Raw genomic sequence first — 115,343 nt, forward strand, 5'->3', positions numbered from 1 at the left:
AGATCCATAACACATCGATGCCCAGCTCCTTAAGGTAATCAAGCTTTGAAATAACTCCTTTGAGGTCGCCTATTCCATCTCCGTTTGAATCCTTGAAGCTGGCTGGGTAAATCTCGTAGACTGCGGCTTCTTTCCACCAGGTTGAGTTCATCTAAGGTTCCTCCTCGCGTAAAAATATTCAAGACAAATCTCATCATCGCGAAGGCAGATAAGGGGGGATCGGAACATTTAGGACTGACATGGGAACCTCCAGAGTATGACCCGTCTGAATCTCATAGGGAGTTGCAAGTTGATTTGCCTGCAGCAGGCTGCTCAGGCTCAGACCATAGCGCGCTGCGATGTCCGCAGCTGTCTCTTCTCCGCCTACAACATGCTCGCGGCGTAATTTATCGATTCGGCAGGCGCAATGCTTGAAAGTGGGCTGCTTCGATAATGGATCTACAAAATCGACAGTGAGCTCATTCGCTGCCTGGTTGCCTTCCCAGCTTCCATAGTGAAAAGGAACAAAAATCAATCCTTTCTGAACGACATCGCTGATTCTGGCCGGAACTTCAATCCAGCCTCGCGGTGAAGAAATTCGCACCAATTCACCATCGATAATTCCGTATTGATCAGCATCCTCGGGATGTAATTCAGCATACCCCTGCGGCGCAGCCATTTGCAGATAAGGAGAGCGCCCGGTCTTCGTACGGGTATGCCAATGCCAGACCAAACGCCCCGTTGTTAACCACAGCGGATAGTTCTCATCCGGTCTTTCGGAAGCCGGATTATAGCGAGTTGGATGAAGGATGGCACGCCCATTTGCATTTTTGGATGCGAACTCTGCTTGAGTTAGGGAACGGCCAGTAAATTGATCCTTAGTATAGCTCTGGGTATAATGCGGTGTTGTATGAAATTGTAGATCGGTATAGAGGCGAGGCGTTCCTTCTGGGTGTGCCTCATTAACAGGCCAGCGCAGCCCGTTCGCTTGTTCCAGCTTGTCATAAGTGATACCGGTCATATCACAGGGACGGCCTCGGGATACCCGCTTCCATTCCTCGAAGGCTTCCTCGGGGGTAGAATACGAGATTAACGGCTTTCCGTCTTGATCCCGGAAGTCCATACGTTTAGCGAAATCCAGCAGAATTTGAAGATCAGTGAGCACCTGGCCAGGTGGATCAATGGCTTTGCGCAGCAGGTTAATGGTTCGATCTGCGTTCTCCATCGTACCTTCCTTTTCTCCCCACATGGCCGCAGGCAGGACAACATCCGCTACCCGGGTTGTCTCAGTCAGGAAATGATCCTGTACGATTACAAATACCTTATCCAGCGCAGTTTTGGCCCGTCGGCGGTTCGGCAGTGAGACAAGCGGATTCGTTCCAATATTCCAGAATACTCCGATCTGTCCGCGTTCCATCATCTCCAGCTGCTCCTCGATTCCTTTCTCAGGGCCAACGGGAAGCAGCATCGGATCCACATTCCACAGCCGTCCCATCTCTTCAATGTGAGCAGGATTCATGGGATTTCGGTGCGCTGGATAGGTCCCTACGCCGCCAGCTGTCCGGTTCGCAGACGAGCTTGGCTGTCCTGCCATGTGGAGTGGGCCGCAGCCTGGCTTGCCAATGAGACCGCGAATCAGATGAAGGTTGTTGATGGCGACACAGGAAGTTGTAGCATCTGCACTCTGAAAGGCGCCCTGAAGAGTTGTAGTAACCAGGGAAGATGTGTCCGATAATATTCTGGCCGCTTCCATTAACAGATCCTGTGGGATTCCGGTCTCCTGGGCTGTGCGCGCAGGTGTCCATTCCAGAACACTAGCCGCCATCTCTTCATAGCCGATGGTATACTGCTCAATGAAGTTCTTGTTCGCTGCACCGTTTTGCAAGATCAGGTTAATTAACCCGTTGAGCAAAGGGACATTTGTTCCAGGGATGAGCTGAAGATGGAGATCAGAGCTTCGAGCGGTTTGAGTTCTACGGGGATCCACGGTAATGATGAAGGGCTTGCCGGTGCGTTTTTTGCGCTGCATGATCCGTTCATACAGGACGGTGCCCGTCTCAGCAACATTATGTCCGAACAGCATCAAGGTGTCTGCCTGATCCACATCATCAAAGGAGGCAGGCGTACCATCTGCACCGAAGGATTGAAGGAGACAAAACTCGGTGGTAGCGGTGCAGAGCCGAGTGTTGGCATCAAGCAGGTGCGTGTTCAGCCCGGCACGGCCTATTTTGGCAATCGTGTAATAATCCTCAAGAAAGCCTTGGCCAGTAGAATAAATAGAGATACTGTTCTTTCCTTTCTCCTTCTGAGAGATCTTCACCTTAGATACGATAAGCTCCATAGCTTCATCCCATGTTGCCGGAGCGAGCTCACCCTGCGGGTTGCGGATGAGAGGGGTAAGCAGCCGGTCCGGGCTGCCGTTCGCATACCATTGGTTCTCACCTTTGGGGCCAAGCCGGCCGCGGTTAATGGGATGCTCGGCATTTCCCTTTATGCCGACAATTTGCTCATCCTTAACAGCGATATGACAGCCGCATCCTACCGAACAAAGATTGCAGGTGCTGTAGACCCAGCGGTCCACCTCACCCTGACTATAGACATTCATATCAATACGCTCATTGTCCCAACTCATGACGAACCTCCATTCTGTAGTTACGATTATTGATATAAGGCGGGTACGATAAACCTAATGGCAGCAGCCCCATAGATTTCTTTGAGCTCGGCTCCTGTCTCCTTAAGACGGGACTTGATGCCAGGAAATCGATTCTCCAGCTTCTTCGCTTCTTCAGAATCCTTGTGGTCCATCCATTTCACAGCGCGAAGCCATGCCCGAAAGGTGGGTTCAACGATCTCATCATTCAGATATACAATGGAAAGGTCATTCTTGATTTCTTCTATCGGAGGTTCTGTACTCTTTAGCTTGGACAGCAGCCGCTCCAACGCAGATTGTTCTTCCTGCAGGGAAGTACGATACAACTTGACAAGGGGATGCTCCATTTCTTCAGTTTCGTCAATTGTTAGATTGATTTGCTCCGCCACATCCGTAAGTAATTCAAGCAGCTTCCGCATTTACTCCACCTCCCGTAATTTGTATAACAAGACATATGTCTAAAATTACCCGTGCAGGATTGAACATAACCAAGTGCATGACTAGAGTGAACAGGATAAATCGAACAAAGTGACAGGTATCACAATGCTGTCCAACTGGCTGTGTTAGTTTCAAATAGCAAAGACTTGGATAGGAGGAATCAGCATGAATGTAAACAATAAGGACAGAGATTATTCTGAGTCGCCATTCATTGTCATTTGGGAAGTTACGCGCGCGTGTGCGCTTAAATGCCTTCATTGCAGGGCGGAGGCTCAATATACCGCAGATCCGAGGCAGCTATCCTTTGAGGAGGGGAAGAGGCTGATCGACCAGATCGCAGAACTGGACAATCCTTTGTTTGTTTTTACAGGGGGAGATCCCTTGATGCGTCCCGATCTGTATGAGCTGATCGAGTATGCCGTGAACGAGAAGCACCTGTCTGTCTCGATGACACCGAGCGCTACTCCAAGAGTTACCAAGCAGGCGATTGAGAAAGCAAAAGAGGCGGGACTGTCCAGATGGGCGTTCAGTCTGGATGGATCCTGCGCGGAAATTCACGACCATTTTCGGGGAACCAAGGGTTCATTTGACCAGACCATGAAAGGGATAGAATGGCTTAAGGAGCTGGAGCTACCCATCCAGATTAATACAACAGTCTCCAATTATAATCTCCATGACCTTGAAGCGATCTCCCAGAAAGTGCAGGAGATGGGCACCGTACTGTGGAGTGTATTCTTCCTGGTCCCAACCGGTCGGGGGATGGTCAAGGATATCATATCTGCCGAGCAGCATGAAGAGGTCATGAAATGGCTGGCCGATCTATCCGGCAAAGTTCCTTATGGCATCAAGGCTACTGAAGCCCCTCATTACCGGAGGGTGTATGTCCAGGAAATGAACCGCCGGCGCCAGGAGAGTCTCTCGTCCTCGGCTTCAGATACAGACCGTTTGAACGCCCAGAATCCACTGGCCTCTAGAGACTTATCTTCTGTGCCAGGTTTAGTTATGAAGCGGAAGGATGTGCTGGGACGGGCTCCGAAAGGTGTAAATGACGGAGACGGGTTCGTGTTCATCAGCCATATTGGCGATGTCTATCCGAGCGGGTTCCTCCCTGTGGTCAGCGGGAACGTGCGAGAGCAGCCGCTTGGAGAGATCTATCGTCATGCTGCCGTAATGAAGGAGCTGCGCGACAAAAGTCTCTTGAAGGGCAAATGTGGAGTCTGTGAGTTCAAAGAGCTTTGCGGGGGATCAAGAGCAAGGGCGTACGCCATGACGGGCGATTATTTGGAAAGTGACCCTTTTTGCGCGTACATTCCACGCGCCTTGGCAGACGCTGATCAACGGGTGTAATGAGCCCAGTCATGGGTCCCGCAAATATAAAGCGAAACAAACCGCTCCGGGGTTGATAAATAACTTATCAGCCCCGGAGCGGTTTGTTTGTTATCAATGACTATTCGAAGACTTCCTCATCAGCCACATTCGGCTTGCGCAGGTGGAACATGGAGCGAACCACCGCATAAACAAGCGGCAGAATACCAAGCACGATGAAGATCGTATCCGGAATGATTCGCAGCCACAGCAGAAGATTAACTGTGCCTTCCTGGTAGAAGGAGAAATCACGTGCTGACCAGTAACCGAAGTCGAATGAATGCTTAAGCTGCATGAAGCCGACGGGAAGAAGGGTGATGACGATCATGCCGGTTAGGCCAATATTCAGACCCCAGCAGGACAGACGCAGCAGCTTGTCATTCCACTTATCCGGTTCTACAATATTTCGCATCGTATATAGCAAGACCGCAATGGCGAACATGCCATATACCCCCATCATGGAGCCATGTGCATGGGCGGTGGTTAATGTTGTTCCGTGCTCAAAGTAACTGACAGCTGGAAGATTGACCAGGAAGCCGAGCACGCCAGCACCAAGCAGGTTCCAGATCGCTGTGGAGATGAGGAAGCGGAAGGAGGAAGTATAAGGGAAAGATGTACCCCCGTCACGCATCACTTTATATTGATCGTATGCTTCGAGAATGAGAAGGGTAAGTGGAATGACTTCCAGAGCTGAGAAGACAGCGCCCAGTGAAATCCAAATCTCGGAGGAGCCATTGTAATAGTAGTGATGTCCAATTCCGATAACACCGCTCCCCAGCAATAGAATGAGCTGGAACAGCAGAGAGCGAACAGTAGATGCCCGGGTTACCAGCTTCATACGGACCATCAGGAATCCGATGACAACCACAGCGAATACCTCAAAGATTCCTTCAACCCACAAGTGAATAATCCACCATCTCCAATAATCCGCATAAGTGAACGAAGTGCTTGGATTGAAGAAGAAAGCAAAGATATAGAAGAAAGGAACAGCGATAGCTGAATAGAATAGCAAGTGCGTTAATCCGCCTTTATCCGTTTCTTTGCGAAGGGCTGAGCGAATGGCCCGGAATACGATATAGAGCCAGATGGCCATCCCGATGACAAGAAGCACCTGCCAGAATCTGCCTAGCTCAAGATATTCCCAGCCCTGGTGTCCAAGCCAGAACCACAGATTTCCGAGATAGCCTTTCACCCCAAGCCATTCGCCAATTGTACTGCCCGCTGTCAATGCGACCAATGCCCAGAACAGGATATCTACAAGCAGCCCTTGACGCTTCGGTTCCTTGCCGCCGACAAGCGGTGCCACATAAATTCCCATCCCCAGCCAAGCCGTCGCCACCCAAAGGATGACCAATTGAAGGTGATAGGATTTGGCGATATTAAATGGAATCAGCTTGGCTATCCAGTCCATCCCATAGAACGTGTTTGGCTCGGTATAATAGTGGGCGAGGAGTCCCCCGAGTGCCGATTGGATAAGGAAGAGCAGCACAACAACCAGGAAATACTTCCCTGTCTTGACCTGGCTGCGCGTCACAGGCATCTTATGCAGATCCAGCACCGGGAAATTACCGGGTTCATAGGCTTCATGCATGTGCAGTTTATAACGATTGTAGATATATAGAATAATTCCGATGAACATGATCAGCAGCGTTACACTAACCCCACTCCAGACTATGGCCGAGTATGACATGGTGTTGCCGGCATCCTCAAAGTAAGGCCAGTTGTTGGTATAGGTGATCGTATCCCCAGGTCTTTGCGTACCGGATAGCCATGCCGTCCAGAAGAAGAAATCAGCTATCTGCTTCCGCATATCACCGGGGGCTATATAAGCCCGGTTATCCTTGGGCATTTGATTATCCTGTATCAGATTCGGCTGAATTCCAAGTCCGTCTCCCTTCGTGAATACTTCTTCATAGTAGGCTCTCACTTTGGACAGACCCAGCGCCTGCCCGTCAGTCAAGGTTAAGACTTCCGTAGTCTTGTCATAACGATTCAGCTTCATTTCCTTCTTAACTTTATCAAAGATCAATGTTCGCTGATCCTCACTAAGCGCGCTGTAAGTCTTGCCATATTCGGCTTGGGCATGCTGATCATGCATCGCGTCCACCATGATTTTGAGAGACTGAGCGGTATAGTCAGGACCCAGATAGGAGCCGTGGCCCAGAACCGTAGCATAATCCATCAATCCGTATTTCTGAAAAACAGCCTGCCCGCCGGTTATCTGCTCCTGCGTGGTGAGTACATTGCCTTTACTGTCCACCATTCTAAGCGGCGTAGGCGCCTTAGTCTTAAAGATCCAGTATCCTCCAGCTATCAATACGGTGAAGCTGAGCAGGAGTGTACATATAAGAACTCCTTTTAAAAATGAGTTTTGAGCCTTGTTTCTAGCCATGATTGACATCTCCTTTCTTTCGTTGAACCAAGCATAAGATCATTAAAGGAAGGTCTTTGTGATTTGAATTACATATGTGAAAAATCTAACTTAAATGGAGTGAAAAATATCACAAAAACTTCAACTTTGTTCATCTATATTAAAAAAAGACTGACACGGATGTCAGCCTTATGGCATGGAAAGGGCGTATGAAAGTTTATTGGCCGCTGGCAGTAACTCGAATTAGACCGGCAGCCCCTTTGGAAGCTTGATTGAACTGATGGCTGACCATCGTATAATCGCCAGCTTCGGTCAGCTGGAATTCTACAACAGCACCGCCGCTTGCGGGCAGCAGTACAGTCTGCATGCCATGCAGAACATTAGCAGGGTTACCGTCAAGGTACACCGTATCCATCAAGGTTCCAACCACATGGAAGGAGGACACTTCATTCGGTCCGGCATTTAGTACATACAGCCTGATCCGGTCTCCGACTGCAGCTGTTAGAGGATGATCGGTCAGAGTAAAGTTATTTCCATTAAAGACGACGTAGCGCGGTTCCTCATTCTGAAAAGCCTGGTAGTCATTCTCCTTGTACCATTCACTTTGCACAATCGTGTATTCCCGGTCGATCTGCGGATCGGTAGGATATCCATCCTTCGGTTCTACGATTATCATGCCGTACATGCCGTTGCCTAGATGCATAAGAACCGGTTTGGTCCCGCAATGATACATGAACACCCCCGGCGAGTCCGCCGTATAGGTGAATGTGCCTTCCTGACCTGGCATCACATCAATGAATTTATGATTGGGAGCCGCATGGACAGCGTGAAGATCCATTGAATGAGGCATCTGGGGATCTATATTGTGGAGAGCAAAATGAAGCGTGTCTCCTTGTTGTACCCGAATCACCGGTCCGGGTACCGTGCCGTCAAAAGTCCAGGCTTCATAAGGTACGCCTTTTGAAATTTCGACTTGAGTGACCTGTGCGGTCATTTTAATAGTAACCTCATGGCCCCTGCGTGTGATCACAGGTGGAACAGGAGGTTGATTGAGCCGCTGAACTTCAGACTTGCCGGAGGGCGATTTGGTTTCCGATGACTTTCCTATGCTCCAATCGCAGCCGCTGATCATCATTAGAATGACAAGAACTAGAAGGACAGCTTGTACATACTTATACTTTCCTGAGATTTCGGTCAACCTCCATTCTCTATGGAACTGGGAATTCATTTGCATGTTTACTCGGATAGGGGAACTACAAAATGACTAGCTTCCTCGTAAAGTGCAGCCATGCCTCCATACAAGGTATGGAAGAATGCATCCGGAGCATTCATGCTGAAGGAGGTATAATTCTTGGGGTCGATACCCAGCATGTTCTCAAAAAGCATAGCGCTGTTATATGCGTAGAAACAGAAGTAGGTATAGTCGAATTCCGGCATTTTCTCAAATATAGTCACAATATCCTGCGCGTATTTAGGAACATTCGATTTGGCTTCTTGAATCATATGAAGCGCGTCCTGAATATCGGCTGTAATCTTGATGGTTCGTTCGTCAACAATGTGTACATCAGCCATAATTGAGCCCTCGTTTCACTGTTTGGTGATCTTCACGCGGAACCACTCTGGGCCTTGCTCAACGTATTCCCAGTTGAATTGTTCACCCCGGGTTGCCGAGAATTGATAATACAGCGGCTTGGGATCATGGTCGTTAATGAGCAGCATGGATTGTTCTGGTTCCAGATCATCAAAGGTTTCAAAAATCACCTTGTGCTTCAATTGCGGCGGATACTCGGTTGCATTTACGGTAGCTGTATATTCGTTCATTTTGTCTTCCTCCTTGGGATGGTTGAATACCGAGGACTGTGTACTGATGTTCCTCATAGTTAGATTATAAATAATCGGAGTGAACGCCTTGTGATTTCTGTCACAAGTGCTCAAATTTAGTTATGTTACGTTAACACAAAATTGCAGAGTAAGGGGTTATACCATGAATGAACGTGCTGAAAGAATTGCTGTCATTGGCGGGGGGATCAGCGGACTCAGTGCCGCTTATTATTTGAAGAGCAAATTTCAAAAGGCCGGTAAGCAGCTGGAGCTTACCATTATAGAGAAGAGCAATGAATTAGGCGGCAAAATCAGTACCTTACGCCAGGATGGCTATATCATCGAAAGAGGCCCAGATTCATTCATTGGGCGCAAGGTCGCCGCTCTGCATTTGGCACAGTCACTTGGCCTGGAAAGTGAATTAACTGGCACCAATCCGGCTGCGAGAACCAATTATATTCTACACAAAGGAAAGCTGCGTGAGATGCCAGCCGGCCTGGCGCTTGGAATACCGACGAAAGTAGGACCTTTTATCAAGACCGATCTTATCTCTTTCAAAGGCAAGGCGAGAGCTGCAATGGATCTGATCATTCCAAAAAGGAAGTCGAAGGAGGATGAGGCTCTAGGTGATTTCATCGAGCGCAGAATCGGCAAGGAGGTGCTTGATCACCTCGTTGAACCGCTCCTTGCAGGCATTTACGCGGGTGACACCCGAATGCTAAGCCTGCAGTCCACCTTTCCCCAGTTCCATGAAATCGAACGCAAGTACCGCAGTCTGATCCTGGGGATGATGGCCGGAAGAACAGCACCGTCCGCACCGAAAGCTGCTCCTGGTCGTTCGACCCAGGCAAGGGATTTGCCGGAGATTGCGAAGCGGAGTATGTTCCTTACTTTTAAGAATGGTCTGTCTACACTCATAGAGAAGCTGGAAAGTGAACTGTCCTCGGCCAATATATTAAAAGAAAACGGATTAGAATCGTTATCCCGTCTGGGTAATATTTATCAGCTTAAGCTGGACACCGGTGAGCAATTTGTGGTTGACGGGGTCATCCTGGCTATACCGGCGTTTGCCTGTGCCAAGCTTCTGAAGGATTTCAATGAATCGGGTACCTTTGAGTCCGTGCCTTATGTATCTGTTGCCAATGTAGCCCTTGGCTACAAGGCAAGTGAAATCCCTGCGAAGCTCACAGGATCAGGGTTCGTTATTCCGAGATCAGAGGGAAGATTAATGACTGCGTGCACCTGGACATCCTCCAAATGGCTGCATACTGCACCTGAAGACAAGATTCTTCTTCGCGCTTATATTGGCCGGGCTGGCGCTGAAGCTGATACGAATATGGACGATCATGAATTAGTTGGAAAGGTAAGAGGAGAATTACAAGAAATCATGGGGATAAGAGCTCAACCTGAGTTAAGTATGGTCTCTCATATGTCCACGTCCATGCCACAGTACAGGGTTGGACACCAGGAAAGAATAACTAATCTACGTGCTGCTATGGATAAGCACTATCCAGGTGTGCTGATCTGCGGCTCGGGATACGATGGTGTAGGTATTCCGGATTGCATCACACAAGGTGAGCGAGCCGCAGAAGCACTGGCGGACAGACTGCTTGCTCCGTAATTAATCGTTACATGAAGAAATGACTCATACCGGAGATAAAGTGTGTTGGTCCGTATTCCCGGTGTTCAGCTTATTGATGGTGTCTTGGTGATGCTCGCCTGTGGAAAGTGAGGCACACTCACGGAATGCAAAATGCTTGCATCCCAAACACTTATTATTGTCCAGCTGCTGCAAAGCATAGTTAATGGCCTCACCTGTATGTTCAAAGAAATGCTGGGCACCTACTTTGTCGTATAGTCCAGTTCTCTTCAGAAATTCCATGGGCTGCTGCTGTATACCCGAGATTAGTACAATCCCGCCTTCTTTGTTGAAATGCTGGACCAGACTGGACAGATTGGCTTCCCCGGTAGTGTCAAGGAAAGGGACACCTGCAAGTCTTAGAAGCAGAATACGGGAACGGAGATGGATCGTATCCATAATGGACTTCTCGAACAGGTTGGCTGCGCCGAAGAACAACGGCCCCTCAATTGTAAAAATGTTAAGCTGCGGACAGTCATGTCCTTCCGTAACCATATGTGGTCTGACCTTCTCAGAAGCCGGATCGGGCAGCACTTTGGCTACAGATAAGATCTGACTCATTCTTTTGACAAACAGCAGAACCGCGAGCAGCAGACCCACCTCAACGGCAGTGGTCAGGTTCGTGAACACGGTTAGCAGAAAAGTAATGGCCATTACAATAGAATCACTGGTTCTGGTCTTAAGCACATGAGCGAATTCTTTCCGCTCACTCATATTCCAGGCCACAATCATCAGGATTGGAGCCATGCTGGCCAGCGGAATAACCGAGGCAAATGGGGCGAACAGGATGAGAACCAGAAGCACTACAACACCGTGAATGACTCCGGAAAAGGGAGAGACAGCACCGTTCTTAATATTGGTCGCAGTTCTAGCTATTGCACCCGTTGCCGGAATACCTCCGAACAGCGGAGTGATGATATTGGCAATCCCCTGACCGATTAATTCACGGTTGCTGTTATGTCGGGAACCCGTCATCCCGTCAGCAACTACGGCTGACAAGAGCGATTCAATGCCTCCGAGCATAGCGATCACGAACGCAGGCTGAATTAAATGACTAATCCGGTCCCAGGTCACTTCAGGAATATACAAATGCGGGAGAGTACTGGGAATAGCACCGAAGGAAGAGCCGATGGTTGCCACCTGATCTTTGAAGAATAAGGCCGCGACCAAGGTCGATATGACCAGCCCGATCAAAGAGCCCGGAACTTTCGGCAGGAACCTTGGGGTCAATAGAATGACAACCAGGCTGATAGAAGCTGTAAGGATGCTGTAGAAATTCATGGTTCCCAAATGAACCAGGATCTCTTTCATATTTGGCAGAAAATCTTGATGCTTCTCAAGATGGGTAAGGCCCAAGAAGTTCGCGATTTGTCCACTAAAAATCGTGACTGCAATCCCTGTTGTGAATCCAATGGTTACCGGTCTCGGTATGAATTTGATTAAGACACCAAGTTTGAGCATCCCCATGAGAACCAGCAGGATTCCCGCCATAACACCGGCAATAAGCAAGTTATCGTAACCATATTGCATAACAATTGCGAACAGAATCGGAATAAAGGCTCCAGTCGGGCCGCCAATTTGGTACTTTGAACCGCCTAACAAGGATATGAGAATGCCAGCGGCTATGGTGGTATATATACCGTATTCCGGCTTAACTCCGGATGCAATGGCGAAGGCCATTCCGAGTGGGATGGCAATGATGCCAACGATGACACCCGATATAAGATCTTTCTGTAGTGCTGCAAGAGTATAACCTTCAAATCTTCCTGTCCACTTCATTCAAATTCCTTCTTCTTTATATATTTGATTTATTGAATATATGAAGATAGTACGCTCAGGGTTGGGGGATGTCAACGGCATTTGCACGTATAGGTCAACAAAAAAACAAGGTTGTCCGTCTCTTGTCGGATCGCCTTGTTTTTGCTTAGTTCTCTTTCCGGATGTCCTCAAGCAAAGATATGGCATCCACGAGGTGATTATCAAATATTTGCTTTGCCACATCAAGGAGTTCCTTGATTGAGGGATCGCGAAGGGAGTAGACTACCGATGTCCCTTCCTTGGTGCCATATACGACATTCTTATTACGCAGGACTGCCAGCTGCTGAGAGACGGCGGAGCCTTCGGACCCAAGAATGGCCTGCAGCTCATTTACAGTTCTACTGCCCTTGCTTAGTACCTCCAAAATATGAATACGCATCGGATGAGCAAGTGCCTTGAAGAAATCCGCTTTGAATATTTGAAGACTTTGATACTGATTCATCACCAAGGACTCCCTTTGATTTCAAACTTTTGAATATATGAATATATTATCACAAGTTATGATCTAGGCAAGAAGACAGCCTGGTAAATAGAATTAACACAAAGAATAATTCCTAGTTCAATGGGTAAATGTATTATATTACAGTATATGGGTAAGTTAACCATAATCAATAATGAGGAGATGACAATATGAGTACATTGTATGAGAAGCTAGGCGGAGAAGGTACGATCGCAAAGGTTGTCGATTATTTCTATGATCTGGTGCTCGCCGATGAGGAAGTGAATCATTTCTTTGAGAATACGGACATGGCCAAGCAGCGTGCACACCAAACCAAATTTATCAGTTATGCCTTAGGTGGACCAAATCAATATTCAGGCGGAGCGATGACTAAAGTTCATACTGGCATGAATCTTCAGCCTGAGCATTTCGATGCGATAGTTAAGCATTTGCGTGAAGCACTTGCGCATTTCGGTGTGGGAGAAGAGGATATTGCAGCTGCGCTGGATAAAGTAGAGTCTCTTCGCGGAGATATCATCTATAAATAGTCATTAGGAGGATGAAACGGACATGAAGGCTGCAGTAACCAAAGGTTTTAAAGACAAGCTTCAGATCATTGAAGTTGAACAGCCAAAGCCGGGCCCTAACCAGGTTCTCGTGCAAATCAAGGCCTGCGGAGTATGTCATACGGATCTGCACGCTGCTAATGGGGATTGGCCAGTTAAACCCAAGCTGCCCCTAATACCCGGACATGAAGGAGTTGGCGAGATTACTGAGGTGGGACAAGGCGTTCAGCACCTTAAGGTCGGCGACCGTGTCGGGATTCCGTGGTTGTATTCAGCATGTGGACACTGTGAATTCTGTCTTAGCGGCCGGGAGACCTTGTGTCTGGAGCAGCACAATTCAGGTTACTCCGTAGATGGAAGCTTTGCAGAATACTGTGTAGCCATGGCTGATTATGTAGTTAAAATTCCCGATAATCTTAGCTTTAAGGAGGCTGCACCTTTATTTTGCGCAGGGGTAACGACTTATAAAGCTTTGAAGGTATCGGAGGCTCGTCCGGGTCAGTGGGTATCTATTGTCGGAATTGGCGGACTTGGACACTTAGCTGTACAATATGCGAAAGCCATGGGGCTGAATGTGATTGCAGTAGATACATTTGAGGAAAAGCTGGAGCTTGCCAAGTCGCTGGGAGCCGATCTCGCATTCAATCCCAAAGAAGTGAATGTGGAAGAAACTGTGAAAGAGCGTGTAGGAGGTGTGCAAGCCAGCGTTGTCACCGCCGTTACCTCCAAAGCTTTCGAGAGTGCGTACAACTCGCTTAAGCGTGGTGGTACACTTGTGCTCGTAGGTCTACCTCCGGAAAAGATGGAGATTCCTATTTTTAATACGGTACTGGACGGAACTCGGATTGTTGGATCTATTGTGGGCACACGCAAAGACCTTCAGGAGGCGCTGCAGTTTGCATCAGAAGGCAAGGTAAAGGCGAATATCGAGACACGCAGACTGGAAGATATTAATGAGGTATTTACAGAAATGCAGCAGGGTGAGATTCAGGGACGAATCGTCCTGGAGATTAGCTAGCTGTATTATTTCCCTTACGTAATCGGGTGATTATAGCCATCTTATCAGATGTCTTAATCGTCCTTGCGTAAGGTTTTTTGTTATGTCCTCATAAACCTAACGTCTATCAGATGAACTGTCCAGACTAACCTATTATATTAGGTTAGGGGTGAGGAGATGCAAAATTTATGCCATAGCTTATATGAGTCCAAGCTGCTGGAAGAAGCCTATATTCCGCAGATAGCCGCTTATTACTATAAGCAGTGGGATGGCTTTGAGATGAAGTTTCATAGACATAACCGTGTGGAAGTCATGTATGTCATCTCCGGTACTTGCAGGGTAGATACGGAAGCCCAGTCTTTCAGGTTGAAAAAGGGTGACTTCATCCTTCTTGATGCGGATGTTCTCCATAAGCTGCATGTGGATCAAGGCTGTCCGTGCCGTATGCTGAATGTGGAGTTTCATTTTGCCAAGGCTGGTTCAGATGTTCCGAGTATGAAAGTGATGGCAGAAGGTAACCGGGCTGTTGCCCAGCTTCTTGCTCTGAAAGTTCCTTATGTTTTGTTAAGAGAGAATGGCGACGTATATGCCACACTCAAGAACTTGATCCATGAGATGGATGCCAAGGCCGCAGATAATCAGCTGATGATTAACCTGCTGCTCTCCCAGTTAATTATTCGCATAGCCACTCTGGCTGTGGAAGCGGCACCTGGTGATGCACACGAATCTAACAAATATGTCAGTAAAATGATCACCTATATTCACCAGAATTACGACCGGGACATTCGGGTCCTGGACATCGCCAGTGCTGTGAATCTGCACCCTGGTTATGTACACCGTATATTCAAAGCATGTACTGGCCGAACGGTTACCGAATTTTTGACGATTTACCGTATAGAGAAAGCCCAAATGCTGCTCTCCCATACGGATATCCCTGTTGTTGAAATCTCCGACTATATCGGAATCAACAGTTCTCAATATTTCAGTACGCTATTCAAGAAAATTACCGGCAAGACGCCAATGGAATATCGGAAGCCAAAGTGAGGATTTTGAACATTTCATGGATAACCGGCTAGGATTTTGATAACGCTTTCCAAATCAACCTGATACAATCCGATTTATAAGGAATGGTCATGAACATTTCTATTCATTATTCTTCGTATGAGGTTAAGAGGGAGGCGTTGTTGTGTCATTCAAAATTGCTTTTATAGGTGCAGGAAGTATCGGATTTACAAGAGGGCTTCTGCGGGATTTGTTATCCGTCCCTGAATTTAGCCATATCGAAGTGGCTTTCACGGATATTAATCGCCACAATCTGGATATGGTCACTGAACTCTGCCAAAGGGATATTGATGAGAACGGGCTTCAGATTAAGATTCAAGCCTCGCTTGACCGCCGGGAAGCGCTTAAGGATGCTAAGTATATCTTTACGGTTGTCCGGATCGGGGGCCTCGACGCATTTCAAATGGATGTGGATATCCCACTGAAATACGGGATCGACCAATGTGTAGGGGATACCTTGTGTGCCGGGGGAATTATGTACGGACAGCGCGGGATCGCAGAAATGATGAATATATGCAAGGATATTCGTGAGGTGGCCCATCCCGACTGTCTGCTTCTTAATTATGCGAATCCGATGGCGATGCTTACCTGGGCGTGTAATCAATACGGCGGTGTTCGAACCATCGGATTATGTCATGGTGTGCAGGGAGGACATGGGCAGATCGCAGAAGCGCTGGGTCTCCAGCAGGAGGAAGTCGACATTGTGTGTGCAGGGATCAACCATCAAACGTGGTATATTCAGGTCCAACACAAAGGTATAGATATGACGGGTAAGCTGCTCGAGGCTTTCGAGAATCATCCTGAATTCAAGTTAACCGAGAAAGTCCGCATCGATATGCTTAGACGCTTTGGTTACTACAGTACTGAATCTAACGGCCATCTGAGCGAGTACGTACCCTGGTATCGCAAGCGCCCGGACGAGATCAAAGAGTGGATCGATCTGGGTACCTGGATCAATGGGGAGACAGGTGGTTATTTGAGGGTATGTACGGAGGGACGAAGCTGGTTCGAGACAGATTTTCCGAACTGGATGAAGGAGCCGGCCATGAAGTACTCAGCTGAGAACCGAGGTCAGGAGCATGGTTCCTATATCATTGAGGGACTGGAGACCGGTAGAGTCTACCGGGGACACTTTAACGTTGTCAACAATGGAATCATAACGAATCTACCGAATGATGCGATCATTGAGGCGCCAGGCTATGTGGATCGTAACGGCATATCCATGCCGCACGTTGGTGATCTGCCACTTGGCTGTGCAGCGGTCTGCAATGTAAGTATCTCTGTGCAGCGGCTCGCTGTTGAAGCCGCGATGGCTGGAGATGATCTCCTGCTTCGCCAAGCGATGATGATGGACCCGCTGGTCGGCGCCGTATGTAATCCCAAGGAGATCTGGCAGCTGGTCGATGAGATGCTGGTGGCTCAGGAGCAGTGGCTGCCTCAGTATTCGGAAGCTATTGTCATGGCCAAGGAACGACAGGCAAGCGGCAGTCTGATTCCTACCAGGAACTATGAGGGGGCAGCCAGATTAAAGGTGAAGAGTGTCGATGAGATGAAGGAGAACCGCGAAGAAGCCAGCCGGAATGCAGGTGAATCCGATAAAGCAAAGGAACGGCCAGCCGCGATAAAGTAGTATACAGTTCCTGCCAATGCAACGAAATAGAACCCGCCTTGTTGGGGGTTCTTCTTTGTATAAATTGAGATGAGCCACCTGAGTTGGCTCTTTTTTTTGTCAAAAAACAATTGTAATAAGTGTAAGATATCTAATTGTAAACCAACTGGAACTAATGTAATATAGTGGAAAATAGAAAGGAGGGATAATATGGGGGAGAATTGGATTACGTACGCGATTGTGTTGGTTTTTATCATTCTGTTTGATGCGATGATCAGAATGAATAGAAGAATACGACGCTCGGAATCCAAGCTGGAATGGTTGAAAGATCACTCTCAGGTTCCTGAGTATCCCTTGGATGAAGAGCTTCGACAACTCATTAGAGACAAAGAGAAGATCCAAGCGATCAAGAAGGCCAAACAGCAGTTGGGCTTGTCACTTAAGGAAGCTAAAGATTACGTAGACGCACTATAGAGATATCTTAAAAGATATCTCTTAGTCTACCTTTTATTGGAATGACCTTTGTAATTGGTATGGTCAACTGAAGTAAAATTGGTCGTTCCAATATCCGATTTTTGTAGTTATAATTTTCCATAAGAACAAGAAAGAGGTCAAAACAGCGAGATTTATAGGAATTTAACATAGTTTTACGCAGATTTAACATATTAACGCCTCACTACTTTAGTGTATTGTAACATTAATGTATTTATGTCATAAAGTAACTTGCATACGAATTGTATCAGATAGACCCCAGTACTTCTCAGAACCCCAAAAAGCTAGGGAGGCCATCATGGTGCAAGAGCTCTTAATAAATATTAATAAAACGATGAATATTCCATTAAATCGGCAAATTTACGATCAAATTCGTAAAGCGATTCTATCAGGCACGTTGCATAAAGGAGATATATTACCACCATCCAGGCAGCTGGCTGAACAGCTTGAGGTATCACGTTCGGTCATTATCCAAGCCTATGAACAGCTTCAGGCTGAAGGTTACCTGATTATGAGAAAAGGATCGGGCACCTTTGTAGCCGACAACGCCGTACTCCACATCACTCAATCGAAGCACGAACTGAATCGAATGAAAGTAGATTCCAGTCTTAACTTGATCGATTGCTCCTCTAAAGAAACCACAAGAAATGACCAGTTATCCGTACTATATGATTTCAGACACGGTGTACCCGCATGGGACGTCGTGCCCATGGATCAGTGGCAGAAATCCCTGATTCGAACGTGCCGCAAGGCAACTCCCGAGCTGCTCGGCTATGGGCCGGTAGAAGGCTCGCTTGCCCTTCGGAAGGAGATTGCAAGGCTGCTCCGTGCCTGCCGCTCAATTCCGGTACAACCGGAACAAATAGTGATTACGACTGGAGCAACGCAGGCGCTTGATATCCTGGCGAGATTGTTCATTAAGCCTGGCGATCAAGTCATTGTTGAAGATCCGGCACACAGCTTTCTGCGTGATATCTTCCACTTCTCGGGAGCCAAGATGGTTCCGGTACCCGTGGATAAGCAGGGTCTGCAAGTGGACCAGATCAACAACTTGGTTATGCCCCAGCAACAGGGGACAGGTCCAGCCAAGCTGGTCTATGTCACGCCTTCTCACCAATTTCCTACGGGAGTTACTCTTTCGCTGGAACGAAGATTGGAATTGCTTGAATGGGCAGAGCGAGAAGGGGCCTACATTGTTGAAGACGATTATGACAGTGAATATCGCTATGTTGGAAAGAAGGTATCGGCGCTTGCCGGGCTCGACGTGTCCGGGAGAATCGTATACGTAGGCAGCTTTAGCAAGATCTTGTTCCCTGCGCTGCGAATCGGCTATGCCGTCCTTCCTCATGCTCTTCTTAAGCCCTTTCTATCCATTAAGCAGATAACTGATAGAATGACTCCGTCTATTGAGCAGGAGGCGCTCGCTGATTTCATAAGGAACGGACAATATGCCAAGCATGTGAATCATATGGGCAAAATGTATGCTGCCAAGAGATCCGCTCTTATTCTTGCCCTGGAACGTGAGTTTGGCGAAAAAGTCCGTTATTTCGGAGATCAGGCAGGACTTCATCTCTTGATTGAGATAGATTCAAGCGCCAGCGAAGAGACAATAGCTGCCCGCGCTCTGCATTATGGGGTCAGAGTCTACCCTGCCGGAGGTTACTTCGCAGGGAACAAGCGGGACAACCCTACTTTTGTTCTGGGATATTCCAACTTAAGTGAGGAGCAAATCGATATGGGTATCCGGTGCTTTGCTCAGGCCGAAATCGAGTGCGCCAGCCGGGAGGTGATCACGGTCTGATTACGGCTTGAATTTATCTATCAACTTGGTTGTTGCATTGGCTCACAATTCCATAGGAGGTGTATGTAGTTGTTGAAAGGAGCCTTGAAGAAGCTGCTCAGCAAACAGTCCCTCTCAGGGACGGAGGCAGAATACTGCATGAATCATATTCTGTCCGGGGCAGCGGAACCTCTACAGGTTGCGGCCTTCCTCAGTGCTGCTGAGGCGAAAGGAACAGAGAAGGAGGAGCTGCTGGGGTATCTGAGAGCCATGTGGTCTCAAATGATACCTGTTAAGCGAACCGGAGACGTCGTGGATATTTGCGGAACCGGGGGAGATATGCTTGGATCCTTCAATATCTCGACGGCAGCCGCCCTAATCGCAAGCGCAGCCGGAGCCCAGGTAGCGAAGTGCGGCAACCGTTCATCCAGCAGCTCTTGCGGAAGCGCGGATCTTCTGGAAGCAGCCGGCATCCGAATTGAGTTATCCAGCACGGAGGCTGACGGCTGGCTGCGTGAGCATGGGTTTGCCTTCCTGTTCACCCCTAAGTTTCATCCTTCAATCAGTTCGTTGTCTGCTTTAAGACGCAGTCTTGGATTCCGGACGATCTTTAACCTTATTGGGCCACTGGGAAATCCTATCCGGCCAACCAGACGGTTGATGGGTGTATCCAGTGCAGCACTCGCTCCACTTTATGCCGACATCCTTTGCTCCATTGGGACTGAACATTCACTTGTGGCGCTGGGAATGGATGGGATGGATGAGATCAGTCTTTCTGCACCTACGGTACTTTATGAAATTAAGGGACAAGCCGTCACCCGGTCTTTGTGGGAACCGCAATCCATTGGACTCCAGTATGTTGATATTGAGGAATTGAAGGGAGGTACGGTACAGGACAACGTAAATATTTTACACATGCTGTTTGAAGGAAGCCGTCAAGTGTCTGCTATACGTCAGGTGACCTGCGTGAATGCGGGAGCCGCACTTATGATTTCAGGACTTACGGATACGCTCCAGGAAGGTTACTGGTTGGCTGATGAGACAATCTCTTCCGGCAAAGCCGGTACAAAGTTGCAGGAACTTATGAACAGCAGCATTCAAATACGTGAGGAGGCTCAAAATTATGTTCATGCTGAATGAAATCATTGCAAACAAACGACTCGAAGTCGAGGACAAGAAACGCTTAAGACCTCTGGAGGATCTTCAGGGAAAGCTTCGTGAAGCCAGACCGGTAAGAGACTTCTATCATGCACTAAATTTGCCGGGAATTTCATTGATTGCCGAGATTAAGAAGAAATCACCATCCAAGGGTGAATTTCCTGTTCAAATTGCTGCGGCCGAGTTAGCTCATCTTTATTGCCAGAATGGTGCCCGAGCTATCTCAGTACTGGCTGACGAGAAATTTTTCGGTGGAGGAGCACATGTGGTGGAGCGGGTTGCTAATGACCCTGGCGTTCATCTGCCGGTCATGTATAAGGAATTTATTATTGATCCCTATCAAATTTATGAAGCACGTTCAATAGGGGCGGATGCTGTACTGTTAATCGTTCGCAGTATTGGAGACAAAGGAACTCTCGCAGAGATGATAGGTACTGTTCATAATCTTGGCATGCAGGCTTTAGTGGAGTGCTTCACCGCTGACGATGCGGCAATCGCTGTGGAAGCCGGGGCACGCATTATCGGGGTGAACAATCGGGATTTGCAGACATTTGAAGTGGATTTGAAGCGTTCTGAAGAGATCAGATCCGTAATTCCTGAGGGAGCTCTAACGGTTAGTGAGAGTGGGCTTAAGACTCCTGCCGATGCCCTGGAGGCTCAGCAGCGGGGGTTCGATGCCATTTTAGTTGGAGAAGCGTTGCTTAAATCAGAAGACTTAACCAAGAGCATCAGGGGCTTTGCCGGACTGGAAATCGCTGAACAACAATCTAATCGATAAGAGAGGCAGCTGATCTATAATGGAAGGATTTTTCGGGCAGTATGGCGGGGCGTATGTGGCTGAGACACTGATTCGTAATCTGGAGGAGCTGTACGGGGAGTACGAGAGAATTAAGGATGAGGAAGACTTCCGCGAAGAAATTTCCCAGCTTCTTAAAAACTTCGTCGGTCGGCCTACGCCGATCTCAGCGCTTCACCGCATTACCGCTGAGCTTGGTGGAGCAAAGATCTATCTCAAGCGTGAAGATTTAACCCATACCGGGGCGCACAAGATTAACAATGCGCTGGCCCAGGCTGTTCTTGCCAAACGAATGGGCAAAACACGTATCGTTGCCGAGACAGGTGCAGGGCAGCATGGAGTTGCTGTGGCAACCGCCTGCAGTCTGCTAGGAATGACCTGTGTCGTCTATATGGGAGCCGTGGATGCTGAGCGCCAGGCGCCCAATGTACAGCGCATGAAGCTTCTTGGTGCAGAACTTCATTTGGTCCACAGTGGACAAAAGACGCTGAAAGACGCCATTAGTGAAGCGATACGTGACTGGATCACCAATGTAGAAGATACGCATTATTTACTAGGCTCCGCGGTTGGCCCTCATCCTTTCCCGAATATGGTCCGGGATTTCCAGTCTGTGATCGGAGAAGAAGCCAGGGAGCAAATTCTCGAGGCAGAAGGAAGATTGCCGGATTATGTGATTGCCTGTGTTGGAGGAGGAAGCAACTCGATCGGGATGTTCAATGCTTTCCTTGATGATGCGGATGTGAAATTGGTCGGAGTCCAGGCTGCGGGTGAAGGTCTTGAATCAGGGAAGCACGCCTCCCCACTGCTAAAAGGAACTCACGGGATTATCCAGGGCAGTCTCACCTATATGCTCCAGGATGAAGACGGACAAATTCTCGAGACACATAGTATTGCACCGGGTCTGGATTATCCAGGAGCCGGGCCTCAGCACAGTTATCTCAAGGACACCGGAAGAGTGGAGTATACCTCCGTAAATGACCGGGAAGCTTTGATGGCCTTCGAGGAATTATGCCGGAAAGAAGGCATACTCCCTGCATTAGAATCATCCCATGCTGTGGCGTATGCACTTAAGCTGGTAAGCCAGCTTCCTAAAGATGCCCTTGTACTGGTTAACCTTTCGGGACGTGGTGACAAGGATCTGAGCCAGGCAATTGCAGCTTTGGAGCAACTTAAGAATGCGGAGGTGCTGGTATGAGCCGTATTGATCAAATGTTTGCCCGCTTACGTGAACAAGGTGAGTGCGCATTAATCCCTTATATTCCTGTTGGATACCCGACTGTGGAAGGATCAGAATCTCTGATCCGCACGATTGCCGAATCCGGCGCAGACCTCATTGAGCTTGGAGTGCCATACGCTGATCCTCTAGCCGATGGCCCAACCATCCAGGAGGCAAGCTTAAAGGCCGTATCCAATGGAGTCAATCTTAAGTCATGTATAGCTATGGTGCGCACACTTCGGGATAAGGGTCTCGAGACTCCCATCGTCTTGATGGGGTACTGCAACTCTTTTCTGGCTTACGGGCTGGACAATCTGGCGGACGATGCCAAGGAAGCCGGCATAGACGGGTTCATCATTCCGGATCTGCCCTCAACTATGGCGAAGCCTTATGTGGAAATTTTTGAAGCCAGAGGGCTCAAGAACATCTTCTTCCTGGCTCCGACAACGAGCGAAGCGAGAGAGGCTGCGGTGGTGGAACAGGGTCAAGGCTTCCTGTACTGCATCTCGGTAACGGGAGTAACCGGGGAGAGAAAGTCATTGCCTGCTGAGCTGCGGGATTTCATTCATCAAGCCAGACAAGTAACTACACTCCCGCTTGCCGTAGGTTTCGGAATTTCCAATGAGGAGCATGTACGTGAGGTCAGTGAATATGCGGATGGAGCGATTGTAGGAAGTGCTCTTATTAATGTGATCAAGCAGTCAGAGCCTCATGAGATTGAGGCCAAAGCTGGAGAATTTATCCGTACACTGAAACAGGCTACAAGAAAAGCTGCAACCCCGATCTAATGAAGAAGGAGAATCCCATGGTTCGAGTCAAAATATGCGGTTTGACCAACAAGGAATCTGCCTGGGCTGCGGTTGAGGCAGGTGCTGATGCGATAGGATTTGTATTTGCTGAGGGAAGACGCAGGATCACTCCAGTGCTCGCGCGGGAGATTATCCGTTCACTTCCACCCTATATCACGACAACAGGCGTTTTTGTAAATGAAGAGCTGAATCAGGTCAATCAGATTGCGGATTTTTGCCGGTTGGACCTTCTCCAGCTGCATGGTGACGAAACCCCTGAATACTGCAACCGTGCCGTCCGGCCGGTCGTCAAGACGATTCATATGGGTGCCGGGGTTCCCGATGACGAGTATATCCAGAACCGGTACGGTGAGAGAGTGCGGGCGTTCCTGCTGGATACCTTTGTAGCTGGAGCAACCGGAGGAACAGGACAGACATTTCCGTGGTCTAGTGTACAGAAGATGCGTATAAGGACACCTATCATTCTCGCTGGTGGGCTCCACCCCGTTAATGTAGCTGAGGCTATCCGTCTGACACAGCCATTTTCTGTTGATGTAAGCAGTGGGGTGGAGACGAATGGGCAGAAGGACCCGGCCAAAATGCGGGAATTCGTTCACGCTGTCCGGAGCTGCAGTCCCGTATTCTTTGGAGACCCGCACTAATACGTACAAAAGGAGGTTCGTGCATGCTTCAATCTTTGATTATCGGATTTGGAAGAGCGGGAAAAGGTCTCCATTACCACTGTCTTCGCAAAGCAAACCAAACGGGAAGTCATACGAGCCTATTCCATCCTCAAGTTGGAGTGGTGGATCCGAATGTCGGTGCTCTTGGCCTAAGTCAAGCAAGGCTGACGGGCTTCTCAAGCCTGGCTGAGGTAAAGGGATTCGAACCGGAGAATACGGTGGTGCATATTTGTACGCCGCCCGAACTTCATACGGCTTCGCTGCTTGAGGTGGTCAAAATGGGATACCGCAAAATTATTATGGAGAAGCCACTTACGACCACCGAGAAGGAACTGGAGGTTATTCGCGGGATCCAGGATAAGTACCGATGTGAGGTACTGGTGGTTGCGAATTGGTTATCGAGTTCTTTAACCAAGAGTATCCATGCTCTGATTAAATCCAATATTTTTGGCCCTCTGCGTTATCTAACTGCGGAACAGAATAAATCCCGCTTATCACGTACCTTGGCTAATCCCAGCCATCAGAATGCCTTTGATGTCGAAATCCCGCATCTGGTCGCCCTATCCTTACTGTTAGGCGGAACGAATGCGATCATCAAGGAATCTGAGGTAAAAGATATGCTTTTTGGGGATCATGTGATCCCAAATATGGGTATGGCCAAGCTGACCCTGCATCAGGATCAAGGTCTTATCTCCCGTCTCAGTTCCAACTTGGCAACGCCAGTACGGAAGCGAAGAATTCAGCTTAATTTTGACAGCCACGTGGTCTTCGGATATTACCCTTCGGCCCAGGATGACAGCCATGCCTGGCTTGAAATATGCGATGGGAACGGACGTCTGCTGGACGAACAAATTTTGCACGATGACCCGTTATCCGCAGTATTTATCGAGTATTATCAGTACTTTGCAGGTATCGGTGAGAAGCCGGTAAGTGACCTGGATTTCAATGCCAAAGTGGTCACGCTAATATGCCAGGCTAAGAAGTTATGCGGACTTATGACAGATGAATCTGAACCATCGGATGTAAGTCTAACTTACAATATGGTCAATATGGGGTGAGCGAATGAGCGTAGCTTTTTTCTCAGGGGCTGAATCTTTCAAGCAGCAATGGCCCCTGATCTCAGATAAATTGGATCAAATTCTGGATGAGGGAAAGTTCACCAATGGTCCGGCAGTTCAAGAGCTGGAGCGGACACTTGAGGTTTTCACCGGGGCTAAGCATTGTGTTGCTGTCGGAAATGCGACCGATGCTCTAATCATCATGCTGCGAGCTGCGGGAATTGGAGCTGGTGATGAGGTGATTGTTCCTTGTTATTCTTTCTTCGCTTCCGCTTCCAGTATCGCCCATGTAGGCGCTACCCCGGTATTCTGCGATATTAATCCATCAACTTACATGATCGATGTGGAGCAGATCGAGGAGAGAATTACTTCACGCACCAAAGCCATCATGCCAGTTCACTTGTTCACGCATATGGCGGATATGAATGCAATCAACCGGATTGCTCACAAGCATAATCTGCTGGTGCTCGAAGACAGCGCTGAGGCCATCAGCATGTTCCATGAAGGACAGCATGCTGGGCTGATTGGCAATGCCGGTGTTATCTCTTTCTTCCCTACCAAAACTTTGGGAGCCATCGGGGATGCCGGATTGATCCTGACCAACGATGATTCGATTGCCCTTGAGGCAAGACGGCTCAGAATTCATGGGCAGGACGAAGGGACTCCGTATATTCATCATTCCGTGGGCTATAACAGCCGAATGGATGATATCCAGGCAGCTGTCCTGTTAACCCGACTACAATTCCTGCAGCGTGAAATAGCCCGCCGTGCTTATCTGGCTGCTAGCTATAATTCGATGTTGGCCGACATTCCACAGGTTAGCACGCCAATTGTGGAGAGTCGCGGTGATGAAGCCGCGAACGCTGTGTATTATGTGTATCTGATTGAAACCGAGAAGCGGGATGAGCTGGTAGGCTACCTGAACTCGCAGGGAATAGGAACTGAGGTGTACTATCCTCATCCGCTTCATCTCCAGCCTTGCTTCTCTCATTTGAATTATCAAGAAGGGGATATGCCTGCGGCCGAACGGGCTGCGCAAAGAGCAGTTGGACTGCCGCTATATCCGGATCTGACTGAAGAGCAAGTCAGTAAGGTATGCGGACAAATTCGTCATTTTTTTGAAAAGGAGGTGTAATGATGAAGATTCCTTTCTTCAATTACGCTGACAGGTATGCGGAAGATCGGGAGAAGATTAAGGAAATCGTGTATAACGTAGGCACCTCGGATAATTTCATTCTGAAGGAACGGGTGAATGAATTCGAGCAAGAGATTGGCAGATATACTGGTGCGAAGTATGTCATTGCCGTGGCCAATGGAACAACCGCGCTTACGATTCTGCTCAAAGCGATGGGCGTGGGGCCAGGGGTAGAGGTTCTGACTCCTGCTTTCTCATTCATCTCAACCGCAAGTTCGATTGCGCTGCTCGGCGGTACACCCGTATTCGTGGACGTAGATCCACATACGGGAATGATGGATCCGGATGATCTGAGAAGACGAATGACTTCAGCAAGCAGGGTAGTTATTCCAACGCACCTCTTCTCCGTGATGGCGGATATGAAAGCCATTAATGAAATTGCCAGAGAGCATAACCTGATTGTACTTGAAGATAGCGCCGTAGCTCTCGGAGGGCGTCAGAACGGCGCTATGGCAGGCCTACTCGGAGATGCCGGTCTGTACTCTTTCTTCCCGGCAAAGCCGCTGGGCGGAATTGGTGATGGAGCTGTAATCGTGACGGATAACGACGATTTTGGCCGAATCAGCCGCATGCTGCGTAACCATGGGCAGGACGGGATTACCCGCTTTTATCATCATATGCTCGGTTATAACAACCGGATGGACGAGACGGTCGCGGCTTATCTGTCGCACAAGCTCATGCGTTATGATAACTTGTTGAATCGGCGGCGCGAGATCGCGTTGAAGTATAACGAAGCCTTTGGCAGCTTGGCGCCAATGGTTCAGGTGGTTACGGAGGCTCACGACGAGAGAGTCTACTATACTTATGTGCTGCAGGCCGAGAAAAGAGATGAGCTGCGTTCGCATCTGCAGTCCCGTGGAATCGAGACGCAAATTTATTATCCAGCGGCGCTGCCTCTTCAGCCAGCATTTGCTTATTTGGGACATAAGCCGGGCGATTTCCCGAATGCGGAAGCCATTACAGGCAGATCACTGGCCCTCCCGTTATATGCTGAAATGCCGGATGAACACGTGCATGAAGTGATCCAGGCTGTATCCGAGTTCTATGCCGAGGTTAAGATACATGCCTAATCTGCAGGGGATCAAGCTATCGGGACTGAGTGATGAAGCCGGGCCGGAAATTGCGGAACAGATTGAAGCCCATAAGGAACTCGGCTGGAGTGAAATCGAAATTCGGACCGTAAAGGGACAAGCCTTGGGAGACTGGGATGACGCTTTGTTCAGTCAAGTGCGAAGCGAGATCCAGGCCGCGTCTTTGCAAGTTACTTCCGTAGCTTCTCGAATTGCAAATTGGGAGAGACCCATTACAGGTGATTTCGGGCAGGATCTGGAAGAACTGAGGAAGATCGCTGATCGCATGCATGATCTGGGAGCCAAATATGTACGGATCATGTCTTATCCCAATGACGGGCTGGATGAAGCTGAGTGGCGGACGCGTGTAATCGACCGCATTCACAGGTTAACGGAATTGGCCCGTGAGGCGGACATTGTTCTGCTGCATGAGAACTGCTCGGGCTGGGCCGGGACTGATCCGGAACGTGCGCTGCAGCTTGTAGAGGAAGTGAACAGTCCGCATTTACGGCTGCTGTTCGATACAGGAAATGGCATTGCCTATCGGTATGAGACCTTCGACTATTTGACCAGAGTCTGGCCTTATGTGGAGCATGTCCATATAAAGGACGGGATATTGCAGGAAGGTAAGGAGGTCTATACCTTTCCTGGTGAAGGTCATTCCAAAGTGAAAGAGTGTCTCATCTGGCTTCTAGAGCACGATTACAAAGGAATATTGTCCATTGAGCCTCATTTGCATCTGATTCCCCACCTCCGGCAAAATCAGCGTTCTGTGGGATTCAAAGATTCCTATATTGCTTACGGTCAGAAGCTGGAGAAGCTTCTGGAAGAAATTGAAGTCAGTGGAGAGAGGGTGAAGACAGAGGCATGAGTTCTCTATTTACGGATAAATATTCCGAATTATTGCTGAGGCTCCTTGAGACCAATACCATCTCACCCATGGAAACAGGGCTGACTTCCAGCTTGAGACAGGCACAATCGGACTATGCCGGATTCGCCTATGAACAGCTTGGATGTGAGATGCTGTATCACTGCTCACCGAATCCCAAAGTACTGGAAAGTGATGAGGTACCCCTCAGCGTGCGGGAACGTGCAGCTGAGATGGGTTCAGCCTTCTGGGATTCTCAGCCTAATCTAGTACTTAGATGGGGATCCAAGAGGCCGGCAGAGGATACGCTCATGTTCAATTTTCATATGGATACCGTAGATGGAAATGTCCCGGTCTCTTATGAAGGAGGCCGCTTCATCGGCCGGGGCGCGGTAGATATGAAGGGACCCGGCGTCGCTTTACTGGCAGGTATTGAGGCTGCTCTAAGGGATAATCCCTCCTGGACCGATGAGTGCACGCTGCTGCTTCAGTGTGTGTCCGGGGAAGAAGGTGGGGCCATGGGAGTATATGGAACAAAGCTTCTTGTTGATGAAGGTTACGTGGGCAGCTTGAACGTATTCGCAGAGCCCTCAGAAGGTGTCTTCTTCGATCGCTCCACAACGTCAATGACCGCTCGAATAGAGGTGCTAGGTGAGGATTCAACCGACGATGCACCGGAAGCTGGTCATAATGCAACTTTGCTGCTTGGGTATCTCGCTTCGCATATGCTAGCCAGACTGTCTGCTCCCATTGAGGCGGTAGGAGGGAAGATGTGCCTTGCCGGTATTCATACCGGCTCCATGCACAACAAGGTGTATGGAGCCGGTCGTCTGCTTATGAATTTTGCTTATCATTCAATTGAAGGCGGACAGCAAATACGTCATTTCGTTGAAGAAGTAATGGAGGATCTGCTAAGTGAGTTCTCACGACTTTATCGTGATATGCCACTGGCACGGCTCACAGCCAAGTCCGCAGATGAGATCTGCAAGCTGACCTGGGTGAAGCAGGGGCTTCCTGTTCTGAACAACCGGCATTCGCAGTGGGAGGAAAGTCTGAATGAAATGGGCTGGGTTCGTAACCCGGAGGACCAGCTTCATCAGGCATTCACCTGCGATGCCATGTGGGCTCAGCGCTCAGGGACTTACACCATTGTGTACGGACCCGGAGGTCTGGGAAGCCATAATGCTCACGCCGAAGGAGAATATATAACGCTTGAAGAGCTGGAACGCTATGCGGCTGATATTCGTGATTTGATGGCAGCTTTCTATGCCGAGCGAAGAAATATGAATCGATTGGAAGTGGTCAGTAGACATGGTTAACCAAGTTAATGTGAAGAAAGACCGTTTGCACGAGTTTGTTACTAATGTGTTCAAAGCCTGCGGAGTTGATCATGACAGCAGCCAAATGGCAGCGAGCGTGCTCTGTTATGCTGATGAGAATGGATTTGATACTCACGGGGTGACTAACCTGGAAAGGATTTATGTATCCCGGCTGCTGGATGGACGCGTGAATCCGTCTGCAGAGCAAAAAGTGATTGCAGAATCACCAGCTACAGCCGTTATTGATGCCAATCACGGACTGGGCTTGTCTGCTGGGGTTAGAGCCATGGAACTTGCCATTGAGAAGGCGAAGCAGACTGGGATCGGCTGTGTTGTGGTACGCAATTCCTCCCACTTCGGGAGTGCTGGATATTATACCGGACAAGCGCTGCAGGCAGGGATGATTGGTATGGCAATGACGAACCTGGGAACCCAGACCATTGCCAGACCGCTGAACGGAAAGGTGAACATGCTGGGCACCAATCCAATTGCAGTTAGTGCGCCTGCAGAGAAACTGCCTCCTTTTGTCCTGGACATGAGTACGACCGTTGTGGCAACAGGTAAGATCCGGACTGCCGAGCGTAGAGGCGAATCGATTCCGGAAGGTTGGCTTGTAGATGACAACGGTGAGCCTGTAACGGACCCAGCTGCTTATGATCAAGGTACAGGGCACCTGCAAATGCTCGGAGGTTCGCTGGCTACCGGGGGGGCGAAGGGCTACGGACTTGCCTTGATGGTAGACATTCTTTGTGGTGTCCTGTCAGGAGCAGATGTGGGTCCGGACCCTAGACTTCTTGAGCCAGAGCAAAGTGGAGCAGGACAGGAAGACCAGAACATCGGGCACTTCTTCCTCGCTATTCAGGTCGATGCTTTCCGTCCCAAGGAAGAATTCACTTCCCATATGGATCAAATGCTTCAGACTCTGCTGGATTGCCCACCGGTATCTTCAGACCGAAAGGTTGTATACCCAGGGTACCTTGAGGCTTCAGGCCGGCAGGCCACGGATGAGGTAGCGATTGATCAAAGTGTATTTGAACAGCTTGAACGCTTGGGAACTAAGCTGAATGTTGCTTCGTTGTCTTCTGGAGAAGAGGTTCACACAAGGTGAAATGTATCGAATCGGGAGGGATTTATTCATGAATCTTCGAGTAGGAATAATCGGAATGGGCGTCATTTCCAAGTTTTATGTTCACGCTTTGCAGCACAAACTGAGCAACCCAACGCTTATAGCTGTATGTGATTTAAGTGAAGAACGACTGAAGCCGTTCATGAATGACGGAATTCCATGTTACCAAGATTACAAAGAGATGCTGAAACGCGACGATATTGATGCAGTCATCATTAATGTGCCTAATGATAAGCATTACGAGATCTGCCGCGATGCCCTGCTCATGGGCAAGCATGTCTGCTGTGAGAAGCCGATGACCATGAATATGGAAGAAGCGGATGATCTGGTTCGCGTATCCATCGATTCTGGGCGGACCATGTTCACTGCTTTCCACCGCAGATATAATATCCACTTTGTTGAGGCGCTGAAGCAGCTTGAGCCAGATGATGAGATTGTTAAAGTTACCGCAAGTTACCTGGAGAAGATTGAAGAACATGCAGGGGATGACAAGTGGTATCTCCAGCCAGACCGCTGCGGCGGTGGATGTATCGCAGATAACGGCCCGAACGTTTATGATACGTTAGCATTTTTCCTAGGACATCTCGAAGTAGTCTCTGCGGATATTTCCCGCAATGAGCATGGGGTGGATATCGAAGCTCGGGTCGAGCTCGTAACTACTTCAGGCGTACCGGTATCTGTTCATTTGGACTGGGCTTATCCTAACGGTGAACAGAAGGACGTTATCATGTATCTGAAAAGCGGCCGCGTCATTGAGGCAGATATGCTGGCAGGGTTTACAGAATTCAAATCCTCGCTGTACCACGAGTATGAAGAGATTCTGCTTGATTTTGCAGCCAAGGCAGCCTCAGGTACATGTCATGGAGAAGATGGCAGAGACGCAGTTAGACTCGTACATGACACTTATCAAGTGGAGACCCTGAAAATATGAGTCAGCAGACTAAACGGGTCGTTCATGGTGCATTCGCAGCCCTGTTGTTCCATAGACAGGAAGAGCGCGGCATGCGTCTGATCGAGTTCGAAACGCGTTGTGTACAGCAAGGAGAAATCCATGAGATCGTAACAACCACGCATTCGGATAGCATTGCCGGGGATCTGATCAACCGGGTAGGTTTCCTTGGTTTCGCTGAAATGAAATGTGGGGGAGTCATTGGCCGTGGGGATCCTGTGGTCATTCATAACCAGGTGATTGGTCACGTTCTCGGCTTCGACGATTGTCATTTTCCGAACCATTATAATATTCTGATCTCCACGAAGGAGACTTGGACAGCGGAAGATCTGAATCTGGAAGTCGAAAGCTCTATCACTTTCGGGTCATTGAAGATCGAGGAATGAACACAAATAGTTACTTACACAGGAGGACGGCAATGTACACTCAAATTAAAATGAGCGCTGACGTAGAGCAGAACCTGGATGGGGTTAAAGTATATGGACTTCATCTTCAGCTTACTCCCAAGGAGGACGGATCTAACGCTGATTATAAGCCGGAGTGGGAGCAGATTCATGCGGCATGGCGCGGTAAAAGTAAAGCAGAAGTAGCCGCGGTCCCTATCATGGCGGCCTATCAAAGCTTTTATCAACAGATTGGCCTGAATCCCAAGAAATACCCGCCTTCTGTACAGAATCTAATCCAGCGCTTCTTCATCAAAGAGGAGCTGGATCGGCTTCCGCTTATTCATCCCATTGTGGATGCCGTAAATGTGGCGGCACTTCAGCATTTGATTCCACTTGGTGTCTTTGATGCCGAATGTGTAAGCGGGGATATTCATCTTACCTTTACCCGGGGCGGGGAGGCATTTCAGGGACTTGGGGAGGCCGAGCCGGAAGCTCTGCCCGAAGGACTGCTTGTGCTTGCAGATGAAGAGAAGGTTCTGTCTAGGTTCTGCTATCGAGACAGCGAGGTACAGAAGGTGACAGATGCGACTCGGCAAGTCTGGCTGCTCGGCTGCCAGGTTCCCGGTGTGGATGAATCGGCAGTCAAAGAATCCTTGTCAGCGGGTCTGGAATTGATTGGCCGGGCTTACCAATGTGACCTGGGGCCGATCCATGCAGGCTGAAAGGGGGGCCTTGAATGAATGTTAGCAGCAAGCAGCCTCACCTTTTCAAGCGCTACGACTTGGCCATCTGGATCCGGATATTCGGCAATGCGTTAAATGCGATGACAACCTTCATTATTCGGCCCTTTCTGGCAATTTATCTGTATGACAAACTGGGCGGTTCTCTTGTCAGCGCTATGCTTGTCATTGGACTTCAGCCCTTTGCAGGGATGTTAACCGGGATATTCGGAGGCGGTCTGAGTGACCGGTTCGGACGTAAGCCAGTGATGATTATAGCGCTGCTTATTCAGATCCTGGGTCTCGGCGCTTATACGCTAGCAGATAATGTGTGGGCATTCGCCGCGATCACAGCCATTATGGGAGTGGGATCCGCTCTTTTTAATCCGGCTGCGAACGCCATGATCTCTGACGTAGTTGATGCCAGGCAGCAGACTGAGGTGTTTGCCTTACTGCACACGGCTTCCAATGTCGGCGCGGCTTTCGGGCCTGTGATTGGGCTTCTGTTGTTCCAATGGGACAGCACATTAGTGTTCATTACAAATGCACTGATTCTGCTGGCTTATCTGCTGCTCGTGCTATGGAAAGTGCCTGAATCCGTTAACCGGATTCCAGATCAGGCGCAGACTGAGCCAGTGATACCTACATCAGGCCGCTGGTTGGATCATAAGGTTCTGTATGGAATTACTATACTGGCCATGCCTATAGGCATGATCTATGCCCTGGTAATATCTATTCTTCCTTTTCATTTATCTGATCACTTTACCCATTCTGCGGACATTCTGGCATCGCTAATGACCTTTAACGGAATAATGGTCATTGCCCTGCAGTTATGGGTAACCAAGAAGACCCAGCTTATGCTGGCTTATCGGGTCATCGGCGTGTCCTACGCCTTGTATGCGTTAGTAGCTTTTGGATATGGATGGTCACGCTATGTCGCGCTTCTGTTTGTGATTGAATTTATCTTTTCAATAGGTGAGATGCTGATTGGTCCGCAGCTGCAGAATGAGGTATCGACCATGGCCCCGGAAGGGAAAAGGGGTTTCTACTTCGCGATCTTCGGGCTGCATCTGCAGCTGCCGCTGGCCTTTGGTCCTGTACTTGGAGGACTCGTCTACACGGCATGGAACGGAACGATTATGTTCATGCTCCTGGGAATCTTGTTTATTCTTGCGGGAGCTGCCCAGGTTGTCCTGCTCAGGTGGCTAAGAAAGCAGAAACAGGCGGTCTTGAAGCTAGACACATCAAATTTAACCGTTAGAAATGAGGAAAGTTTCTCGACTTAACCCCATATACAAAAAGAGATCAAAAGTCAGATGGCGTTACGCTAATGAGGGGTGGGGAACCAGGATGAGAGACAGAGTTAAAGCTTACATTGCGATGGCTTTCGCTATGTTCACTGTCGGAAGTTCCATAGTAGTGGGCAAATGGGTAACGTTGATATTTCCTGTGTTTCTCGCTTCTCTATTAAGATTTGGACTTGCATCGATGCTGCTGATCTTAATTCTTCTGATTGTTGAGGGCTTACCCAAGATAACGGGCAGAGAGCTTCTTCTCTTACTATTGCAATCACTAACCGGGATTGTCTTGTTCAATATTTGCCTGCTGTATGGCCTTAGATGGACTCCAGCTGTTGAGGGAGGAATTATTACCAGCACCACGCCACTTGTCATCTCTGTGCTGTCGGTAATCTTGTTCAAAGATAAAATCCCGATGAGGGCTTGGTCAGGTGTGCTTCTTGCTGTCAACGGAATAGTGATCATTCGACTGCTGGATGCTCCCTCATCTTCAGATGAATCCGGAGGATTCTCATGGCCAGGTTATGCACTGCTAGGTATAGCGGTAATCAGTGAAGCACTATTTACACTCATTGGGAAAAAATTGTCCGGCAGACTCTCCCCACTAGCTATAACAACCTACGTAACCATTTGGGGATTTGTTCTGTTTCTACCGGCAGGTCTCTATCAGGCAGCATCATTTAATTTTAGCCTTCCTTCCACTCGGGATTGGCTTTGCCTAATTTATTTGGCTGTCGTCGTAACCGTAATAGGCTTCGCTCTTTGGTATTACGGCGTATCGGCAGTATCCACGAGCACTTCCGCTTCTTTTACAGGAATTATTGCCGTATCTTCGCTTGTTCTCTCAAGCCTTCTGCTGCATGAACCGATGGGCTGGAATCATCTGATCGGCATGGCTGTAGTGATTGGTGCTGTCATTCTATCTGCCCGGTCAGAGAGACAACCGAAGCTCGCCTATCAAGACCATGAGAAATGGAAGACTAACTAATCAGATAAACGGAGGTCTCTATATGAAGGAAGGCAAAGTGATCGTTGTAATTCACCGCTTCGGGGACTATATTTTTGGTGGTTTTGTTAACTACGCAAGTGTCATTGATCACAGCTTGAATCGGGTAGTGTATCTGGTCAATGCCAGGGGACATCAGGATATAAGTGAATATAGAGATCAGGCAGCAGGCGTTCATGAGCTGTCTGATATCGAGGATTATCCGGCGCTGGAAGCCGCGATGCAGAGTACAGTGGAGGAGTATGGCCACGTTGATCTATTATTTGCGATGTCTGAATTTGATCAGATTAATGCGGCGAAGCTGAGAACCCAGTTTAACATTCCGGGCACTTCAGCAGAGAAGATCGCCTTATATCGCGATAAAATTGTCATGAAGGAGCGGATCCAGAGCGACGGACTGCGGATTCCAAAGTTCCTGGACTACCAAACCTCAGCAGAGGCCATATCCTTTGCAGAAGAAACCGGTTATCCGGTTATTCTTAAGCCGAAGCTCGGTGCTGCGAGTCAGGGTGTGAGTAAAGCCCATAACCGTGCAGAGCTGGAAGAGATTCTCGCAGCTATCGAAGCAGCAGATGAAACGGAGAGCTTTCAATGTGAAGAGTTCGTTACCGGTCCGATATTCCATATCGACGGGCTGGTTCAGCATGGCGAATTGCAATTTATAGCCATCTCCCAATATGTGAACGGATGCTTCGCCTTTTCCCAGGGACTGCCTAACGGTTCATTTATTGTAACGGACAGGCTCCCTCTGAAAAATCGGCTGACGAGCTTTACGGAAGAGGTTCTGAAGTCCCTCGAGCTTTCCAATGGATGCTTCCATCTGGAGGTTATTGACCGGAACGGGCAGGAAGCCGTGTTCCTTGAGATCGGTGCACGCATGGGCGGGGCGGAGACACCGTTCCTCACACTGGAACTCTATGGGGTAAATCTGTGTGAAGAATGGATCCGAATCGAACTGGGGACCTTCGAGAAATTAACGATTCCCGAGACGGGTATCCATGGCGGCCTGCTGCAGTTCCCAGAACCTCCGTGTGTCCCAGCGGAAGTTGTTCACGTGACAAGCATCAAAGACTTGATTCCGGAGATTTTCCATGAACAAATTCCACAACCAGGGGAAATCATGGACGGAAAAGGTTCCTATTACCATATCAGCGGCAGATATATGTTCCGGGGGAACAGTGAAGCCGAGGTTGAAGCTGCGATTCATAAAGCCATTGAACTCTTTCATATTGAGGCCAAGCCTTTAGAAGCTTCGGCAGTATAAAATCATCTGAAAAGCGATCATTCGTCCAGGATCATATCCCACAATGGAGGAGAGACCCTCATATGAAAAACATTTTGCTTGTCAGTGACCTGGGTGGCTTTCCACCATCCCTGGAATCATTGGCGAAAATCGCCAACGTGTATGTATATATTCCGCGCCCCAGCGCGGTGACCCGCCGATATATGGCATCAATTCATCGGTATGCAGCGGGAGTCGTGAAGGAAAGCACCGCATATACTGCCGGTGGGTATGAACATCCCGAATGGGTGACGTTCACCGGAGCTGAAGCCTATACGCTTTCAGAGGATGAAGTTGTGGACCAAATCATCCGCTATGCTCGTATGTTCAAGGCGGATGCCATTATGTTCGGCGGCGCAGAGAACATGGTTCTGTCCGTGGCGAAGGCTGCAGAAGCCTTGGGGCTTCGTTCTGCAGGCGTGGAAGCCGCAAGACTAGCGCGCAATAAGTACATTATGAGGGATAAGTTTCGCAGTGCAGGGGTTCCGTCTCCAGATTTCCGTGCGATTCATTCAGAAGGAGATATGCTCACCGCAGTAAGAGAGCTGGGTTATCCTTTAGTCCTCAAGCCAACTTATTTGGCCTGCTCCATTGGGGTGACTCTGCTGGATGGGTCTCGAAGCCCGGTAGAAGTGTTCCGTGAAGTTCAGCGTGATATTCAGGAGAACACGGGAGATTCGCTGCTGTTCAGCGAAGAATGCTTGTTCCTGGTAGAACAGTATATGGAAGGCTGCAATGCCGACTGGTATGCAGATGAGCTGTACGCGGACTATGTCTCCGTAGAGGGAATGATGGTGAATGGGGTATACCATCCGGTAGCCATTACGGATAAGACTCCTATGCTTTCCTCGTTTACAGAGACTTCCCATATAGTTCCAAGTGTATTGGATCATGACGCGCAGAATATCATTGTTGAAGCTTGCCGTAAAGCCAATGAAAGCCTTGGCCTTCAGAATTGCCCGACTCATACAGAGGTTAAGCTGATGAAGAACAGGCAGGTAGGAATCATAGAGACCGCTGCACGTTTTGGTGGGTGGAATATCATTCCACAGATTAATGATGTGTTTGGAATCGATATGACACAAGCCTGGGCTGAAGTTCTACTCCATGGCAGCTCGCAGAGCCTGCCGAATCAGCTGCTGCAAGCCTCGAATAAAGCGCGCTGTAATATGCGTATTTATTTGGAGGACAATCCATTGGATTCATCTCTTCAATATCTGTATTCCGGCTATGATAAGCTGGATCATTTGTTGAGTGAAGGAACCCGGATTCATACGGAGACCGAAATTCCAAAAGGAACGCTTGTAAGCAGCAATCCTCATCTGAATGCGATGAGTTTTGTGTCCACTCTGGATCTTGAAGGTACGCACCCGAGGGCTTTGGCACAGACAGTATCCAATATCCGAAATGGAGTCCGGCTGCAGGTCACTGAACTGGAAGGCCAGAAGACAGAAGTCAGCGTATAGAATTCATGAATTAGACCCGTGACAATAACTGGATGCGATTTTATCAAAAGTCGCGTCCGGTTTTTTTGTTATTTCAATCTTTGCCAGAGACCCTCACTAAAGAGACAACATGTGGTACAATTTTCCTGTGAGTCATAAGGAACTTACTCCCAGGAGTACCTTGTGATGGAAGAGGAGGGTATAGTTGTTGAGCGTGTCAAGGTACATAAAGCTAATAGGGTTGATCGTGGGCGTGATAAGTTTGAATATTATCGTGCTCTCACCGGGATTCATCGGGCTAGAGATGGGAGAGAGCGCGTTAACTACAGCTCTTGGCGTAACTTTGCTGGTTGGAAGTGCTATGGGACTTTTGTATGGGAGCTATATTCTGCTGTTCAAACAGCCAGCTGTGAGAACTGCTAAACCTATCAAAACACACGAAGATTATGTTCTGGCTTTAAGTCATTTCCGCCGCGTTAAACCCTTGCAAGCCGATATAACCCTAGCGTTAGAGCAGATGGAACGAATTAGGAAGAAGAGAGATACGTTATTTCATGTGTTGGCACAGAGATTTGATCAAGAGGAGTTAAGTTACAAGAAGTTTGCCTCTGTGACGAACGAAGTAGAAAAGCTATTCTATCTTAACGTCCGAAGTATACTGAACAGACTTCATGTATTTGATGAGTCAGAATTTGAGCGGGTAATGAGCTCGAAGCCAGTCAAGCTCTCCCCGGAGCTTCTTCAGGAGAGGACCATGGTCTACCAAGAATTCATGGTCTTCATGCAGGAGTCGCTGGAGACGAATGAAGAGATACTTCTTAAGCTGGATAAGCTTCTGCTTGAAATATCGCGCCTGGATAGTATTGATTTTGGGGAGATCGAGAATATGCCTTGTATGCAGGAAATTGATTCATTAATTAAGCAGACTAAATATTATAAACAATGAGAGGTGCGGTATGGCTAAAAAAAGCAAGTTCTTCATGATCTCAGCAATCATCCTGATCGTCGTATTTGCATTGGTATATTTCGGAATCAAATTGACCTCGAACTTAGGAAAGACAGGCACACAAGTGGCTTCCGAAGATGCAGCCAAGGATTTAGGCAAGCTGTATTCGAACATTTCTATTACGAAAGCCGAGCCAGTAAAGGGCCAGATTGACCTTAATCCGACAGATGTCGGGGAGTCGCTGCCGGATATCTCGAAATTCCCGGTAACGGTGGACAATTCGACAGATAACTTTGTTGAGATTTTCTCCTCAACTGAGAAATCAGGAACAGGCGTTGACGGCTGGCTAAGTGAGGTGGCAGCTGAGTTTAACAAAGCCAACATCGTTGTAGATGGGAAGCCCGCTTCGGTCAAGATTCGGAACATTGCTTCCGGGACAGCAGCAGACTATATCAAGTCAGGCAAATATGTGCCGGATGCCTTTACACCTTCCAATGAGTTGTGGGGTGAAATGGTGAAGGCGAGCGGGGTCAAGAATCAGCTGATCTCTAAGCGCCTGGTTGGTAACGTTCCAGGAATTGTCATTGCTAAAGCTAAATACGACAGCCTGGTGAATAAATATGGATCAGTAAATATCAAAATCCTTACCGAAGCCATTGCGAGCAATGATTTCTCCATGGGCTATACAGATCCTTTCGCGAGCTCTACCGGATTGAACTTTCTCCTGACCGCTCTGCACACCTTCGACAGCACGAATATTTTGGGGGATAAAGCTGTTAAGGGGTTTGAGAAATTTCAGTCGAATGTTCCCTTTACTGCATCTACAACGATTCAAATGCGGGATGCAGCCAAATCGGGAAGGCTGGACGGGTTCGTGCTGGAATATCAGACTTATATCAATGCAGAAGACCTGAAGAGCGGGTACGTGTTCACTCCTTTCGGGGTGCGGCATGACAGTCCTTTGTATGCTTTGGGTGATCTGCCTAAGACCAAGCAGGATATCCTTAAGAAATTTGCGGACTTTGTTGCCGGGGAGAAGTATCAGAAAGCGGCAAAAGACAAGGGCTTCAACAATCTGGATAATTATAAACCAGAGATGGGAGCCGTAGACGGGAATCTTCTATCTCAAGCACAACAGCTTTGGAAAGAGAAGAAGAATGGCAATAAACCCATTGCTGCTGTATTTGTAACCGATGTGTCTGGGAGCATGGGTGGAGAACCGCTGAACAGACTCAAGGAATCCTTGTTAAAAGGCCAGAAGTATCTAGGGAAAGACAACAGCATTGGTCTGGTGTCCTATTCGGACAACGTGACTATTAATCTGCCGATAGGAAAATACACAACGAATCAGCAGTCCATGTTCGTCGGTGCAGTGAACAGCCTTCAGGCAAGCGGAGGGACAGCCACTTTTGACGGAATCATAGTCGCCCTTAAGATGCTGCAGGATGAGGTCGCTGCCCATCCGGATGTTAAACCCCTCATCTTTGTACTTAGTGATGGGGAGACGAATCAGGGTTATTCACTAGATGACATCAAAGGAATTGTGGAGACCTACAAAATACCTATATATACCATTGGTTATAACGCTAATATTAAAGCTCTTCAGAGTATTTCGAGTATTAATGAGGCGGCTAGTATTAACGCGGATACCGATGATGTGGTCTATAAGATCGGCAATTTGTTCAATGTTCAAATGTAAGAATCGAGGGGGAGAACCATGTCATTTTCACTGGAAATAGCAAGCCCGGAAGCAATCAAAGCGGCAATTGAAGAGGAAGTCAAACCTGTTCCCGAAGAGGTAGCAAAGCTTAAAGAACTTGCAGATTCCAATGTAGCCGCCATTATGGAACTTGATCTGGAGTCACTGGATAAGCGAAGGGAAATCCTGCAATCTATCGATACATTCGGCTTAAATACAATGAGGATGTCGTCAGATAAGAACACACTGCTGCAGGTGTCGGTAGGGAAACTGTCGCACACAGGGGATGAGGGCGGTCAAGTGGCCAAGGGTCTTGCTGAACTGCATATGCAGCTTAAGGATTTGGACCCGAGTGTCATCGATTTTGCCAAGCAAGGGTTGCTCGGGAAGTTATTCAATCCAATACGAGCTTACTTTCTGAAATTTCAAAAAGCAGATATCGTAATTGCCGATATTGTAACTTCTTTAGATAAAGGGAAAGCAACACTTAAGAATGACAACACAACACTTGAGATTGAACAGCAAACTTTACGTGACCTGACCAAAAAGCTGCAAAAGGAAATTGAGCTGGGAAGTCTTATGGACACAGCCATTGAAGCTCAGATTGAAGCCGCGAGACTGCGAAATGAGGACCCGGACAGGATCCGATTCATTACTGAGGAAGTCCTGTTTCCTCTACGTCAGCGGGTAATGGATTTACAGCAGATGCTCGTCGTCAACCAACAGGGAATCATGGCCATTGAGGTCATTATTCGAAATAACAAAGAGCTTATCCGCGGAGTGGATCGAGCGAAGAATGTCACGATTTCAGCGCTCAAAATCTCCGTAACGGTAGCAAGTGCACTCTATAATCAGAAGATCGTGCTGAAGAAGATAGAACTCTTGAATCAGACGACGAATGAACTGATTGCCGGCACATCCCGTATGTTAAAGAATCAAGGCGCGGAAATACACAAGCAATCCCTTGAGACGAGTATTTCTGTAGATACATTGAAGCAGGCTTTCACCGATGTATTATCGGCTCTGGATTCCATAAGCACCTATAAGCAGGAAGCTCTGCCAAAGATGCGTGAGACTATCACTCAATTCAGGGAACTGGCGGATAGCGGGGAGACACAGATTCAGCGGTTAGAAAAGGGGCATAAGCTAGGCTTATAAGCGAAACGAATACATGGCTACCACCAGAAGAATGGAAACCAACACCAACGGTAAAGCTAACCTTACCCTAGTGTTGGAGGTATTCTATGTGGACTGTGTTTTGGAATTCAATCGTGCTTGCAATAGCGGGCACATTATTTCTTAGAATAGCTGGACGAAATTCCATCTCCGAAATGACAACTCCCCAAGTGACCATACTCCTCATGGTTGGAACTGTCCTTGGATCCGAGATAGGGGGGAAGGGACTGGGAATGTCCGTGTTTGGCACGTTCATTCTTGTACTGTTTCTCGTAGCCTCCGAATGGATCTCGCTCCGCTTCAATCGAGCTGAGAAGCTGCTTAAAGGCTTTGGGACACCGGTCATATCAGAAGGGAAAATGCTGATTGAGAACATGAAGAAGCTACGAATATCTGTGGATGATCTGGAGAAACGTCTGCGGTTGTTGGGAATCTCCCGGATTGAGGATGTCAAAACGGGCACGATCGAGGAAAACGGACAGTTCGGATATGAATTGTATCGTCATGCCAGACCTGTTACCATGGAGGATCTTGAACAGTTATTAAAAGCGAACTTCCCCCATATCGTTATCCCAGCTGAATCCAGCGAAGATAATATTTTTAGCGAAACCTTCAAAGATTCAGGAAAGTCTGATCAACCCAAATACTTGCAGTAATCAACCTATAATGCTCTAAGTAGACGTTCTTCGTCTGCTTTTATCGTATGATGGGAATTAACAAGGAGTATCGCTACAAAAATTAGGGGCACACCTTGGGTGTGCCTTCTTTAATTAGTGGGTAAAGAATAATTAGTAGTAATTAGAGAAGCTGCATAACAAGAATTGGTTTACAAATTATGTATATTAAACTATTCTATGCATGTAATCATTTTATAAAAATTTGTCAAATTTAAAAATGGAGGAGATCAACATGCCAAAGGTAACCGTAGGTACGGAGAACGATGCCCCAATTGAACTTTATTACGAGGATTTGGGTACAGGCAAGCCCGTCGTACTCATTCATGGATGGCCCTTGAGTGGACGTTCCTGGGAGAAGCAGGTACCCGCACTTGTTGAAGCTGGCTACCGGGTAATTACATACGACCGACGCGGGTTTGGTCAATCCTCTCAGCCTTGGAATGGCTATGATTATGATACTTTTGCGGCTGATCTGAATAAGCTCCTTGAACATTTAGATCTGCGTGAAGCCGTACTTGTGGGCTTCTCCATGGGTGGCGGTGAGGTAGCTAGATACATCGGTACTTATGGAAGTGAGCGGGTAAGCAAGGCTGTATTGGCAGCGGCAGTTCCTCCGTTCCTGTACAAATCTGACAGCAATCCAGAGGGAGGATTAGACGATGCGGCAATTAAGGGCTTCGAGGACGGGGTGAGAAGCGATCGAATAGCCTTTCTTGACAACTTTACTCATGGATTCTTTGCAGCCGGAGACAGAACTGACTTGGTGAGCGAACCTTTCCGAATTTATAACCGTGATATTGCTGCTTTCGCCTCTCCTAAAGGTACACTGGACTGTATCTCCGCATTCAGTCGAACCGATTTCCGCGAGGATTTGACTAAGTTCAATATTCCGACTCTCATTATCCATGGCGATTCGGATGCAATTGTTCCTATTGAAGTCAGCGGGAAAAGAAGCCATGAGGCGATACCCGGCAGCCAGCTCGTTGTTATTGAAGGCGGACCACATGGCTTAAACGCAACCCATGCGGAAGCATTCAATTCGGCACTAATTAAATTCCTGGGCAGCTAAGCCACCCGATTAAATAAGAACTGCCCTTCTCCACTGGAGAGGGCAGTTCCTTTATTCATGCTTAAAGGCTTGAAGGTGAGGAGACAAGATCACCTGATTCTTTCTGGTGACTTGACTCCAGGCAGAACGGCAGCATATTTCTAAGCGCCCAAAGCTGTTCATATCCCGAAATCTGCAGATCGGCCAGGGACAAATTCTGGCTGCCGGAGCCGGGATTATTATAACCAATGCAGCGCATTCCAGCGCTATTGGCTGCCTTCACTCCATTGCGTGAATCCTCGATGACGAGGCATTTAGAGGGATTCACACCAAGCAGATTGGCTGCATGCAGGAAAATATCCGGCGACGGTTTGCCGTTAGCGACCTCCTCACCGGACACCCTGACATTGAAATAGCGACCAAGGCCTGTCTTATCCATAATCAGCTCAATTAACACTTTGGGTGAAGAGGAGGCGACGGCAACAGGCACCTGTTTATCGGCAAGCCAATCCAGCCAAGACTCCAAATGGGGCATGGGCTTAAGCTCACTGTGATTCCGCATGATTGTCATAACGTTGTCTTTATGATAGGTAAGAACTTGTTCCAGCGTAAATTCGAGCTGATGCTTATCGAGGACACGCTGCCACATCGTCTCGAGTGTAACGCCCACGTAACCATGATGCTCCGCTTCATCCGGATAGGCTCCAAAGTGAGCAAAGGAGGCCCGCTCAATATCGAAGTAGATAGGCTCACTATCGACAAGCACACCGTCCATGTCAAAGATAACGGCTTCGATCGAATCTTTCTTCCAGGTCTGATCATCAGGTAACATCATCTTCATCACTCCTCCATAAATTAATTTAGACAGGCCGTTAGCTGGATTGCAGGATGACTTTAATGGCATTGGAAGAGGGATTTAGAGTCTTTTCATTCAGATCACAGCCCAAGGCCGAGAACGCCTCAATATATTGATCCAGCGGGTACGTATGTGTAATGATTTTTTTGGCAGGAATAATGTTCTTTTCAATCATGTAGTGGGCGGTTGAGAAGGTGCCAAGTGAGTCAATGGAACCTATAATCTTAAGACTCCGATCGACAATTTCCTTTGGATTAAAGCTGTTAATTCCATCTCTAAGGCCTACAAGCATTAAATAACCACCATGGGCCAGGTTCGACAACACCTGGGTTCCGACAGCGCCGGTCGTGTCGACAATCAGATCAACCTGATGACTGCCCGGAGCCATAGACTCGATGGCTGATTCGAAGGATTCGTGCGTCTGCCAGCGTTCAGGCGTTATGGAACTGGCCATATTCAGACGGTCCTTGGAAATATCCACAATGGAACCCGTGACGCCTTTGGAAGCAAGTGCATAGCTGTACAGCATGCCTATCGGTCCGGCACCCAGCACAATGGTTCTGAAGTTGGGGAGAAGCTTAATTTGATTAATGCCGGTAAGGATACAGCTCAAGGGCTCAGTTAAGGTAGCTTCTTCATAGCTGACATGGTCGGCTAATTTATATAGAAACCGGTCTTCCGTAATATAATAATCGGTAAAAGTTCCGTCTGCACTGACGCCGGTCTCAGTTACTGCCTTATGAAGGCAGTGATTCTGCCGCCCGGTTCTGCACATCTCGCATTGGCCGCAATAGTAGGTAGGATCGATGACGACCCGGTCGCCAGGCATAAGCGTATCCACCGCACTCCCCGTCTTGACCACTACACCTGCAGATTCATGGCCAAGAATAATGGAAGAGGAAGCGTGGTATCTTCCGCTAACAATACCCAGATCCGTGCCGCATACTCCTGTAGCATGGATGCGTACCAGAACCTGATTATCTCTCGTAATCTCGGGAACGGGTCTCTCCTCAAGAGCGACGTCCCACGCCGATTTATAGATTAATGCAAGCATCATTATACCTCCTTGTTAATTAGCCTACGCTTTTTAGCACCGCATCCAGTTTGTCTACAATTTGAGCGATTTCATCTTCGGTAACTGTAAGGGATGGCCTTACTTTCACAACATTTCCGAACCCATACCGGGATCCTCTTAGAATAAGATGTTGATCCGAGAATGCCCGTTCGATAATCGCATTAGCTTTGGCTACATCGGGGGCTCCATCCTGGTCCACAATTTCAAGACCCCACATCAGTCCAACGCCGCGGGCTTCGCCGATACTTGCATATTTCATATCAAGTTCACCCAGCAGGTCTCCTAATATTTCGCCCTTCAATTTGACTTCGTCCAGGAATCCTGGCTCGGATACCACTTCAAGAGTGGATTTGGCAGCTGTTACTGAGATGAGGTTGCTGCCCGAGGTGAAGGAGTGCTCGTGCTTCTCCAGCACATCGAGACGAGATTGCATGATTACCGCAGCCACAGGAACACCAATGCCGCCAAGACCTTTGGCCAAAGTGATGATATCCGGCTTGATATCGAACAGTTCACTGGCGAACATATAGCCTGTCCGGCCAATCCCTGTCTGAACCTCATCGGCAATGAGGATCATGTTATGTTCATCGCAGAGCTTGCGAAGACGCTGGAAATATCCTTCGGGAGGAATAATGTTGCCTCCGTTCCCGAGAATAGGTTCTATAATCATGCAGGCGATGGAGCCGGAGCTTGCATATTCAATTTGATCGGATATGGCTTCTATACATTGAAACCCGCAATTGGGTTGTGAAGAATTAAAAGGGCATCGATAGCAGTAGGGAGCAGGAACGTGCAGCGAATTGGGAACCGCTGAATTCGGGAATTTTCTACGGCGGAAGGCATTTCCTGAGATTCCAGTTGCGAACTGGGTCTGACCGTGATGGGAGAGAAACAGGCTTATGATATCGTTTGCACCGGTATATTTTTGCGCAATTTTCGTTGCACACTCGTTAGCCGTTGAACCTGTAATATCTCTCATCCAGCCTGCATCAATGCCATTCGGTGCATATTCTACCAAGTGGGCCAGAACCTCATCCACATAGGGCTCCGTGAAGGTAGATGACATATGCGAAAGATTCCCAACCTGTTCCTGAACCTTCTCGACTACATGGGGGTGATTATACCCTAACGAAAGATTGAACGTCCCTGATACTCCATCTAAATATTCAACACCTGAATCGTCGATCAACCGGATTCCCTTGCCATATCTAAATCGGTCTTTAGTTAACGTTTGCATAATCATCCCTCCAAATATAGATTGATCAATCTGCCAAGCTAGCTCCTGGTACGGATAGTTTCTTCGGCCTCACCTCCTCAAATGAATCAACAACAACAACAGACCAATTACATTTCGTTGGTTGGCTGAATGATCTGCTTGCTCACACGCTTATTACCTATGTTCCATTGGTGAGAGAGTCCGATAGTTACAAGCAGGATCACGGTAAAGCCTGCCAAAATCCAAACGGTATAGCTGACCGGCCATTCCGTCATACTCCATCCGATCACATACTGCAGTATCGCGCCTCCAATGCCGCCTGAAGCGATGAGTATACTAGTTGTACTCTCGGTCATGCCGGGAATCAATGAGTTCGCATAGACCAAAGCGATAGCGAACAGCCCGGACATGAACACGCCTATTCCAAAAATCAACAGATAGGTAGCCCATTCGCTTGAGTTCAAAGCCATCGCAATTATAAAAAAGAGTGAGCCAAGTGTGCTCCAGAATAAAAAAGGGAGATATTTAACGGATTCGGCAACTCTGCCTACGAATAAACGACCGATTACCATCGCAATCCATAAGAAAGTTACGCTTAAAGAGGCAAGAGACTTAGGAATATGTATCGTCTCGATTAATATGGATGGCAGGAAGTTCATGAACCCTAGCTCCAATCCCATATATACGAAGAAGAAAACGATGAAAATAGCTAGCAGCTTCACTTGTCTGGCAGTATAGCGAGTCTTGGTAACTGGTGAACTTGAGTCCGTCTTGTCACTAGTATGAAGCTTGCTAGAACTGGCTGCAGGCATCGTCATCCAGAGCAGAACCAGAATCAAAGTTATTCCGGAAATAGTGAAGAAAGTGTACGGCCAGACCTTGAGCGTAATGCACAAGCTCACTACAGCAGGGATAAGCAGAGCGCCTACTCCAAAAAATACATCCAGTTTGGCCATGGCTACGGCCTTGCCTTCTTCAGCATATTCAATCGTGAATGCTCCTATGGAGGACTCGATAATACCTGAACCGAACCCTACGAACAGGACCATCAGAATGATCCACATCCAGGAAGGCAGGAATCCCATCACCAGACAGGCGGCAGTAATACAGCAGAGTGCAATGAGAAGCATGCTCCTCCTACCGATGTAGGTTGACATTATCGGGGAGGCAATCACTCCTGCTAGAAAACCGAGAAACTGCAGGAATAGCAAGGTTCCGCCATCGCTGTAGCCCCGTTCATAATGCGATAATAACTCTGGCAGCAGAGAACCCATGAATACACTAGTAATCCCAATTAATAAGTAAAATCCACAGCTAAGCGCAAAGATCCTTTTCACGGAATGGTCCTCCTTAAGATGACGTAAACGAATACGTTGTGAAGATTCGTTGATAACAATTTATACCAATTTTTCCGAAAAGTATATATTTAATTGTAAAAATAGTTCCATATTCTAGTAAAATATGTAAATCAATATTAAGACCTAAATGCACGACAAATAAGCTGCGGTCATCAAGAGACAGCAGCTTGTAAGGATAATCTATTAAGACTTTTATATATCCAAAGTCATCTTATTATTGAGTCGAAAGCTCTATAAGACGGTCAGGAGCAAGAATATCTAGAGTACGAAGCTTCATATGAATGATGCCATCATTTACCCACTGGGTCAGCTTTCGGCTTAATGTCTCAGGAGTGGTGCCGATCATTGAGGAAAGTTCTTTCTTGGCCGCGGGAAGAATTACACGGTAACCGTCTGCACTTTGTTTTCTCCAATAGTGCACGATCATCATGGCAAGCCGCTGCTCCACATCCATGACATGCATGGCTCCGGCCCACTCATCCGCCTGCTGGAGCTGATCACTCATCGCTAGCAAGAAGCTGTAACTGAGCTGCGGATGGCTCTCGAGTAGGGGCCTGAAATCATCTTTGTGCAAGCGGCATATGACCGAAGGTTCGAGCACCTCTGCTGAGGCATAATGTTGTTTGTCCTGCAGTAGTGCGAATTGGCCAAAGAAATCACCGGGGAAGAGAAATCGCAGAATATGTTCTCTTCCATTATCCGCAATTTTGGTGAGCTTCACGAGTCCATGGCTTAGTACGTACAGTGATTCCGACTGTTCTCCCTCATGGAACACATAGCTTCCTTTTGTGAAAGGAGCAGACTTGGCGATTGAAGTTAAGAGTTCTTTTTGATCCGGACTGAGCTTCTCAAAAACGGGGACATGATGAATGCACGATTCGGAATTCTCACAGCATACAGCGGCTTGACACATCATCAAGCACCTCCTTGCAATTCTGGTAGTGGTGTATCCAGCGTACTCTTAAATCAAATGATTCAGGGTGAGGGACGTCACACGAATTCTAGAAAACTTGATCTGGATCAAGGTACATCTCTACGGAACATGGCAAGATAAGTCTTGTAGAGAACAGATGAGCAGCAGGGAGAGAGGGAATATGGATACCTTCACATTTCAAGATATGGGTTCGATCCAGAGAGAACAGCTCGGCAGTCAAGTTCCACTTGAGCTATTTCGCACCATTGAAATTCGGATTAAATAATACTTAGAGGAGGTTACCCTATGCTTGATATTAATTATAATGGGCAGATCGCGGTTATCGATCTGAGGAAGAATATTCTTAAGGGCGAACACCCTAAATCGGAAGTTATGGAATTTGCCAAAAAGGCAGAGAAAGGTACAATTCTGGAGCTGCATCTGCCGCATGCAGCACAGCCGCTGGCTGCTGCGCTGGAGGGAATTGGTTATCCAGCTGTAACTCATCAGCTTGGTCCCGATCATTTCCGGATGATGTGTGTAATAATGGATAAATAGACAACCCAAATTTTAGGAGGAATTAGAAATGGAAAAGAAAACTTTAGCTGAATATACGGAATACCGCAGCGAATCATTCACGAAGAAAATCCTGTTTAAGCAAGGAGATAATGTGGTATTCATGCTGCACTTCATGCCAGGTCAAGCACTGCCTGCCCACAAGCATCCCGGGGCCGATGTGTATATTCTGGTCACCGAGGGAAGCGGGGAGATGACGGTTGACGAAGCCGTTGTTAAGGTATCCAAATCAGAGGTTGTACGTGTTGAAGGCGGGGAGTTATTCGCATATACCAATACGGGAAGCGAGCCTTCAAGCCTATATGTGGTTCTGACCAAAATCCCAGATGAGCGGTATACTCAGGAAGTATAATAAGCAGGAAATTTAGATAGAAGGATGCTTGCGCCTCTTTGGAAAATACAGTAAACTGGCATAGGAATGTCTGTTCGGCATTTCTAATAATCCAAACGAGGTGCGGTATGATCGTAGGAATGTATCCTTATCTTGTAACGAATGGAAATGGACAAGAAGCTGTGAAGTTTTACGAGTCTGCTCTAGAGGCTGAAGTACTGGCCGTACAAACCTTTGGAGATATGCCGGATAATCCCGAGCATCCTACACCTCCGGAAGCCAAGAACCTTGTGCTGAATGCACATCTCAAGGTGGGCAATACGGATCTGATGCTTTCCGATAACTTCCCGGGACAACCTTACCAGATTGGTTCACAAGTCACGATTGCACTAACCGTTAACGAAGCCAAGAAGGCTGAAGAGATCTTCGCCAAGCTTCAGGAAGACGGACAGGTTATTATGCAGCTACAGGAGACATTCTGGAGTCCGCTGTATGGACAATTAACCGACAAATTCGGTGTAACCTGGCAGATATCCACCTTAGGAGACAATTACAAATAACTTTACAGAACAAAGCTGCCCAGGCAGCTTTTTTTATTTTCTTTTTAATATGATAAATATAGACCAAAGGGGAAGCTTGCCTACAAAAACAGTCTCTGTTATCATCAGATTAACTTATTAAACGTGTTAATTAAGTGAATCATGCGGCTAAAGGTGGTGAGAAATTGAGTGATCTAACTACGCATCCGAAAGAGATTCAGAAGGCCATCCTGCGGGACATTCGCTCACGGCTTATTGAGGTCCAAAGTGCAACAAAGGCTGAATTGATGGAGAAGTTGGGAGTCAGCTTCCCGACTATTAGCAAGTTCATTTCACAGATGGAGAAGAGTGGAGAAATTATTCTTACCGGGATGGATGAATCAAACGGCGGGAGAAGAGCGAAGCGGTATACATACAATCCTGAATATATGCTTGGTCTTGCGATCCTTCTGGAGAGGAAGGAGTCACACTATACGATCTTTAACTGCAAGGGAGAGATACTGGAGCAGGGACAGACTTCCAGCGTACTGACAGGAGAACTGCAAGATCTTGTGCAGCAGATTGAGCATATCATCTCAAGGAACCCGAAGATCCGGTCTGTCGCTATTGGAGTTCCTGGTGTTGTTCATCATGGCCGCATTCTCTATATCCCGGACTACGAGCAGTTTCAGAATTTAGATATCAAGAGCTATTTGGAAGAGAGGCTGCCCGTTTCGGTTGTTGTGGAGAATGATATGAATGCTGCGGTACTCGGATATCAATATAACAGGCGGAGACAAGATCGACCCTCATTAATCTATTTGTATTTTGGTCAGAACGGCCCGGGATCTGGCATTATGATTAATGGGGAACTGGTTCGGGGAAGTTCATTTTTTGCGGGGGAGGTCTCCTTCATACCCTTGTATGATCATTGTAACTTTCAACAGGCCTTGAGTGCGGAAGGAGATCAGCACCAACCTCATGCGCAAAGTAAGAGGGTAGACGCAATCAGCCGCTTAATCGCAGCGTTTACAGCCATTGTCAATCCCCACACGATTATATTCACTAAGGATGAGGTTAACCGGGCCCTCCTAATTCAGATTGCTGAACAAAGCAAAACCTATATTCCGAAGGAGAATCTCCCGGAGCTGACAGCAAGTGACTGGACACAGGATTATTTAGTGGGACTTCAGACCTTGGGAATTGGGATCATGATTTCGGAATCGCATAATTAATTACTACAGACAGAGGTGTAATTTATTGGCTACTTTTTTTCTGATCATCATCTATTTGGCCTTCATTAGTCTAGGACTTCCGGATTCCTTGCTGGGTTCGGCATGGCCTGTCATGCAGGTAGATTTCAACGCCCCGCTTGAGACGGCGGGTCTGTTATTTATGATCGTAGCGGCAGGGACGATTGTATCCAGCCTAATTAGCGGGTCGGTACTAGAACGATTTGGTACAGGGAAAGTGACGCTTGTAAGTTGTATCATGACAGCTGGAGCCTTAACGGGCTTTGCTTTCTCGCCCTCGCTGATCTGGTTAATCTTGTGTGCCATTCCACTTGGACTGGGAGCGGGCGCTGTAGATGCAGGCCTCAATAATTACGTTGCGGCGCACTACAAAGCGCATCATATGAGCTGGCTGCATTGTTTCTGGGGAGTAGGAGCTACACTGGGCCCTGTGATTATGGCGCAGTTCATCACTGGACAGAATTTATGGAGACAGGGTTACCTTACCGTAGCGGGAATACAAGGGGTGTTGGTTATCATTCTATTCCTCTCACTTCCTTTATGGGATCGTGTTGCCCGCCAGAGCAATGTCTCAACCTTGGAAGCTGCTGGTGATGGACATGATGAAAAAGAAGATATACTTGGCAATTCTACGAAACCGATTCAGATCAGAGGAGTCAAGCTGTCCATGGTTACTTTTCTGCTGTACTGCGGGGTTGAAGCTGGAATAGGCTTGTGGGGAAGCAGCTTTCTGGTGGGTCTCAAGAATTTGCCGGCAGCTGAGGCCGCAAGCTGGGTGTCCTCTTATTACGGAGGGATTACCGTCGGAAGGTTCATTACAGGTTTCATCACCTTTAAGGTTAGCAATCGTCATCTCATTAGGGCAGGTCAACTTACCGCACTATTCGGAGCTCTTCTTCTAGTTCTCCCCTTGCCGACTGTATTTTCTCTGGTTGCCTTTATGGTAATAGGACTAGGATTGGCTCCTATATATCCGTGTATGCTTCATGAAACTCCTGTACGTTTCGGGACGAAACATTCACAGAAGATTATGGGTTATCAGATGGCGGTAGCCTATACGGGCAGCACATTCATGCCTCCGCTTCTGGGGCTGCTCGCTTCCTTATGGAGCATAAGCGTATTTCCTTACTTTATCTTCATATCTGCTGCCGCGATGCTTCTTTTTTCAGAGAAATTGAATGCTTTTCTAAGTCGGAGAATATGATTTGTTAGATTTCACCACAAAATTTTGGAAATAGTAAAATGCTTTATTATATGATATATAATTTCGGACAGACTTAATCCGTAAGTTACCTGTTTAACAAAGAAGGATTATTGGGTAACATTCATAAGATGTGGATGAATAAGAGGAGGACTTCAATGAGAACAACGCGCACATTCTTAATCTTTATGTCTTTGCTGTTCCTGGCTCTGGCAGGAGTTCCTTATGGAACGGCAGCAACTGAGGCAGCACCGGCCTCGGAGAAAGTATATCAAATCGGTACAGATACTACATTCGCTCCATTTGAGTTCCAGGACGTGAATGGCAAGTACGTAGGAATTGACATGGAGTTAATGGAAGCCATAGCGAAAGACCAGAACTTCAAGTTCGAGATCAAATCCCTGGGCTTTAACGCGGCTGTTCAGGCACTGGAATCCAATCAGGTTGATGGTGTCATTGCGGGCATGAGCATTACCAACGAACGTAAGCAGAAGTTCGACTTCTCTGATCCGTATTTTGATTCCGGTGTAATTATGGCCGTCCGTGAGGACAACAACGAGGTCACCAATTATGAAGATCTGAAAGGGAAGAAGGTAGCCGTAAAGACGGGTACAGAGGGTTACACTTTCGCTGAGTCTGTCTCGTCCAAATACGGATTTACGATCGTACCGTTTGATGATTCTTCTCAAATGTACGACGATGTGAAGACCGGGAACTCCGTCGCGTGTTTTGATGACTATCCTGTGCTGGCTTATGGAGTGAAGCAGAAGAATGGACTGAAGACGGTAACCGACAAGGAGAAAGGCGCTTCCTACGGCTTCGCGGTAAGTAAGGGCCAGAACAAGGAGCTTCTTGAAAAATTCAATGCGGGTCTGACTAATCTTCGTGCTAACGGGGAGTACCAAAAGTTATTGGATAAGTATCTCGGTAAAAATGCAGTAAGTACTGCGAATCAAAGCCGCTGGGGACTAGTTAAGAGCTCCTTGCCAGCTCTATTTGTAGGTCTTGGCAAGACCCTATTGTATACGCTGATCTCGCTATTCTTTGCATTTATTCTGGGATTAATCTTCGGATTTATGAAGGTGGGGCGGAATAAATGGCTGCGGGGCATTGCTACTGTATTTGTAGACTTGTTCCGGGGAATTCCGCTGATTGTACTTGCATTCTTCATCTATTTCGGTATTCCTCAAGCTTTGGGTTTCACGATGCCGTTGTTCCTGGCTGCAATCCTAACGCTTAGTCTCAATGCTGGTGCCTATGTGACAGAAATTATTCGCGGAGGAATCCAGTCCATTGACCGCGGTCAAATGGAGGCGGCAAGATCTCTCGGCCTGCCTTACCGCAAGGCCATGATCAAAATTATTATTCCGCAGGCCATACGTGTAATGATCCCTGCGTTCATTAACCAGCTGGTAATCACGCTGAAGGATACATCTATACTTTCGGTAATTGGCTTGGTGGAACTGACACAATCAGGAAAGATTGTCATTGCAAGAACCTTCGCTTCGTTTGATATTTGGCTCACGGTTGCGGTAATGTATCTTGTCGTCATTACAGTACTGACCAAAATCTCGAGCCGTCTGGAAGGAAAGGTGCGTCATGGGTAAAATCAAGGTACAAGGTCTTAAAAAGAGCTTTGGAGCTAATCAGGTTCTGAAAGGAATCGACATGGAGGTGCAGGAGGGAGAGGTTGTATGTGTCATCGGGCCATCGGGTTCAGGCAAGAGCACCTTCCTTCGATGCATCAACCGGTTAGAAGACATTACTGCCGGTACGGTAGTTGTAGATAACTCGGATATTAACAATCCCAAAACGGACATTAACAAGGTTCGCGAGAATATCGGGATGGTGTTCCAGCATTTCAACCTGTTCCCGCATTTCAATGTTCTTCGGAATATTATGTTCGCCCCGCTTGAGCTGGGCAAGCAGACCAAAGAGCAGGCTCGCGCTACAGCACTGAAGCTGCTCGATCAAGTCGGCCTGTCGGATAAAGCGGATGCTTATCCGAGCCAGTTGTCGGGCGGCCAGAAGCAGCGTGTGGCGATTGCCAGAGCCTTGGCGATGAATCCGGACATCATGCTGTTCGACGAGCCAACATCAGCCCTCGACCCCGAGATGGTCGGCGAGGTACTCGGCGTGATGAACGATCTTGCCCGCGAAGGCATGACCATGGTGATTGTTACGCATGAAATGGGCTTCGCGCGTGAGGTGGCCGATCGTGTCATCTTCATGGATGGAGGCTATATTGTTGAGGAAGGGCCGCCAGAGAAGGTATTTGGCAGTCCGCAGCATGAGCGTACCATCAGCTTTTTGGAGAAAGTGCTCAAAGCATAATTTTCAGCAAATATGAATTCAAAGATCTAATTGAACCCTTTCCGGAATTCAATGCATAAAGTCATTAGTTTGGCTGGACTTTGGCGTTGAAGACAGGGGAGGGTTTTTCGTGTGCCTGTATAGTACGTTTCACCCAATTAACTCCACCCGTACACAAGTACGAATTAATAGGAATAGCCTATATAACTCGCTATTATTTCATTCTACACTTGAAGCGTAATCAGGCTATAAACCAAGAAGAGGAGTGATTCAATGTTCATTCAACCAGCTGCTAAAGTATTTTGGACAAGGTTGATAGCTGCCTTAGTAATTCTGCTAGGTGCAACTATGATGTGGCTTCAACCTCTGAAAGCTGCACAAGCTGAAGTTAACCAGGACCGTCACAGCCTTGGATTTGCCCAAAATGTATACGAAGTGAAGCTGGGAGAAAAGATCAATGTATCCCTTTTGTTAAAAGGAAAAGATCGGAATGAGGACGTAACTACTGTTGCAGAAATTTTTACTTTCAATCAGCGTATAGCAAAGAGTTACGACCACGGCGTAATCGAAGGAATAAACCCTGGGACCACATACTTATATGGAAACTATCATAATACTATTTATGATACAGCTATAGCAGAAGTCCGGGTGGTAGGAGAACCTCCCGAGGATCTTGAACTTAAGTTCGATTCAGATGAGTACAGCATGGTTCCTGAGGAACCTGTGGAGTTCAGAGTAACGGCTAAGGGAAAAGATGGTGTGGTAAAAGATGTAACGGGAGACGTAATGTTAACATCGGATCATTTCCATGTAGTCTCATTCTATGGTCATGACAACATTTATGAAATATTTAGCGATATTCCAGGCGAGGCTACAATAACGGCGTTATATCATGGCAAACTCGCGATAGCTAAAGTAACTTCTTATAAACAGAACCTCAAGTTAAAACTCGATTCGGAAGAATATAGCTTATTGGCAGGAGAACGACTGGACATACAACTTACGGCTACGCACCCGAACGGAAGAACTGAAGTTATTGGTCCAGGACGTATACAATATTCTTTCACTGACAATCCTGATGTAGCATGGGTGAACAAGATTACGGGAGAACTTATAGCATTTGGTCCAGGAGAGGCAACTGTTACCGTCAAATACAGAGATTTTACAGCGTCTGCAAAAGTATACGTATATCCCAAAAAGTGACTTAGGCTCATCGGACTGATGGAATTAACGAATGAAATGTGTCCCTCCGTAACAAGCTAACCGTGTAGTATATTTAGCTCAGACCCAGAGGAGGATACCTGTAATGGCTGATCAGAAGCGAAGAGAAGAAGCTGCCTGGAAGTCACGTAAGCAACAAAATCATCCCCATGGTAAAATCAAATCGCTGAAAGAATTATCCAGCGAGTATGATGCGGAACATACTACACATTAATATTTGAGCAATACGAAGCGGCTGCTGGTCATTTGATCAGCGGCCGCTTTGCTGTGATAAGCAGAGGATTAACATGGATATTACCTGGTATGAACGGGTTATCTTAAGAAAGCTATCCCAGTTCCAAGATTGCATGGGATTGATTAAGGGTAAGAAGTGGTAACTTAGAAAATTAGCAGAAATTCCCCATTTATATCAGGAGGTTAGTAATCTATGACGTCAATAACCAGCAATCCCGCAGCTGCGATCTTGGGAATTGGAACCGCCTTGCCCGCTCATTCTATCGCTCAAGCTGACATCGCCGAGCTGATTGCATCTTCTCTGCAGGACAGCCCTGATTTAGCCCGCTTTGCCAGAAGAATATTCAGATCATGCGGGGTTGACACGAGATATACCTGCGAACCCAGTTATCTGGGATCTCCGGAAGATTGCCGTTACTTACCTATAGGAGACCATTCCAATATCCCCACCACTAAGGAACGAATGGATACATATAAAAGAGAGGCCTTACCACTTGGGCTGCAGGCCGCTAAGCAGGCGATGAACGAAGCCTCCATGTCCCCGGAGCAGATCACACACCTCATTACGGTCAGCTGTACCGGACAATATCTGCCGGGACTTGATGTCATGCTGATTCGTCAGCTCGGACTATCTCCCCGCGTTAACCGGCTGCCACTTATTTTCCAGGGATGTGCAGCTGGTCTAAAGGCGATTCAAATGGCTAGAGATGTCGTACTGGGAGCCCCAGGGTCACAAGTGTTGGTAGTCTGCGTGGAGCTGTGCAGTCTGCATTTTCAACCTGCCAAGGAAAGAGAAGCTTTGTTCGCTGCTTCGTTCTTCGGGGACGGTGCTGCCTCCTGTGTAATTGGAAGTCCGAAGGAACACCATTCGAACAATATGAACCTCGGTAGAGGTTATTCCGTACTGCTACCTGATTCCACTGAGGATATGACGTGGGAGGTGGGGAATACGGGTTATGATCTGTATCTGTCACCGCGAATCCCCAAGCTGCTGGGTACACACCTGAAGTCTGAACTCGCTCTTCTTCTTGGAGGAGACAAGCTTCCAGAGCTTTGGGCTATTCATCCGGGTGGCCGTGGTATCGTGGATTCGGTTCAGGAGGTCATGAATCTTACGGAGGAGCATACCAAATTCAGCAGGGATGTGCTGCGAAATGTGGGCAATCTGTCTTCAGTGACGATTATGTTCGTACTGAATGCTATGCGTCAGGAGATGAAATCTGAGGGCAGGGAAGAAGCGGATGGAGTAGCCATGGCTTTCGGACCTGGACTTACCGCTGAGCTCATGCGGTTTACTTATATACCGGCTTATGCAGCTGCCAATAAGGAGCAGAATCATGCCCTTCTTTAGGACCCTGACGATCCGGGCCAAGGAAGATGAGCTTATGGATGACTTCTCCATGGGTGGAGAAGAACTTAGCGAAGCTCTGCAGCATTTGAGAAGGTTGAATCGGATTTTTCCTGCGGCAGCGCCAACACTCCATGGCGTAGATAAGCTTTGGCAGGCAAATGGAAGACCCCCCAAGCTTAGCATCCTTGATGTGGGAGCCGGTTCGGGTGACATTAACACAAAGCTCCTAAAATGGGCAGACCGAAAAGGAATTTCACTTCAAATCACGCTTGTCGATATGACCGTGGAGGCCTGTGAGGAAGCTAGGCGTTTGTTCCGAGAAGAGCCGAGAGTGAAAGTCATACAGGGAAACGTCAAAGACTTGGATGAGAGAGCTGCCGATATCGTGACTGGCTCCCAGTTCATTCATCATTTTGATGGGGAAGAGCTGGTTGATATGGTCGCACATATGCTCCAAGCGTCCAGATACGGCATAGTCATCAACGATATTCATAGGCACGCTGTATCCTATACGGCAGTATGGCTGATGACACGACTGATTTCACGCAACCGGTATATCCGTCATGACGGACCCCTGTCCGTCGCCAAGGGGTTTAAAGGCAGGGATTGGCGAGAACTTAAGGCTAAGCTTAAGATGAGCTCGATGACCTACTCCTGGCGGCCGTTGTTTCGTTACTCCGTGGTGATCCCCAGAATTGCCAATCAGAGCTCTAGTGATCGAAAAGGCAGGTGAACTCAGAATGCTGAAGCAAGCGGATGTGATTATCATAGGCGCGGGAATTGCCGGCAGCAGCTGTGCAATCCAGCTTGCCAGGCTGGGCCACAAGACCGTGCTGCTCGATCGGCAGCATTTCCCCCGGCACAAAACGTGCGGTGAATTCATGTCCCCGGAGACGAAGGAGATGCTCGACTATTTAGGCGTGAATCCAGAGACACATGGGTTTGCAACCGGCACAATGGATAGGGCCAAGCTTATTTTTTCTCACGGAGGAGAGATTGAAGCCCCCCTACCCGGAAGGGCCGTTGGTATCAGCCGTTATGAGCTGGATCGACTTCTTCATCAACAAGCATCAGAAGCTGGAACCGAGATTAGTACGAAGACCAGGGTCACCGGTATTGAACAAATGGAATCCGGGTTATATGAAGTCTGCACTAGACAAGGAAAGGATCAGGTACGGTATCTCGCCAAGGCGGTCATTGCCGCTTATGGAACCAAGAGGCCTACTGGTGCACCACGATCCGAAATCCAGCGAGATAAGACCGCGTATGTTGGAGTTAAATCTCACTTCAGCGGGCTTCATATCCCGTCGCAGGTGGAGCTTTATTTCTGTGAAGGTGGATATGTCGGACTTTCGCCAATTGAGAATGGAATCGTCAATGCTGCCGCACTGCTATCATTGGACGTTGTTCAGCGACTTGGCAAGTCTGTACCAGAGATTCTGGAAGGAGCCTCGCGCACCAATTCTAAATTAGCGGACCGCCTGTCAAAAGGGACACCTGTTGCAGGTACCCAGGTCTCTGTGGCACCACTCCACTTGTCGGATGTTCCCGAGCCCTGGTCGCAGTTTCCGCATGTAGGCGATGCTATGCTCATGATTCCGCCGCTTTGCGGGGATGGGATGTCCATTGCGCTGCGCTCCGCCTGGTTATGCGCCCGCTCAACTGATCAGTTCTTAAGAGGCAACTTAAGCTTCTCCGAGTGGAAGAACCAATACACAGAGGAAGCGAATCGTGAATTCTCTCAGCTGTTAAGGAGAGCGAGAACGATGCACAAGCTTGCCTTTGCCAAAACCAACCGCCTCTATCCGGGTATAGCCCGGCTTCTCCCAGGTCTGGCATCCTATCTGGTCAAATCGACACGATTATCGGAGACTGGGCTGATTCGATAACGGATACTTGGTAATAATCGCAGCTTGTATATATTAAAAATCCCCCCTTTCTGGAGCAGATCCAGAGAGGAGGGATTTATTAATGTGAAGTTGTTACTTATTCATTCTACGATGCTTAAGCAGCAGCGGATAGAATAAGATGCCGCTGACAATCAAGGCAAGTCCAAGCACAAAAGTCTTGAGGTCTGCCGTACCCGCGACAATAACCCACAAAGAGTAGATGGCAGCCAAGGCTGCAATGATCCCCTCGGTTACCCGCTCCTTGTTCAGGGAATAGGTTTCACCCGTCAGGGTCAGCTTAAGGTGGTACAGGGATGCAATCAGATAAGGTACCAGATAGGCGAGTGTGGCAATTTGAATAATGAAATCAAAAGCCGCTGAAATGGAACCCGAGATGGTAGACAGCAGCAGAATCTGACCCAGCAGATTCGAGATCCAAAGTGATACCTTGGGCATGCCCTTTCCGTTCTCTTTGGCGAAAGAAGGGAGGAAGACTCCCAGCTTGGCTGCTTGAAACGGAACTTCTGCACTCAGCAGCACCCAGCCGATGGTGGAGCCAAGCAGACTTATAAGTCCAAGTCCTGCCAGCAGCTTGCCGCCGATAGGTCCGAGCACGGTTGATATCCCGTCTACAAGCGGATTCTGGGAAGCAATCAGCTGTTCCTGCGTCAGCAGGCCCATGGTTAGAATACTGATACCGACATACAGCACGAGGGAAATGACAAGCCCTGCGATCGTTGCACGGCGGATATCCTGCTTGCGGCGTGCCCGGGCGGCAAAGACCATAGCAGACTCTACGCCGATGAAGGCCCACAGGGTCGCAATAGCAGCAGAGTTAACTTGAGAGAGCAGGCCAATCGTCTCCCCGCTCTCGTTCGTCCGCGGTGCCAGTAACGGCCCAATATTGCTTTGCTGGAAAGCGAACAGGGCAATTACGATAAAGAGTGCAAAGCCAATAACTTTGGTTGCCGTTGCGATGAAATTCAAACGTCCGGCACTGTTCATCCCCCTAAGGCAGATGGCGTTCGTTCCCCACAGCAGCACCGAGCAGACAAGGAAGGTTAAGGTGTTGCCGGCTTTCAGTGTAAAGCTGCCGAGTTCCAGCCACACTTTATCGCTGGTGAGAACAGGGAAGAAGGTGGACAGGTAGCTGGCAAAGGTCGTAATTACTGCCACAAAGCCGGCGATATTGCCGACCCAGTATCCCCAGGTAGACATAAAACCGGCCAACAAGGAACCATGCGAACCTTCCCGGAACAGCTCTTTTGCATAAATTTGTGGACCCCCGCTTAATTCAGGCTTGCGAATCGCCAGACTGCCGAATACCAGCGCCAGAGTTAGTACACCAAGTCCTGTAGCAGCCCAGGCCAGAACGACACCGGCCGGACTTGCAGCTTCGGATAGGGAGCGGGGAAGCATGAAGATTCCCGACCCGACCATGTTACCCACCACAAGGGCGGTGAGGATCCAGAAGCCTAATTTATGTCTTGTCATGTTGATTAAACCCCTTTAACAGAATGATTAGAATACGGTAAAAATATAAAACCAACAGGTAACCATAATACACTTTCTTCTGCTAAAGCACCAGCGTAAATTTTAGGAGATGGGGCATATTATTTCATAGAAGTTTTGAAGGTTCAGTAAAAAGGGGGGGCACCATGAAGATATCGCTTAACAAACAGTCCATTCTGCTGCTTAGCGTGAATGGATTATTTGTACTTGCTGGAGCGTTATCGGGTACGTTCCTGAACGTATACTTATGGAAGAGCAGACAGGACTACAGTATGATTGGCTGGTTCACAATCAGTCAGCAGCTTGCACTGGGTCTAACTTTCTGGGTGGCCGGCAAGTGGGTGAAAGAGCATAACAAAATGAATGCTTTACGAATGGGAATTGCTGTCACAGGACTATTTTATCTGCTTGTCTTATGGGCGGGAAAAGACGCAGTTAACTATATCTGGCCATTGGGGATTGTACTGGGAACTGCGCTGGGTCTTTTTTGGCTTGCTTTCAATGTGGTCTACTTTGAAGTGACGGATGCCGAGAATCGTGATTTGTTCAACGGCTGGGTAGGATTGCTTGGTTCCGTTACCGGTATTATCGGTCCATTGTTATCAGGCTGGATTATATCAAGGTTAAAAGATGATCAAGGGTATCGCATCATTTTCACCATTTCACTGGTGATTTACGCCGTTGGAGTTGTGCTTAGCTTCTTTCTCAAAAAGCGAAAGGTACAAGGAAGATATGAATGGCTCGAGCCTATCCGCAGACTAAGGATTCTACATGACCCCTGGCGTTACGCCGTTCCCGGACTGATTGCCCAGGGACTTCGCGAAGGCGTCTTCTCCTTCCTGATTAACCTGCTAGTGTATGTTGCTACCACTCAAGAATCGAAGCTGGGACAGTTTTCATTCATAACCTCATCTGTGGGGCTCGGCAGCTTCTGGCTGGCTGGGAAATGGTTCAAACCGAGATTTCGATACATAGGAATGCTGGTTGGATCGGTGCTGCTTGTGGTTGTCATTCTCCCTTTATTGTGGAAAGTCAGTTACAGTACGCTGCTCATCTGGGGCATCGGGACTTCATTGTTCATGCCGCTCTATATCCTGCCTATGGTATCGGCGGGCTTTGATCTGATGGGATCAAGTGAGGAGAGTGTGGAGAAAAGGGTGGAGCTGGTCGTCCTGCGCGAGCTCAGTTTAATGGCAGGACGAATTGCTGGGACGTTAATTTTTATATGGATCTTATCCCTAAGCACGAATCCATCAACTCTTACCTGGGTCCTGCTAGCCCTCGGAACGGCGCCGCTATTAGGCTGGTTAAGCATGCGCAAGCTGCTTAGACCCGCGAACAAACGGGCAGCTCGGGATAAATGAGAACTTGACATACCCAATAGGATTATGGTATTGGTATATACAAATAAAGGCAATGCAACCGGTGGGTTCAACCTCGTAACGAAATTGAGGTTGGCCCTTTTTTGCATCCAATAAAAAGGAGAATATGCTTATGCCACATCCTGAGATACTGCTTCAACGTCTAGATCATATTGGAGATTCACTTGGACACAAGGAAGGTGCGCTGGTCCTACTTGGGGTAGGCTCTGTTGGTGAGGAATTGGATCGATTGGATGAGTACTCGGATCTGGACTTTTTTGTAATTGTGAAGCCTGGCTTCAAACAGAGATTTATTGAGCAGCTGGATTGGCTTGAGGAGGTGCATCCTCTGGATTACTACTTCAAGAATACGGATGACGGATATAAAATTTTGTTCCAAGACGGGATATACGGCGAGTTCGCGATTTTTGAGAAGAATGAGCTTGAGAATATTCCATACAAGGGCGGACGTGTCGTCTGGAAAAGTCTTGAAGCAGATAACTTTGCCATAAAAAGCAGCAATTCTGAACGGATCCCGAGTATAAGAAAGGACCAACTTGATTATTCCCTCAACGAAGCGCTAACCAATCTCTATGTTGGACTTGGAAGGTACGCCCGCGGAGAGAAGCTGTCTGCCGTGAGGTTCATCGAAGGGTATGCCATAGATTCCATCCTTTCCGTACTGCATCTGGTCGAGAAGGAAGAAGATTATTTCCCCGATTGCTTCGGTAATGAGAGACGACTCGAAAAGCGGTTCCCCAAGTTTGGAGAGCGTCTTGGAGACATGATGCAGGGCTATAACCGGGTTCCCGAATCCGCCATTCATATTCTCAATTATCTGGAAAGTGTATATCCGGTTAATCGCAGACTCAGCGAAGAAATCAGAAAGTTAGCCGAGTAAGTTTAAACCTCCTCGAACACGGTTACAAAGAGAAGAGTCAGCACCTTACAAGAATGAATAACTCTTATTCACTTAGCCTAGAGGAGGAATTGATGATGCCAGATCAAGACCAATACAGCGTGCAGGATCCAGCAGCCCAGTATCCAAAGGCAACTGCGGAGTGGAAGCAGACACAGCCTGAGCCAGGACTTCAGGAGAAAATGACTCCACAACCCGACGCAGGAGAAACAAGCTACCGGGGAACGGGGAGATTGACCGGACGCAAGGCAGTGGTAACTGGAGCAGACAGCGGAATTGGCCGGGCGGCCGCCATTGCATTTGCCCGCGAAGGTGCAGATGTGGTCCTTTCTTACCTGCCTGAGGAAGAGGCCGATGCCAAAGAGGTTGTGAAGCTGATCGAGGAGGCAGGCCGAAAGGCCGTAGCCATTCCAGGTGATTTGAAGGATGAGCAGTACTGCGAACAGCTCATTGCGGAGGCGGTGGAGAAGCTTGGCGGGATTGATATTCTAGCCAACATTGCAGGCAAGCAGCAGTTCGTGGAAGATATTGCAGACCTAACAACAGAGCAGTTCGATGCTACTTTTAAGACAAACGTATACTCTCTGTTCTGGCTGTGCAAGGCTGCGATTAAGCATATGAAGCCAGGCAGCACGATCATTAATACCTCGTCCATCCAAGCGTACAAACCATCGCCCATACTGCTGGATTATGCGACTACGAAGTCAGCAATTAATACCTTTAGTAAGGCTTTGGCGCAGCAAGTCGCGAGTAAGGGGATCCGTGTAAATGTGGTGGCTCCGGGACCTGTATGGACTCCGCTTCAAGTGGCCGGCGGGCAACCAACAGCGAAGCTCGCAGAATTTGGTTCGAATACGCCTCTGGGCCGTGCAGGACAGCCTGCTGAAATGGCTCCGGCGTTTGTGTTCTTGGCCAGTCAGGAATCCAGCTATATTACTGGAGAAACTTTGAATGCCAACGGGGGTACACCAACCCCTTAAACCATAGATTAACAAGTTAACAGAGGATGCTGTATCCATTTTGGATCGGCACCTCTTTTTCATTTGTTCACAAAGTGTTCACTTATTTGGAGGGATCTTCAGCCTCTATAATTACAATCCTAAACAGAAAGGATGATGAAATTGCCAACAACGAAGAAAGAAAATGTATAGTTCGGGGAGATTGTCCGTTATGTATTTAGCAAATTCGTCAAAGGCAAGGGACTTAGACGATCTCTGAGCTGAAAGGAAATTCGATTCCATCGCTTGCTATGAAATGCATTTCACAATATATACTTGTTCCGAATCTTGTTGGCATCATACCCAAGGAGGGAAATATATGATTCACACTAATCTGCGTCCTTTTCCGAAGGACTTTCTATGGGGCTCAGCATCAGCTGCATATCAGATTGAAGGAGCATGGAACGAAGACGGAAAAGGTTTGTCCGTGTGGGATGTATTTACGAAGATAGAAGGCAAGACCTATCAGGGAAGTAACGGCGATGTAGCCATGGACCATTATCACAGGTATAAGGAAGATATTGCGCTTATGGCTGAGATGGGCCTCAAAGCCTATCGTTTCTCGGTAAGCTGGCCACGGATTTATCCGAACGGTTATGGGGAAGTAAATGAAGAAGGGCTACGGTTCTATGATCGTGTGATCGATGAACTGATGGCTCACGGGATCGAGCCTGTGCTTACCCTGTATCATTGGGATGTACCGCAGGCGCTTATGGATGAGTACGGAGCCTGGGAGTCGCGGCGGATCATCGAAGATTTCGATAACTACTGTGTAACTTTATTCAAACGTTACGGGGACCGAGTGAAATATTGGGTGTCGCTGAACGAGCAGAATTACAATACCAACCACGGATTCATTACCGCCATGCACCCGCCGGGTGTGAAGGATCGCAAACGATTCTATCAGGCGAATCACCATGCTTTTCTGGCTAATGCGAAGGTCATTGACTCATTTCGTACTCATGTGCCGGGTGGACAAATCGGACCAAGCTTCGCTTACTCTCCGGCCTATCCGGCTTCAAGCAAACCGGAGGATATGCTGGCATTTGAGAACGCGGAGGAATTCACCAACTTCTGGTGGCTGGATGTATACTGCCTGGGGCACTATCCACAGATTCCACTAAGGTACCTGGAAGAGCAGGGGCTGGCTCCTGTCTTTGAAAAAGGGGATGTGGAGCTCCTTCGCAAGGGTAAGCCCGATTTCGTAGGCGTCAATTACTATCAGACGATTACTTACGAACATAATCCGCTGAACGGCGTAGCTGAAGGGAAGATGAATACAACCGGCCAAAAGGGAAGCAATCAATCGACCGGGCTGCCTGGATTGTACAAGACAGCATCTAATCCGAATCTGGAGACATCCAATTGGGACTGGGCTATTGACCCGATTGGCCTGCGGATTGGCCTTCGCCGGATTACCAGCCGGTATGGTCTGCCCGTGTTCATTACTGAGAATGGACTTGGTGAATTTGATAAGCTGGAGCAAGAAGATACCATTCATGATGATTATCGTATTGCTTATCTCAAATCCCATCTGGTGCAGTGTTTGCAGGCCATGAACGATGGGGTCGAGTTAATCGGATATTGCAGCTGGTCGTTCACCGATGTGCTCAGCTGGTTGAACGGTTACCAGAAGCGGTATGGGTTTGTATATATTGACCGGGATGAGACCGATGAAAGATCGCTGCGCCGAATCAAAAAAGACAGCTTTCATTGGTATCAAGAGGTCATTCACACGAACGGCGAGCGGTTATTTAATTCATAGTCAGCCAAGCATTGAAGATCCACCGGTGATTACCGGCGGATCTTATTCGTATTACTATCTGCTGATAGCAGGTTCAACGATAGTAATTGACTTTTGGTCCGTATTCAGATTAACTCTAGCTCCAATCGGCATAGCTGCTTTATACATCCCGTGACCTGTTGCCAGGTTGGTAATAAGTGGCTTGCCTAGTGGTACGACAAATGTGATGATAAGCTCCTCATAAGATGTTCCGTATGCGGCAGAACAGCCCGTACATTCCCCCATAATAATCCCGGCACAATCATTAAATTTACCGGCTAGCTTCAAATCGTTCAAATACCTGTAGACGGTATTGGTCGGCTCATGTGTCTCTTCAAGCAGCAGGATCTTGCCCCTTGTGTCAATTTCGAAAGGTGTGCCTAAGGTATCTACGAACGATGTCAGATTACCGCCTACAAGCGTTCCCGTCACATTGCCGGGTACCCGGCTTATGAGAGGCATTCCAGGCGGATTGTCAATTTGCCGGGACATGGAGAATACCGAAGTAGCGGAGAAGAACTGGTTCATGTTATAGGCAGGTGTCTGTGATTTGAAGTCAATTAGCAGAAGACTGTGGAAGGTGATCAAATCTGCATATTGATAGAGGACATTTAGCAGGACTGTTATATCGCTATAACCTGATATGATCTTAGGATGACTTCGGATCACATTATAATCCAGGTAAGGAAGAATCCCGGCTACGCCTGTGCCGCCTCGGGTAGGAAGAATCATTTTTACCTGACTATTCTGAAACATCATCATCAGATCAGATGCGCGCTGCTCGTCGGTTCCGGCAAGGAACCCATTCTGGGCATAGACATACTTCCCCAATACGATATTGAAACCCATGGCCTTAAGGTAGTCCATACGTGCATTGATTACTTGTGTATCCAGCGGGCTGCCCAAGGTAACAATTCCAATGGTATCCCCTCTCTGAAGTATAGGCGGACGTATTGGCATAAACTTACCTACCTTCCTTGAGAAATACTAGCTGCTGGCCAGCATTACATGATTTTTCTATTCCATGTGCACAATAGATCTCACTTCACATTTAGGAAGGGGATTGTATGAAAACATACCTAATTGGATTCTCTCTAATGGCACTATGCCTAATTAGCGGCAGTTTCCGCGGTGATTTGTTCGTTCAGAATAGGGCAGCTGGCCCTGTTCCCGTTCCGATTCTGCTGTATCACTCGGTATCCGGCGAGAAAGGTGATCCGCTTAAGATTGATCCCTCTCGATTTGAAGAAGAGATGACTTACTTGAAGAAAGAGGGATATCACTCCATTCATTTCAAAGAGCTGCAGGAAGGATGGTATAACGGACGACCTTTATTCCCGAAGCCGATCATCATTACTTTTGACGACGGATATGAGGATAACTACACGGCTGCGTACCCGATTTTGCTGAAAACAGGTATGAAGGCAACCATATTTGTGGTAACGGGGAGCATCGGCTCACCGGGACGGCTTACATGGCAGCAGCTGCATACGATGGAGTCGTCGGGCTTGATAGATACCCAATCACACACCGTTACTCATTCTAACTTAACCAAGCTGAGCGATGAGCAGAAGATGAGGGAATTAGTCAATTCAAGAAATCAAATTCTACGTAAGTTAGGACATCTAGCAGACGTATTAGCATATCCGTATGGCTTCTATGATAGGCGTTCTATCGACGCGGTACACAAGGCGGGCTATCAGCTTGCTGTCATCACCGAGCCGGGAGCTGCAGATGTGACGCATGGAAGATTTCAGCTGCATCGCATTCTTATCTCTGGAGATTTATTGCTTGATCAATTCAAAGCTGCGTTAAATGGGCCGTAATGGGCTGATTGAAATTTTGCTGTTGACTTTGCCCTTAGGGTAAGGTGTTTAGTAGAAGTGTACAAAGAACATGGATGGAGGTGAGCCATTGTTATCGATTGGCGAATTCTCGAAAATGTGCGGAGTCTCTACCAAAACACTCCGTTATTATGATGAGATTGGCTTAATTAACCCGGAAGAGATTAATCCCGGAAATGGGTACAGGTATTATGCTGTCCGGCAGCTAAAGAAGATGCTGTTCATCAATCGTCTGAAATCTTATCATTTCTCACTCGAAGAGATGAGAGTCATCCTGGACTTGGAAGAGGATTTATTCGAAGAGAAGCTTCGTTCTGCACTCCTTCGCAAGAGCATGGAAATCCAGGATAAGCTGAAAGCTTATGAGTACATCCTGAAGCAAATGAGTAACGACATAACGAGCTTAGATAACGGGATACCCCTGATGTCATATCTGGACAATATAGATGTTCAGCTTGTGGAAACTCAGCCGATGACTATTCTATATATACGGCAGATGATGAGCAGCCATGACTATGCATCAGGGTATGGATCTTATTTTGGCAAGTTATATGAAAAGATTGCAGTCAATAAACTCACCATGCTCGGAACTCCCATGACGATTTATCACAGTCCAGAGTATTATCCTTCTGGCAATGATACAGAGTTTGCGATACCCATAAAGGAGCTTGTAAAGGGAAGCAGGGATTTGCCAGGCGGCCTATGCGCGAAGTCGGTGCTAAAGGGTTCGTATTCGGAACTAACCTCGGTATTTGCCAAGCTTAGAGAGTGGGTAGAGCAGGAAGGATATGAGCTGGTGGAATCACCCTACGAAATCTATCTGACAGATCCTGATCAAGTCACGAGGACTGAGGATTTGGTTACTGAGGTATATTTTCCTGTAAAGAAAAAATAACTGAGTACGTCTAAAGGGGGATTTATCATGCAAAAAAACTGCTGGCCAACTTCAGTATGGCAGACCACCGAGCCTACAGCCCTGGGTATGAATCCGGACAAACTCACAGAGCTAGAACCCAAGATCAAAGCGGACTACAGCAACATTAACGGTATTGTTATGGTAAGGCATGGGTGTATAGCTTACGAAAGGTACTATAATGGCTGTGGACCTGATGATCCACACCATGTAGCCTCTGTAACGAAAAGCGTCATCTCTGCATTGATTGGGATTGCCATAGATGCAGGGTATATTATGAACGAGGACCAGAAGGTGCTGGACTTCTTCCCGGAATATGTCACGGAATGTTCGAGCTCGCTGCGGCAAGAGATTACCTTAAGACATCTTCTCACGATGACAGCCCCCTATGCCTTTGAGGATTGGCATGAACCGCTGGATAAGATGTGCATGCAGCCAGACTGGGTCCGATATACGCTGGATATGCTGGGCCGAGAAGGAAGTATTGGTGACTTTAAATATTCCACCGCGGGTGCGCATCTGCTTTCGGCCATAATCACCCGCAGCACGGGTAGAAGTGCCCGTGAATTTGCTAACGAGCATCTATTTAAGCCGATCGGGATGAGAGAGATCATGGATTATGAAATGAAATCTTACGGGTTTGATGATCTGTTCGGACAGTATGTGAAGGGATGGGTTCATGATCCAAACGGCATTTCCACAGGCGGATGGGGATTAACCTTAACTCCTCGAGATATGGCCCGTTTTGGCCTGCTATATCTGAACCGTGGCAACTGGGAGGGACGTCAGATTATTTCCGAGAGCTGGATTGAGAACTCTATTGCAATGAACTCATATACATACGGTAATCTATGGTGGTTACGTGAAGAGGAGGGGGTTTTTTCCTACTCCGCAGTAGGTGATGGCGGGAATGTGATCTGCTGCATTCCATCCCTAAATCTTGTTATCGCCATTGCATCCGAGTTCACATTGAACGCTCGTGATCGGTGGACATTGATTAAGGAATGTATAATTCCGGCTGTACACGAATCTTAATCACAAATTCACATCTGGGCACATACACTGTACTAATGGTTTAAGACTAACAATTTCACTTATGGAAATAAGCTCCCAAATTTTTGTCTTATTCTAGTACATTTTGACGAACTTCTCACTTTTTTACCTGCCTTAAATAGTATATAATTATCAGATAATCGCAGATATGATATCTTAGAATAATTATATTACACTACTAGCCTATAAGGATGGTTAAAATGAGCAGCGTAACTAAAACAGACGTCATCTTGATTGGTGCCGGAATCATGAGTGCAACTTTAGGTACACTCTTGAAAGAATTAATGCCCGACTGGAATATTAAAGTATTCGAGAAGCTTGAACAAGCTGGCGAAGAGAGCTCAAATGAGTGGAATAATGCGGGAACAGGGCATGCTGCACTCTGCGAACTGAACTACACTACCGAGAAACCGGACGGATCCATTGATATTAGCAAGGCGATCAAGATTAACGAGCAGTTTCAGGTATCCATGCAGTTTTGGTCTTATCTTGTAAATGCAAAGCTGATTCATAATCCGATCGACTTCATCATGCCGCTCCCACATATGAGTATGGTGCAAGGAGAAGCAGATACTGCCTTTTTGAGAAAAAGATTTGAAGCGCTATCAAGCAATCCTCTCTTCCAAGGCATGGAATTCTCCGATGATCCAGCCAAGCTTAAGGAATGGATTCCGCTTATTATGCAGAACCGTCCAGCTAACGAAGTTATTGCAGCTACCAAAATAGACACCGGAACGGACGTTAACTTTGGCGCTTTAACGCGCATGCTATTTAACCATTTACAGTCCAAAGGTGTGGATATCCACTATAAACATAGTGTTGATAATATCAAGCGTTCTGGCGATGGATCGTGGGAATTAAAAGTTCGTGATTTGAACAGCGGCACTACAGAGAACCATAAGGCAAAGTTTGTGTTTATTGGCGGTGGCGGTGGAAGCTTGCATCTGCTTCAAAAAACCGGTATTCCCGAAGGAAAGCATATCGGCGGATTCCCCGTGAGCGGAATTTTTATGGTATGTAACAATCCAGAAGTCATAGAGCAGCATCACGCCAAAGTATACGGCAAAGCAAAAGTGGGGGCACCACCTATGTCTGTTCCGCATCTGGATACCAGGTTTATCGATAACAAGAAATCGTTGTTATTTGGCCCGTTTGCCGGGTTCTCGCCAAGGTTCCTGAAGACAGGTTCGTTGTTTGATTTACTCACATCTGTGAAACCGAATAATGTCTTGACGATGTTAGCGGCAGGCGCTAAAGAGATGTCTTTAACGAAGTATTTAATCCAGCAGGTGATGTTATCCAAAGAAAAGCGGATGGAGGAACTTCGTGAATTCATCCCGAACGCCAAAATCGAGGATTGGGATTTGGTAGTAGCAGGCCAGCGAGTCCAAGTGATCAAGGATACAGAAGCAGGTGGGAAGGGAACGCTGCAATTCGGTACGGAAGTGATTACCGCTGCAGATGGCTCGATTGCCGCTTTACTTGGTGCTTCTCCGGGCGCTTCAACCGCCGTTCACGTTATGCTGGAAGTGATTAATAAGTGCTTCCCTGAGCAGGTAAAAGATTGGGAACCAAGAATCAAAGAGATGATTCCATCCTATGGCAAATCATTAATGGAGAATCCAGAGCTTCTGCTTGAAGTTCATGCCACAACTGCCGAAACGCTGGGTCTGAGCAAAAAAGAACCTGTGTTTAGTTAAGTAACTTTTGTGAAATTTATTTCCTTTTAAATCAAGAGTAGGCTGCGATCGTGATGGATCGCAGCCTTTTTTTGTAGCACAGGAAGGGATAGATCCGTCACTTTTGATGATGCTCGCTGGGTATACTTCCTGTCTTCTCGTACCTGGGATTATGGAGACGGCATCGATCAATGAGAAATCGATATCACTTTCGAGCTGTGCCTAAGTGAAGTGTTCGGCTGTGGGGTATTCAAGCCATAGAGGAAGACATCAAAAAAAGAACCTGGATAATTATATCAGGTTCTCATCATTTGCATATTGAATGTAACAAGGCAGAATGCTATGCTTATAAAGAATGCTGAAATGTCAGTGCATAAGTATGACATCTTATATTTTTATAATATCATGCCGGCAAGCGATTGTCAAATGTCTTTTCTCAATTAAATGTTAAGGGAGATGTTTTAATGAGTTCTTTGGTTCTTGGGTTTCAGGAAATGGATAGTGCACAGCTGATGTTTGTTGGCGGGAAAGGTTTGAATCTAGGTGAATTATCCAAAATTGACGGAATACAAGTACCAGAAGGATTCTGTGTTACAACAGTGGGATATCAAAAGGCAATCGAACAAAACGAAACGTATCTTGCATTAGTGGATCAACTAACCAAATTAAAAGCAGAAGATCGTGATGAGATTGGGCAAATCAGTAGGGAAATCCGTCAGCTTCTATTGGAAATTGAAATTCCATCTGAAGTTGCGAAAGCAGTGACTCACTACCTCGCCCAGTTTGGCGATGAACATGCTTATGCGGTGCGTTCTAGTGCGACTGCGGAAGATTTGCCCCATGCCTCTTTTGCTGGGCAGCAAGATACCTATTTAAATATCATCGGCGTCGATGCCGTCTTGCAGCATATCAGCAAATGCTGGGCTTCCTTATTTACAGATCATGCGGTCATCTACCGTATGCAAAATGGATTTGACCATAGACAGGTGTATTTATCCGTTATCGTTCAAAGAATGATTGTCCCGAATGCTTCAGGAATATTATTCACCGCAGATCCCATTAGTGGAAACCGGAAGCTGCTAACCATCGATGCCAGTTACGGACTTGGAGAAGCGCTGGTCTCAGGTCTCGTAACTGCAGATTGTTATAAGGTACAAGGCGAGGAAATCGTTGAAAGAAGGATAGCCGCCAAAAAGGTGGCTATTTATGGACGGAAAGAAGGCGGAACAGAGACTCGGCAGATTCCTTTTGACCACCAAAATACTCAAACACTTACCGAACAACAGATATTTAATCTGGCACGCATCGGAAGACAAATCGAAGCTTATTTTGGCTGCCCGCAAGATATCGAATGGTGTTTGGCTGACGGTGTCTTCTATATTGTCCAGAGCCGGCCAATTACGACTTTATATCCGATCCCTCAAGCGAATGATCAAGAGAATCATGTCTATGTCTCTGTCGGGCATCAACAAATGATGACCGACCCGATCAAACCGCTTGGACTGTCTTTTTATCTGCTAATAACACCTGCGCCCATGCGTATAGCCGGTGGAAGGTTGTTTGTTGATGTTACTCCCATGCTGGCTTCACCAGTTAGAAGAGAAGCTTTTTTAAATACCTTGGGGCAATCCGATCCTCTCATAAAAGACGCGTTTATGACCATAATCGAGCGAGGGGACTTCATCAAAACGATCCCGGATGATAATAAAGGAACGAGCAGGCCGGCTGTTGGTAGTCCAGCGCAAATCGAAAATGATCCAAAAATCGTTTCCGATTTGATTAAGCGCAGTCAAACTTCAATTGAAGTGTTAAAACAAAACATCCGAACAAAATCAGGCTCCGAATTGTTAGATTTTATTCTAGAAGACATTCAGGAGTTAAGGAAAATCTTATTCGACCCGCAAAGTACGGCTGTGTTCATGTCAGCTATGAACGCTTCATCATGGATCAATGAGAAAATGATGGAGTGGTTAGGTGAGAAGAACGCAGCGGACACACTCTCTCAATCGGTACCCAATAACATTACGTCAGAAATGGGTCTGTCGCTAATGGATGTCGCCGATGTGATTCGTCCATATCCCGAAGTCCTCCAGTATTTGCGACATGTTCATGACAATGATAATTTTTTGGATGACCTGCTTAAATTTGATGGGGGGCAGGAAACCAAGGAAGCGATTCATTCCTTTCTGGATAAATACGGCATGCGATGTGCCGGGGAAATCGATATTACCCGAACACGTTGGAGCGAGAAACCAACTACCATCGTCCCGCTGATTCTGGCTAACCTCAAAAACTTTGAGGCAAATGCAAGCCGCCTGAAATTTGAGCAAGGACGGCAGGACGCATTAGACAAAGAACATGAATTATTGGACCGATTGAAGCAACTACCGGATGGCGAACACAAAACATTAGAAACCAAACAAATGATCGACCTCGTTCGCAATTTCATAGGTTACCGGGAATATCCTAAATACGGATATGTGAGTCGCTACTTCGTTTATAAGCAGGCTATATTGAAAGAAGCCGAGCAGCTCGTACAAGCGGGCGTTATTCACGACAAAGAAGATGTCTACTATCTCACATTTGAAGAACTTCACGATGTATTACGCACGAAAGAACTGGATGCCCAGGTCATCACCCAACGAAAAGACGAGTACAGATTGTTTGAAAAATTAACCCCGCCGCGTGTGATCACGTCTGATGGTGAAATCATTACAGGGGCATACCAACGAGGGAATTTGCCGGCTAACGCGATTTTAGGGATACCTGTTTCTTCCGGAGTGATAGAAGGTAGAGCGCGTGTCATTATGAACATGGAAAATGCCGAGCTGGAGGATGGAGATATATTAGTAACCTCCTTTACTGACCCTGGCTGGACACCCTTGTTTGTATCCATCAAAGGCTTAATCACTGAAGTTGGCGGACTGATGACTCATGGAGCTGTGATCGCTCGTGAATACGGCATACCCGCAGTTGTTGGCGTGGACAACGCCACCAAACTTATCCAAGACGGACAGCGGATTCGTGTGCATGGAACGGAAGGGTATGTAGAATTATTGTAATGGTACAAAACGAGTTTAAATTAAACTTTCCACCCCATGTGTGTTGAAACGCAAGGTTGAGATATGGTACGATCCAGTTATCTTAACAAAGGAGTTGAAGAGGATAATGTAATTTTCTCTCGCTGATCATGAACATGATAAAACTTGAATTAGCGGTATGCCGTTACGGCCATCGCCTTGTTTTATTATGGATTAGCAGGATTAAAGTTACTTATTCTTTTCAACTCAAGCGGATAGGCACAATTCAGCTCCCTGGAGCGTGACTTTGCCCTATATTTATTTGAGCTGGAGCTGCGAGAAAAGTAACTTTTCTTGCAGCTTTTTTATTTGCAAAGGAGGGCCACTCTATGTCATTAATCCAGGTCAAACATTTAACATTCGCTTATGACGGCAGTTACGACAATATTTTTGATGACGTTAGCTTTAACATAGATACAGACTGGAAGCTGGGATTTACGGGTAGGAACGGTCGGGGTAAGACGACGCTGCTAAATTTATTGATGGGCAAATACGAATATCAGGGAACAATCTCAGCCCAGGCGCAGTTTGAATACTTTCCATACTCTGTTCAGAATAAAGAATGGAACACTCTTGATGTGGTTGAGGAGATATATCCTGACTATGTCCATTGGGAGCTCATCAGGGAGCTGTCCTTGCTTCAGGTCTCCGATACGGTCTTGTATCGCCCATTCGACTCGTTATCCCAAGGGGAGCAGACGAAGGTTATGCTGGCTGCACTCTTCCTTCGAGAAAATCAGTTTCTATTAATTGACGAACCGACCAACCACCTCGATATGGAAGTACGGGAGCTGGTGAGCCAATATTTAAATACGAAGAGTGGATTTATACTGGTCTCACATGACCGGGCGTTCCTGGACAATTGTGTGGACCATATCTTGTCTATCAACAAGACGAATATGGATATCCAGCAAGGGAATTTCTCGGAATGGTGGGAACGGAAAGAGCGGCAGGATCATTATGAACTTGCAGAAAATGAAAAACTAAAAAAAGATATCAAACGTCTAGCTGGGGCCGCGGAACGCACGAGCGGCTGGTCGAATGAGGTCGAGAAGACCAAGAATGGATCGCACAATTCCGGCTCCAAGGTTGATAAAGGCTATGTTGGCCACAAGGCGGCCAAAATGATGAAGCGGTCCAAAAATCTCGAGCATCGTCAGCAGGCAGCGATCGAGGAAAAATCATTACTTTTGAAAAACATTGAAAGCTCGGATAGCCTTAAGTTATCTCAGCTCCCTTATCATAAAAGCCAGCTTGCTGAACTAGACCATGTGTCGATCTATTATGGAGACAAGGCCGTCTGCTCCGATATCAGCTTCACGATCGAAAAGGGGGATCGGATCGCATTATCCGGTAAGAATGGATCTGGCAAGTCGAGCCTTCTGAAGCTGATCATCGGAGATAATATTAAGTACTCAGGAACCTTTCGGAAGGGGACACAGCTGAGAGTTTCGTATGTATCACAAGATACCTCTTACTTACAGGGAACGTTAACCGATTATGCAAGAGAGCACGGGATTGATGAAAGTCTCTTCAAAGCGATACTCCGCAAGCTGGACTTCTCACGTATTCAATTTGAGAAGGATATCTCGTTCTACAGCGGGGGGCAAAAGAAGAAAGTGCTCATTGCCAAAAGCTTGTGCGAGGACGCTCATCTGCATATCTGGGATGAACCCCTCAACTTTATCGACGTCATCTCCCGGATGCAAATTGAGCAGCTGCTTATGGAGTATAACTCCACGATGGTGTTTGTCGAACACGACCGTGAATTTTGCAGCCGGATTGCTACGAAGATTGTGACGCTGTAATCGACTTCCTCTCTGGAGAAGAATAACAAATTTTATTACCGCCAGGATCATTTTATAGTAAAATGAAATCCGTGGAATTTAATATGGAGTAGAGACAGATGCTCTAGCGGATGAGGAGTTATGGAACAATTGAAAAAGTTATATTCAGCTTGGTTTGGAGGATACTGGAGTCCCTATCTGGTAATGGCTTTAGCGGGGATACTCAGTGCAGTCTACTTCGGTATCACCAATACGGTATGGGCTGTAACCGGCGAGTTTACTCGTCTTGGAGGTCATATTCTAGAGTTCTTCGGGGTAGATATATCGGATTGGGCCTATTTCAGTCTCGTTCATATGAAGGGAACGACCTGGACAAGGACCGACGGCTGGATCGTATGGGGCATGTTCATCGGAGCCCTCATTACGATACTGCTCAGCAGTAATTTCAAGATTCGTGTCCCGAGACAGAAACGCCGCTATGTACAGGGATTTGCGGGCGGAATCATCGCCGGCTTCGGAGCTCGTCTGGCTCTGGGCTGCAATCTTGCAGCTTTTTTCACCGGAGTGCCGCAGTTCTCCCTGCACTCCTGGATCTTTATCGCAGCAACTGCCGCGGGTACTTTCCTGGGTGCCAGGCTGGTTAACACCAAGTGGTGGAAAGGTAAGCCTGTTCTGCATAAGGGAGGTACAGTTCCGGTAGTTGGAACACGTAAGAACCGCCAGCCATGGATAGGCGCAATTCTAGGAATTGCCTACATCGGACTAATCCTATACTTCTTTGCGGAAGGCCGCACGATGCTGGGGACCGCTGCCCTATTCGGAGCAGCATTCGGGATCCTAATCGAACGTGGACAGATCTGTTTCACCTCTGCGTTCCGCGATCTATGGATCAGTGGACGTGCTACGATGACCAAGGCGATTGCCCTTGGAATGGCGGTCAGCTCTGTGGCTACTCTGATCATTATTCTTGTCTACGGCATGGATCCGATTACGAAAATCGCCGCTCCAAGTACCTTACTAGGCGGACTGTTGTTCGGACTTGGCATCGTTATGGCCGGAGGCTGTGAGACCGGTATGATGTACCGGCTGATGGAGGGGCAAGTTGTCTTCCTACCTGTATTCATAGGCAACATCATCGGTGCAACCGCTCTGGCTTATGCTTGGGATCACATGGGGATATTCAACTTACTTGTGAAGAGCGGCTCGCCGATTAATCTGATCACAGCCATGGGACCAGCTGCTGCATTGATTGTTACGCTTCTCGTACTAGGGGCCATGTTCGCTATTGCAGCTTACTGGCAGAAAAACTACCGCTTCGGCGAAGGTTTCAAGAAAGGGGGTACAACCGATGTCCGTTGATTTAACGCTTGATATTCGGGGAGAATCCTGTCCTTATCCTGTCATTTACACGCTAGAGACACTGCGCGATATGAGTAAAGGACAAACGCTGCAGGTTATATCAGACTGTCCGTCCGCTTTCCGCAATGTGCCGGAAGAAGTCGTCAAGCATGGTTACACTCTGGTCCAGGAGCCGGTCAAAAACGGCCAGGAATTCAGTCTGTTTATTCAGGCATAATTAAAGTGCAGCAGAACTAAAGCTGCTTGTATAATTACGTTGGTATAAGCCCGATGATCTCGGGCTTTTTATTTATATAGAACCCTATTGTTAACTCCGTTTCTCGGCCATTTGAAGGGAGATCCGCCAGTGAAGAACAACAAACCACCTAAATTGGATTTAAGTACGCAGGAGAGGGCTGCTTTAAGGAAGAACAAAATTAAAACAAGTGAAATTGTTCATTTCACAACCGATCAGTTAATTTCCTTATTAAGCATTTCAGAACAGCGGGCAAGAGAGCTGCGAGCACGATCTGAATTCCAGAGCATTCCATCCATCGGACCCAAGTTTGCTGAGGATCTGATTCAACTAGGGTATTATTCTTTGGATGAGCTGCGGGACAAGGAGGGAGCTGTGTTATTTGAAGAGCTAGAGAAGTTGTGCGGAGTAACCATCGATCCTTGTGTGGAAGACCAATTCCGGTTAGTTATTCATTATGCCGGCTATCCAAACAGCAGTAAACAGTGGTGGGATTTTACAGAAGAGAGGAAGAAATATAGAGAGAGCAGCAAGGATATTCAAATGAAAGATAAGTAAGGGCTCCTAAGAGCCCTTGTGTTATTTTTTATCCCACATATTTATTTTCATACCCCAAATCGTATCCTTCGGATGACTTGCTATTTCCTGGAGATAAGGCAGTCTTGGATCATTCGGGTAGTGCCGCTCCAGATAGGTTGCGAACTTAGCCCGTATTCTTATTTCCATCTCCAGCTTGTTGAACTCACTCGGACGAGTCTCTAGAAAAGCCAAACAGCGTTCCCATTCTGTGATATCCGTGCCAGAGGATTGACCGGAATCTACTTTATCCGCCAAGGCGCGCAGCCTCTTATTAATATCCCGAAGTGGAGCGGACAGGATGTGCTTATTATTGAACAAGATCAGTAAGACAAACAAGAGGATGATAATCATCCAAAAGATATAAGGCTCCACCGTTAAATCCCCCTTTAATGTATGCGTTCTCTATCTCTCAATCCTAAGCTATTTTTCCCCGGTCGACAATTTAATTTTGATATTATATAAATAAATAGATCATTACATAAAAAGTGTTATCTTATATCAAATGAGTCCAGTTTTAGTCAGCTGCAGTCCATTGAGTTGTAATCCTCGATCGGTGATAATAGGTTCACGCCCAAATTCAATCGAAAGAAGGATGAGACCGTGCGCAGAATCAAGGTTGGTGTCATTGGTACCGGAGTTATTAGTCATATCTATCTTAAGAATCTAACCAGTATGCTCGACCACATTATTGAAGTGAAGGCAGTTGCCGACCTGGTTCCTGATCTGGCCCGCCAGCGGGCTGAGGAATTTCAGATACCGCATGTATATACGGTTGATGAACTGTTGGCCGATCCCGAAATTGAAATTGTCCTGAACCTGACCGCTCCTTCTGCCCATGCCCCACTCAATCTAAGAGCGCTGGAAGCCGGGAAGCATGTATATACTGAGAAACCTTTCGCCTTGACTCGTGAGGATGCAGACAAAGTCATTGCACTTGCAGAATCCAAGGGACTTCTGGTAGGCTGTGCACCCGATACGTTTCTCGGAGCCGGCATTCAGACCTGTATCAAATTAATCGATGATGGCTGGATTGGAGTACCCTATGCTGCAAACGCTACCATTATTATGGGGAACGCCTCGAACGGCATGCATCCGAACTTCCGCAACTTCTTGAAGCTTGGGGGAGACCCGATTATGGATATGGGCCCTTATTATTTGACGGCTATGGTTGCTCTGCTTGGTCCGGTTAGCCGCGTAACCGGTTCAGCCCAGCAGCTCCACCGTGAGATTATCATCAATAACCCCAAGTCACCCGCTTATGGGGAGACTGTACCGATTGAGGCGCCTACGAATGTGACGGCGGTTCTTGATTTCGCAAATGGGGCTGTAGGCAGCCTTCAAGCGGCCAAGGAGTCATTCGGTTACTCACCAAGAATGGAGATTTACGGAACGGAAGGAATTCTATATGTGCCAGATCCGAACTTCTTCGGGGGTACCATATCGATTCAACTCCCGAACGGTCAGACCCAAGAGATCCCACATACCCACCCTTACGCAGAGGAGGGACGTGGAATGGGAGTCGCAGACATGGCTTATGCCATTCTCAAAGGAAGACCGAATAGAGCAAGCGGCCAGCTGGCCAGACATATCTTGGATATTTCACTCAGTGTGTTTGAATCTTCTCAGTCGGAGCGTCATATTCATCTGCAACCTGCAATCGAACGTCCGGCACCTTTACCGCTGGGTCTCAAGCATTATCTAATGGATTAATCGTTACTCATAACAAGACGAGAATGAAGGAGTGTTAACATGACAAAATTCCCTATAGCGGTTCAGCCCTACACAGTCCGTGAGCAGCTCGCTCAGGATTATGTAGGTACGCTCGAGAGAATAGCAGAGATTGGCTATCGAGGTATTGAGTTGGGACGGCCGCCGGAAGGCATGGCCATATCGGAGCAAAAAGCCCATCTGGATCGTATTGGCCTAAAGGTCATCGGTACACATACCGGCTTTGACAGCTTTGACTTTGATCCCGATGCGATTGCCGATTATCTGGATGAGGTGAGCGGAGGGAGGTTCGCTGCGATCTCACTGAGATTTGATTCCCGGGAAGACGTTATTGCCAAAGCAGCCAAGCTGAATAAGATTGGGGAGCGCTTTCGCAGCCGTGATGTGCAGTTCCTGTACCACAACCATGATTGGGAATTCCAGCAGTTTGAAGGAGAATCAGTACTGGATATTCTGCTTAGAGAGACTGACTCTGAGCTCGTTAAGCTGGAACTGGATACTTATTGGGCCAAGCGAGGTGGAGAAGACCCGGCTGCTTACCTGCGGAAGCTCCAGAACCGGTGCCCACTGCTGCATATTAAGGATGTAGAGGACGGGGAGGAAGGCTTTTTTGCTGAGATAGGGGAAGGTATTCTGGATTTTAAAGAGATTGCTCAAGCTGCCGAGCAGGTGGGCACACAGTGGCTCGTTGTTGAGCAGGACCAATCTAGACGCGATCCGCTGGAAAGTCTTAAGATCAGTTATTCTAACTTGAAGACTATGGGCTTGATTGACTAACATTCTGCATGGGGAGAAGGAGGGGGTTCAATGGGCATGATTCATCATACGATCAAGGGGACAGCAGCGGCCCCTGTTCAGCTTCCCACGATTCATATTGTTGGCGATATTGCCAAAAAAGCGGGGTCCGGCCTCGGTCCGCGTACGATTGAAGATTATGAGCTGCTGTATTTTCCGGATGCGTCGCGAAGTATTTACCGAATTGGAGATCAGGCTTATACGTTAAATGAACCAAGCTTTGTCATTACCCGGCCAGGAGAGACACATGCTTACGAATACGACACACAGCAGCCTGCGCGTCATTTATTTATCCATTTTGGCCTGCCGGGTGAGGAGCAGCTCTTGGAGCTTCTGCCCATGCTGCGGCTGGACGGACCGAGCTGTATAGCCGCGGATGACCAGCTGCTTGCCCAAATGATGAAGCATATTCTCTATATTGCATATGCCCATCCGGACCGCCTGCAGGAACGGGGAAGCTCCATGCTGCTTACCCTGCTTACAGAACTTAACGGCCAACTGTACGATAATCCGCAGCTGGCCCAAATCCAGCGCCTGCCACATCAAATCGTCAAGGCGCTGGACTATATTGATGAACACATCGAGGAGCCCATAGCCGTGGAGATGCTTGCGAATCGCAGCGGATGGTCACATGAGCATTTCACGCGTTCGTTCATGCAATTCTTAGGCCGCACGCCTCGCGAGACGATTATCCAGCGGCGTATTGAGCGAGCCTGCCAGCTGCTTCTATATGAAGAGTGGAGCATCAAGGAGGTGGCCTATCGGGTTGGCTTCATAGACGAGAACTATTTCAGCCGGCTATTCAAGACAGTGAAGGGAATAACCGCGACGGCTTACCGCCGGAAATACAACAATCCGGTGTACCGCAATCTGGTTCCTGTCAAAGAAACTGAGACGATGTATCCGGTAAACCGCATTTTGTATAATGTGTGGGTCAAGTAGGATGTGGGCTCAAGTTAGAGAAGGAGGCTATCATGTCAGAGACAATACGTGTAGGCATTGTGGGCTATGGCTTCGCCGCCCGTACATTTCATGCGCCTATTATCAGTACGGTTCCAGGACTATCCCTTTCTAAGATTGTGCAGCGAAGCGGGGCTTCCTGTGAGCAGGACTATCCGGGGGTGCAGGCAGTCAAGGAAATTTCCGGGCTCTATGGCGATGAAGAGATTGACCTGGTTATCATTACGACTCCAAGCACCAACCATTATGATATAGCCAGGCAGGCACTGCTGGCTGGCAAGCATGTTGTAGTTGAGAAACCTTTCACTACTACGACCCAGGAAGCAGATGAACTAATTGAACTGGCTCAGCGTCAGAATAGAGTGCTCAGTGTGTTCCATAACCGCCGGTGGGACGGCGACTTTCTTACGCTGAAGGAAGTGGTTGAACAAGGTCTGCTCGGACGGTTAACCGAAGCGGAGCTGCGCTGGGACCGCTATAGTCCGAACTCCAATCCAGAGCGCTGGCGGGATGCGGGCGAGGAGGGATCGGGCACATTTTATGACCTTGGTGTGCATCTGATCGACCAAGCACTCACCTTGTTCGGTACGCCTTTATCGGTACAAGCTGAGCTGCGCACCGAACGGGAGCATGCGAAGGCACATGACTATTTCGATGTCTCTTTGGAATATCCAGACAGCTTTAAGGTGAGCTTCAAGTCTTCCCTTCTGGCAGTAGAGCCGGCATCCAGGTACCGTCTGTACGGCACGGAAGGTGCATTCGTCAAATATGGTGAAGATCCTCAGGAGAAACAGCTGCTCAGCGGGTTGATTCCGGGGATGCCAGGATGGGGAGAAGAAGCGGAGCAGAGGTGGGGAATCCTGCACACCAGCCGGGGCGGACTTGATTACAGGGGGAAGGTTCGAACTCTTCCGGGCTCGTATCAGGCATTTTATCAGAATATATATGATGCCATCACCGGTGCTGCGGAGCTAGCCGTACAGCCCGAGGAGGCCCGGATGGCGATTCGTATCATTGAGCTCGGGATGCAGAGTCATCGTGAGCAGCGCAGAGTGAAAGTTACTCTGTGATCTGACAAGGCAAGTTAACCAATAGAGTAAAGAGAAAAGAAGGCGATACTGTGTTTCCTTTCAAACCAGCACTAAATACATCTACGTTGATCCCTTTCGCGCTTGGTGTGAAGGAGCAGATCCATACTGCGGCGAAGGCAGGTTACCAAGGAATCGAGCTGTGGGTCAAAGATATTGAAACTTATTTGGGTGAAGGCGGGAGTCTTCAAGAACTGAAACGATATATCTCGGATACCGGTATTGAAGTAGTGAATGCGATTGCCTTCTGGGCTTGGGCTGATCGTGATGCGGACACTCGAACCCAAGGTCTGCAGCAGGCAAGACGGGAGATGGAAATGCTGGCAGCCATCGGTTGTCAGGCAGCTGCAGCTCCGCCTTATGGTAATGTTGAAGGGATACCGCTTGTCCAAATGGCGGAAGCCTATGCGAACTTGGCGGGAATAGCACGTGACCAGGGCGTTGAGCCCTTTCTCGAATTCTGGGGCCGAGCCAAGCAGCTGAACTGTGTGAGTGACGCGCTGTATGTAGCGCAAGCGAGCGGTGTTAAAGACACCAAAATTCTGCTAGACCCTTTCCATATGTATACAGGGGGGAGTGAGTTATCTTCCTTAACAGGGATTTCTGGTGAACAAATTGGCATTGTGCATGTTAATGATTATCCATCTAATCCGCCGAGAGAACTCATAGGAGATCAGGACAGGGTATTCCCGGGAGACGGCGTGATGCCTTCATTTGACTTTGCCAGCCAGCTGCATGATTCCGGTTATAACGGCTTTCTATCGCTGGAGCTGTTTCGCGAAGACTACGAAGGTCGAAGTGCAATCGAGACGGCCGAATACGGGCTGATCAAAATGAGAAAGGCGTACAGCATATCATGGACCGGAAGCCAGCGTTAGACCACATGTCGCTGGGGACTCGGTCCCTTTTTGCCATCACATGGCCTATATTTATTGAGCTGGCTCTGCAGATGCTGCTTCGGACGACGGATACCTTCATGCTGAGCAAGGTGTCGGATGAGGCCGTCGCAGCGGTGGGGGTAGCCAATCAGATTATTTCCTTTGGTGTGCTTCTCTTCAACTTTGTAGCTTTAGGCTCGGCGGTCGTTATTTCACAGTACCTCGGTGCACGCCGCGAGCAGGAGATCGGTCAGCTGGCAGGTTCCTCACTTGGTCTGAATTTTCTGTTCGGCGCCTTCGTCAGTCTGCTGGTCATGCTCTTTAGTGGACCTCTGCTGGGCATTTTTCATCTGGACCACGGACTGCTCCATCAAGCGCAGAGTTACCTTCTGATTGCTGGTGGAGCGCTGATCATCCAGGCTCTGTTATCTGTCGTAACTTCCATCATTCAATCACACGGTTATACGAAGCAGACGATGCTGGTGTCTCTCGGCATGAACGTGTTGAACATCCTGGGTAATTATATGGTCATCTATGGTCCAGGCGGATTCCCGAAGCTTGGCGTAATCGGAGTAGCTATCTCTACTGCAACAGCCCAGTTCATTGGATTATTAATCAACCTGTATCTCCTGCGTCATACTGCCAAGGTTCAAATCCTCTGGGATCAAGTGATTCGCTGGCGGCGTGACCATGTTGAGAAGGTGCTTAGGGTTGGCCTGCCTTCATCAGCCGTTTCACTGTCCTATTCTGCCAATCAATTTGTCACCACGGCTTTCATCTCATCACTTGGCGCTTCTATGCTTGCGACGAAGATCTACACGCAGAATATTATGTTTTTTGTGATGATTCTGGCGATCTCGCTAGGACGAGGGGGACAAATCATCGTGGGACATTTGATTGGTGCCGATGAGAGGGACACTGCTTATAAACAGGTGTTTGGCAACCTGATCCGCAGTCAGTTCATTACACTGATGGCCGTTGCTGTAATGGTCTTTTTCAGAGGTCCTCTGCTGAGGCTCTTCACAGGGGACGTCGACATTGTATCCCTCGGTGCTTCCTTGCTACTGCTCAGCTTCATTCTGGAACCAGGCCGCAATTTTAATATCATTCTGGAGCGCTCATTACAGGCAGCAGGTGATGTGAAATACCCCATGGTCGTGTCCATAGCCGTAACGTGGGCGTTCAGCGTGCCGTTAACTTACCTGCTCGGAATATATAGCGGGTATGGACTTTATGGAATCTGGGCGGCTTTTATCGCAGACGAATGGCTGCGTGGCGTTCTACTATGGTTCCGCTGGAAGGGCAGATCATGGCAGAGCAAATCGCTTGTTCAATAGATTCTCCAGATAGTAACGCACGAAAAAAAGACTACTGCCTTTGCATTCGGTAGTAGTCTTTTTGTACAGTGTTCCTTTAGAGGAGCAGGGTAGTCGTAGGCTTGAGAATAAAAAATCAACGCTTTACCCAGGCCCGGGCCAGATCCATTTCCTGAATGCATTCAACCGAATCGTGCCTATTATCATCAATTAGCGGCGTTACCGCGTACGTATCCATCTCTTCGGCCGAATGGGGCCTAAGTATTGGATCGAGCGCATCCAGATCGTTCGTCCCCTCGTTGAGCCAAAGGGCCATGTCCTCCGCGGACAGAATCGCCGGCATACGGCTTTCAAATTCGCCAATCAGCGGGTTGGCTTCTGTCATGACAAGGGTACAAGTGCGTAGCGGTTCTCCGCGTGTATCCCGCCATATTTCATAAAGCCCGGCGACCCCAAACAAGCTTCGATTTTTCATAACTATACGTACAGGGTATTCCCTTTTGCCTTCTTTTTTCCAATAGTAAAATCCGTTGCACGGGATCACGCACCGCTGCTTGTCTACCATTTTGCGGTAGCTGGGGTTCTTATGCACATTTCTAAGATCTGCGTTAATCGCATCCTTACCCCAATAAGGTATGAAACCCCAGCGGAACTCATCAAGAATACGTTCACCGTTCTGCTGCAGCACCACCGGGGTCTGCTGGGTTGGACTTATGTTATAACGGTTTTTGTAGTAATACATCATTCGTTCTATCTGAAAATGCTCCTGAACCTCAGGCAGCTCTGCCGCCATGGAAAATCGTTGACACATGAAGCATCAGCCTCCCTATACGGTGTATTGTTAGTCAAAAGAGGAAATTTATTCATAATGCCAAGTGAATAGTTATCAGTAAATGGTTATTCGACTATCAAGTTTCACATATAAATTCTTGACTTAAATATAGGGAGGATTACAATGCTGTATAGGGTCTGGAACAAGATGGGAATTGATGTAGACTAACCTGGAAACATAGCAAAGGGGGCAGTTAACCATGTTCGAGACCTACGTATCCCCCAGCAGCACATGTAGTAAGAATTGCAGCACGGTGGTATGCTTTTTTGCCGGAGTATTGACGTATCGGGATAATTTTGAAGATGCTGCCAACGAGATTGCCAAAAGATATCGAAACGCCAAAATTGTGGTCATCTTTCCGTACGGAACTGCAAACGGAACGAAGAGTTCCTCTTTAATTCGCCTTCTTGTCCGGCAGCTTGCTGAGGTTGGATACGATCTCGCCCGCGACTTGTCGCGAAGGGTCATAAAGGCATCGCAAATCATTCATGAGCATATAGCGGATGCTGATCATGTCATCCTTATCGGACATAGTGCTGGAGGTGTGATGGCTTATCGTACTGGACTTTTTTTGGAGAAGGAATACGGGGATGATCGGGCTCAGATCTTTGCTGTAGGAAGCCCCAAGTTCTTTTTGAAGGATATTCCATACAATAGCAGGTTTACATACATTACCGGCCAGAATCCAGACAGGATTACCCAAATCGGGAGATGGCGCAGACCGGGTTCCAGATATTACCGAGGGGCACCCGGACAAGAAATTCAAGTAGAGTTTAATCCGGCGCATCAGGGATGGCGATTTCACGCATCGTATTTTTTAAAGTCGGCCTGGACTGATTCTAACGAGATGTTCCACACCAATTCAGAAGATCTGGTCTCCAAAATTCATGAACTTTATCCGGGAACGTGATTGGAATCTATAGATGAATCGATATGAAATTTAATAAATGACATGTTGAAAGCCTGAATTATCAGGCTTTTTGTTATGGGTGTAGATCGATTTTGTTAAAGAAAATAAGAGAAAGGAAAATACGAGAATATGGAGAATATAGAAGGTATAAATGTATATTTCTGTATATTTAGAGAATCTATAGAATGAAATTCGACTCGTTAGGAGAGTAAAATGAAAAAATTGAAAACAATAACTAGTCTACTAGTTGCTTCAGTTACTGCGACTGCCGTGGTAATATCAGTACCTTCCGCATCTGCTGCCCCTGACAAAGTCACACAGAAGCAACAGGCCTTACAATCTACCTCCTTAGTTATTGATCACCAAGCTGCAGTAATGAATGTCCCGGCAATCTTGATAAAAGATAATTTACTGCTTCCCGCCAAGTCCTTTTTTGCTCTCGTTGGAGTTAACGTGACACTAGAGAAAGATAAGTTGACTGTATCCAAGGGTGAAGTTCGTGTTGAAGGAAAGTTAAACTCGTTAAAAGCAATTAAAGGTAAACAAACCTTTGCACTTCCCACTGCGCCAATTGTTCTAAACGGCCGTTTGTATGTGCCTGCCCGGTTTGCGTCCTTAATTCTAGACAAGGATATCACTTATGACCGTGCTAAAAGACAGATACAAGTCGGATTTAGTGAAGCGCAAATGTACCAGTTTCAAAGACTGCTGTATGAAGCGGCCCGTAATGGGGATACAGCTACAATAAAAACTATGATAAGCCGCGGAGTGAATGTAAATCTTGTATTGAAAGAGTTTGGGGATAATACGGCTTTGGACTATGCGATAACATTTAATCGGACAGAAGTTGCCCAGATTCTACTTGAGCAAAACGGAGAATTTCGTCCTAGTAATGCCTTCAGAGTGATTATGTCTGGCAACGCAAAGATGTTAGAATTGCTCCTCAAGCATGGCCTGGATCCTAACTATAATTGGAACTCCACGGGTTCAATTTTATCTCAAGCTTCCGGGACAATACATTCTATTCAGGCAGATAGGTCTGAAATTGAGATACGCCCAAGCCTCCAACTTGTGAACCTTCTGTTAGACTACGGTGCTGATCCCTCTAATGATGGTTCACTTTCAGCTGCCGTTAACGCAGGCAGTTACAGTATAATACAAGCTTTACTGAGTAAAGGAGCAGATCCTTATCGTCCCGATTCTGTCGGAGTTACTCCGTACGAAAGAGCACAGTCGAAAGGGATTATTAGCTGGCTAACTCTTGGTACGACTCATGAAATCCCTTCTTTTGCTATTCAGAATAACGATGGGACCCCTGCAAGGGAAGGTTCGCTTGTTATAACGAATATTAAAAATGGTATATCGGAAAAATCATTTACATGGTCGGGAGAGGAAGCCTTTCTTGATGTTCCTGACGGAGACTATAAATTAATCAATGTGTGGCAGCAAAACACTTTATACCGGTTCCCGGTGAACTCATTTATTAGCATAGATCATGGAGTCATCAAACCTGCATCATTGAAACTTCCAAGAATTAATATAAAAGGAACAATCACCGGAAAAGACGAGGACATTAAGATTGGAGCATTATCCATTAGCGATAATAATGGGAGCTATTCTTTTGTTACTGTAGTGGAGGGTAGATTTGATCTATCATTACCCCCAGGGACCTATCATCTCGGTGAATACTCAACTCATCAACAAATGTTTAAATTGGAAGGCCCTACTGATTTTACAGTTAGCGAAGATTCTCCTTTACAAGAGCTGACTTTCAGTTATTCAAATAGGTAGCTTCAAGTGAGAGATAGAGTCCATTAGCCTCTGTTTTAGCCTATCCGTTGCTGGCATAAGCGGCAGACGTACCTGCTCGGTGGCGATTACCCCTTGCTGGGCAAGCAGCCATTTGAGCGGGGCCGGAACAGGCTCTTCAAATAAAAGATGGATCATGGATTCCAGCATACTGAAGATTCCACCTGACCCGTTCTGATCACCAGCAGCAAAACGCTGGTATACCTCAATAAAATGCTGGGTGTGAATATTAGCAGATGCAAGCATGCCGCCTGCGGCTCCTTTACACAACATCGCATGGAAATAGGCATCCTCTCCGCAAAGTATTGGTTTGGTATCATACTGCTTCAAAGTTGTGAGCAGATCAAGTCCTCCAGAGCTATCCTTTAAACCTATCACTTCTTCAATCTCCATGATTCTCCTCAAGGTATCCACGAGGATCCGAGTGCCTGTACGAGCAGGGATTTCATACACTATAACAGGAATGCCAACTTGCGATACCCGCCGAAAATGCTCCAGAATGCCTTCCTGTGTCGGCCTACTGTAGTAAGGAGTAACTACAAGCGCCGCGTCTGCTCCTAATTCTGCAGCGGATTCTGTCCTACTAACCGTTAGATTAGTGTCGTTTGTACCCGTTCCGACGATAACTGGAATATTTTTATGCATATTTGCCAGAATGTCCTGTGCAGCTTGAATCATCAATTTCACTTCATCCCACGAGACGGTTGGCGACTCTCCTGTGGTACCGTTAATCACCAGACCTTGGATGTCGTACGTTGCGAGATGGGTGATGTAATTTCGGTAGGAGTGGATATCTAACTGGTTGTCATGCGTAAAAGGTGTAATTACCGGAATGAAAATACCATGAACATGTTGTTCGTTTAGCATAATTGAGTGATCCCCCTTCTGTTGAAGTGGATCTAATGTAACATGGTTGGAAGCATCACAGTTATCTATATTGCTTGATAACTATAATCAATATTTTCGATGAGGTGGTAACAATGGATTTCATCTATCTGCAGACTTTTCGGGAAGTAGCGATCCGTCAAAGCTTTACCAGAGCAGCAGAGGCGCTTGGCTATGCTCAGTCGAGTGTCACTACTCAAATTCAAAAGCTTGAAAAGGCTTATCAAGTACAATTGTTTGAGCGATTCAGCAATAACAAGATCCGGTTGACCTCATCCGGGGAAGAATTATTCAGACTTGCTGGACAAATGCTGGAGCTTTTGGATCAATCCAGGGAGAAAATGGCCAAACAAGGAGGGGGCACAATGACGATTGGCAGTATAGACTCTATTGCTTCTTATTTTCTAGCTCCCCTTATCCAGGCAACACGACAGGAATATCCACAGCTAAACATCCGACTACATACGGATCGAGAAGAGTCCATAGTTCACCAGGTTAAGGAGGGGGAAGCCGATGTGGGGCTTATTCTCGCTGACGGCACCAATGAACCGACCTTACAATGGATCACCATTAAGGAAGAACCGCTTGTTCTGATTGTCAATCCTAAGCACCCACTAGTTGGGAGAGACAGAATTGAACTCGCCGATCTTGTTAATGCAGAGTGGATCATGCCTGAGCATACATGTAATTATCGACAGCTCTTAGAGAGATTGCTTCGTACAAATGGAATTAATTATCGTATCGGCCTGGAGCTTGGGAATCCGGAAGCGATTAAGAGGAGTATCAAGACAGGGAATGGGATATCCATCCTGCCGCAAATGGCTGCAATCGAGGAGATTGAGCGTGGTGAACTGAAGGTTCTGCCCATTGACAATTCAGAGCTCAAGCTATCCATTCAGCTCGTTATACATCCGAAAAAGTGGGTTTCAAACGCACTACGTTATTTTCTAGAGAATTTAAAAAGCTTTTCTTAGCCGCCCATAGTTAAAGTCTTCGATAGAGTTTAAAGAGACTTTACGTGTTCCGACGAACATGAAAGAGATAAATAGAACAGATTCAGTCGACTTAGACCAGATGTGTGAGCTGGTATGTAAAATATAAACAGGAATCAGAACCAGCTCCATATGCAAGATGACTTTTTTCGAGATATTATTTTTGGAGGGATCATCATGGTTGAACTTATTAAGGATGTAATGGAAGACATGAACAAGCAGCTTGATCGAATCGAACAGAGCTTAAATCTGCTGACCGATGAACTTATTTGGAAGCGTATGAAGGAAACCATGAATAGTATAGGCAACTTATGCCACCATTTGGCGGGAAACGAATATCAGAATTTAGTGAGCTCCATTGGTAACAGGCCATTCATACGGGAACGCTCTCGCGAATTCACTACAAGTGGGGGAATATCAAAGGAGGAGCTAATTGGCCTTCTACGCCGAACTCGAGCCGAGTCGGAAAGTGTATTATGTGCCTTGGTAAACGATGATCTCTCACGAGAAGTCACTATCCGCTATGATCTGGACGATTGGAGGCGTATGCACCGAATTGATTCACCTGTCCACGAAGCCTGCGATACAAGAATGGTTAACCGACTGCTTGTTCAGGTCTCCGCACATTACGGGTACCATGCTGGACAGATCGTAGTGCTCACCAAAATGTTATTAAACACAGATGAACATATAACGGGTCAATACCACTAGCTAGCGCAAATATATATAACTCCTAATATCATTGAGTGAATTAAATAGGGAAGGAACGATGATTTGATGATCAGACTGGAGCAGTTCGAACGTACCAACTTTGCGCAGCTTATTGAATGGATGGATACTCCAAAGTTTTTATTTCAGTGGGGGGGTCAAACCTTTAGGTTCCCTCTAGATGTGCCACAATTGGACAACTACATTAAGAATACCCATTCTCAAAATACTCAAGTCCTTATTTTTAGAGTCGTTCTTGAAGAGAACGATGAGGTGATCGGACACATCAATTTACAAATGGATGGGGTCAATAAATCTGCAAGAGTAGGCAAGGTTTTGGTTGGAAAAAGAAGTTTAACAGGACAAGGCATAGGGCAATTGATGATAGAAAAGGTTTTAAAAATAGCTTTTGATGAATTTAAGTTACACAGAGTTAGTCTGGGTGTGTTAGATTTCAATCTCGCTGCTTTGGCATGCTATGAGAAGGCTGGCTTTGTAAAAGAAGGACTAATCCGCGAGGCAAGAAATATGGATAACACATTCTGGAGTGTGTGGGAAATGAGTATGTTAGAAAATGAATGGTTTGCAAAAAAAGCAATGGTTAACGTTGAGGCGTGAATTCGGGGATACTCCCTTCGGGGGTGAGGAGGTATACTTGAAATAGTAAATAAGTGAGAGATATACATATTGAAGCAGGTGTGAACGCGACAGGTGTCGTGGGATTGTGTTAGGTGAAATATCTGGAAGGCAGGGTAAAAAGTATGAAAACCAGTTTACGTTTCTTATCGATAATAATCACCCTAGCATTTTGTTATGTTGTTGTTCACATTTACTATACATTGAACGGGGGAACACCCTGGGGAAAGGCTAACTTCAAACAAGAAGTTGAGGAGTACCTGAGTCTTAAATATCCTGAGCTAAGCTACTCAGTTGAATCTGAATACTATGGATTTAAGGAGGGCCAATACAGTGCCCATGTTACAACTTTAGAAACTGAATTTGAGGTATCTGAGCGAGAAGGATACGGTTTATGGGATAACTATCCCCATTCGTTATGGACAAAAGAGGCAACAGCAATATGTAACGACTCACTTGCGGAATATACCAATGACGCCAAATGTAGAGTTGAGTTGGTTGGATCAGGAGGTTTAAATGAGGTTAAAGAACCTTTCCCCTCCTATGAACAAGTTCGTGATCAGCTAAGAATGCAAGTAAATATTCATTTCAGTAGGAGTCTCAGGAAAAACGACAACCAGGATCTTAAAATGATTCTGGGCATAAAGGAATCAATTGAACAAACGGAAATTTCGAATGTTATAGATTTCACCTTCAGTGATGTTTCGTTTTTTAATGTGAACCATGAAATTTCGACAATTACAGATTTAGAAAATAAAGCATATTATCCTGAGCCGATTCAGTGAAGTAGGATACTTCGGACCGCATTCAAGCTTCGGTCGCTGCCGCTCCCTCTGTCCGCTGGAGGCATTACGGAAAGCGGTTTTGCACAACACCTACGAAGCCACCCGATCGACTTTGTCACCGTAAACCTTTCGGTTTCGTAAATACAAGAACGTTATCTGAAATTTATGGAGGTAAAAGATATTAAACATGAAACCTAAAAAAGTAATGTTCTTTTCTGTCTTAATGACTTTATTATTTTCGCTACTTGCATGTAATTCACAAAGTTCAGCAAGTTATTCACCCAATAAAACTGCGGGGCGGCTTCGCAGTCCCTTGGTCCGGACGAAGCAGTCAGAAGTGGATTCGAACGAGGCATTTGACAGTCAGCAGGGAAGCGGAATCAGCCGGCTCCTGATGATGCCTTAATCCAGTGGGACGTCGTGAATATGGAAACGTTCTCAGAAATCTACGAGAAAGAAATATACAAACCTAATTTAGCTCATCAAATGGAGTGAATGATTTGAAGCTAGAAGATCAAGAAGTGTTATTCAGTATTTTCCACGATGGATCAATTTGTGAAATAACTGACTTAGCAGATCGGTTAGTTTTTTCTGTAGATATAATGTATCTTGCAGAAAGAATTAATCCAGATTTCCGGTGTTTCCATATTCATCTTATGAAACCATACGTTTTTTTCTTTGAGGACTACGAATCTGGAAAAAAAACATATGATTTTAAAGAAATAAACAAGTTAGAACTTGAAATTCTAAAGACCGACATTAAAGACGGAAAAATAGAAGTTTTTTGCAGTTCAGACATTGATGACATATTTGGATTCCTAAATATCAATGTAGTAGAATTATTAATATTTGATCAATTACATAAGAGTGTGGGACTTGAAAGACTAAGAACTATCGCTCAAGAGTACTGGGGTAATTTTGGAGAGAGGAAAGGGTAATGAAGATAATCTCTATGATGTTGTCGTAGACCTCTAATAACAATTCATTCACGAATCGAATGCTGGCGGCTCATTGGTCCCGGAAGTATTTGATGCGAAGAAGCAATTGCCGGGACAACCCTGCACTGGCTAAGTCTGACGACCCGGGCTTACGCCCTTGAGCCAGTGAGGGTTCGAGAATACAAAGACGTTATGGGCAATTACTGCAATTACTGAATTAAGGTTATTCGATGAAGTAAGAAAATCCATTATGGGGTAAAGCATCCCTATAGAAATTATTTTCGAGATGGACTGGAGGAATTTTGTATGAGGCGGTTGCGATATCAGGTTGCATGTAGTTTAGATGGTTTCATTGCAGGGCTGAAGGATGAGTTTGATTGGATTACACCAGAGCCTGAATTTAATTTCGAAGAATTACATGCACAATTTGACACGATTATTATGGGACGTCGGACTTATGAAATTGTAAGTTCCCTGGGTGAGGATTTTGTGGGGAAGCAAGTAATCGTTGCCTCAAGGACATTAAGGCAGGGTGATCACTCCAGTATCGAGATCGTGAGTGAAGGACTGGAAGCTCGGGTTCGCGAACTTCGTTCAGAATCCGGAAAGGATATTTGGCTTTATGGCGGAAGTGATTTATTTTCACAACTCCTCGCTTGGAATCTCGTAGATACAGTTGAACCAGCAATTATCCCAATTCTACTTGGGGAAGGTGTTCCATTGTTTACTTTGTACGAGGGGCGTAGGAACTTGGTACTATCGAATCATCGTGTCTATTCAAGTGGAATGGTATTACTAGAATACAATGTGCAGTAGCCCAAGGTCAGTATTGATGTAGTTGGAATAATACTTAGACAAACACATTCAATATCAAGGATTTTGCAGGTGATTAGAAGAGGACAGTAATGGCGCATAACAATGTATTTACGCGGCGGGTCTTACGGAGCTTGGTCGCCGAGAGGCGATTCGGGGAAGATGATTCAGGCAATACCCCTGCGAACCTAACCGGGTCGCGGCACCCCCTTGGGGCTTAAGGTTCTAAGGTTCGTGAATACGAGAACGTTATAGGAAATCAGCGTAAAATCAAAAAAATCTTTATAAGCCATTAAATTTGATATTGCAAAAAGGCTCCACGGACAGTTGCTAATTATGCCATTCGGACCTTGGTTCGCAAGGAGCATTGCCAGAAGAGTGGATTCAGCGAACAATCCCTTACGGGGTTCGTGAATAGAATAACGTAAGATGAAATATTGAGCAGAGGAATGAAAAGAATGAAAATCAAGAGATTCATTCAATTGGTTTTCGGAATGCTTAAAGAAGACTCAGAGGGATTTCAAGGAAGAGAAGCAGCCGGATAACCCTGCAATGGCTAAGCCCGTCTGACCCGGGCTGGCACCCTTAAGCCAGAGAGGACTTAATACAGGGGGGTATTTCATGAAGCAGTTATTAATAGAACACATTCCTTTTTTACATGGCAAGGTTCAAATAGAACAAATCCACAAGGGATATTCAAGTGAAAGTAAATATATTGTATTTAGAGATGACCAGAAATTTCTGCTCAGAACTTTTGATAATAAACTGTATTCTACAAAGGAAATAGAGTTCCAGGCTTTATTGAAAATGAAAGAATATAACGTGAAATGCTCAAGGCCATTAGAGATGGGCAATCTAGAAAGCCAGGGAATTGGATTCATGATACTATCTTTCATTGAAGGTGATGATGCCTCAGAAGTTCTATCTAAAATTTCGATGAGAGAGCAATTCAATATTGGTTTTGAAGCTGGGGTAGAACTGCAAAAAATCCACCAATATATAGCTCCAAATAGTGTCTCCACTTGGTATGAGCGAAAGTTTAAAAAACACAAACAATACCTTGATAAGTATCTCCAGCTAAATGTTAGGATTAAGGATGATTCAAGGCTTTTGTCCTTTATTGAGGATCATCTTCAACTAATGAAGCATAGGCCAAATCTGTTTCAGCATGATGATTTTCATGTTGGAAATCTTATAATTAAAGACAATCAATTCTCAGGTGTAATAGATTTTAATAGATACGACTGGGGTGATCCCATTCACGAATTTCTAAAGGTTGGAATGTTTAGTTCTGAGGTAAGCGTTCCTTTTTCAATTGGCCAAATTAGAGGATATCATAAATACTCGGAGCCTAATGATCTTTTCTGGAGACTGTATTCGCTTTATTTGGCGATGTGTCTTATTTCCTCTATTGTATGGATAATAAGAGTTAAACCAGAAGAAACGAAAGTAATGATGGATAAGATTGATAGAGTGTTAGAAGATCATGAATATTTTAGACTTATTAGACCGAAGTGGTACTCTGAGCTGTAATTCAAGAAGCGCCATCCTTCATGTAACTTCAGATAAAACCGCATTCACGCATCTGACAGGTAAAGCTGGCCCTGAGGCCGCAAGAAGGATCATTGAGAAGATGTTCAGCGAAAAAACCTACAAGACTAGTGGGGGAGCTACCTGAGGACTACATTGCCCTTCGGCTTTGGGTTCAATAATACAACAACATTAAGCAACATAAGAAGAAAGGAGTGAGAAATCAAAACCAAATCATTCCGTGATTTCACAAATATAAATTATTTAGCATGTGGAAATCCTCGCCAGTATAATGCTTTCAAGGTTCTTAATGATTTGAGTATAATGACAGTCTTGAATCCATTTGACCCATTGCTTGTTGGAACAGTTCCAATAGAAATTGACTTACCTACGAGTGATTTAGATATCATTTGTCATTTTCAAGATGCAATGATATTTCGAGACTTTTTGATTCAAGAATATAGCAAGTACAAAGATTTTAGTGTTAAAAGTACTGTAGTGGACAGCATTGAAAGAGTGGTATGTTACTTTACATATGGAAAGTGGATGGTTGAGATATTCGGACAACCGAAATCAACATTTCAGCAGAATGGCTATAAGCATATGATTATAGAGTATCGAATACTTAGCTTGTTAGGGATTAAAGCTAAGAAACGTATTATTGAACTAAAGAGCAGAGGAATCAAAACCGAACCAGCATTTGGTCATCTGCTTAAGATACAAGGAGATCCATACAAAGTATTGCTAGAGATGTATCAATGGAATGAAGAACAATTACAAGAGTACTTGAGGTTTATATCAATTGACTGCGACTAACACGGTATTTACCCTTGGACGGAAGTCCTTGTTCTGCCCGAGGCATTTTCAAGAAATGGGATCACGCAGGCAACCCTGCGAGGCAAGCGGCGGAGCCACCAGGCAGCTGCGTAGAACAAAAGGAACTTCCTTCCTCTGATCGCCAGATGTATAATCACGGTAGATATAGCAAACAACTAGCGACCCAGCCTAAGATAAGATCTATCTCAGGCTGGGTCGTTTCGTGAATGCCAGAACGTTAAGCGAAAGACTCGAGAAAGGATTTTTAATGATGCTCATACAAGATGGAATAATTTTACGCCAAACGAAAATGGAAGACATCAATGATTATATAGAATGGTATACCACAAAGACGGAATGGATGAACTGGGATGCTCCCTGGGAGCAAAATAATCAAAATGACCTTAATAACTTAGTAGAACACTTAAAACATCAAGTCTCCTTAAATACTAGTGTAGTACCAAAGAGGTTAGAGATATGTCTTGGATCAGGCACACATATAGGTTGGGTAAATTCTTACTTTATTGAAAGCGATGAAACAAAGTTAGCAATTGGTATTAATTTACCTGGTAAGAAAATCGTGGTCTTGGATTAGGTCACAAGTCATTTAGCATTTGGATCGATTACCAGTTCAATGCTCGAGGATTATTGAAGATTTACACTCAAACATGGTCTGGTAATAATCGAATGATAAATTTAGCAGAAAAGGTAGGATTTAAGGAAATAAAGCGAAGGGTTGGGGTTCGACAAGTAAGAAGCAATTTATATGATGCATTAACCTTCGAATTAAATCGAGAAGATCATTTTTGTTAAAAGGAGATGCATAAATATGAATGTTGTAGATAATTTGCCAGAACCGATAAAGTTGGAGAATCTTATGAAAATCCATGCTTTATTAAATATTATTCTATGTCGTGATGAATGGATTCGTTACCACAGTTTTCTTCCAGAGTGGAAAGACAAAATTTCGATGGCTAAGATCGATAATGGAGCAGGTGATCATTTATTTATCTTATTTGCTCCTCAGGGAACCATTTTAAAAGGTTTTGATCATGAGTCTGAATTAAGCCCGTATGCGCGAGATGAACATGAAATATGGCCAGGAATTTATGATGAAGTTCCAAAGGAATTATTGTTATTACTTGAGGATGAAGCAATAGTAAATGAGGATGTTACTTTCTGTATATGGCGTAGAAATTGTGATTCTGAATGGCAAAAGGGCAAGGTAGAGTTTCCCAAGGGGGAAGAAGATGGTTCTAACTTTTTGTTAGGTACAATTTTTCAAACACCAGAGGATTTTGTGGAATTCGCTAAAGATTACTTTGACTTAACGCCTCCACTGTATATTGTTGCGAATATATATAAGGGTACTCCAATTACGGCCGAGATGATTCAGATGTTAAATCCAGATTGTGATGTAGAGGAAGTTTTTCAAGAGCTAGGTTCAACTTTCTCAAACAACACAGCAGAAAATAATAAAAGATGAGGCAGCTAAAATAATGATAATAATAAAACTATTTAGATTCCTGTTGTTTATAATAGCTGTTTTACTAGCTGCATCATCTATGCCGATATTTGCAGGAATTGTATTGTTAATCATTATCGGACTCTCAATTTTACTAAAGAAATCTAAGAACTGAACAAATATTATGATAGATGGAGGTGAATTTATGAGTGTTGGTTATTCTGGCACGCCTCTAGTAAAAAAGCTCGGAATTAAACAAGGTTTTAAGGTTTTATTTATTAATGAACCTAATAATTATTTCACCTTACTAGGAGAAATTCCAGCGGTAGAGAGATTGAATAGAAATTATAAATCCAATGACATTGATTTTGTTCATATATTCTCGAAATCGCAAGAGGAATTATTCCCGTTATTGAACGAATGTAAGGAGAGAATCCATAGTTCTGGCGTGATTTGGGTGTCTTGGCCGAAGAGGGCTTCAAAGATTATTACTGATTTAAGTGACGTTAACATAAGGAACTATGCATTAAGAATAGATCTAGTAGACGTTAAGGTATGCGCTGTTGATGAGATATGGTCAGGATTAAAACTAGTTATACCCTTGAAGAATAGAAGATAAACTCGTTATATTATTTGCAGTCAGTTACTGGGGATTTCATTATGATTCTAATCTAATAGTTCACTAAGCAGTGGATTCAAAGTCTTTGGCATAATCTTTATCGCAATCTCCTTCGTTAACCGATTCATAATTATTAGGAGGTTCAATCAAGGTATTGAGTCATAACATTAACCAGAGTATGAAGGTGCTCGGTTCACCCGAGGGACTTAGAAGGAGTAGATCCAGGTAAAATGATACTCAGATAAAAAGAAAACGTGTCAGAGGGCTTTTTATAGGAGCCAAGACACGTTTTCTTTACTTGCAAGATATATTAGTATTCAATTATTGATTGTATGAGGATTGTACGCCAGCATAGTTCTCCCTAAAACCCCACAAGTGTGTTGAGCGGTTTTGATAATTCCATGAATCATCATAGTTGGTTGGGCTGTAGTCGAGCGATATCTTACGCTTCAAGTTATACGTTTCACCAGCATTATTTGTGATATCAACTGAGAAGGAGAGGGACTCTTTTTCTTGTAGAGCAAACTTACCTTCTGAATAGGTAGATTTCTTCCATTCACCTTCAGTGTATAAGTTTAGGTCGTAAAAACCTGCGTTCTTGACAAGGCTGACATTGTCTGTACCATCAGGATTGGTGTGAATCATTACCCTTACACCAGTGCTACGATCCTCATAAATGTAAGGACCAAACATCATCTCTTCTTCGGAAGCCTTCATTTCAGGCACCGAGAAGTTAAAAGAGTTACCGTTAGCACCTTGTAAGTTAACAATAATCTTACCACCGTTAAGAATATGACCTGGAACAATTGTATTCAAGCTAAAGGACTCATATGAAGCGGGTTCGTAATCAAGACCATTGTATAAGACTCCGTCAACATATTCACGCGACCGTTGTGCATAGCTAGGCGAATAATCGTATTGCGCGGTATAATTTGTTAATGGTTGATTAGTATTTTTATCTTCGGCAACAATCGTAAAGTCTACCATGTCATTAGACGTATCATATTGTTGAATACCGGTTTTAATGATTTTAAGTTGCAGATGGTACGTTCCAGGGAGCTTGATCACTGTTGGAATGGCAATTGATGTTGTTCCCCCCTTATCGACATGAACCTCATTCAATGTTCCAAGTATCATGTCATCTGATACAACATCCACCCGTGCTGAATCCCCTAAATCACCATTAAGTTCTTTCAGATCGGCCTGTACATAAAACGGCTCATTAGGAATAACAGTAGAAGGAACTTTTAGGTTATTAAAAGTTAAATCTGGTCGGAGAAGAACCGGAGTTTTTCCAGATAGTTTTTGTTCCCCTTTAATACTGTCATGTTTAAATGCAATTTCTGTTTGCAATACTTGATGCCTTTCAACATCTTTTAGAGGAATAGATGCGATATTTGGATAGTTAGAAATATTTTTGTATTTCCGATCGTCCACTTTTTTTCCTGTAATGGCATCTAAGATAGTAAGATCCACCTTTTTGAATTCATTGGGAGGCATTAATTGCCCAGAACTGGAGTAGACGTGCATAACCAAATCTGTTTGTTCTTTACCCATCAACGCCTGTAGTTCGAGATTAAAAGGTGATGCTGTGTCTTTGGGTGCTGCCAGGGCCAGGCTAGAGAGCATGGAGAAGAGTAAGATGGATAAAACAAGGACAAACGAAAATCTTTTTTTCAAGAAATAAAACCCCCTAATAGTTTTTAATATGTATCATTACACGATTGAAAGAGGCTTAACATAAGAAGTAAGGTGCTGGATACAATTCTTATACTAAATGAACATACAAAAAAAGACAATTGATGAATAGTGTCGAAAATAAAACTAATTTAAAAAGAAGAAACAAAAACGGCCGTTCCCCGTGAAATACCGGAAACGGCCGAGACTCTAAATATATTGAACGGTTCACTATTTCGGCACTGATGCACGAACCACTTGAACTAAAACTTTGCAAGTCTTACCTTGATATTCAGCTGTAATATAGGTAATCCCTGCGCGGAGACCGTTGATATTCCCTTCCTTGTCATAATCGACAACAGAAGGATCATCGCTGCTAAATTTGGATTGCTTGGTAACCTCATGAATCTTACCTTTTATATCTTTGTAATATACAACCGTATCGATAGAAGTACCTGCGGTTAACGAATATTCTGTAGAATCCAGATATAATGCTTCTTCCGGTTCAACTGGCGGAATCTCCGTACCTGCGCTTTTGGTTACCTGTAGTGCGGTCTTGTCATTACCAACTGAAACGGCTCCTAGGAGTACAAATTCCCCATCATGAGTTACGGTACCAATGTCAAGGCCGGATACATTAGGATCTGCAAAAGAAATGTTGGCTGTCACCTGTCCAAGGTCATCAAGCTTTAATATGGCTGGCCTTGTCTGCGTATTTGGATATTCTCCCGATGACTGGGAACCAAGTAGAACGTATCCTTGACCATATGGGGATATTTTATAGAAGTACAGGCCCTGAAAGGCTGCATAAGACTGGTCCCACATCACTTCTCCGGAGGAATCGAGCTCGGTTACATAGTTAATCCCGTCTGAGTCTCTGCTGGCAACTAAGTATTTATCCTGTTTCGTCGGAATGATGGAATAGGCATCGCGACCAACCGGGGGAAGCTTCTTGGTCCATAACTCCTCTCCGTCAGGGCTCAGCTTAGTAACGATAGCTCTATCATTTGCGTTGCTGCCTACATAGGTGGTGATAGCTCCAACAGCAATGGCGCCGCCATCCGGTGTAGCGATGATGTCGTTATAGTTCTGATTGCTCTCGAAGCGGTAGCGCTTGTCCCACAGGAGCTGCCCGTGAGCATCCGTCTTCAGTACGTAAGCTAAGTCCTCTCCAGAAATGGAGAGAGTAGCGCCGGTAACAACGAACCCACCATCGGTAGTCTCGGCTACCGAGTTCCCTGACTTATTGCCCCCGCCATCAAATACTTTCTCCCATTCCAGAACACCTTGCGCACTGAGTTTAGCCAAGAAGACTTGGTTACGCGGTCGATCATCCTGGATTCTGGTGGTCCCACAGACCACTATCCCACCGTCCTTAGTCTCAATAGCTTTTAAAGGCTGCGTGTACTCAGATAAGCCATGCTGAAGTTTTTGCTGCCATTCCAGTCTGCCTGCTGCATTCAGCTTAAGAATATAGGCTTTGGTGCTGCTGATGGATTGATCCTTCGTGTCCGCTGTTACAATATACCCTCCGTCTGAGGTAGGGACGATGTTCCGCGCCAGGATATCATACTGATCTTTTCCGTATTGATATGACCAATGATCGGCATCTCCATGGTTCTGATTATCGATTACCTCTACGTCTAACTGGGCACGGTGGCCTTTAAATTCTGCATGAATCGTAGTGCTTCCCGGCTTAATTCCTGTAATGAATCCTTCTGGGATAACCGCAGCTATTCCGCTATCCTCCGAGGTGAGGGAGACGGAGCCTTTGATGGCTTCTCTTGACCCATCCGAATAATCACCCATGATGATCGCTGCTGTGTGTTCGCCGACAGCAATCGTTTTGCTGGTGTCGGCAAAGCTGATTCCCTCCAAGGTACGTTCTCCAGGCTGGCCGTTTGGTCCAGCAAGCTTGGTCACCTGAATAAAGCGATTATAATCCGGACCTTTTACCTCGCCTAACAGTACAAATCCGCCATCCTGCGATGAGGTTAACCCTGTCATGTGATCAAAACCTTTGATGGTAAAATCCGATATATTCCGGGTATCTCCGGTGTCACTCAGCTTTAGAAGTTCATACTTTCTTTCTTGAACATCAGAGGTATTGGTCCTATATTCCGAGAAGAGGGCATACCCATCTCCCATTCGAACAACTTTTTTGTAAAATTCACTGTTCGGTGATGGAGCGAGCTTTTTCTCCCATTTTTTATTTCCGTTTGAGTCTATCTTGGTTAAATAATGGTCATCCCTGGAAGATTTGCTATAAATCACGTATCCGCCGTCTCCGGAGGAGGCGATTGAAGAGGCTACGCGCAGGGAGTCCGGTGTAGTCAATTTCTTGGTCCAAACCTCATCTCCATCTGCATTTAGCTTGGTGATCAGCGCACCTTTTTGGGGATCGTTGAAATAAAGGTCATACTGGGTGCCAACGGAAATGGAACCGCCATCAGGCGTAGCAATAATGTCCATATAGTACTGCTCATCGCTGAATTTAAGCTTTTTGAGCCACACTTGCTGTCCCTGAGCATCTGCTTTAAGGACAAAAGCTTGCTGAACATCCTGCCCTCCAAAGCTCTCACCTGTAATGACGAAGCCGCCTTTTTGGGTCTCGGCCACGGCCAACGAGTGCACATTAAAGCCAGAGTCAAATTCTTTCTCCCATTCCACATTTCCTTGCGCACTAAGCTTTATTAGCAAAATATTGTTGATCCCGCTTTCACTTTGAGTACTCCCGGTAACTATATACCCTCCATCTTTCGTCTCAATAGTCTCATCGGCAGTTGTAAATGGGCGATTATCATGCTGGATTTTTTGTTCCCATTGGATTTTACCCGCAGAATTCAGCTTAAGAATATAAGCTCTTCCAGTTGATGAGCTGAAGTTACCCGTAACGATGTAACCTCCGTCTGAAGATGAAGTAATGCTGCGGCCAGTTAAGAATTGTGCATCCATGCCGAACTGGCGGGACCATTCGATGGCAGGCTTCTCGGTGTCTGGAGAAGCGTAACTGACACCAACTGCAAAACCTGAGACAAGGGTGAGGCAGAGAAGAGCAGCACTTGCTTTTCGAATCAGGGTACGAAACACGTTTGACACTCCCTTCAGGATTTGGGTAATAAGTTGCTTTGTTCAAGGCTCTTCTCAATTATTCAGTAAGAACCAGAGATAAGATATCCCACCAACTACATAAATTTGGTAAAAGATAGTGCTGATGGATTAGAACGAGAAATGTGCCTTTTGTATAATTATTGTTTTGAGCAGCAAATACTATTGACGATTCAGCAACTACGTGTTACTTTGTAGTGGTAGTAAGTAATACTGAATACCAGTCATACTGAATAGCAAGGAGTGGTTGTGCTGGATAACCTAACAGAAATGCTCAAAGGCGTACTTGAGGGCTGCGTCCTTGAAATCATTAGCCGCAATGAAACTTATGGCTACGAAATTACGCGGCAGCTGAACGCTCTCGGCTTCGCCGATGTAGTGGAGGGAACGGTATACACGATCCTGGTCCGGCTTGAGAAGAACAAGTTGGTGGAGATCACCAAGAAGCCTTCCGACATGGGACCCCCGCGTAAGTTCTTCGCGATTAATGAAGCGGGGCGCGAGGAGCTGCGGAAGTTTTGGGGAAAATGGGAGTTCGTATCATCAAAGATTAACGAATTAAAGGGGGAGAAATGATGAATTTCTGGGAAAAAATCACCGGCAGCGACATGACCAAGGAGTTTAGAGGGTTTGAATCACGAGCCAAAAAGCTGCCGGCTGATTATCAAGCTGCTTGGGAAGAAATTAAGGCAAACCTTTGGTCGTACTCCAGTTTTACGGGTCGCAACCTTATGCCCATTCTCGATGGCGTTCTGGGTCTGCTTGAGGAATCGGCCGTGGACGGTCAGCGTGTAGACGAGGTCTTGGATAACGACATTAAAGGCTTCTGTTCAGCACTAGCTGGTGAGGAGGGGGCAAAGTCTTACCGGGACAAGTGGCGCGAACAACTCAATTATAATGTTGCCAAAAAATTAGGTAAATAGGAGGGAATTGAAGATGAGAATACGAGAAATCATCGAAGGCAAAAAAGAGTGGCGGACACATGTGGCTCGTGTTAAAGCGCTCCCGCAGGATTATCAGATTGTGTATAAAGAGATGCAAAAGTATTTCTTCAAAGTCGGCCCTGTGGAGTTAACCGAAGGGGCGGGTTTGCTGCACGGGATTGTCGACCTTTTTGAGGAGGGCGCGGCCTTGGGAAAAGGCGTGCTTGAAGTGACGGGCCGTGACGTAGCCGCTTTTTGTGACGATCTAATCAAGGACTCCAAAACTTATGCTGACATCCATCAAGCATCTATTAATCAAGAAGTTAACAAGGCCGTGAAGAAGGCAACGGACAAAACAAAATAATAGGGGGATATCAGGATGGAAAAGGCAATTGAAGTGAAAGGTCTTAGAAAATCCTTCAAGAATACCGAGGTTCTAAAAGGTGTCGATTTAGAAGTGAAGCCAGGTGAGATATTCGCCCTGCTTGGCTCCAACGGTGCCGGCAAGACCACCATGGTCAGAATCCTTGCGACGCTGCTTAAGCCGGACGGAGGTAAAGCTGTCATTAACGGATTCGAAGTAGCAGAACAACCTGAGAAAGTTAGGCATGCGATCAGCCTGACAGGACAATTCGCAGCGGTCGATGAGATGCTTACCGGGCGGGAAAATATCATCATGATTGCCAAGCTGAGGCATCTGGATCATCCGCGTCAAATCGCGGACGATTTGCTGAGACGCTTCGGCTTAACGGATGCCGCAGACCGTAAGCCATCCACTTATTCGGGGGGGATGCGGCGGCGGCTCGATATCGCTCTATGTCTCGTAGGTACACCACAGATCATTTTCCTCGACGAACCTACCACCGGCCTTGACCCCGAAGCACGCATTGAGGTTTGGAAGATTGTAAAGGAGCTTGCCAGCGGCGGCACGACCGTATTCCTAACGACACAGTACCTAGAAGAGGCAGAGCAGCTAGCAGATCAAATCGCGATTTTGCAAGAGGGCAGGATTATTGCGGCAGGAACGCTCGCTGAGCTGAAGAAGCGATTCCCGCAAACTAAGGTAGAGTATGTTGAGAAACAGCCGACGCTTGAGGAAATATTCCTCGCAATCATTGGCAATAAGGAGGCCATCTAATGGAAACGGCTAAAAACCACTTTCTCAGCGATATGAGCGTTATGCTCGGACGTTCTATGCGCCATATTTTCCGCAGTATGGACACGATCTTCACAGTCTGCATAACTCCCATTGCGATGATGCTATTGTTCGTCTATGTATTTGGAGGAGCCATCCATACAGGTACGGATAACTATGTGAACTACCTGTTACCCGGCATCCTGCTTATGGCGATTGCCAGCGGGGTGGCCTATGTGGCCTATCGATTGTTCCTGGATAAGCAGCGGGGAATTATCGAGCGGTTCCACTCCATGCCGATTGCACGTTCAACGGTCCTTTGGGGCCATTTGCTGACATCGGTGGTCTCCAACGTTATTTCGGTTATTGTCATAATTCTCGTTGCACTCGTAATGGGCTTTCGTTCGTCGGCAGGTGTTTTGTCCTGGCTTGCCGTTGCAGGTATACTCGTGCTATTCACCCTGGCACTTACTTGGATTGCTGCCATTGCCGGACTGTCCGCCAAGACAGTGGAAGGGGCAAGCGCCTTTTCATATCCGCTTATCTTCCTGCCATTTATCAGCTCGGCTTTCGTGCCGACCGAGTCGATGCCTGCTATCGTTCGTGCCTTCGCCGAGAACCAGCCGGTGACTTCAATCGTGGAAACAATCCGTGCGCTGCTGTCTGATCAACCTGTGGGAAATGATATATGGATTGCGCTAGCGTGGTGTATTGGAATTATGCTTGTGGCATATATCTTGGCGATGAGAGAGTACACAAAGGCGAGTGACAAATAGTCTGGATCCTTAGACAAGGACAGAAGTCAGCGTAAGAGTACCCTTTAACTAGGCACTTGAGCTAAGTGTTTAGTTAAAGGGTACCTAGTTGTATAGCGGAGCCTTAGCTGCTCCTAACCGCTTTTAAATCGTTGATTTTCTCATAGTCAGGTCAGTTCGAGGGCGAGTCGATCTGAACCAATGCATGCATAGTGTGAACATCAACATAATATCTATGGCATCTCCACCATAGTACATGAGCATGCTTCCCAGTGTAGCTTGATCCAGAGGTATACCAGCAGGCGGGTGGGCATAAATAATCTTTGATAGAACGCCATGACCTGCTAGTGAAATCACAAGTACGATGGAGCGGTACATGTAGGAGTAACGGTGGTGAACAGGGTCTATGTAAATGATCGACACCGTGAACAAATATCCTGCTGCGAAGAGATGGAAGTGAACGATGAGATACAGAAGTATACTCTCGTGCATAAGCGAGTATAAGTTCGTTGTATATAGTAACCAGAGTCCCCCTATATTGAGACTAGATGTGATCATGGGGTGAGTCAGCATTCGTAACGGCCAACTTCTCATGATACGTGTAAGGCGCTTTGCTAATGGAATGCTTAACATTCCCAGCAGAAGAGTCATCGGCGCAGCCATTACCATAAGGAGTGGTGCCAGCATACCTAGTAGTAAATGACTGAGCATATGTGCGATAAAATTGGTATGCGCGAGAGCGGCGAGGGGGCCAGCCAGGGCAGCAACCGCAAGTATATTGCCAATCAACCAGATTACAGTCCGGTATAATGGCCAAGGTTTGTTACGACTGGAACGAAGTGCAGCAAGAATATACATACACAACAAGATTACAAATGGCAGTGCTAGAATCAATTGAGGAATTATCCACTGGGTAAGATGCTGCTCAGTCCCAGGGGTATGATGACTGTGCTCATTGATGTTCATGCGCAATTGCCTTTTCTGCTTGTAGTCTGCTTCTTGTGCGATAAATCAGGCCAAGCCCAATCAGAAATAGCACAGCAGCTATAATGTTCCATATCAGGTCGTAGACCATAACATTCTCTACATATCGGATTTGATGCAGCCGCATCAGCTTGTGCTGGATGAGTCCATCGTACAGCTGGAAGGTTCCCGCTCCAAGAAGAATTCCTCCCCACCATCTAGTGAGCCACAATGTGTGCCTTCTCCGAAGGTCCGCAAACATGAACAGTCCTCCAATTGTCGCAAACCAGCTGAAAGCGTGAAAAAGACCATCCGAAATCAGCCCAACCTCTGATGTGGACTTGTCATAAAAATGATGCCAATGCAGCAATTGATGAAATACAGTCTCATCTATAAAGGCGACTAAACCAATTCCGAATAGAAACCCAGACCATAAATTGCGCCTAGAAAAAACATAGCGGTTCTTAACCTTTGAGTCCTGCTCATCATTTACATTAGGCAAATACATTCCACTCCCCCCAAGAATAAAAAAATATTTTATTATCCAATATACCCCAGATAACTAAATAGTACTCAGGGAACCATTGAGCTTGATTCTATCAAATTGTATCAATATGAGACGAAATAGTTCGGATTGTTCAGTTATGAAACAAAATTTCAAAGAACGGATTGACAGTACAAAATGCATAACGTATTATTTAGTAAATTTACTCATTGTAATTCCGACAAATTGTATCGAAATGATACGGTTTTAATTTTAATGAGGTGATGCATTGAATAGCAAATATTTCGAATTATTGCTTAACGCCAGGGGGGAAGCTATTGTTCTAACGGATGAGAAACAAAGGATTTTATACAGTAATCGGAAGTTTTCTGAGTATTTTAACTTACCCGCAGATTTAAATGGAAGTAAGATCGGTAATTTAATTGATCATAGTTTGCTCGAAGAAATGCTGTCTTCAGAAAAAGAAGTAACTGATGAGCTATTTTATTACGATGATTATTTATGTAACGGGTGTATTTTTTACGGCCTAATGTCTAGTAAAAACATAGGTTTAAACGGATACTTTATTGGAAAATTATTTGTAATGAAAAAATTAGATTCAATATATCCCTTACTCCAGCAAGTCGATAACCCTACATATGATGACAAATATCTACAAGGATATCGGCAATCGGCAGAGTTCCAAAAAGTAAGAAATATGGCTAAACGCAATGCTCTGAACCTCGATCCAGTTCTAATCAAAGGCAGAAGCGATATTGGAAAGTCATTAGTTGCTAAGGTCATACACAGCTATTCTGAGAGATCTAGGTATCCCTTTTTTGAGATAGATTGTCACAATGTCTCAGCTGAAAAAATGGAGCACTTATTATTTGGTCAAGCCAAAGGCAGCTTCATGGGGAAAATAGTAATCGGCGACAAAGGAACCATATTTCTAAATCATATTGATCATTTACCTTTATTCTTGCAGCAAAAGCTGCTTGATGTCATTAAATCGAAATCGGTAAGAAAGTGGAATACCAAAAGAATTGATGTGGATTTAAGGTTTATTTTCGGGACGTCTGTTGATTTACAACTCTTGGTTGAGCAAGGGATATTCAATGAAGAATTATACTTCCGCATTAGCAATATTCAGATTGAAATCCCCGAATTGTATAACGATCCGCTAAGTGTGGAGGAGGTAATTCAATATCATATCGCTAAATTAATACGGGTTTATAGAAAGGTTCAGCTGATATTTGAACCCGGCCTGATAGAGCTGCTCAACAACTGGAACTGGCAGGGTGATGAACAAAAGATGATTCAAACTATTGATTATCTAATTTACCATGCTTCCACTAACCTTGTTTCGATAAGAGATTTCGAGCATGCTAAACAGGTTCTTCGCTTGGAAAAGGAAGAGGATATTGTTGGACTGAGCTCTTTGGAGAGAGAGCAAATCAAGCATGCTTTAGGCTTGTTTCCTAATAAAACGAAGACTGCTGAGTATTTAGGTATTGGACGAGCTACATTATATCGAAAGATAGAGAAATATAAACTATAAGAGAAGGATGCGTGTAAGATGAGAAAATTAGGAAGCTTATTATTATTAACTGTGGCAATTGTGTTGGTATTATCCGGTTGCGCCAATAGCAAATCGAAGGATTCAGAGAAAGTAGTTACGATCGGATCCCAGAAAGCTGTAACGCCTTATTACTTAGCGAAGGAAAAGAAATGGTTCGAGGAAGAATTCGATAAATTAGGTGTGAAAGTTAACTGGGTCGAGGTCCAGGGCGGGGCGCCACAGTTCGAAGCTGTATCTGCAGGTAGAATTGACTTCTTCGTCACAGGGAATACACCACCTATTGCGGCCCAGAATGCGGGGATTCCATTTAATATCATTGGTGTGGCAAGCACGGGACAAAAAAATGTAGGTATCGTTGTAAAGAGTGACAGCGCGATTAAAGAAATTAGTGACCTGAAAGGTAAAAAAATTGCTGTGGCAAAGGCAACAGCCGCCTATGATAACCTGCTTCGATTGCTTAATCACGGTGGTGTAAATGCCAGCGATATCGAACCCATAAATTTACAACCCAATGAAGCTAAAGCTGCTTACACAGGCGGTTCGGTAGACGCTTGGGTAGTTACAGAGCCATTCTTATCACAAACCATTGTGAATGATAAGTCCCGTGTCATTGCTGACGGTTCAACAATTGACTATACGAGCCCGGCTTATTATATCGGCCGCAAAGAAGTTGTAGATAAGCATCCGGAGTATGCCAAGGCATTTTTGACAGTAATTAAAAAAGCTACGGACTGGCAGGCTGAAAACCTGGATGAGGCTACTTCGATTTATACCAGCCAATTAGGGATGAATACAGAGGTAGTAAGCAAGGTTATCGAGCATGTTAACTTTACATTGGCACCGCTGGATGACAAGCTGCAAAAAACTCAACAGGGCGTGGCTCAGTTCTTATATGAACAAAAAGCAATCGATAAGGTGCCTGACACCAAACAAATAACGAACAATCAATATGTGAATGAAGTGCTGAAATAGGAGGAGGACCTGTGGGATACGTAACAGTAAAGATAGACCAGTTACGCAGAATTGGCGTACAGGCCTTGGTTAATAATGGCTTAAGCGAAGAGGAAGCCAGCTATACATTTGAAGATTATTTGGAAGCGGAGTTGAGAGGAAGACAATCTCATGGGCTTTCTTTTATTAAAAGCTTATTCACTAGATTAGAGACTAGAGGACGTTATGAGGTTGTGCGATTCGAGAATTCATACTTGCACATTCAAGGAAACAGTGATTTGGGACATGTGGTTGCCAGGAAGGCGATTGATATGGCATTGGAGAAACTGCCTGTAAGCAAATCAATCACGATTGGAATTAGCGATGTGTACCGGTTTAACAGTACAGGACTGATCGCTAAGTATGCGGCGGAGAAGGGAGCTATTGCGATCGTATCCGCTTATGGCGGTAACCTTGTCATGGCGCCTGTCGGAGCCTTAGAAAAAGTAGTGAATAATACGCCGCTGGGTATTGCGATTCCCTATACAGATCCCATGTTCTTATTAGATATGTCGATGTCAACCAAGGCCTGGGGGCACATTACTTTAGCTCGAAAAAATGGGGAGGAGGAAGTTCCTAGTGATTGGGGAACCGATGCGGACGGGATTCCTACAACTGAACCGGCCGAAATAAAAACTTTGACACCGTTTGGGAAGTACAAGGGCTTTGCCCTTGCGTTAGCCCTTGAAATCCTATCTGGCGCCCTAGTCAGAGTGCCGATTGGTAATTTAGGCGAGGATGCCAGAAGAGGGATTGTGATTCACCTTATCGATCCAACTATCTTCGGACATACCGTGGAAAGCTTTGCAGAACAGGTCAAAGTATTCTTGAAGGGGATACAGGAGGTTCCGACGAACGACCCTTCGGTTGAAATCTTTTATCCAGGACAACGATCCTATGAAAGTTACAAGAGACAAATAGAAGCAAATGAAATGGAGATTCATGAATCTATTTTAAGATTTCTTCAGAATCAATAACAGGAGTGGAATCATGAATAAAAAATATATAGTTGGCTCTATATTACCTCTGCTTCTGATTGCTATCTGGCAGCTTGTATCCTACTTTGAAGTATTGCCCGTTCAAATGCTGCCTTCACCCATAGATATTGTGGAAGCCTTTGTTAATTTAGTGAAGTCAGGCACTCTCCAGGAAAATTTATATACAAGTTTAATAAGAGCAGCCGTAGGATTTTTCATAGGCTCGGCATCAGGTATTCTTCTGGGTCTTATTGTTGGTAATTCGAGATTTATGGAATTTCTAGTAGATCCTTCTGTTCAGTTATTTCGTATGATCCCGCATTTGGCCATACTGCCATTGCTTATCCTTTGGTTCGGATTTGGAGAGCCATCGAAAATCATCATTGTCGCGAGTGGAGCCTTTTTCCCAGTATATATTAATACCTTCCTAGGAATCCGGAGCGTTGATTATAAACTAATCGAGGTAAGTAAGGTGCTGGAGTTCAGTAGGAGCAAGCAAATAACAAAGGTTGTGCTGCCTGCCGCTATGCCAAACATTCTATTAGGGATACGGATGTCTATGGGTACAGCTTGGTTAAGCTTAATTGTAGCTGAGCTAATGGGGGCTACGACGGGGGTAGGTTATATGATTTCAAATGCCCGGGAATTTTCACAAACCGATGTGGTGTTTGTAGGGATTATCATTTTTGCCTGTGTAGGGAAAATAACAGATTCTTTTGTTCATATTTTAGAGAAAAGATTGCTGCGATGGAGAGACTCTTATCAAGGTGTTAACGCAAAATAGGGAGTGTTGAGTATGGCGATACTTTCCATCGAAAATGTAGACAAGCGTTTTCTAAAAGGGAAAGAGTCACTAAATGTGCTGACAAACATAAACTTCACCATTGAAGAACAGGAAATCGTGTCCATTATAGGACCAAGCGGATGCGGGAAAAGCACTTTATTGCGCATTCTAGCCGGTTTAGATCAAGACTATACCGGAAAAATTAATTTTGATGGAAAGCCGATATCGGAACCTGGGAAAGGGAAAGGGGTGATCTTTCAGGAGCATCGCCTGTTTCCTTGGCTGACAGTAGAAGATAATATTTGCGCAAACCTCAATAAGAGAGACGAAGATGTTCAACAAAGATTGAAGGAAGTTATAGAACTTGTAAAACTAACGGGATTCGAGAAGAGCTATCCTAAGGAATTGTCTGGTGGAATGAGCCAGCGAGTCTCTATAGCACGAGCATTGATGCGAAACCCTGATATTTTACTGTTAGATGAACCCTTCGGCGCACTGGATGCTTTTACTAGAAAGCATATGCAAGATTCGTTATTGGATATATTCAACAATCGTAAGATGACGATTATTCTAATCACGCATGATGTTGAGGAAGCTGTATATTTAGCAAATCGAATTATCATTATGGATTCAAGGCCAGGTACGATCAAAGAGATAGTCTCGATTCCATTACAGTATCCAAGAAATGTGGTATCAGATGAGTTCTTAAGTCACCGCAACAAGGCTTTGACTATTCTGGATTATACTTGAACACAAACCGGGAAGGCAGCTGATGAAAAGATCGGCTGCCTTTGTTCTTATTTGGATTTTGCCACCGTCACCAGGAAGCTGAGATTATCGGCGCCATTTTTATTGACATTACTTGGAGTTTGCACTATTATAAGTATACATATAATAAACGTACTTATAAAGGAGTGGCGACAATGGAAATCGGCGTTAAGATGGCTGTAGATGCACCAAAAGAGACAATATGGGAGCACTATATTAATCAGGAAAAGCGTGTATTGTGGGAGGAAGACTTGGAAGAGCTTCAATTTGATGGGGAAGTCAAAAATGGCACAACTGGCCGAATGAAATTGAAGGACATGCCCGCCATGGACTTCGTGTTATCAAAGATAGTTGACAACGAAATCTATCACGATAAATATTCCATACCTAACGTAGGCACCGTTTATTTTTGCCATGATATCACGGAAGAAGATGGACAACTATATGTACGACATTCCATTCGCTCTGATGAGGATAATGAGATTGTCTTAAATGTTCTGACGCAAATCTCTTCGGATTTCCCTAAAGTGTTGTGGAAACTCAAAAAAGTAGTGGAAGCATAATGGAATTTAACTCCATGTTCAAGAATAATGCTGAGGAATCAACTGGATTGCTGTTTATTAGAACTTACAATAAATGGCATGGCAAAATAAAATCAGCATTAAGCGATTTAGGAATAACGCATCCACAGTTTATTGTGCTTTGTACGCTTAACTATTTAAGTCAATTCGAGAAACACATTACGCAGGCCAAAATCTCGAGCGAGTCAGAAATTGATGTAATGACAGTGTCGCAAATACTCCGTACACTTGAGAGAAATGGACTTGTAATTAGAAAGCAAAGTCCATTAGATTCCAGGGCTAATTCCATTGAAATGGTCTCACAAGGGTTGGAAGTGATAAGCAAAGCTGTACCCATTGTAGAATCCATAGATTTAGAGTTCTTCGGGACACTGGGGTCCGAATTGGCACAGTTTAAAGATTCTTTACGTAAAATTGCAAATGTTACTTCTGTAAGGACGAAGGATTAAAGTTACCTACATATAGTTATGAAGAAAGCCTGATTATTCAGGCTTTTTTTTGTGTTGCGCGAGATCGAATTACAAACTTGTAAGGTAGATGTAAGGCAAATCGATAGCTAGGGTCAGCCTAGCAGGATAAGATTAGGACAAATTGAAATAGCGTTTTTTAAAAGGAGAATTGAGATGAGGCTGTTTGAACTGCTGCTTTTTGTGTCAGACATCGGCTTGTTTGCATTAATAGTTTTTTTACAAAAAGGACGACGTCGTATTCCAATATTTGCTGTTAGCGGGATCGCGATAATGTTAATGGTCATCCACTTAACAGTGGAAGGATACAGGATTCAGCTAGTCTTCCCCTATGGTATTACGATCATTTCTCTAGCCATTTCGGGTTATATCTTCTTCAAGAAAAGCGGCCCCACTAAAATGCCCCGATTCATATCCGGTTCAGCTTATGTCGCTATAGCAGCCATGCTAGTTGTAACAGCGGGTCTCATGTATGCTTTTCCAGTATTCACACTACCTGAACCGACAGGCAAATTTAAGGTAGGCACGCAAACCTTTCATCTCCTAGATTCAAATAGGAAAGAGATTTTTGGATCAGGGGCAGATGGAAAGAGAGACTTAATGGTCCAGGTATGGTATCCGGCTCAAGCTGGCACCGGCAAGTATGCCGCCTTTATTCCCGATACTAAGATCTTGCCTTATATGGCTGCGCAATATGGGCTTCCCGGGTTTACATTTCAATATCTGAAGTACGTATCCAGTCATGCTTATTCGGAGGCCGAAGTTAATTCGGCACAGACTTCATACCCGCTGATCCTTGCGAATCCGGGGAACGGTTCCTCAAGGTTCCTCCACACATCGCAAGCCGAAAATCTCGCGAGTCACGGATACATCGTGGCCGTGATTGACCACACCTACAATACATTTGCAACCGAGTTCTCGGACGGTCGTATCACGACCAGCACAACTGACGACTTATTCTCGCCAGACGATGATTACCGTACGAGTAGAGGAAATCGCGACAAGCTAGGAAAAGTTTTAACTGACGATGTGTCTTTCGTGCTGGACCAATTCAAGCTCATCCAATCGGGGAAGGTTCCAAGTCATCTCAAAGGGAAGATTGATTTGGGTCATGTCGGGATATTCGGTCATTCCATCGGCGGAGCGACGGCCTATGACGCTTCATACGATCCGCGGATTTCGGCTGGAATCGACCTAGATGGAGGGCTTTATCGACTGCGTGACAGAGAGGGTCTGCGAAAGCCGTTTATGTTCATCTACTCGGAAAGCGAATTCGAAAGATTAAAGCTGGTGATGGATAACCAT

General features: G+C 46.3%; 111 protein-coding genes (2 of these 111 running past the window's edge). 88 read left to right on the plus strand and 23 right to left on the minus strand.

Annotation, left to right across the window (positions count from 1 at the left end; translation table 11 throughout):
- The 3 genes in view from EJP77_RS01280 to EJP77_RS01290 are tightly spaced (at most 42 nt apart) and all read right to left on the minus strand, a layout consistent with a single transcriptional unit that may run on beyond the window.
- On the minus strand, positions 1-151 hold the 5' portion of the coding sequence (locus EJP77_RS01280; RefSeq protein WP_127197380.1) for a glycoside hydrolase family 13 protein. 1,535 nt of this gene lie to the left of the window's left edge; only the first 151 of its 1,686 coding nucleotides appear in the window; it begins with the start codon at positions 149-151; its stop codon lies off the left edge, out of view.
- A gap of 42 nt (positions 152-193) precedes the next feature.
- Positions 194-2,611: a molybdopterin-dependent oxidoreductase gene (locus tag EJP77_RS01285; protein ID WP_127197381.1), complete on the minus strand. Its 2,418-nt coding sequence runs from the start codon at positions 2,609-2,611 to the stop codon at positions 194-196.
- Between the two features lie 26 nt (positions 2,612-2,637).
- The gene (locus EJP77_RS01290) at positions 2,638-3,048 is read right to left on the minus strand and encodes a hypothetical protein (RefSeq protein WP_127197382.1); all 411 of its coding nucleotides are present in this window, start codon (positions 3,046-3,048) and stop codon (positions 2,638-2,640) included.
- A 184-nt stretch (positions 3,049-3,232) separates the two neighbouring features.
- Between EJP77_RS01290 and EJP77_RS01295 the strand changes: the two genes are divergently transcribed.
- A complete protein-coding gene (locus tag EJP77_RS01295) occupies positions 3,233-4,414 on the plus strand; it encodes a TIGR04053 family radical SAM/SPASM domain-containing protein (protein WP_127197383.1) in 1,182 nt (393 codons plus the stop codon).
- 100 nt (positions 4,415-4,514) lie between these two features.
- On the opposite strand, the gene EJP77_RS01300 is transcribed toward EJP77_RS01295, so the two are convergent.
- The 4 genes from EJP77_RS01300 to EJP77_RS01315 all read right to left on the minus strand — a co-directional run bounded on the left by EJP77_RS01300 (position 4,515) and on the right by EJP77_RS01315 (position 8,624).
- Complete coding sequence (locus EJP77_RS01300; protein WP_127197384.1) at positions 4,515-6,824, minus strand: nitric-oxide reductase large subunit; 2,310 nt, start codon at positions 6,822-6,824, stop codon at positions 4,515-4,517.
- A gap of 196 nt (positions 6,825-7,020) precedes the next feature.
- Positions 7,021-7,938 (minus strand): multicopper oxidase domain-containing protein, encoded by a 918-nt coding sequence (locus tag EJP77_RS01305; protein WP_127198251.1) that lies wholly within the window; start codon positions 7,936-7,938, stop codon positions 7,021-7,023.
- Positions 7,939-8,039: 101 nt separating this feature from the next.
- Positions 8,040-8,375, minus strand: a complete 336-nt coding sequence (locus EJP77_RS01310; RefSeq protein WP_127197385.1) for a hypothetical protein — start codon at positions 8,373-8,375, stop codon at positions 8,040-8,042.
- Positions 8,376-8,390: 15 nt separating this feature from the next.
- Entirely contained in the window at positions 8,391-8,624 is a 234-nt protein-coding gene (locus EJP77_RS01315; protein ID WP_127197386.1) for a DUF2249 domain-containing protein, read from the minus strand.
- A gap of 163 nt (positions 8,625-8,787) precedes the next feature.
- On the opposite strand from EJP77_RS01315, the gene hemG reads away from it, so the two are divergent.
- Complete coding sequence (hemG, locus tag EJP77_RS01320; protein WP_127197387.1) at positions 8,788-10,245, plus strand: protoporphyrinogen oxidase; 1,458 nt, start codon at positions 8,788-8,790, stop codon at positions 10,243-10,245.
- Between the two features lie 24 nt (positions 10,246-10,269).
- Here hemG and EJP77_RS01325 read toward each other — a convergent pair whose 3' ends face one another.
- Together EJP77_RS01325 and EJP77_RS01330 are read right to left on the minus strand one after the other, a co-directional pair.
- Positions 10,270-12,042: a SulP family inorganic anion transporter gene (locus EJP77_RS01325; RefSeq protein ID WP_127197388.1), complete on the minus strand. Its 1,773-nt coding sequence runs from the start codon at positions 12,040-12,042 to the stop codon at positions 10,270-10,272.
- 145 nt (positions 12,043-12,187) lie between these two features.
- On the minus strand, positions 12,188-12,523 hold the full coding sequence (locus EJP77_RS01330) for an ArsR/SmtB family transcription factor (RefSeq protein WP_127197389.1): 336 nt from the start codon (positions 12,521-12,523) through the stop codon (positions 12,188-12,190).
- Positions 12,524-12,711: 188 nt separating this feature from the next.
- Between EJP77_RS01330 and EJP77_RS01335 the strand changes: the two genes are divergently transcribed.
- From EJP77_RS01335 to EJP77_RS01475, 29 genes are all read left to right on the plus strand, one after another.
- Positions 12,712-13,068 (plus strand): group I truncated hemoglobin, encoded by a 357-nt coding sequence (locus EJP77_RS01335; protein ID WP_127197390.1) that lies wholly within the window; start codon positions 12,712-12,714, stop codon positions 13,066-13,068.
- A gap of 22 nt (positions 13,069-13,090) precedes the next feature.
- Positions 13,091-14,104, plus strand: a complete 1,014-nt coding sequence (adhP, locus tag EJP77_RS01340) for an alcohol dehydrogenase AdhP (RefSeq protein ID WP_127197391.1) — start codon at positions 13,091-13,093, stop codon at positions 14,102-14,104.
- Positions 14,105-14,260: 156 nt separating this feature from the next.
- The gene (locus EJP77_RS01345) at positions 14,261-15,127 is read left to right on the plus strand and encodes an AraC family transcriptional regulator (protein WP_127197392.1); all 867 of its coding nucleotides are present in this window, start codon (positions 14,261-14,263) and stop codon (positions 15,125-15,127) included.
- A gap of 142 nt (positions 15,128-15,269) precedes the next feature.
- Positions 15,270-16,775 carry an alpha-glucosidase/alpha-galactosidase gene (gene melA / locus EJP77_RS01350; RefSeq protein ID WP_127197393.1) on the plus strand — a complete coding sequence of 502 codons (1,506 nt, stop codon included), beginning with the start codon at positions 15,270-15,272 and terminating at the stop codon, positions 16,773-16,775.
- A gap of 189 nt (positions 16,776-16,964) precedes the next feature.
- Positions 16,965-17,228, plus strand: coding sequence for a ribosomal protein L7/L12 (locus tag EJP77_RS01355; protein WP_127197394.1), 264 nt, complete (start codon positions 16,965-16,967; stop codon positions 17,226-17,228).
- Between the two features lie 316 nt (positions 17,229-17,544).
- Positions 17,545-19,047, plus strand: coding sequence for a MocR-like pyridoxine biosynthesis transcription factor PdxR (gene pdxR, locus EJP77_RS01360; RefSeq protein WP_185897093.1), 1,503 nt, complete (start codon positions 17,545-17,547; stop codon positions 19,045-19,047).
- A gap of 69 nt (positions 19,048-19,116) precedes the next feature.
- Positions 19,117-20,166: an anthranilate phosphoribosyltransferase gene (gene trpD / locus EJP77_RS01365; protein WP_127197396.1), complete on the plus strand. Its 1,050-nt coding sequence runs from the start codon at positions 19,117-19,119 to the stop codon at positions 20,164-20,166.
- The gene (gene trpC, locus EJP77_RS01370; RefSeq protein ID WP_127197397.1) at positions 20,150-20,962 is read left to right on the plus strand and encodes an indole-3-glycerol phosphate synthase TrpC; all 813 of its coding nucleotides are present in this window, start codon (positions 20,150-20,152) and stop codon (positions 20,960-20,962) included. Before trpD ends, trpC begins: the two co-directional genes overlap by 17 nt.
- Positions 20,963-20,981: 19 nt before the next feature.
- Positions 20,982-22,175: a tryptophan synthase subunit beta gene (gene trpB, locus EJP77_RS01375; protein WP_127197398.1), complete on the plus strand. Its 1,194-nt coding sequence runs from the start codon at positions 20,982-20,984 to the stop codon at positions 22,173-22,175.
- Positions 22,172-22,984: a tryptophan synthase subunit alpha gene (trpA, locus tag EJP77_RS01380; RefSeq protein ID WP_127197399.1), complete on the plus strand. Its 813-nt coding sequence runs from the start codon at positions 22,172-22,174 to the stop codon at positions 22,982-22,984. The genes trpB and trpA overlap by 4 nt, the downstream gene beginning before the upstream one ends.
- Positions 22,985-23,001: 17 nt before the next feature.
- Positions 23,002-23,646 (plus strand): phosphoribosylanthranilate isomerase, encoded by a 645-nt coding sequence (locus EJP77_RS01385; protein WP_127197400.1) that lies wholly within the window; start codon positions 23,002-23,004, stop codon positions 23,644-23,646.
- A 23-nt stretch (positions 23,647-23,669) separates the two neighbouring features.
- Complete coding sequence (locus EJP77_RS01390; RefSeq protein ID WP_127197401.1) at positions 23,670-24,725, plus strand: Gfo/Idh/MocA family oxidoreductase; 1,056 nt, start codon at positions 23,670-23,672, stop codon at positions 24,723-24,725.
- 4 nt (positions 24,726-24,729) lie between these two features.
- Positions 24,730-25,860 (plus strand): DegT/DnrJ/EryC1/StrS family aminotransferase, encoded by a 1,131-nt coding sequence (locus EJP77_RS01395; RefSeq protein WP_127197402.1) that lies wholly within the window; start codon positions 24,730-24,732, stop codon positions 25,858-25,860.
- Positions 25,860-26,990 carry a DegT/DnrJ/EryC1/StrS family aminotransferase gene (locus EJP77_RS01400; protein ID WP_246021609.1) on the plus strand — a complete coding sequence of 377 codons (1,131 nt, stop codon included), beginning with the start codon at positions 25,860-25,862 and terminating at the stop codon, positions 26,988-26,990. The genes EJP77_RS01395 and EJP77_RS01400 overlap by 1 nt, the downstream gene beginning before the upstream one ends.
- The gene (locus EJP77_RS01405) at positions 26,983-27,861 is read left to right on the plus strand and encodes a sugar phosphate isomerase/epimerase family protein (protein ID WP_127197403.1); all 879 of its coding nucleotides are present in this window, start codon (positions 26,983-26,985) and stop codon (positions 27,859-27,861) included. The genes EJP77_RS01400 and EJP77_RS01405 overlap by 8 nt, the downstream gene beginning before the upstream one ends.
- Positions 27,858-29,177: a M20/M25/M40 family metallo-hydrolase gene (locus tag EJP77_RS01410; protein WP_127197404.1), complete on the plus strand. Its 1,320-nt coding sequence runs from the start codon at positions 27,858-27,860 to the stop codon at positions 29,175-29,177. Before EJP77_RS01405 ends, EJP77_RS01410 begins: the two co-directional genes overlap by 4 nt.
- Positions 29,170-30,285: an Ldh family oxidoreductase gene (locus EJP77_RS01415; RefSeq protein ID WP_127197405.1), complete on the plus strand. Its 1,116-nt coding sequence runs from the start codon at positions 29,170-29,172 to the stop codon at positions 30,283-30,285. Before EJP77_RS01410 ends, EJP77_RS01415 begins: the two co-directional genes overlap by 8 nt.
- A 28-nt stretch (positions 30,286-30,313) precedes the next feature.
- The gene (locus EJP77_RS01420) at positions 30,314-31,234 is read left to right on the plus strand and encodes a Gfo/Idh/MocA family protein (RefSeq protein ID WP_127197406.1); all 921 of its coding nucleotides are present in this window, start codon (positions 30,314-30,316) and stop codon (positions 31,232-31,234) included.
- Positions 31,231-31,638 (plus strand): DUF6917 domain-containing protein, encoded by a 408-nt coding sequence (locus tag EJP77_RS01425; RefSeq protein WP_127197407.1) that lies wholly within the window; start codon positions 31,231-31,233, stop codon positions 31,636-31,638. Before EJP77_RS01420 ends, EJP77_RS01425 begins: the two co-directional genes overlap by 4 nt.
- Positions 31,639-31,670: 32 nt before the next feature.
- Positions 31,671-32,360 carry a B3/B4 domain-containing protein gene (locus EJP77_RS01430; protein ID WP_185897095.1) on the plus strand — a complete coding sequence of 230 codons (690 nt, stop codon included), beginning with the start codon at positions 31,671-31,673 and terminating at the stop codon, positions 32,358-32,360.
- A 14-nt stretch (positions 32,361-32,374) separates the two neighbouring features.
- Positions 32,375-33,643 carry an MDR family MFS transporter gene (locus EJP77_RS01435; protein WP_127197409.1) on the plus strand — a complete coding sequence of 423 codons (1,269 nt, stop codon included), beginning with the start codon at positions 32,375-32,377 and terminating at the stop codon, positions 33,641-33,643.
- Positions 33,644-33,707: 64 nt separating this feature from the next.
- Positions 33,708-34,643: a DMT family transporter gene (locus tag EJP77_RS01440; RefSeq protein WP_127197410.1), complete on the plus strand. Its 936-nt coding sequence runs from the start codon at positions 33,708-33,710 to the stop codon at positions 34,641-34,643.
- Positions 34,644-34,665: 22 nt separating this feature from the next.
- On the plus strand, positions 34,666-35,925 hold the full coding sequence (locus EJP77_RS01445) for an ATP-grasp domain-containing protein (RefSeq protein WP_185897097.1): 1,260 nt from the start codon (positions 34,666-34,668) through the stop codon (positions 35,923-35,925).
- A gap of 62 nt (positions 35,926-35,987) precedes the next feature.
- A complete protein-coding gene (locus EJP77_RS01450) occupies positions 35,988-37,409 on the plus strand; it encodes an ATP-grasp domain-containing protein (protein ID WP_127197412.1) in 1,422 nt (473 codons plus the stop codon).
- A 193-nt stretch (positions 37,410-37,602) separates the two neighbouring features.
- Complete coding sequence (locus EJP77_RS01455; protein ID WP_342772985.1) at positions 37,603-38,334, plus strand: hypothetical protein; 732 nt, start codon at positions 37,603-37,605, stop codon at positions 38,332-38,334.
- Between the two features lie 10 nt (positions 38,335-38,344).
- A complete protein-coding gene (locus EJP77_RS01460; RefSeq protein ID WP_127197414.1) occupies positions 38,345-40,033 on the plus strand; it encodes a substrate-binding and vWA domain-containing protein in 1,689 nt (562 codons plus the stop codon).
- 18 nt (positions 40,034-40,051) lie between these two features.
- A complete protein-coding gene (locus tag EJP77_RS01465; protein ID WP_127197415.1) occupies positions 40,052-41,191 on the plus strand; it encodes a toxic anion resistance protein in 1,140 nt (379 codons plus the stop codon).
- An 86-nt stretch (positions 41,192-41,277) separates the two neighbouring features.
- Complete coding sequence (locus EJP77_RS01470; RefSeq protein WP_127197416.1) at positions 41,278-41,865, plus strand: DUF421 domain-containing protein; 588 nt, start codon at positions 41,278-41,280, stop codon at positions 41,863-41,865.
- A 253-nt stretch (positions 41,866-42,118) separates the two neighbouring features.
- On the plus strand, positions 42,119-42,955 hold the full coding sequence (locus tag EJP77_RS01475; protein ID WP_127197417.1) for an alpha/beta fold hydrolase: 837 nt from the start codon (positions 42,119-42,121) through the stop codon (positions 42,953-42,955).
- A 61-nt stretch (positions 42,956-43,016) separates the two neighbouring features.
- Here the strand turns inward: EJP77_RS01475 and EJP77_RS01480 are convergent, their stop codons facing one another.
- The 5 genes from EJP77_RS01480 to EJP77_RS01500 form a co-directional block, all read right to left on the minus strand.
- Positions 43,017-43,769, minus strand: a complete 753-nt coding sequence (locus EJP77_RS01480; RefSeq protein WP_127197418.1) for an HAD family hydrolase — start codon at positions 43,767-43,769, stop codon at positions 43,017-43,019.
- 37 nt (positions 43,770-43,806) lie between these two features.
- Positions 43,807-44,844, minus strand: a complete 1,038-nt coding sequence (locus EJP77_RS01485; RefSeq protein WP_127198253.1) for a zinc-dependent alcohol dehydrogenase — start codon at positions 44,842-44,844, stop codon at positions 43,807-43,809.
- A gap of 19 nt (positions 44,845-44,863) precedes the next feature.
- The gene (locus tag EJP77_RS01490) at positions 44,864-46,102 is read right to left on the minus strand and encodes an aspartate aminotransferase family protein (RefSeq protein ID WP_127197419.1); all 1,239 of its coding nucleotides are present in this window, start codon (positions 46,100-46,102) and stop codon (positions 44,864-44,866) included.
- Between the two features lie 107 nt (positions 46,103-46,209).
- Complete coding sequence (locus EJP77_RS01495; RefSeq protein WP_127197420.1) at positions 46,210-47,418, minus strand: MFS transporter; 1,209 nt, start codon at positions 47,416-47,418, stop codon at positions 46,210-46,212.
- Between the two features lie 235 nt (positions 47,419-47,653).
- Positions 47,654-48,355 (minus strand): Crp/Fnr family transcriptional regulator, encoded by a 702-nt coding sequence (locus tag EJP77_RS01500; RefSeq protein ID WP_127197421.1) that lies wholly within the window; start codon positions 48,353-48,355, stop codon positions 47,654-47,656.
- A gap of 303 nt (positions 48,356-48,658) precedes the next feature.
- On the opposite strand from EJP77_RS01500, the gene EJP77_RS01505 reads away from it, so the two are divergent.
- From EJP77_RS01505 to EJP77_RS01555, 12 genes are all read left to right on the plus strand, one after another.
- A complete protein-coding gene (locus EJP77_RS01505) occupies positions 48,659-48,910 on the plus strand; it encodes a DUF2249 domain-containing protein (protein WP_127197422.1) in 252 nt (83 codons plus the stop codon).
- A 28-nt stretch (positions 48,911-48,938) separates the two neighbouring features.
- Positions 48,939-49,280, plus strand: coding sequence for a cupin domain-containing protein (locus EJP77_RS01510; protein ID WP_127197423.1), 342 nt, complete (start codon positions 48,939-48,941; stop codon positions 49,278-49,280).
- Positions 49,281-49,387: 107 nt separating this feature from the next.
- Positions 49,388-49,819, plus strand: coding sequence for a VOC family protein (locus EJP77_RS01515; protein WP_127197424.1), 432 nt, complete (start codon positions 49,388-49,390; stop codon positions 49,817-49,819).
- Between the two features lie 164 nt (positions 49,820-49,983).
- Positions 49,984-51,012: an ROK family transcriptional regulator gene (locus EJP77_RS01520; RefSeq protein WP_246021611.1), complete on the plus strand. Its 1,029-nt coding sequence runs from the start codon at positions 49,984-49,986 to the stop codon at positions 51,010-51,012.
- Between the two features lie 25 nt (positions 51,013-51,037).
- On the plus strand, positions 51,038-52,234 hold the full coding sequence (locus EJP77_RS01525; RefSeq protein WP_127197425.1) for an MFS transporter: 1,197 nt from the start codon (positions 51,038-51,040) through the stop codon (positions 52,232-52,234).
- 185 nt (positions 52,235-52,419) lie between these two features.
- The gene (locus EJP77_RS01530) at positions 52,420-53,838 is read left to right on the plus strand and encodes an amino acid ABC transporter substrate-binding protein/permease (RefSeq protein ID WP_425464224.1); all 1,419 of its coding nucleotides are present in this window, start codon (positions 52,420-52,422) and stop codon (positions 53,836-53,838) included.
- Positions 53,831-54,565: an amino acid ABC transporter ATP-binding protein gene (locus tag EJP77_RS01535; protein ID WP_127197427.1), complete on the plus strand. Its 735-nt coding sequence runs from the start codon at positions 53,831-53,833 to the stop codon at positions 54,563-54,565. Before EJP77_RS01530 ends, EJP77_RS01535 begins: the two co-directional genes overlap by 8 nt.
- A 252-nt stretch (positions 54,566-54,817) precedes the next feature.
- Positions 54,818-55,747, plus strand: a complete 930-nt coding sequence (locus EJP77_RS01540) for a hypothetical protein (RefSeq protein ID WP_127197428.1) — start codon at positions 54,818-54,820, stop codon at positions 55,745-55,747.
- A 103-nt stretch (positions 55,748-55,850) separates the two neighbouring features.
- Positions 55,851-55,979, plus strand: a complete 129-nt coding sequence (locus EJP77_RS20760) for a DUF6254 family protein (RefSeq protein WP_221885991.1) — start codon at positions 55,851-55,853, stop codon at positions 55,977-55,979.
- A gap of 213 nt (positions 55,980-56,192) precedes the next feature.
- On the plus strand, positions 56,193-57,350 hold the full coding sequence (locus tag EJP77_RS01545; RefSeq protein ID WP_127197429.1) for a type III polyketide synthase: 1,158 nt from the start codon (positions 56,193-56,195) through the stop codon (positions 57,348-57,350).
- On the plus strand, positions 57,337-58,083 hold the full coding sequence (locus tag EJP77_RS01550) for a methyltransferase domain-containing protein (protein WP_127197430.1): 747 nt from the start codon (positions 57,337-57,339) through the stop codon (positions 58,081-58,083). The genes EJP77_RS01545 and EJP77_RS01550 overlap by 14 nt, the downstream gene beginning before the upstream one ends.
- 7 nt (positions 58,084-58,090) lie before the next feature.
- Positions 58,091-59,239 carry an NAD(P)/FAD-dependent oxidoreductase gene (locus EJP77_RS01555; protein WP_127197431.1) on the plus strand — a complete coding sequence of 383 codons (1,149 nt, stop codon included), beginning with the start codon at positions 58,091-58,093 and terminating at the stop codon, positions 59,237-59,239.
- Between the two features lie 93 nt (positions 59,240-59,332).
- Here EJP77_RS01555 and EJP77_RS01560 read toward each other — a convergent pair whose 3' ends face one another.
- On the minus strand, positions 59,333-60,733 hold the full coding sequence (locus EJP77_RS01560; protein ID WP_127197432.1) for an amino acid permease: 1,401 nt from the start codon (positions 60,731-60,733) through the stop codon (positions 59,333-59,335).
- A 164-nt stretch (positions 60,734-60,897) separates the two neighbouring features.
- Here EJP77_RS01560 and EJP77_RS01565 point away from each other — a divergent pair, with 164 nt between their 5' ends.
- The 4 genes from EJP77_RS01565 (at position 60,898) to EJP77_RS01580 (ending at position 65,794) form a co-directional block, all read left to right on the plus strand.
- Complete coding sequence (locus EJP77_RS01565) at positions 60,898-62,115, plus strand: MFS transporter (RefSeq protein ID WP_127197433.1); 1,218 nt, start codon at positions 60,898-60,900, stop codon at positions 62,113-62,115.
- 130 nt (positions 62,116-62,245) lie between these two features.
- The gene (locus tag EJP77_RS01570) at positions 62,246-63,013 is read left to right on the plus strand and encodes a hypothetical protein (RefSeq protein WP_127197434.1); all 768 of its coding nucleotides are present in this window, start codon (positions 62,246-62,248) and stop codon (positions 63,011-63,013) included.
- Between the two features lie 95 nt (positions 63,014-63,108).
- Positions 63,109-64,011, plus strand: a complete 903-nt coding sequence (locus EJP77_RS01575; RefSeq protein ID WP_127198255.1) for an SDR family oxidoreductase — start codon at positions 63,109-63,111, stop codon at positions 64,009-64,011.
- Between the two features lie 337 nt (positions 64,012-64,348).
- The gene (locus EJP77_RS01580; RefSeq protein ID WP_127197435.1) at positions 64,349-65,794 is read left to right on the plus strand and encodes a glycoside hydrolase family 1 protein; all 1,446 of its coding nucleotides are present in this window, start codon (positions 64,349-64,351) and stop codon (positions 65,792-65,794) included.
- Between the two features lie 54 nt (positions 65,795-65,848).
- Here the strand turns inward: EJP77_RS01580 and EJP77_RS01585 are convergent, their stop codons facing one another.
- Positions 65,849-66,772 (minus strand): S66 peptidase family protein, encoded by a 924-nt coding sequence (locus tag EJP77_RS01585; protein ID WP_127197436.1) that lies wholly within the window; start codon positions 66,770-66,772, stop codon positions 65,849-65,851.
- A 107-nt stretch (positions 66,773-66,879) separates the two neighbouring features.
- Here EJP77_RS01585 and EJP77_RS01590 point away from each other — a divergent pair, with 107 nt between their 5' ends.
- The 9 genes from EJP77_RS01590 to EJP77_RS01630 all read left to right on the plus strand — a co-directional run bounded on the left by EJP77_RS01590 (position 66,880) and on the right by EJP77_RS01630 (position 78,320).
- Complete coding sequence (locus EJP77_RS01590; RefSeq protein ID WP_127197437.1) at positions 66,880-67,638, plus strand: polysaccharide deacetylase family protein; 759 nt, start codon at positions 66,880-66,882, stop codon at positions 67,636-67,638.
- An 88-nt stretch (positions 67,639-67,726) separates the two neighbouring features.
- On the plus strand, positions 67,727-68,551 hold the full coding sequence (locus EJP77_RS01595; RefSeq protein WP_127197438.1) for a MerR family transcriptional regulator: 825 nt from the start codon (positions 67,727-67,729) through the stop codon (positions 68,549-68,551).
- A gap of 27 nt (positions 68,552-68,578) precedes the next feature.
- Positions 68,579-69,604 carry a serine hydrolase domain-containing protein gene (locus EJP77_RS01600; protein ID WP_127197439.1) on the plus strand — a complete coding sequence of 342 codons (1,026 nt, stop codon included), beginning with the start codon at positions 68,579-68,581 and terminating at the stop codon, positions 69,602-69,604.
- A 218-nt stretch (positions 69,605-69,822) separates the two neighbouring features.
- Positions 69,823-71,322, plus strand: coding sequence for a malate:quinone oxidoreductase (locus tag EJP77_RS01605; protein ID WP_127197440.1), 1,500 nt, complete (start codon positions 69,823-69,825; stop codon positions 71,320-71,322).
- Positions 71,323-71,765: 443 nt separating this feature from the next.
- Positions 71,766-74,363, plus strand: coding sequence for a phosphoenolpyruvate synthase (gene ppsA, locus EJP77_RS01610; protein WP_127197441.1), 2,598 nt, complete (start codon positions 71,766-71,768; stop codon positions 74,361-74,363).
- Positions 74,364-74,710: 347 nt separating this feature from the next.
- Positions 74,711-76,189, plus strand: coding sequence for an Lsa family ABC-F type ribosomal protection protein (locus EJP77_RS01615; protein ID WP_127197442.1), 1,479 nt, complete (start codon positions 74,711-74,713; stop codon positions 76,187-76,189).
- A gap of 120 nt (positions 76,190-76,309) precedes the next feature.
- On the plus strand, positions 76,310-77,527 hold the full coding sequence (gene yedE / locus EJP77_RS01620; RefSeq protein ID WP_127197443.1) for a selenium metabolism membrane protein YedE/FdhT: 1,218 nt from the start codon (positions 76,310-76,312) through the stop codon (positions 77,525-77,527).
- A complete protein-coding gene (gene yedF / locus EJP77_RS01625) occupies positions 77,517-77,744 on the plus strand; it encodes a sulfurtransferase-like selenium metabolism protein YedF (RefSeq protein WP_127197444.1) in 228 nt (75 codons plus the stop codon). Before yedE ends, yedF begins: the two co-directional genes overlap by 11 nt.
- Before the next feature lie 129 nt (positions 77,745-77,873).
- Positions 77,874-78,320: a helix-hairpin-helix domain-containing protein gene (locus EJP77_RS01630; RefSeq protein WP_127197445.1), complete on the plus strand. Its 447-nt coding sequence runs from the start codon at positions 77,874-77,876 to the stop codon at positions 78,318-78,320.
- A gap of 21 nt (positions 78,321-78,341) precedes the next feature.
- Here the strand turns inward: EJP77_RS01630 and EJP77_RS01635 are convergent, their stop codons facing one another.
- Complete coding sequence (locus tag EJP77_RS01635) at positions 78,342-78,713, minus strand: hypothetical protein (RefSeq protein ID WP_127197446.1); 372 nt, start codon at positions 78,711-78,713, stop codon at positions 78,342-78,344.
- A 228-nt stretch (positions 78,714-78,941) separates the two neighbouring features.
- Between EJP77_RS01635 and EJP77_RS01640 the strand changes: the two genes are divergently transcribed.
- The 6 genes from EJP77_RS01640 to EJP77_RS01665 are packed head-to-tail and all read left to right on the plus strand — an operon-like array spanning position 78,942 to position 85,127.
- Complete coding sequence (locus EJP77_RS01640; protein ID WP_127197447.1) at positions 78,942-80,051, plus strand: Gfo/Idh/MocA family protein; 1,110 nt, start codon at positions 78,942-78,944, stop codon at positions 80,049-80,051.
- A 39-nt stretch (positions 80,052-80,090) separates the two neighbouring features.
- The gene (locus tag EJP77_RS01645; protein ID WP_127197448.1) at positions 80,091-80,846 is read left to right on the plus strand and encodes a sugar phosphate isomerase/epimerase family protein; all 756 of its coding nucleotides are present in this window, start codon (positions 80,091-80,093) and stop codon (positions 80,844-80,846) included.
- A gap of 30 nt (positions 80,847-80,876) precedes the next feature.
- A complete protein-coding gene (locus EJP77_RS01650; protein ID WP_246021613.1) occupies positions 80,877-81,806 on the plus strand; it encodes an AraC family transcriptional regulator in 930 nt (309 codons plus the stop codon).
- Positions 81,807-81,838: 32 nt separating this feature from the next.
- Positions 81,839-82,894, plus strand: coding sequence for an oxidoreductase (locus tag EJP77_RS01655; RefSeq protein WP_127197449.1), 1,056 nt, complete (start codon positions 81,839-81,841; stop codon positions 82,892-82,894).
- 50 nt (positions 82,895-82,944) lie between these two features.
- A complete protein-coding gene (locus EJP77_RS01660; RefSeq protein WP_127197450.1) occupies positions 82,945-83,790 on the plus strand; it encodes a sugar phosphate isomerase/epimerase family protein in 846 nt (281 codons plus the stop codon).
- Positions 83,769-85,127 carry an MATE family efflux transporter gene (locus tag EJP77_RS01665; RefSeq protein WP_127197451.1) on the plus strand — a complete coding sequence of 453 codons (1,359 nt, stop codon included), beginning with the start codon at positions 83,769-83,771 and terminating at the stop codon, positions 85,125-85,127. The genes EJP77_RS01660 and EJP77_RS01665 overlap by 22 nt, the downstream gene beginning before the upstream one ends.
- A 115-nt stretch (positions 85,128-85,242) precedes the next feature.
- Here the strand turns inward: EJP77_RS01665 and EJP77_RS01670 are convergent, their stop codons facing one another.
- Positions 85,243-85,917: an SOS response-associated peptidase gene (locus EJP77_RS01670; protein WP_127197452.1), complete on the minus strand. Its 675-nt coding sequence runs from the start codon at positions 85,915-85,917 to the stop codon at positions 85,243-85,245.
- A gap of 220 nt (positions 85,918-86,137) precedes the next feature.
- Between EJP77_RS01670 and EJP77_RS01675 the strand changes: the two genes are divergently transcribed.
- Positions 86,138-86,848: an alpha/beta fold hydrolase gene (locus EJP77_RS01675; protein ID WP_127197453.1), complete on the plus strand. Its 711-nt coding sequence runs from the start codon at positions 86,138-86,140 to the stop codon at positions 86,846-86,848.
- 213 nt (positions 86,849-87,061) lie between these two features.
- The gene (locus tag EJP77_RS01680; protein ID WP_127197454.1) at positions 87,062-88,639 is read left to right on the plus strand and encodes a stalk domain-containing protein; all 1,578 of its coding nucleotides are present in this window, start codon (positions 87,062-87,064) and stop codon (positions 88,637-88,639) included.
- Here EJP77_RS01680 and dapA read toward each other — a convergent pair.
- Positions 88,628-89,524, minus strand: coding sequence for a 4-hydroxy-tetrahydrodipicolinate synthase (dapA, locus tag EJP77_RS01685; protein WP_127197455.1), 897 nt, complete (start codon positions 89,522-89,524; stop codon positions 88,628-88,630). The two genes, EJP77_RS01680 and dapA, sit on opposite strands and share 12 nt — an antisense overlap.
- A 113-nt stretch (positions 89,525-89,637) precedes the next feature.
- On the opposite strand from dapA, the gene EJP77_RS01690 reads away from it, so the two are divergent.
- The 11 genes from EJP77_RS01690 (at position 89,638) to EJP77_RS01740 (ending at position 98,844) form a co-directional block, all read left to right on the plus strand.
- Positions 89,638-90,516 (plus strand): LysR family transcriptional regulator, encoded by an 879-nt coding sequence (locus tag EJP77_RS01690; protein WP_127197456.1) that lies wholly within the window; start codon positions 89,638-89,640, stop codon positions 90,514-90,516.
- A 195-nt stretch (positions 90,517-90,711) separates the two neighbouring features.
- The gene (locus EJP77_RS01695) at positions 90,712-91,245 is read left to right on the plus strand and encodes a DUF1572 family protein (RefSeq protein ID WP_127197457.1); all 534 of its coding nucleotides are present in this window, start codon (positions 90,712-90,714) and stop codon (positions 91,243-91,245) included.
- Positions 91,246-91,311: 66 nt separating this feature from the next.
- A complete protein-coding gene (locus tag EJP77_RS01700) occupies positions 91,312-91,860 on the plus strand; it encodes a GNAT family N-acetyltransferase (RefSeq protein WP_127198257.1) in 549 nt (182 codons plus the stop codon).
- Between the two features lie 143 nt (positions 91,861-92,003).
- Positions 92,004-92,663 carry a YfjL-like protein gene (locus EJP77_RS01705; RefSeq protein WP_148115054.1) on the plus strand — a complete coding sequence of 220 codons (660 nt, stop codon included), beginning with the start codon at positions 92,004-92,006 and terminating at the stop codon, positions 92,661-92,663.
- Between the two features lie 500 nt (positions 92,664-93,163).
- On the plus strand, positions 93,164-93,601 hold the full coding sequence (locus EJP77_RS01710) for a hypothetical protein (protein ID WP_127197459.1): 438 nt from the start codon (positions 93,164-93,166) through the stop codon (positions 93,599-93,601).
- 306 nt (positions 93,602-93,907) lie between these two features.
- Complete coding sequence (locus EJP77_RS01715; RefSeq protein WP_127197460.1) at positions 93,908-94,417, plus strand: dihydrofolate reductase family protein; 510 nt, start codon at positions 93,908-93,910, stop codon at positions 94,415-94,417.
- A gap of 618 nt (positions 94,418-95,035) precedes the next feature.
- Entirely contained in the window at positions 95,036-95,947 is a 912-nt protein-coding gene (locus EJP77_RS01720; RefSeq protein ID WP_127197461.1) for an aminoglycoside phosphotransferase family protein, read from the plus strand.
- Positions 95,948-96,199: 252 nt separating this feature from the next.
- Positions 96,200-96,760 carry a DUF4269 domain-containing protein gene (locus tag EJP77_RS01725; protein ID WP_281278462.1) on the plus strand — a complete coding sequence of 187 codons (561 nt, stop codon included), beginning with the start codon at positions 96,200-96,202 and terminating at the stop codon, positions 96,758-96,760.
- A gap of 223 nt (positions 96,761-96,983) precedes the next feature.
- Positions 96,984-97,355 carry a hypothetical protein gene (locus EJP77_RS01730; RefSeq protein WP_127197462.1) on the plus strand — a complete coding sequence of 124 codons (372 nt, stop codon included), beginning with the start codon at positions 96,984-96,986 and terminating at the stop codon, positions 97,353-97,355.
- 234 nt (positions 97,356-97,589) lie between these two features.
- Positions 97,590-98,246: a hypothetical protein gene (locus tag EJP77_RS01735; RefSeq protein WP_127197463.1), complete on the plus strand. Its 657-nt coding sequence runs from the start codon at positions 97,590-97,592 to the stop codon at positions 98,244-98,246.
- A gap of 184 nt (positions 98,247-98,430) precedes the next feature.
- Positions 98,431-98,844 carry a DUF3052 family protein gene (locus EJP77_RS01740; protein ID WP_127197464.1) on the plus strand — a complete coding sequence of 138 codons (414 nt, stop codon included), beginning with the start codon at positions 98,431-98,433 and terminating at the stop codon, positions 98,842-98,844.
- Between the two features lie 321 nt (positions 98,845-99,165).
- Here EJP77_RS01740 and EJP77_RS01745 read toward each other — a convergent pair whose 3' ends face one another.
- Both EJP77_RS01745 and EJP77_RS01750 read right to left on the minus strand, forming a co-directional pair.
- Positions 99,166-100,524 (minus strand): hypothetical protein, encoded by a 1,359-nt coding sequence (locus EJP77_RS01745; RefSeq protein ID WP_127197465.1) that lies wholly within the window; start codon positions 100,522-100,524, stop codon positions 99,166-99,168.
- 228 nt (positions 100,525-100,752) lie between these two features.
- Positions 100,753-103,611, minus strand: a complete 2,859-nt coding sequence (locus tag EJP77_RS01750; protein ID WP_127197466.1) for a PQQ-binding-like beta-propeller repeat protein — start codon at positions 103,609-103,611, stop codon at positions 100,753-100,755.
- 288 nt (positions 103,612-103,899) lie between these two features.
- Between EJP77_RS01750 and EJP77_RS01755 the strand changes: the two genes are divergently transcribed.
- From EJP77_RS01755 to EJP77_RS01775, 5 genes are read left to right on the plus strand one after another with little or no spacing between them, the layout of a single operon-like run.
- Positions 103,900-104,205, plus strand: a complete 306-nt coding sequence (locus EJP77_RS01755; RefSeq protein WP_281278463.1) for a PadR family transcriptional regulator — start codon at positions 103,900-103,902, stop codon at positions 104,203-104,205.
- Positions 104,205-104,552 carry a DUF1048 domain-containing protein gene (locus EJP77_RS01760; protein WP_127198260.1) on the plus strand — a complete coding sequence of 116 codons (348 nt, stop codon included), beginning with the start codon at positions 104,205-104,207 and terminating at the stop codon, positions 104,550-104,552. The genes EJP77_RS01755 and EJP77_RS01760 overlap by 1 nt, the downstream gene beginning before the upstream one ends.
- A gap of 13 nt (positions 104,553-104,565) precedes the next feature.
- Positions 104,566-104,916: a DUF1048 domain-containing protein gene (locus EJP77_RS01765; RefSeq protein ID WP_127197467.1), complete on the plus strand. Its 351-nt coding sequence runs from the start codon at positions 104,566-104,568 to the stop codon at positions 104,914-104,916.
- Between the two features lie 15 nt (positions 104,917-104,931).
- Positions 104,932-105,690 (plus strand): ABC transporter ATP-binding protein, encoded by a 759-nt coding sequence (locus EJP77_RS01770; protein ID WP_127197468.1) that lies wholly within the window; start codon positions 104,932-104,934, stop codon positions 105,688-105,690.
- Positions 105,690-106,463, plus strand: a complete 774-nt coding sequence (locus EJP77_RS01775) for an ABC transporter permease (RefSeq protein WP_127197469.1) — start codon at positions 105,690-105,692, stop codon at positions 106,461-106,463. The genes EJP77_RS01770 and EJP77_RS01775 overlap by 1 nt, the downstream gene beginning before the upstream one ends.
- Positions 106,464-106,586: 123 nt before the next feature.
- Here the strand turns inward: EJP77_RS01775 and EJP77_RS01780 are convergent, their stop codons facing one another.
- Both EJP77_RS01780 and EJP77_RS01785 read right to left on the minus strand, forming a co-directional pair.
- Positions 106,587-107,408, minus strand: a complete 822-nt coding sequence (locus EJP77_RS01780) for a cytochrome c oxidase assembly protein (protein WP_127197470.1) — start codon at positions 107,406-107,408, stop codon at positions 106,587-106,589.
- A complete protein-coding gene (locus EJP77_RS01785; protein ID WP_127197471.1) occupies positions 107,395-107,913 on the minus strand; it encodes a DUF2243 domain-containing protein in 519 nt (172 codons plus the stop codon). The genes EJP77_RS01780 and EJP77_RS01785 overlap by 14 nt, the downstream gene beginning before the upstream one ends.
- Before the next feature lie 265 nt (positions 107,914-108,178).
- Here EJP77_RS01785 and EJP77_RS01790 point away from each other — a divergent pair, with 265 nt between their 5' ends.
- From EJP77_RS01790 to EJP77_RS01825, 8 genes are all read left to right on the plus strand, one after another.
- Positions 108,179-109,450, plus strand: coding sequence for a sigma 54-interacting transcriptional regulator (locus tag EJP77_RS01790; protein WP_127197472.1), 1,272 nt, complete (start codon positions 108,179-108,181; stop codon positions 109,448-109,450).
- 18 nt (positions 109,451-109,468) lie between these two features.
- The gene (locus EJP77_RS01795; RefSeq protein ID WP_127197473.1) at positions 109,469-110,443 is read left to right on the plus strand and encodes an aliphatic sulfonate ABC transporter substrate-binding protein; all 975 of its coding nucleotides are present in this window, start codon (positions 109,469-109,471) and stop codon (positions 110,441-110,443) included.
- 11 nt (positions 110,444-110,454) lie between these two features.
- Positions 110,455-111,438 (plus strand): Ldh family oxidoreductase, encoded by a 984-nt coding sequence (locus tag EJP77_RS01800; RefSeq protein ID WP_185897103.1) that lies wholly within the window; start codon positions 110,455-110,457, stop codon positions 111,436-111,438.
- A 13-nt stretch (positions 111,439-111,451) separates the two neighbouring features.
- The gene (locus EJP77_RS01805) at positions 111,452-112,222 is read left to right on the plus strand and encodes an ABC transporter permease (RefSeq protein WP_127197475.1); all 771 of its coding nucleotides are present in this window, start codon (positions 111,452-111,454) and stop codon (positions 112,220-112,222) included.
- Positions 112,223-112,234: 12 nt separating this feature from the next.
- Positions 112,235-112,972 carry an ABC transporter ATP-binding protein gene (locus tag EJP77_RS01810; protein WP_127197476.1) on the plus strand — a complete coding sequence of 246 codons (738 nt, stop codon included), beginning with the start codon at positions 112,235-112,237 and terminating at the stop codon, positions 112,970-112,972.
- A 173-nt stretch (positions 112,973-113,145) separates the two neighbouring features.
- A complete protein-coding gene (locus tag EJP77_RS01815; RefSeq protein ID WP_127197477.1) occupies positions 113,146-113,553 on the plus strand; it encodes an SRPBCC family protein in 408 nt (135 codons plus the stop codon).
- A gap of 14 nt (positions 113,554-113,567) precedes the next feature.
- Positions 113,568-114,020, plus strand: coding sequence for a MarR family winged helix-turn-helix transcriptional regulator (locus tag EJP77_RS01820; protein WP_246021615.1), 453 nt, complete (start codon positions 113,568-113,570; stop codon positions 114,018-114,020).
- Positions 114,021-114,194: 174 nt separating this feature from the next.
- On the plus strand, positions 114,195-115,343 hold the 5' portion of the coding sequence (locus EJP77_RS01825; RefSeq protein WP_127197479.1) for an alpha/beta hydrolase family protein. The gene runs 360 nt beyond the window's last position; 1,149 of the gene's 1,509 nt are visible here — the first part of the coding sequence; it begins with the start codon at positions 114,195-114,197; its stop codon lies off the right edge, out of view.

The sequence above is a fragment of the Paenibacillus zeisoli genome (assembly GCF_003994465.1).
Classification (GTDB): Bacteria; Bacillota; Bacilli; order Paenibacillales; family Paenibacillaceae; genus Fontibacillus; species Fontibacillus zeisoli.

Coding starts and splice junctions, on each gene's coding strand:
- EJP77_RS01615 (WP_127197442.1), top strand. CDS start 74,711: ATGTCATTAATCCAGGTCAAACATTTAACATTCGCTTATGACGGCAGT.
- EJP77_RS01450 (WP_127197412.1), top strand. CDS start 35,988: ATGAAAAACATTTTGCTTGTCAGTGACCTGGGTGGCTTTCCACCATCC.
- EJP77_RS01355 (WP_127197394.1), top strand. CDS start 16,965: ATGGGGGAGAATTGGATTACGTACGCGATTGTGTTGGTTTTTATCATT.
- EJP77_RS01600 (WP_127197439.1), top strand. CDS start 68,579: ATGCAAAAAAACTGCTGGCCAACTTCAGTATGGCAGACCACCGAGCCT.
- EJP77_RS01735 (WP_127197463.1), top strand. CDS start 97,590: ATGAATGTTGTAGATAATTTGCCAGAACCGATAAAGTTGGAGAATCTT.
- EJP77_RS01550 (WP_127197430.1), top strand. CDS start 57,337: ATGCCCTTCTTTAGGACCCTGACGATCCGGGCCAAGGAAGATGAGCTT.
- EJP77_RS01385 (WP_127197400.1), top strand. CDS start 23,002: ATGGTTCGAGTCAAAATATGCGGTTTGACCAACAAGGAATCTGCCTGG.
- EJP77_RS01760 (WP_127198260.1), top strand. CDS start 104,205: ATGAATTTCTGGGAAAAAATCACCGGCAGCGACATGACCAAGGAGTTT.
- EJP77_RS01425 (WP_127197407.1), top strand. CDS start 31,231: ATGAGTCAGCAGACTAAACGGGTCGTTCATGGTGCATTCGCAGCCCTG.
- EJP77_RS01515 (WP_127197424.1), top strand. CDS start 49,388: ATGATCGTAGGAATGTATCCTTATCTTGTAACGAATGGAAATGGACAA.
- EJP77_RS01755 (WP_281278463.1), top strand. CDS start 103,900: ATGCTCAAAGGCGTACTTGAGGGCTGCGTCCTTGAAATCATTAGCCGC.
- EJP77_RS01780 (WP_127197470.1), bottom strand. CDS start 107,408: ATGAACATCAATGAGCACAGTCATCATACCCCTGGGACTGAGCAGCAT.
- EJP77_RS01820 (WP_246021615.1), top strand. CDS start 113,568: ATGTTCAAGAATAATGCTGAGGAATCAACTGGATTGCTGTTTATTAGA.
- EJP77_RS01330 (WP_127197389.1), bottom strand. CDS start 12,523: ATGAATCAGTATCAAAGTCTTCAAATATTCAAAGCGGATTTCTTCAAG.
- EJP77_RS01530 (WP_425464224.1), top strand. CDS start 52,420: ATGTCTTTGCTGTTCCTGGCTCTGGCAGGAGTTCCTTATGGAACGGCA.
- EJP77_RS01420 (WP_127197406.1), top strand. CDS start 30,314: ATGAATCTTCGAGTAGGAATAATCGGAATGGGCGTCATTTCCAAGTTT.
- EJP77_RS01555 (WP_127197431.1), top strand. CDS start 58,091: ATGCTGAAGCAAGCGGATGTGATTATCATAGGCGCGGGAATTGCCGGC.
- EJP77_RS01345 (WP_127197392.1), top strand. CDS start 14,261: ATGCAAAATTTATGCCATAGCTTATATGAGTCCAAGCTGCTGGAAGAA.
- EJP77_RS01580 (WP_127197435.1), top strand. CDS start 64,349: ATGATTCACACTAATCTGCGTCCTTTTCCGAAGGACTTTCTATGGGGC.
- ppsA (WP_127197441.1), top strand. CDS start 71,766: ATGAGTTCTTTGGTTCTTGGGTTTCAGGAAATGGATAGTGCACAGCTG.
- EJP77_RS01490 (WP_127197419.1), bottom strand. CDS start 46,102: ATGCAAACGTTAACTAAAGACCGATTTAGATATGGCAAGGGAATCCGG.
- EJP77_RS01445 (WP_185897097.1), top strand. CDS start 34,666: ATGAAGGAAGGCAAAGTGATCGTTGTAATTCACCGCTTCGGGGACTAT.
- EJP77_RS01815 (WP_127197477.1), top strand. CDS start 113,146: ATGGAAATCGGCGTTAAGATGGCTGTAGATGCACCAAAAGAGACAATA.
- EJP77_RS01765 (WP_127197467.1), top strand. CDS start 104,566: ATGAGAATACGAGAAATCATCGAAGGCAAAAAAGAGTGGCGGACACAT.
- EJP77_RS01675 (WP_127197453.1), top strand. CDS start 86,138: ATGTTCGAGACCTACGTATCCCCCAGCAGCACATGTAGTAAGAATTGC.
- hemG (WP_127197387.1), top strand. CDS start 8,788: ATGAATGAACGTGCTGAAAGAATTGCTGTCATTGGCGGGGGGATCAGC.
- EJP77_RS01700 (WP_127198257.1), top strand. CDS start 91,312: ATGATCAGACTGGAGCAGTTCGAACGTACCAACTTTGCGCAGCTTATT.
- yedE (WP_127197443.1), top strand. CDS start 76,310: ATGGAACAATTGAAAAAGTTATATTCAGCTTGGTTTGGAGGATACTGG.
- EJP77_RS01405 (WP_127197403.1), top strand. CDS start 26,983: ATGCCTAATCTGCAGGGGATCAAGCTATCGGGACTGAGTGATGAAGCC.
- EJP77_RS01335 (WP_127197390.1), top strand. CDS start 12,712: ATGAGTACATTGTATGAGAAGCTAGGCGGAGAAGGTACGATCGCAAAG.
- EJP77_RS01585 (WP_127197436.1), bottom strand. CDS start 66,772: ATGCCAATACGTCCGCCTATACTTCAGAGAGGGGATACCATTGGAATT.
- EJP77_RS01510 (WP_127197423.1), top strand. CDS start 48,939: ATGGAAAAGAAAACTTTAGCTGAATATACGGAATACCGCAGCGAATCA.
- EJP77_RS01505 (WP_127197422.1), top strand. CDS start 48,659: ATGCTTGATATTAATTATAATGGGCAGATCGCGGTTATCGATCTGAGG.
- EJP77_RS01805 (WP_127197475.1), top strand. CDS start 111,452: ATGAATAAAAAATATATAGTTGGCTCTATATTACCTCTGCTTCTGATT.
- trpB (WP_127197398.1), top strand. CDS start 20,982: ATGGAAGGATTTTTCGGGCAGTATGGCGGGGCGTATGTGGCTGAGACA.
- pdxR (WP_185897093.1), top strand. CDS start 17,545: ATGGTGCAAGAGCTCTTAATAAATATTAATAAAACGATGAATATTCCA.
- EJP77_RS01605 (WP_127197440.1), top strand. CDS start 69,823: ATGAGCAGCGTAACTAAAACAGACGTCATCTTGATTGGTGCCGGAATC.
- EJP77_RS01440 (WP_127197410.1), top strand. CDS start 33,708: ATGAGAGACAGAGTTAAAGCTTACATTGCGATGGCTTTCGCTATGTTC.
- EJP77_RS01500 (WP_127197421.1), bottom strand. CDS start 48,355: ATGATGTGTCAAGCCGCTGTATGCTGTGAGAATTCCGAATCGTGCATT.
- EJP77_RS01535 (WP_127197427.1), top strand. CDS start 53,831: ATGGGTAAAATCAAGGTACAAGGTCTTAAAAAGAGCTTTGGAGCTAAT.
- EJP77_RS01410 (WP_127197404.1), top strand. CDS start 27,858: ATGAGTTCTCTATTTACGGATAAATATTCCGAATTATTGCTGAGGCTC.
- EJP77_RS01295 (WP_127197383.1), top strand. CDS start 3,233: ATGAATGTAAACAATAAGGACAGAGATTATTCTGAGTCGCCATTCATT.
- EJP77_RS01695 (WP_127197457.1), top strand. CDS start 90,712: ATGGTTGAACTTATTAAGGATGTAATGGAAGACATGAACAAGCAGCTT.
- EJP77_RS01690 (WP_127197456.1), top strand. CDS start 89,638: ATGGATTTCATCTATCTGCAGACTTTTCGGGAAGTAGCGATCCGTCAA.
- adhP (WP_127197391.1), top strand. CDS start 13,091: ATGAAGGCTGCAGTAACCAAAGGTTTTAAAGACAAGCTTCAGATCATT.
- EJP77_RS01565 (WP_127197433.1), top strand. CDS start 60,898: ATGAAGATATCGCTTAACAAACAGTCCATTCTGCTGCTTAGCGTGAAT.
- EJP77_RS01770 (WP_127197468.1), top strand. CDS start 104,932: ATGGAAAAGGCAATTGAAGTGAAAGGTCTTAGAAAATCCTTCAAGAAT.
- EJP77_RS01460 (WP_127197414.1), top strand. CDS start 38,345: ATGGCTAAAAAAAGCAAGTTCTTCATGATCTCAGCAATCATCCTGATC.
- EJP77_RS01395 (WP_127197402.1), top strand. CDS start 24,730: ATGAGCGTAGCTTTTTTCTCAGGGGCTGAATCTTTCAAGCAGCAATGG.
- EJP77_RS01775 (WP_127197469.1), top strand. CDS start 105,690: ATGGAAACGGCTAAAAACCACTTTCTCAGCGATATGAGCGTTATGCTC.
- EJP77_RS01300 (WP_127197384.1), bottom strand. CDS start 6,824: ATGGCTAGAAACAAGGCTCAAAACTCATTTTTAAAAGGAGTTCTTATA.
- EJP77_RS01810 (WP_127197476.1), top strand. CDS start 112,235: ATGGCGATACTTTCCATCGAAAATGTAGACAAGCGTTTTCTAAAAGGG.
- EJP77_RS01310 (WP_127197385.1), bottom strand. CDS start 8,375: ATGGCTGATGTACACATTGTTGACGAACGAACCATCAAGATTACAGCC.
- EJP77_RS01475 (WP_127197417.1), top strand. CDS start 42,119: ATGCCAAAGGTAACCGTAGGTACGGAGAACGATGCCCCAATTGAACTT.
- EJP77_RS01315 (WP_127197386.1), bottom strand. CDS start 8,624: ATGAACGAATATACAGCTACCGTAAATGCAACCGAGTATCCGCCGCAA.
- EJP77_RS01480 (WP_127197418.1), bottom strand. CDS start 43,769: ATGATGTTACCTGATGATCAGACCTGGAAGAAAGATTCGATCGAAGCC.
- EJP77_RS01785 (WP_127197471.1), bottom strand. CDS start 107,913: ATGTATTTGCCTAATGTAAATGATGAGCAGGACTCAAAGGTTAAGAAC.
- EJP77_RS01655 (WP_127197449.1), top strand. CDS start 81,839: ATGTCAGAGACAATACGTGTAGGCATTGTGGGCTATGGCTTCGCCGCC.
- EJP77_RS01540 (WP_127197428.1), top strand. CDS start 54,818: ATGTTCATTCAACCAGCTGCTAAAGTATTTTGGACAAGGTTGATAGCT.
- EJP77_RS01670 (WP_127197452.1), bottom strand. CDS start 85,917: ATGTGTCAACGATTTTCCATGGCGGCAGAGCTGCCTGAGGTTCAGGAG.
- EJP77_RS01705 (WP_148115054.1), top strand. CDS start 92,004: ATGAAAACCAGTTTACGTTTCTTATCGATAATAATCACCCTAGCATTT.
- EJP77_RS01715 (WP_127197460.1), top strand. CDS start 93,908: ATGAGGCGGTTGCGATATCAGGTTGCATGTAGTTTAGATGGTTTCATT.
- trpC (WP_127197397.1), top strand. CDS start 20,150: ATGTTCATGCTGAATGAAATCATTGCAAACAAACGACTCGAAGTCGAG.
- EJP77_RS01720 (WP_127197461.1), top strand. CDS start 95,036: ATGAAGCAGTTATTAATAGAACACATTCCTTTTTTACATGGCAAGGTT.
- EJP77_RS20760 (WP_221885991.1), top strand. CDS start 55,851: ATGGCTGATCAGAAGCGAAGAGAAGAAGCTGCCTGGAAGTCACGTAAG.
- EJP77_RS01285 (WP_127197381.1), bottom strand. CDS start 2,611: ATGAGTTGGGACAATGAGCGTATTGATATGAATGTCTATAGTCAGGGT.
- EJP77_RS01795 (WP_127197473.1), top strand. CDS start 109,469: ATGAGAAAATTAGGAAGCTTATTATTATTAACTGTGGCAATTGTGTTG.
- EJP77_RS01430 (WP_185897095.1), top strand. CDS start 31,671: ATGTACACTCAAATTAAAATGAGCGCTGACGTAGAGCAGAACCTGGAT.
- EJP77_RS01470 (WP_127197416.1), top strand. CDS start 41,278: ATGTGGACTGTGTTTTGGAATTCAATCGTGCTTGCAATAGCGGGCACA.
- EJP77_RS01485 (WP_127198253.1), bottom strand. CDS start 44,844: ATGCTTGCATTAATCTATAAATCGGCGTGGGACGTCGCTCTTGAGGAG.
- EJP77_RS01390 (WP_127197401.1), top strand. CDS start 23,670: ATGCTTCAATCTTTGATTATCGGATTTGGAAGAGCGGGAAAAGGTCTC.
- EJP77_RS01435 (WP_127197409.1), top strand. CDS start 32,375: ATGAATGTTAGCAGCAAGCAGCCTCACCTTTTCAAGCGCTACGACTTG.
- EJP77_RS01570 (WP_127197434.1), top strand. CDS start 62,246: ATGCCACATCCTGAGATACTGCTTCAACGTCTAGATCATATTGGAGAT.
- EJP77_RS01665 (WP_127197451.1), top strand. CDS start 83,769: ATGGACCGGAAGCCAGCGTTAGACCACATGTCGCTGGGGACTCGGTCC.
- EJP77_RS01560 (WP_127197432.1), bottom strand. CDS start 60,733: ATGACAAGACATAAATTAGGCTTCTGGATCCTCACCGCCCTTGTGGTG.
- EJP77_RS01290 (WP_127197382.1), bottom strand. CDS start 3,048: ATGCGGAAGCTGCTTGAATTACTTACGGATGTGGCGGAGCAAATCAAT.
- EJP77_RS01400 (WP_246021609.1), top strand. CDS start 25,860: ATGATGAAGATTCCTTTCTTCAATTACGCTGACAGGTATGCGGAAGAT.
- yedF (WP_127197444.1), top strand. CDS start 77,517: ATGTCCGTTGATTTAACGCTTGATATTCGGGGAGAATCCTGTCCTTAT.
- EJP77_RS01650 (WP_246021613.1), top strand. CDS start 80,877: ATGGGCATGATTCATCATACGATCAAGGGGACAGCAGCGGCCCCTGTT.
- EJP77_RS01575 (WP_127198255.1), top strand. CDS start 63,109: ATGCCAGATCAAGACCAATACAGCGTGCAGGATCCAGCAGCCCAGTAT.
- trpA (WP_127197399.1), top strand. CDS start 22,172: ATGAGCCGTATTGATCAAATGTTTGCCCGCTTACGTGAACAAGGTGAG.
- EJP77_RS01415 (WP_127197405.1), top strand. CDS start 29,170: ATGGTTAACCAAGTTAATGTGAAGAAAGACCGTTTGCACGAGTTTGTT.
- dapA (WP_127197455.1), bottom strand. CDS start 89,524: ATGCTAAACGAACAACATGTTCATGGTATTTTCATTCCGGTAATTACA.
- EJP77_RS01740 (WP_127197464.1), top strand. CDS start 98,431: ATGAGTGTTGGTTATTCTGGCACGCCTCTAGTAAAAAAGCTCGGAATT.
- EJP77_RS01325 (WP_127197388.1), bottom strand. CDS start 12,042: ATGAAGTGGACAGGAAGATTTGAAGGTTATACTCTTGCAGCACTACAG.
- EJP77_RS01465 (WP_127197415.1), top strand. CDS start 40,052: ATGTCATTTTCACTGGAAATAGCAAGCCCGGAAGCAATCAAAGCGGCA.
- EJP77_RS01590 (WP_127197437.1), top strand. CDS start 66,880: ATGAAAACATACCTAATTGGATTCTCTCTAATGGCACTATGCCTAATT.
- EJP77_RS01680 (WP_127197454.1), top strand. CDS start 87,062: ATGAAAAAATTGAAAACAATAACTAGTCTACTAGTTGCTTCAGTTACT.
- EJP77_RS01645 (WP_127197448.1), top strand. CDS start 80,091: ATGACAAAATTCCCTATAGCGGTTCAGCCCTACACAGTCCGTGAGCAG.
- EJP77_RS01545 (WP_127197429.1), top strand. CDS start 56,193: ATGACGTCAATAACCAGCAATCCCGCAGCTGCGATCTTGGGAATTGGA.
- EJP77_RS01305 (WP_127198251.1), bottom strand. CDS start 7,938: ATGATGATCAGCGGCTGCGATTGGAGCATAGGAAAGTCATCGGAAACC.